116 protein-coding genes and 12 pseudogenes (2 of these 128 only partly in view) are annotated in these 112619 nt (G+C 63.8%); 67 read left to right on the plus strand and 61 right to left on the minus strand.

Going from position 1 to position 112619, the window contains the following annotated elements:
- From QUE79_RS03835 to QUE79_RS03845, 3 genes are all read left to right on the plus strand, one after another.
- On the plus strand, nt 1-1081 hold the 3' portion of the coding sequence (locus QUE79_RS03835; protein WP_286345512.1) for an MFS transporter. 422 nt of this gene lie to the left of the window's left edge; only the last 1081 of its 1503 coding nucleotides appear in the window; the start codon falls outside the window, past its left edge; the stop codon is at nt 1079-1081.
- 63 nt (nt 1082-1144) lie between these two features.
- The gene (locus QUE79_RS03840; RefSeq protein WP_286345513.1) at nt 1145-1738 is read left to right on the plus strand and encodes a TetR/AcrR family transcriptional regulator; all 594 of its coding nucleotides are present in this window, start codon (nt 1145-1147) and stop codon (nt 1736-1738) included.
- Nucleotides 1739-1838: 100 nt separating this feature from the next.
- Entirely contained in the window at nt 1839-2738 is a 900-nt protein-coding gene (locus QUE79_RS03845; protein ID WP_286345514.1) for an SDR family NAD(P)-dependent oxidoreductase, read from the plus strand.
- A gap of 70 nt (nt 2739-2808) precedes the next feature.
- Here the strand turns inward: QUE79_RS03845 and QUE79_RS03850 are convergent, their stop codons facing one another.
- The 3 genes from QUE79_RS03850 to QUE79_RS03860 are packed head-to-tail and all read right to left on the minus strand — an operon-like array spanning nt 2809 to nt 4583.
- Nucleotides 2809-3741: an alpha/beta hydrolase gene (locus QUE79_RS03850; protein WP_286345515.1), complete on the minus strand. Its 933-nt coding sequence runs from the start codon at nt 3739-3741 to the stop codon at nt 2809-2811.
- Nucleotides 3742-3783: 42 nt separating this feature from the next.
- On the minus strand, nt 3784-4320 hold the full coding sequence (locus tag QUE79_RS03855) for an SDR family oxidoreductase (RefSeq protein ID WP_286345516.1): 537 nt from the start codon (nt 4318-4320) through the stop codon (nt 3784-3786).
- Nucleotides 4308-4583, minus strand: a complete 276-nt coding sequence (locus QUE79_RS03860; RefSeq protein ID WP_286345517.1) for an SDR family NAD(P)-dependent oxidoreductase — start codon at nt 4581-4583, stop codon at nt 4308-4310. Before QUE79_RS03860 ends, QUE79_RS03855 begins: the two co-directional genes overlap by 13 nt.
- Before the next feature lie 175 nt (nt 4584-4758).
- On the opposite strand from QUE79_RS03860, the gene QUE79_RS03865 reads away from it, so the two are divergent.
- On the plus strand, nt 4759-5559 hold the full coding sequence (locus QUE79_RS03865; protein ID WP_286345518.1) for an SGNH/GDSL hydrolase family protein: 801 nt from the start codon (nt 4759-4761) through the stop codon (nt 5557-5559).
- Between the two features lie 4 nt (nt 5560-5563).
- Here QUE79_RS03865 and QUE79_RS03870 read toward each other — a convergent pair.
- Nucleotides 5564-6147 (minus strand): annotated as a pseudogene (locus QUE79_RS03870) (LysR substrate-binding domain-containing protein).
- A complete protein-coding gene (locus tag QUE79_RS03875) occupies nt 6132-6473 on the minus strand; it encodes a LysR family transcriptional regulator (protein WP_286345519.1) in 342 nt (113 codons plus the stop codon). The pseudogene QUE79_RS03870 and the gene QUE79_RS03875 overlap by 16 nt, the downstream one beginning before the upstream one ends.
- Before the next feature lie 62 nt (nt 6474-6535).
- Here QUE79_RS03875 and mdcA point away from each other — a divergent pair.
- From mdcA to QUE79_RS03905, 6 genes and pseudogenes are all read left to right on the plus strand, one after another.
- A pseudogene (gene mdcA, locus QUE79_RS03880) lies at nt 6536-8178 on the plus strand (malonate decarboxylase subunit alpha).
- 4 nt (nt 8179-8182) lie between these two features.
- A pseudogene (locus tag QUE79_RS25190) lies at nt 8183-8863 on the plus strand (triphosphoribosyl-dephospho-CoA synthase); the annotation flags it as partial.
- A gap of 143 nt (nt 8864-9006) precedes the next feature.
- A complete protein-coding gene (locus tag QUE79_RS03890; RefSeq protein WP_286345521.1) occupies nt 9007-9324 on the plus strand; it encodes a malonate decarboxylase subunit delta in 318 nt (105 codons plus the stop codon).
- On the plus strand, nt 9321-11042 hold the full coding sequence (locus tag QUE79_RS03895; RefSeq protein WP_286345522.1) for a biotin-independent malonate decarboxylase subunit beta: 1722 nt from the start codon (nt 9321-9323) through the stop codon (nt 11040-11042). Before QUE79_RS03890 ends, QUE79_RS03895 begins: the two co-directional genes overlap by 4 nt.
- On the plus strand, nt 11039-11668 hold the full coding sequence (locus QUE79_RS03900) for a malonate decarboxylase holo-ACP synthase (protein ID WP_286346831.1): 630 nt from the start codon (nt 11039-11041) through the stop codon (nt 11666-11668). Before QUE79_RS03895 ends, QUE79_RS03900 begins: the two co-directional genes overlap by 4 nt.
- Nucleotides 11665-12591 (plus strand): ACP S-malonyltransferase, encoded by a 927-nt coding sequence (locus QUE79_RS03905; RefSeq protein ID WP_286345523.1) that lies wholly within the window; start codon nt 11665-11667, stop codon nt 12589-12591. The genes QUE79_RS03900 and QUE79_RS03905 overlap by 4 nt, the downstream gene beginning before the upstream one ends.
- 7 nt (nt 12592-12598) lie before the next feature.
- Here the strand turns inward: QUE79_RS03905 and QUE79_RS03910 are convergent, their stop codons facing one another.
- Nucleotides 12599-13189, minus strand: coding sequence for a TetR/AcrR family transcriptional regulator (locus tag QUE79_RS03910; protein ID WP_286345524.1), 591 nt, complete (start codon nt 13187-13189; stop codon nt 12599-12601).
- A gap of 83 nt (nt 13190-13272) precedes the next feature.
- Between QUE79_RS03910 and QUE79_RS03915 the strand changes: the two genes are divergently transcribed.
- Nucleotides 13273-14112, plus strand: coding sequence for an SDR family oxidoreductase (locus tag QUE79_RS03915; RefSeq protein WP_286345525.1), 840 nt, complete (start codon nt 13273-13275; stop codon nt 14110-14112).
- A 354-nt stretch (nt 14113-14466) separates the two neighbouring features.
- Here the strand turns inward: QUE79_RS03915 and QUE79_RS03920 are convergent, their stop codons facing one another.
- The 3 genes from QUE79_RS03920 to QUE79_RS03930 all read right to left on the minus strand — a co-directional run bounded on the left by QUE79_RS03920 (nt 14467) and on the right by QUE79_RS03930 (nt 16764).
- Nucleotides 14467-15270 (minus strand): DUF1883 domain-containing protein, encoded by an 804-nt coding sequence (locus tag QUE79_RS03920; RefSeq protein ID WP_286345526.1) that lies wholly within the window; start codon nt 15268-15270, stop codon nt 14467-14469.
- A gap of 466 nt (nt 15271-15736) precedes the next feature.
- Nucleotides 15737-16489, minus strand: a complete 753-nt coding sequence (locus QUE79_RS03925; RefSeq protein ID WP_286345527.1) for an FAD:protein FMN transferase — start codon at nt 16487-16489, stop codon at nt 15737-15739.
- Complete coding sequence (locus tag QUE79_RS03930) at nt 16486-16764, minus strand: FMN-binding protein (RefSeq protein ID WP_286345528.1); 279 nt, start codon at nt 16762-16764, stop codon at nt 16486-16488. The genes QUE79_RS03925 and QUE79_RS03930 overlap by 4 nt, the downstream gene beginning before the upstream one ends.
- Here QUE79_RS03930 and QUE79_RS03935 point away from each other — a divergent pair.
- Complete coding sequence (locus tag QUE79_RS03935) at nt 16754-17020, plus strand: hypothetical protein (protein WP_286345529.1); 267 nt, start codon at nt 16754-16756, stop codon at nt 17018-17020. The genes QUE79_RS03930 and QUE79_RS03935 overlap by 11 nt on opposite strands.
- A 156-nt stretch (nt 17021-17176) precedes the next feature.
- Here the strand turns inward: QUE79_RS03935 and QUE79_RS25195 are convergent.
- The 4 genes and pseudogenes from QUE79_RS25195 to QUE79_RS03955 form a co-directional block, all read right to left on the minus strand.
- Nucleotides 17177-17983 (minus strand): annotated as a pseudogene (locus QUE79_RS25195) (sensor histidine kinase); the annotation flags it as partial.
- Nucleotides 17923-18531 carry a hypothetical protein gene (locus QUE79_RS03945; RefSeq protein WP_286345531.1) on the minus strand — a complete coding sequence of 203 codons (609 nt, stop codon included), beginning with the start codon at nt 18529-18531 and terminating at the stop codon, nt 17923-17925. The gene QUE79_RS03945 and the pseudogene QUE79_RS25195, both read right to left, overlap by 61 nt.
- Nucleotides 18528-19217 (minus strand): response regulator transcription factor, encoded by a 690-nt coding sequence (locus tag QUE79_RS03950; RefSeq protein WP_286345532.1) that lies wholly within the window; start codon nt 19215-19217, stop codon nt 18528-18530. Before QUE79_RS03950 ends, QUE79_RS03945 begins: the two co-directional genes overlap by 4 nt.
- Before the next feature lie 28 nt (nt 19218-19245).
- Entirely contained in the window at nt 19246-19977 is a 732-nt protein-coding gene (locus QUE79_RS03955) for a VIT1/CCC1 transporter family protein (protein WP_286345533.1), read from the minus strand.
- Nucleotides 19978-20164: 187 nt separating this feature from the next.
- Here QUE79_RS03955 and QUE79_RS03960 point away from each other — a divergent pair, with 187 nt between their 5' ends.
- From QUE79_RS03960 to QUE79_RS03980, 5 genes are all read left to right on the plus strand, one after another.
- Nucleotides 20165-20458, plus strand: coding sequence for a hypothetical protein (locus QUE79_RS03960; protein ID WP_286345534.1), 294 nt, complete (start codon nt 20165-20167; stop codon nt 20456-20458).
- A gap of 390 nt (nt 20459-20848) precedes the next feature.
- The gene (locus tag QUE79_RS03965) at nt 20849-21046 is read left to right on the plus strand and encodes a hypothetical protein (RefSeq protein ID WP_286345535.1); all 198 of its coding nucleotides are present in this window, start codon (nt 20849-20851) and stop codon (nt 21044-21046) included.
- A 599-nt stretch (nt 21047-21645) separates the two neighbouring features.
- Nucleotides 21646-21849 (plus strand): hypothetical protein, encoded by a 204-nt coding sequence (locus QUE79_RS03970; RefSeq protein ID WP_286345536.1) that lies wholly within the window; start codon nt 21646-21648, stop codon nt 21847-21849.
- Nucleotides 21850-22736: 887 nt separating this feature from the next.
- Nucleotides 22737-23435 carry a hypothetical protein gene (locus QUE79_RS03975; RefSeq protein ID WP_286345537.1) on the plus strand — a complete coding sequence of 233 codons (699 nt, stop codon included), beginning with the start codon at nt 22737-22739 and terminating at the stop codon, nt 23433-23435.
- Nucleotides 23374-23964 carry a restriction endonuclease gene (locus QUE79_RS03980; RefSeq protein WP_286345538.1) on the plus strand — a complete coding sequence of 197 codons (591 nt, stop codon included), beginning with the start codon at nt 23374-23376 and terminating at the stop codon, nt 23962-23964. Before QUE79_RS03975 ends, QUE79_RS03980 begins: the two co-directional genes overlap by 62 nt.
- Before the next feature lie 199 nt (nt 23965-24163).
- Here the strand turns inward: QUE79_RS03980 and QUE79_RS03985 are convergent, their stop codons facing one another.
- The 6 genes from QUE79_RS03985 to QUE79_RS04010 form a co-directional block, all read right to left on the minus strand.
- Entirely contained in the window at nt 24164-25633 is a 1470-nt protein-coding gene (locus QUE79_RS03985; protein WP_286345539.1) for a DUF8370 family protein, read from the minus strand.
- Nucleotides 25634-25877: 244 nt separating this feature from the next.
- Nucleotides 25878-28451 (minus strand): AAA family ATPase, encoded by a 2574-nt coding sequence (locus tag QUE79_RS03990; RefSeq protein WP_286345540.1) that lies wholly within the window; start codon nt 28449-28451, stop codon nt 25878-25880.
- Between the two features lie 405 nt (nt 28452-28856).
- The gene (locus QUE79_RS03995) at nt 28857-29339 is read right to left on the minus strand and encodes a hypothetical protein (protein ID WP_286345541.1); all 483 of its coding nucleotides are present in this window, start codon (nt 29337-29339) and stop codon (nt 28857-28859) included.
- Between the two features lie 766 nt (nt 29340-30105).
- The gene (locus QUE79_RS04000; protein ID WP_286345542.1) at nt 30106-30633 is read right to left on the minus strand and encodes a hypothetical protein; all 528 of its coding nucleotides are present in this window, start codon (nt 30631-30633) and stop codon (nt 30106-30108) included.
- Nucleotides 30634-30799: 166 nt separating this feature from the next.
- Nucleotides 30800-32053, minus strand: coding sequence for an SNIPE associated domain-containing protein (locus QUE79_RS04005; protein WP_286345543.1), 1254 nt, complete (start codon nt 32051-32053; stop codon nt 30800-30802).
- A gap of 125 nt (nt 32054-32178) precedes the next feature.
- Nucleotides 32179-33144, minus strand: a complete 966-nt coding sequence (locus QUE79_RS04010; protein ID WP_286345544.1) for a hypothetical protein — start codon at nt 33142-33144, stop codon at nt 32179-32181.
- A 1494-nt stretch (nt 33145-34638) separates the two neighbouring features.
- On the opposite strand from QUE79_RS04010, the gene QUE79_RS04015 reads away from it, so the two are divergent.
- The 9 genes and pseudogenes from QUE79_RS04015 (at nt 34639) to QUE79_RS04055 (ending at nt 40944) form a co-directional block, all read left to right on the plus strand.
- A complete protein-coding gene (locus QUE79_RS04015; RefSeq protein WP_286345545.1) occupies nt 34639-35217 on the plus strand; it encodes a helix-turn-helix transcriptional regulator in 579 nt (192 codons plus the stop codon).
- Nucleotides 35218-35332: 115 nt separating this feature from the next.
- Entirely contained in the window at nt 35333-36157 is an 825-nt protein-coding gene (locus QUE79_RS04020; protein WP_286345546.1) for a MerR family transcriptional regulator, read from the plus strand.
- Nucleotides 36158-36268: 111 nt separating this feature from the next.
- On the plus strand, nt 36269-36865 hold the full coding sequence (locus tag QUE79_RS04025; protein WP_286345547.1) for a GyrI-like domain-containing protein: 597 nt from the start codon (nt 36269-36271) through the stop codon (nt 36863-36865).
- Between the two features lie 125 nt (nt 36866-36990).
- Nucleotides 36991-37883: pseudogene (locus QUE79_RS04030) on the plus strand (aldo/keto reductase).
- A 125-nt stretch (nt 37884-38008) separates the two neighbouring features.
- Nucleotides 38009-38443, plus strand: coding sequence for a DinB family protein (locus QUE79_RS04035; RefSeq protein ID WP_286346832.1), 435 nt, complete (start codon nt 38009-38011; stop codon nt 38441-38443).
- Nucleotides 38444-38527: 84 nt separating this feature from the next.
- Nucleotides 38528-39373, plus strand: a complete 846-nt coding sequence (locus QUE79_RS04040) for an SDR family NAD(P)-dependent oxidoreductase (RefSeq protein ID WP_286345548.1) — start codon at nt 38528-38530, stop codon at nt 39371-39373.
- A 169-nt stretch (nt 39374-39542) separates the two neighbouring features.
- Complete coding sequence (locus tag QUE79_RS04045) at nt 39543-40034, plus strand: nuclear transport factor 2 family protein (protein WP_286345549.1); 492 nt, start codon at nt 39543-39545, stop codon at nt 40032-40034.
- A gap of 9 nt (nt 40035-40043) precedes the next feature.
- Nucleotides 40044-40427 (plus strand): nuclear transport factor 2 family protein, encoded by a 384-nt coding sequence (locus tag QUE79_RS04050; RefSeq protein ID WP_286345550.1) that lies wholly within the window; start codon nt 40044-40046, stop codon nt 40425-40427.
- A 52-nt stretch (nt 40428-40479) separates the two neighbouring features.
- Nucleotides 40480-40944, plus strand: a complete 465-nt coding sequence (locus tag QUE79_RS04055; RefSeq protein ID WP_286345551.1) for a nuclear transport factor 2 family protein — start codon at nt 40480-40482, stop codon at nt 40942-40944.
- Nucleotides 40945-41092: 148 nt separating this feature from the next.
- Here QUE79_RS04055 and QUE79_RS04065 read toward each other — a convergent pair.
- Nucleotides 41093-42198, minus strand: a pseudogene (locus QUE79_RS04065) (DNA alkylation repair protein).
- A gap of 173 nt (nt 42199-42371) precedes the next feature.
- Here QUE79_RS04065 and QUE79_RS04070 point away from each other — a divergent pair.
- Nucleotides 42372-43193 carry a helix-turn-helix transcriptional regulator gene (locus QUE79_RS04070; protein WP_286345554.1) on the plus strand — a complete coding sequence of 274 codons (822 nt, stop codon included), beginning with the start codon at nt 42372-42374 and terminating at the stop codon, nt 43191-43193.
- A 32-nt stretch (nt 43194-43225) separates the two neighbouring features.
- On the opposite strand, the gene QUE79_RS04075 is transcribed toward QUE79_RS04070, so the two are convergent.
- The 4 genes and pseudogenes from QUE79_RS04075 to QUE79_RS04090 all read right to left on the minus strand — a co-directional run bounded on the left by QUE79_RS04075 (nt 43226) and on the right by QUE79_RS04090 (nt 46829).
- Nucleotides 43226-43924 (minus strand): SDR family NAD(P)-dependent oxidoreductase, encoded by a 699-nt coding sequence (locus QUE79_RS04075; protein WP_286345555.1) that lies wholly within the window; start codon nt 43922-43924, stop codon nt 43226-43228.
- Nucleotides 43925-43944: 20 nt separating this feature from the next.
- A complete protein-coding gene (locus tag QUE79_RS04080) occupies nt 43945-44508 on the minus strand; it encodes a hypothetical protein (RefSeq protein WP_286345556.1) in 564 nt (187 codons plus the stop codon).
- Nucleotides 44509-44825: 317 nt separating this feature from the next.
- Nucleotides 44826-45302 (minus strand): annotated as a pseudogene (locus QUE79_RS25200) (FAD-binding oxidoreductase); the annotation flags it as partial.
- 36 nt (nt 45303-45338) lie between these two features.
- Nucleotides 45339-46829, minus strand: a complete 1491-nt coding sequence (locus QUE79_RS04090) for an MFS transporter (protein ID WP_286345558.1) — start codon at nt 46827-46829, stop codon at nt 45339-45341.
- A 90-nt stretch (nt 46830-46919) separates the two neighbouring features.
- On the opposite strand from QUE79_RS04090, the gene QUE79_RS04095 reads away from it, so the two are divergent.
- Complete coding sequence (locus tag QUE79_RS04095) at nt 46920-47972, plus strand: LysR family transcriptional regulator (protein WP_286345559.1); 1053 nt, start codon at nt 46920-46922, stop codon at nt 47970-47972.
- Nucleotides 47941-48222, plus strand: a complete 282-nt coding sequence (locus QUE79_RS04100; RefSeq protein ID WP_286345560.1) for a hypothetical protein — start codon at nt 47941-47943, stop codon at nt 48220-48222. Before QUE79_RS04095 ends, QUE79_RS04100 begins: the two co-directional genes overlap by 32 nt.
- 10 nt (nt 48223-48232) lie before the next feature.
- On the opposite strand, the gene smpB is transcribed toward QUE79_RS04100, so the two are convergent.
- A complete protein-coding gene (smpB, locus tag QUE79_RS04105; RefSeq protein WP_286345561.1) occupies nt 48233-48706 on the minus strand; it encodes an SsrA-binding protein SmpB in 474 nt (157 codons plus the stop codon).
- A gap of 265 nt (nt 48707-48971) precedes the next feature.
- Between smpB and QUE79_RS04110 the strand changes: the two genes are divergently transcribed.
- The 7 genes from QUE79_RS04110 to QUE79_RS04140 are packed head-to-tail and all read left to right on the plus strand — an operon-like array spanning nt 48972 to nt 52887.
- Nucleotides 48972-49979 (plus strand): aldo/keto reductase, encoded by a 1008-nt coding sequence (locus QUE79_RS04110; protein ID WP_286346833.1) that lies wholly within the window; start codon nt 48972-48974, stop codon nt 49977-49979.
- Between the two features lie 20 nt (nt 49980-49999).
- Nucleotides 50000-50398 carry a nuclear transport factor 2 family protein gene (locus QUE79_RS04115; RefSeq protein ID WP_286345562.1) on the plus strand — a complete coding sequence of 133 codons (399 nt, stop codon included), beginning with the start codon at nt 50000-50002 and terminating at the stop codon, nt 50396-50398.
- Between the two features lie 4 nt (nt 50399-50402).
- Nucleotides 50403-50711 carry a hypothetical protein gene (locus QUE79_RS04120; protein ID WP_286345563.1) on the plus strand — a complete coding sequence of 103 codons (309 nt, stop codon included), beginning with the start codon at nt 50403-50405 and terminating at the stop codon, nt 50709-50711.
- Between the two features lie 48 nt (nt 50712-50759).
- On the plus strand, nt 50760-51059 hold the full coding sequence (locus tag QUE79_RS04125; protein ID WP_286346834.1) for a low temperature requirement protein A: 300 nt from the start codon (nt 50760-50762) through the stop codon (nt 51057-51059).
- A complete protein-coding gene (locus QUE79_RS04130; protein WP_286345564.1) occupies nt 51056-51739 on the plus strand; it encodes a low temperature requirement protein A in 684 nt (227 codons plus the stop codon). The genes QUE79_RS04125 and QUE79_RS04130 overlap by 4 nt, the downstream gene beginning before the upstream one ends.
- On the plus strand, nt 51736-52479 hold the full coding sequence (locus QUE79_RS04135) for an SDR family oxidoreductase (protein WP_286345565.1): 744 nt from the start codon (nt 51736-51738) through the stop codon (nt 52477-52479). Before QUE79_RS04130 ends, QUE79_RS04135 begins: the two co-directional genes overlap by 4 nt.
- Before the next feature lie 57 nt (nt 52480-52536).
- Nucleotides 52537-52887 carry a nucleoside triphosphate pyrophosphohydrolase family protein gene (locus tag QUE79_RS04140; protein ID WP_286345566.1) on the plus strand — a complete coding sequence of 117 codons (351 nt, stop codon included), beginning with the start codon at nt 52537-52539 and terminating at the stop codon, nt 52885-52887.
- An 89-nt stretch (nt 52888-52976) separates the two neighbouring features.
- Here the strand turns inward: QUE79_RS04140 and QUE79_RS04145 are convergent, their stop codons facing one another.
- On the minus strand, nt 52977-54038 hold the full coding sequence (locus tag QUE79_RS04145; RefSeq protein ID WP_286345567.1) for an aldo/keto reductase: 1062 nt from the start codon (nt 54036-54038) through the stop codon (nt 52977-52979).
- Between the two features lie 101 nt (nt 54039-54139).
- On the opposite strand from QUE79_RS04145, the gene QUE79_RS04150 reads away from it, so the two are divergent.
- Both QUE79_RS04150 and QUE79_RS04155 read left to right on the plus strand, forming a co-directional pair.
- The gene (locus tag QUE79_RS04150) at nt 54140-54751 is read left to right on the plus strand and encodes a TetR/AcrR family transcriptional regulator (protein WP_286345568.1); all 612 of its coding nucleotides are present in this window, start codon (nt 54140-54142) and stop codon (nt 54749-54751) included.
- Nucleotides 54752-54826: 75 nt separating this feature from the next.
- Complete coding sequence (locus QUE79_RS04155; protein ID WP_286345569.1) at nt 54827-55840, plus strand: saccharopine dehydrogenase family protein; 1014 nt, start codon at nt 54827-54829, stop codon at nt 55838-55840.
- A 1977-nt stretch (nt 55841-57817) separates the two neighbouring features.
- Here the strand turns inward: QUE79_RS04155 and QUE79_RS04160 are convergent.
- The 19 genes and pseudogenes from QUE79_RS04160 to QUE79_RS04250 form a co-directional block, all read right to left on the minus strand.
- Complete coding sequence (locus QUE79_RS04160; protein WP_286345570.1) at nt 57818-58687, minus strand: hypothetical protein; 870 nt, start codon at nt 58685-58687, stop codon at nt 57818-57820.
- Between the two features lie 152 nt (nt 58688-58839).
- Entirely contained in the window at nt 58840-59286 is a 447-nt protein-coding gene (locus tag QUE79_RS04165; RefSeq protein WP_286345571.1) for an ASCH domain-containing protein, read from the minus strand.
- Complete coding sequence (locus QUE79_RS04170) at nt 59283-61328, minus strand: GNAT family N-acetyltransferase (protein ID WP_286345572.1); 2046 nt, start codon at nt 61326-61328, stop codon at nt 59283-59285. The genes QUE79_RS04165 and QUE79_RS04170 overlap by 4 nt, the downstream gene beginning before the upstream one ends.
- An 89-nt stretch (nt 61329-61417) precedes the next feature.
- Nucleotides 61418-63388 carry a TniQ family protein gene (locus QUE79_RS04175; RefSeq protein WP_286345573.1) on the minus strand — a complete coding sequence of 657 codons (1971 nt, stop codon included), beginning with the start codon at nt 63386-63388 and terminating at the stop codon, nt 61418-61420.
- 3 nt (nt 63389-63391) lie between these two features.
- Nucleotides 63392-64267 carry an ATP-binding protein gene (locus tag QUE79_RS04180; protein ID WP_286345574.1) on the minus strand — a complete coding sequence of 292 codons (876 nt, stop codon included), beginning with the start codon at nt 64265-64267 and terminating at the stop codon, nt 63392-63394.
- Between the two features lie 209 nt (nt 64268-64476).
- A complete protein-coding gene (locus tag QUE79_RS04185; protein WP_286345575.1) occupies nt 64477-66636 on the minus strand; it encodes a TnsB C-terminal domain-containing protein in 2160 nt (719 codons plus the stop codon).
- A complete protein-coding gene (locus QUE79_RS04190) occupies nt 66633-66989 on the minus strand; it encodes a hypothetical protein (RefSeq protein ID WP_286345576.1) in 357 nt (118 codons plus the stop codon). The genes QUE79_RS04185 and QUE79_RS04190 overlap by 4 nt, the downstream gene beginning before the upstream one ends.
- 760 nt (nt 66990-67749) lie before the next feature.
- Nucleotides 67750-68025 carry a helix-turn-helix domain-containing protein gene (locus QUE79_RS04195; protein WP_286345577.1) on the minus strand — a complete coding sequence of 92 codons (276 nt, stop codon included), beginning with the start codon at nt 68023-68025 and terminating at the stop codon, nt 67750-67752.
- Between the two features lie 299 nt (nt 68026-68324).
- A complete protein-coding gene (locus QUE79_RS04200) occupies nt 68325-69068 on the minus strand; it encodes a metallophosphoesterase (RefSeq protein ID WP_350271740.1) in 744 nt (247 codons plus the stop codon).
- Between the two features lie 780 nt (nt 69069-69848).
- Entirely contained in the window at nt 69849-70247 is a 399-nt protein-coding gene (locus tag QUE79_RS04205) for a hypothetical protein (RefSeq protein ID WP_286345578.1), read from the minus strand.
- Between the two features lie 697 nt (nt 70248-70944).
- Entirely contained in the window at nt 70945-71190 is a 246-nt protein-coding gene (locus tag QUE79_RS04210) for a hypothetical protein (protein WP_286345579.1), read from the minus strand.
- 301 nt (nt 71191-71491) lie between these two features.
- Nucleotides 71492-71665, minus strand: a complete 174-nt coding sequence (locus QUE79_RS04215; protein ID WP_286345580.1) for a hypothetical protein — start codon at nt 71663-71665, stop codon at nt 71492-71494.
- A 58-nt stretch (nt 71666-71723) separates the two neighbouring features.
- Nucleotides 71724-72056 carry a hypothetical protein gene (locus QUE79_RS04220; protein WP_286345581.1) on the minus strand — a complete coding sequence of 111 codons (333 nt, stop codon included), beginning with the start codon at nt 72054-72056 and terminating at the stop codon, nt 71724-71726.
- Between the two features lie 169 nt (nt 72057-72225).
- Nucleotides 72226-73203: pseudogene (locus QUE79_RS04225) on the minus strand (RHS repeat-associated core domain-containing protein); the annotation flags it as partial.
- An 86-nt stretch (nt 73204-73289) separates the two neighbouring features.
- Nucleotides 73290-73529, minus strand: a complete 240-nt coding sequence (locus QUE79_RS04230) for a hypothetical protein (protein WP_286345583.1) — start codon at nt 73527-73529, stop codon at nt 73290-73292.
- A 22-nt stretch (nt 73530-73551) separates the two neighbouring features.
- Complete coding sequence (locus tag QUE79_RS04235) at nt 73552-74151, minus strand: RHS repeat-associated core domain-containing protein (protein WP_286345584.1); 600 nt, start codon at nt 74149-74151, stop codon at nt 73552-73554.
- Nucleotides 74151-75986 (minus strand): RHS repeat domain-containing protein, encoded by a 1836-nt coding sequence (locus tag QUE79_RS04240; RefSeq protein WP_286345585.1) that lies wholly within the window; start codon nt 75984-75986, stop codon nt 74151-74153. The genes QUE79_RS04235 and QUE79_RS04240 overlap by 1 nt, the downstream gene beginning before the upstream one ends.
- 26 nt (nt 75987-76012) lie before the next feature.
- Nucleotides 76013-76807, minus strand: coding sequence for a hypothetical protein (locus QUE79_RS26095; protein WP_286345586.1), 795 nt, complete (start codon nt 76805-76807; stop codon nt 76013-76015).
- Between the two features lie 594 nt (nt 76808-77401).
- On the minus strand, nt 77402-77746 hold the full coding sequence (locus QUE79_RS04250; protein ID WP_286345587.1) for a hypothetical protein: 345 nt from the start codon (nt 77744-77746) through the stop codon (nt 77402-77404).
- A gap of 668 nt (nt 77747-78414) precedes the next feature.
- On the opposite strand from QUE79_RS04250, the gene QUE79_RS04255 reads away from it, so the two are divergent.
- From QUE79_RS04255 to QUE79_RS04290, 8 genes are all read left to right on the plus strand, one after another.
- Nucleotides 78415-78966: a sigma-70 family RNA polymerase sigma factor gene (locus QUE79_RS04255; RefSeq protein ID WP_286345588.1), complete on the plus strand. Its 552-nt coding sequence runs from the start codon at nt 78415-78417 to the stop codon at nt 78964-78966.
- Entirely contained in the window at nt 78963-79517 is a 555-nt protein-coding gene (locus tag QUE79_RS04260; RefSeq protein WP_286345589.1) for a hypothetical protein, read from the plus strand. The genes QUE79_RS04255 and QUE79_RS04260 overlap by 4 nt, the downstream gene beginning before the upstream one ends.
- Nucleotides 79517-80524 (plus strand): ImmA/IrrE family metallo-endopeptidase, encoded by a 1008-nt coding sequence (locus QUE79_RS04265; protein ID WP_286345590.1) that lies wholly within the window; start codon nt 79517-79519, stop codon nt 80522-80524. Before QUE79_RS04260 ends, QUE79_RS04265 begins: the two co-directional genes overlap by 1 nt.
- Before the next feature lie 93 nt (nt 80525-80617).
- The gene (locus QUE79_RS04270; protein WP_286345591.1) at nt 80618-80773 is read left to right on the plus strand and encodes a hypothetical protein; all 156 of its coding nucleotides are present in this window, start codon (nt 80618-80620) and stop codon (nt 80771-80773) included.
- Between the two features lie 94 nt (nt 80774-80867).
- Complete coding sequence (locus QUE79_RS04275; protein ID WP_286345592.1) at nt 80868-81191, plus strand: hypothetical protein; 324 nt, start codon at nt 80868-80870, stop codon at nt 81189-81191.
- 417 nt (nt 81192-81608) lie between these two features.
- Complete coding sequence (locus QUE79_RS04280; protein WP_286345593.1) at nt 81609-82160, plus strand: uracil-DNA glycosylase; 552 nt, start codon at nt 81609-81611, stop codon at nt 82158-82160.
- A gap of 83 nt (nt 82161-82243) precedes the next feature.
- Nucleotides 82244-83149 (plus strand): LysR family transcriptional regulator, encoded by a 906-nt coding sequence (locus QUE79_RS04285; protein WP_286345594.1) that lies wholly within the window; start codon nt 82244-82246, stop codon nt 83147-83149.
- 74 nt (nt 83150-83223) lie between these two features.
- Nucleotides 83224-84381, plus strand: a complete 1158-nt coding sequence (locus QUE79_RS04290) for a TDT family transporter (RefSeq protein WP_286345595.1) — start codon at nt 83224-83226, stop codon at nt 84379-84381.
- A 230-nt stretch (nt 84382-84611) separates the two neighbouring features.
- Here the strand turns inward: QUE79_RS04290 and QUE79_RS04295 are convergent, their stop codons facing one another.
- The 6 genes from QUE79_RS04295 to QUE79_RS04315 form a co-directional block, all read right to left on the minus strand.
- Nucleotides 84612-85238: a hypothetical protein gene (locus tag QUE79_RS04295; RefSeq protein WP_286345596.1), complete on the minus strand. Its 627-nt coding sequence runs from the start codon at nt 85236-85238 to the stop codon at nt 84612-84614.
- A gap of 45 nt (nt 85239-85283) precedes the next feature.
- Nucleotides 85284-85610, minus strand: a complete 327-nt coding sequence (locus QUE79_RS04300) for a hypothetical protein (RefSeq protein ID WP_286345597.1) — start codon at nt 85608-85610, stop codon at nt 85284-85286.
- A gap of 448 nt (nt 85611-86058) precedes the next feature.
- A complete protein-coding gene (locus tag QUE79_RS25205; protein ID WP_350271629.1) occupies nt 86059-87039 on the minus strand; it encodes a nuclease-related domain-containing protein in 981 nt (326 codons plus the stop codon).
- The gene (locus QUE79_RS25210; RefSeq protein WP_350271630.1) at nt 86999-87334 is read right to left on the minus strand and encodes a DUF3024 domain-containing protein; all 336 of its coding nucleotides are present in this window, start codon (nt 87332-87334) and stop codon (nt 86999-87001) included. Before QUE79_RS25210 ends, QUE79_RS25205 begins: the two co-directional genes overlap by 41 nt.
- The gene (locus tag QUE79_RS04310) at nt 87321-87959 is read right to left on the minus strand and encodes a recombinase family protein (protein WP_286346837.1); all 639 of its coding nucleotides are present in this window, start codon (nt 87957-87959) and stop codon (nt 87321-87323) included. The genes QUE79_RS25210 and QUE79_RS04310 overlap by 14 nt, the downstream gene beginning before the upstream one ends.
- 99 nt (nt 87960-88058) lie before the next feature.
- Nucleotides 88059-89279 (minus strand): toll/interleukin-1 receptor domain-containing protein, encoded by a 1221-nt coding sequence (locus QUE79_RS04315; RefSeq protein ID WP_286345598.1) that lies wholly within the window; start codon nt 89277-89279, stop codon nt 88059-88061.
- 345 nt (nt 89280-89624) lie between these two features.
- On the opposite strand from QUE79_RS04315, the gene QUE79_RS04320 reads away from it, so the two are divergent.
- Both QUE79_RS04320 and QUE79_RS04325 read left to right on the plus strand, forming a co-directional pair.
- Entirely contained in the window at nt 89625-90011 is a 387-nt protein-coding gene (locus QUE79_RS04320) for a VOC family protein (RefSeq protein WP_286345599.1), read from the plus strand.
- A gap of 993 nt (nt 90012-91004) precedes the next feature.
- On the plus strand, nt 91005-91289 hold the full coding sequence (locus QUE79_RS04325; RefSeq protein WP_286345600.1) for a hypothetical protein: 285 nt from the start codon (nt 91005-91007) through the stop codon (nt 91287-91289).
- Nucleotides 91290-91490: 201 nt separating this feature from the next.
- Here the strand turns inward: QUE79_RS04325 and QUE79_RS04330 are convergent, their stop codons facing one another.
- On the minus strand, nt 91491-91778 hold the full coding sequence (locus QUE79_RS04330; protein WP_350271631.1) for a YkvA family protein: 288 nt from the start codon (nt 91776-91778) through the stop codon (nt 91491-91493).
- 162 nt (nt 91779-91940) lie between these two features.
- Between QUE79_RS04330 and QUE79_RS04335 the strand changes: the two genes are divergently transcribed.
- Nucleotides 91941-92309 (plus strand): ArsR/SmtB family transcription factor, encoded by a 369-nt coding sequence (locus QUE79_RS04335; protein WP_286345601.1) that lies wholly within the window; start codon nt 91941-91943, stop codon nt 92307-92309.
- A complete protein-coding gene (locus QUE79_RS04340) occupies nt 92306-93421 on the plus strand; it encodes a cation diffusion facilitator family transporter (RefSeq protein WP_286345602.1) in 1116 nt (371 codons plus the stop codon). Before QUE79_RS04335 ends, QUE79_RS04340 begins: the two co-directional genes overlap by 4 nt.
- A gap of 624 nt (nt 93422-94045) precedes the next feature.
- Here the strand turns inward: QUE79_RS04340 and sigK are convergent.
- The 3 genes from sigK to QUE79_RS04355 are packed head-to-tail and all read right to left on the minus strand — an operon-like array spanning nt 94046 to nt 95226.
- Nucleotides 94046-94663: an ECF RNA polymerase sigma factor SigK gene (sigK, locus tag QUE79_RS04345; protein WP_286345603.1), complete on the minus strand. Its 618-nt coding sequence runs from the start codon at nt 94661-94663 to the stop codon at nt 94046-94048.
- A 39-nt stretch (nt 94664-94702) separates the two neighbouring features.
- On the minus strand, nt 94703-94966 hold the full coding sequence (locus QUE79_RS04350) for a hypothetical protein (protein ID WP_286345604.1): 264 nt from the start codon (nt 94964-94966) through the stop codon (nt 94703-94705).
- Between the two features lie 20 nt (nt 94967-94986).
- Nucleotides 94987-95226: a hypothetical protein gene (locus QUE79_RS04355; RefSeq protein ID WP_286345605.1), complete on the minus strand. Its 240-nt coding sequence runs from the start codon at nt 95224-95226 to the stop codon at nt 94987-94989.
- A gap of 251 nt (nt 95227-95477) precedes the next feature.
- Between QUE79_RS04355 and QUE79_RS04360 the strand changes: the two genes are divergently transcribed.
- The 9 genes and pseudogenes from QUE79_RS04360 to QUE79_RS04400 all read left to right on the plus strand — a co-directional run bounded on the left by QUE79_RS04360 (nt 95478) and on the right by QUE79_RS04400 (nt 100770).
- The gene (locus QUE79_RS04360) at nt 95478-96062 is read left to right on the plus strand and encodes a TetR/AcrR family transcriptional regulator (protein WP_286345606.1); all 585 of its coding nucleotides are present in this window, start codon (nt 95478-95480) and stop codon (nt 96060-96062) included.
- A 90-nt stretch (nt 96063-96152) separates the two neighbouring features.
- Nucleotides 96153-97130 carry a helix-turn-helix transcriptional regulator gene (locus tag QUE79_RS04365; RefSeq protein ID WP_286345607.1) on the plus strand — a complete coding sequence of 326 codons (978 nt, stop codon included), beginning with the start codon at nt 96153-96155 and terminating at the stop codon, nt 97128-97130.
- A gap of 571 nt (nt 97131-97701) precedes the next feature.
- Nucleotides 97702-97983 carry a hypothetical protein gene (locus QUE79_RS04370; protein ID WP_286345608.1) on the plus strand — a complete coding sequence of 94 codons (282 nt, stop codon included), beginning with the start codon at nt 97702-97704 and terminating at the stop codon, nt 97981-97983.
- An 835-nt stretch (nt 97984-98818) separates the two neighbouring features.
- Nucleotides 98819-98968, plus strand: coding sequence for a hypothetical protein (locus QUE79_RS04375; protein ID WP_286345609.1), 150 nt, complete (start codon nt 98819-98821; stop codon nt 98966-98968).
- Between the two features lie 234 nt (nt 98969-99202).
- On the plus strand, nt 99203-99577 hold the full coding sequence (locus QUE79_RS04380; RefSeq protein WP_286345610.1) for a hypothetical protein: 375 nt from the start codon (nt 99203-99205) through the stop codon (nt 99575-99577).
- A 70-nt stretch (nt 99578-99647) separates the two neighbouring features.
- Nucleotides 99648-99830: a hypothetical protein gene (locus QUE79_RS04385; RefSeq protein ID WP_286345611.1), complete on the plus strand. Its 183-nt coding sequence runs from the start codon at nt 99648-99650 to the stop codon at nt 99828-99830.
- Between the two features lie 30 nt (nt 99831-99860).
- On the plus strand, nt 99861-99989 hold the full coding sequence (locus tag QUE79_RS04390) for a hypothetical protein (RefSeq protein WP_286345612.1): 129 nt from the start codon (nt 99861-99863) through the stop codon (nt 99987-99989).
- A gap of 70 nt (nt 99990-100059) precedes the next feature.
- Nucleotides 100060-100388, plus strand: a pseudogene (locus QUE79_RS04395) (DUF7882 family protein).
- 118 nt (nt 100389-100506) lie between these two features.
- Entirely contained in the window at nt 100507-100770 is a 264-nt protein-coding gene (locus QUE79_RS04400; RefSeq protein WP_286345614.1) for a hypothetical protein, read from the plus strand.
- Between the two features lie 314 nt (nt 100771-101084).
- Here QUE79_RS04400 and dnaB read toward each other — a convergent pair whose 3' ends face one another.
- The 6 genes and pseudogenes from dnaB to QUE79_RS04430 all read right to left on the minus strand — a co-directional run bounded on the left by dnaB (nt 101085) and on the right by QUE79_RS04430 (nt 106472).
- Nucleotides 101085-102485: a replicative DNA helicase gene (gene dnaB, locus QUE79_RS04405; RefSeq protein ID WP_286345615.1), complete on the minus strand. Its 1401-nt coding sequence runs from the start codon at nt 102483-102485 to the stop codon at nt 101085-101087.
- A 557-nt stretch (nt 102486-103042) separates the two neighbouring features.
- Nucleotides 103043-103495 (minus strand): 50S ribosomal protein L9, encoded by a 453-nt coding sequence (gene rplI / locus QUE79_RS04410; RefSeq protein WP_286345616.1) that lies wholly within the window; start codon nt 103493-103495, stop codon nt 103043-103045.
- 18 nt (nt 103496-103513) lie between these two features.
- Nucleotides 103514-103773: pseudogene (gene rpsR, locus QUE79_RS04415) on the minus strand (30S ribosomal protein S18).
- Nucleotides 103774-103814: 41 nt separating this feature from the next.
- Complete coding sequence (locus tag QUE79_RS04420) at nt 103815-104390, minus strand: single-stranded DNA-binding protein (RefSeq protein ID WP_286345617.1); 576 nt, start codon at nt 104388-104390, stop codon at nt 103815-103817.
- Nucleotides 104391-104561: 171 nt separating this feature from the next.
- A pseudogene (gene rpsF, locus QUE79_RS04425) lies at nt 104562-104924 on the minus strand (30S ribosomal protein S6); the annotation flags it as partial.
- Between the two features lie 123 nt (nt 104925-105047).
- Nucleotides 105048-106472, minus strand: a complete 1425-nt coding sequence (locus tag QUE79_RS04430) for a CCA tRNA nucleotidyltransferase (protein ID WP_286345619.1) — start codon at nt 106470-106472, stop codon at nt 105048-105050.
- Between the two features lie 246 nt (nt 106473-106718).
- On the opposite strand from QUE79_RS04430, the gene QUE79_RS04435 reads away from it, so the two are divergent.
- The 8 genes and pseudogenes from QUE79_RS04435 to QUE79_RS04470 form a co-directional block, all read left to right on the plus strand.
- On the plus strand, nt 106719-107300 hold the full coding sequence (locus QUE79_RS04435; RefSeq protein WP_286345620.1) for a DUF6049 family protein: 582 nt from the start codon (nt 106719-106721) through the stop codon (nt 107298-107300).
- The gene (locus QUE79_RS04440) at nt 107285-107491 is read left to right on the plus strand and encodes a hypothetical protein (protein WP_286345621.1); all 207 of its coding nucleotides are present in this window, start codon (nt 107285-107287) and stop codon (nt 107489-107491) included. Before QUE79_RS04435 ends, QUE79_RS04440 begins: the two co-directional genes overlap by 16 nt.
- A gap of 56 nt (nt 107492-107547) precedes the next feature.
- Complete coding sequence (locus QUE79_RS04445) at nt 107548-108990, plus strand: DUF6049 family protein (RefSeq protein WP_286346838.1); 1443 nt, start codon at nt 107548-107550, stop codon at nt 108988-108990.
- Nucleotides 108987-109754: a murein biosynthesis integral membrane protein MurJ gene (gene murJ, locus QUE79_RS04450; protein ID WP_286345622.1), complete on the plus strand. Its 768-nt coding sequence runs from the start codon at nt 108987-108989 to the stop codon at nt 109752-109754. The genes QUE79_RS04445 and murJ (QUE79_RS04450) overlap by 4 nt, the downstream gene beginning before the upstream one ends.
- A complete protein-coding gene (murJ, locus tag QUE79_RS04455) occupies nt 109727-110686 on the plus strand; it encodes a murein biosynthesis integral membrane protein MurJ (RefSeq protein WP_286346839.1) in 960 nt (319 codons plus the stop codon). Before murJ (QUE79_RS04450) ends, murJ (QUE79_RS04455) begins: the two co-directional genes overlap by 28 nt.
- 322 nt (nt 110687-111008) lie before the next feature.
- Nucleotides 111009-111992 (plus strand): thioredoxin-disulfide reductase, encoded by a 984-nt coding sequence (gene trxB / locus QUE79_RS04460; RefSeq protein ID WP_286345623.1) that lies wholly within the window; start codon nt 111009-111011, stop codon nt 111990-111992.
- 57 nt (nt 111993-112049) lie between these two features.
- A complete protein-coding gene (trxA, locus tag QUE79_RS04465) occupies nt 112050-112376 on the plus strand; it encodes a thioredoxin (protein WP_286345624.1) in 327 nt (108 codons plus the stop codon).
- A gap of 128 nt (nt 112377-112504) precedes the next feature.
- Nucleotides 112505-112619 (plus strand): annotated as a pseudogene (locus QUE79_RS04470) (aminotransferase-like domain-containing protein); it runs 1189 nt beyond the window's last position.

A 112619-nucleotide genomic window follows, 5' to 3' on the forward strand; every position in this document is an offset into this window, starting at 1 on the left:
CCCCAAGGAGCGCGTCAGCGTCACCATCGGAATCCTCTCCGGAATCTTCGGAATCGGCGCCGGCGTCGGCATCGTCGCTGCTGGCCCCATCGTGCAACACCTCAACTACCACTGGCTCTTCTGGTTCCCCCTCGTACTCGTGGTCATCGCCCTCGCCGGCATCATCTTCGGTATGAAGGAGTCGCCGATCCGCACGCCGGGCAAGCTCGACCTCGTAGGCACCGGCATCCTGACCATCTCTCTCGTCTCGCTGCTACTCGCGATCAGCGAGGGCGAGACCTGGGGCTGGGGCGACTTCAAGACGATCGGCCTGCTCGCCCTTGGCGCCGTCGCCATGGTCGTGTTCGTCTTCGTCGAACTGCGAGTCAAGAGCCCGCTCATCGACGTCCGCCTGTTCAAGATCCGCGGCGTCTGGACGGCCCACGTCGTCGCCCTCGTCTTCGGTTTCGCCATGTACGGCACCTTCGTGCTCGTGCCGACCCTGCTCCAGCTACCGGCCTTCACCGGCTACGGCTTCGGCAAGACTGCCACCGTCTCGGGGCTGTTCCTGCTGCCGACCGTGCTGATGATGGTCGTCGTCTCCCCGGTCTCGGGAAGCATCGTCCGGAAGAACGGCCCGAAGCCCGCCCTGGTCATCGGCGCGATCCTCCTCACGGCTGCGTTCGTCCTGCCGGCGCTGTCTCACGCTCACACCTGGCAGATCCTGGTCTCGGGCATCCTGACCGGTGCCGGTATCGGCTTCGGTCTCGCCGCCGCGTCGAACGCCATCATCGAGAGTGTCCCGATGACGCAGACGGGTGAGGCGATCAGCGCGAACACGATCGCTCGGACCATCGGCTCGAGCGTCGGAACGGCTGTCATCGCCGCCCTGATCTCGTCGCACACGAAGCTCTTCACCCTGCCCACCGGGAAGACCGCGCTGCCTTCCGATGACACCTTCATGATCGGCTTCTGGGCCTGCGCCGGCGTCGCAGCCCTTGCGATCGTGATCGCCCTCGCCGCCCCGTCGCTCAAGAACCGCATGGCTGCCGCGAAGAAGCTCGGCGTCGAAGACACCGACTCCATCGTCGTCGTCAAGTAAGCAGGACCATTCGCACGAAGGTGCGATTTGCGCAAGACCTTCTCGACCGTGAGGATTTGACCCATGGCAGGAGACCGTCCGGGGCGAAAGCGGAGTGAGGTGTCTCGGGCGGCGATCCTCGAGGCCACCCGCGACGAGCTCACTGCTGAAGGGTACGACCGGCTCTCCATCGACCGGATTGCGACAGCAGCCGGCGTCGGCAAGCAGACGATCTACCGCTGGTATCCGTCGAAGAGCGAACTCGTGGCGGACTGCATCCTGGCCGGCTACATCGTGCGTCCCGTCATCATGACGCCCGATACCGGTGATGTTCGTCGCGACATCGCCACCTGGATCCGGTCGTTCGCGAAGGAGAGCAGGACGCCGTCGGCGGCATCGCTGACGCGGGCGATCACGGCCGCGGCCGCCGAGGACAACGCTGTTGCGGCGCATTATCAGGACCAGGTCACAATCACACAGGAGACCCTCGTCACGCGGCTCCGCGCAGGTGTCGATGCCGGCCAGCTCCAAAAGGACACCGGGGTGTCCACTGTTGCGGAGACGGTCGTCGGAGCTCTGCTCTACCGGATACTGACCCGGCAAGAACTCGACGATGTCTTCGTCGACGAGCTCGTGGAATTGATCTTCAGCGGGATCGTCAACCGCGAAGAGCGGTGAACTGACGGCTGTTTTCGAGACTATTTGTCTCGTTTTATGCCAGACTCGTTCTGTCGAACGGGATCGACGGTCGTCGATCTCCTGATCAAAGGACAGGTACATGACAAGTCGTCTCGCGGGTCGCACCGCACTCGTCACAGGCAGCGGAAACGGAATCGGCCGGGAGGTCGCCCTGCGGCTGGCGTCGGAAGGGGCGAAGGTCGTCGTCAACGACCTCGGCACCAGCGCATTCGGCGAAGGCGTGAGCTCGGAAGCGGCCGACACGACCGTGGCCGACATCATCGCGGCCGGTGGCACGGCCGTCGCCAACTACGACTCCGTCGCCGACGCCGCGGGTTGTGAGAAAGCGGTCGATACGGCCGTGCAGAACTTTGGAGCCTGCGACATCGTCGTCGCCAACGCGGGTGCGCTGGTCAAGGGCGCCCTGGCCGGCGTCCAGGCCGACGACGCCTCGTGGGAGCTGATGCTGAATCTGTACCTCGGCCAGAAGTTCTGGCTGAGCCGGGCTGCCCTTCCTGCCATGCTCGAGCGCGGCTGGGGTCGCATGCTGTTCGCCACCTCCGAGATCGCCCGCGGCACGCAGGCCAGCCCGCTCGGGGCCGTCGTCATGAACGGCAGCATCGGCCTCTCGCACGATCTGGCGAACACCCACCGCGGCTCGGGCGTCACGTTCAACTCGTACGCCCCCTCTGCCGGCACCCGCACCTTCGACCTCTACAAGGACGACATGGAGGAGGCCCTCCGCGCGCAGGGTGTTCCGGAAGACGAGATGGGCGGGTTCTACCTCCCGCCTGCCGAGCTGATTGCGCCCATGCTCGCCTGGCTCTGCTCCGACGCCGCCGCCGACGTCACGGGCGAGGTTTTCGGTGTCACCGGCTCGCAGGTGATCCGATGGAAGGAACCCGTCGATGGCGCGTCCATCACGAAGGACGACGACCTGCGTGCGCTCTGGACACTCGACGAGCTCGACACCGCCGTCCCGTCGGGCCTCTTCCAGTAGGGGAGAGGCGCGACAGAGAAGGAGGTCAGCGATCACGTCGCTGACCTCCTTCTCGTTGTCGACCGGCGCCTCAGCGACGGCTGTGCTGCTCCAGGAAGAGCTGCAGCTCCGCGTCGAGCTCCTGGTCCTCGGGGGCGCCCGCGAAGCCACCGTGCGGCATCGCCTCGCCGACATGCAGGACGGCTTCGACTCCTGCATTCCGGAGCTTCCGGTGCAGACGGACGGTGTTCGACAGGAAGAGGTCGCGTGTTCCCGTCTTGAGGAACGTGGGAGGGAAGGTGCTCACGTCGCCGAAGAGCGGCGACAGGTAGGGCTCGTCGAGTGCGTGTCCTGCCGCGTAGAGCACGTTGACCTCGCGGAGCGAACCGAGGATGTTGTCGAACTGGGCGTTGGTGTAGAACGAGTCTCCCGATTCCGTCAGGTCGATCTCCGGAGTGTTGAGCACGAGCGCTGCCGGCATGGGCAGCCCTTCGTCATGCGCGCGGAGCATGAGTGCTGCGGCAATGTTGCCGCCGGCAGACCCGCCACCGACGAAGACGTCGGCGGGATCGTGGTCTTCGAGGGCGTGGCGGTAGACCGTCATGGCGTCGTCGAGGCCGGCCGGGTAGGGGTTCAGCGGAGGCATTCGGTAGTCGACGCCCCAGGTGGTCAGGCCACCCGACAGGGCGGCCATGCCGGTCATGGTCCGGGCGACTTGGCCGCCGCCCGTGATCAGGCCACCGCCGTGGAAGTCGAGGTAGATCCGGCGATCGTTTTCGGCGACGGCCGGGCCGCGGACGACGAAGACGGGCACGCCGTCGACGGTGACGTCGTCGGTCGTCACGGGGAGTTCGACGCTCAGGAACTGCTGAACGACGGCTTTGTCGGTCTGCTCGATCATCGAGAGCCACGCGGCGGTGTCGTCGGTGGGCGGATACGTCGGCGTCTGCTTGGGGATCTGGAGCCACTGCTGCGCCTGGGCGCTGACGGATGTCGGAACGTAGCCGGCTGATTCGTCGGTCATCTTTTTCTCCTTGCTTTCTTTTGGATGTGGATCGGGCGGTGTTCAAGCGTTGAAGAGGTGGCCGGCGGAGGAGAGTAGCGCTCCGTAGCCGCCGTCGACGACGAGGTCTGCCCCGTTGATATAGGACGCCTCGGAACTGTTCAGGAACAGGAGGGGCGGGACCTGCTCCTCGGCCGTCGAAGCCCGACCGATCGGCTGCTCCGTCGCCGCCGACAGCTCCTTCGGGTAGGTCTTCTCGATGACGCCGAGCATCGGGGTGCGGACCGATCCTGGCGTCGTTGCGTTGATGCGGATACCGCGCTGGATCAGAACTGCGGACTGCTGCATCGTCCAGAGGTCGAGCGCCTCCTTACCGAAGGCGTAAGCGTGTCCGGCGACCTCCTCGTTCTGCTCGTACCAGGCGGCGCCGTCCTCGAACGACTCGACGTACAAGAACTCCGTGAGCAGGGGCACGCGCTTGCGCCATGCCGCACCGCCGTCCGACGAGGTGCTCACGACGGCGCCGCCCTCGGTCATGTTCGTCGCCACGAGCTCCGTGAGCAGTCGAGTGCCGAGGAAGTTGACTTTCAGCACGTCCATGGGCGGGAACATGGGTGCCAGGCCGGCGCAGTTGAAGAGCGCATCGATGTGCTCGTCCCGGTTTCCGTAGGCGGCGCGAATCGCCTCCGGATCACCCAGATCGACGGAGTCGAAGCCGGCGAGGGCGAGGCCCCCGGCTCGCGACGGCTCACGCCGTGGACCTCGGCCCCGAGGTCGATCAGGGCGCGAGCCGTCGCTTCGCCGATCCCCGAGGAGACACCCGTGACGACGACCCGCTTGCCCTTGTATTCCGTGAAGTTCATTTGCCATCCTCTTCGATCCCAAAAGACGAGACGGTTCGTCTCGTTTCATGACGTTACCCCTGGGCCTCGCGCAGGCACGGTCATTCCTCGATAATTCTCAGCGGCGCTCATCCGAATCATGCATGGACGGATGGTCGGCTCAGCGGACGACGTTCGGCGGTGGCACGATGGCGTCGTGTCCACCTCAGAGAACGCCCCAGTCGCCGTGATCGCCGCCCTCGGAAGCTCCTTCGCGGCAGGTCCGGGCATCGAGCCGGTCGCCGATGCCGCCGCCATGCGCTCCGCCAAGAACTACGCGCACCAGCTCGCCGATCGACTCTCGGCCGAGCTCGTCGACCTCACCGTCTCGGGCGCGACGACGGCGAACGTCATCGACACCCCGCAGCAGAGCCCGACCGGTTCCTCCTACCCGCCGCAGGTCGACGGACTTCCGGCGAACGCCGACGCGATCACCGTGACGGCCGGCGGCAACGATCTCCAGTTCGCCGGTGCGATGCTCTACGTCGCGTGGCGTCGACTCGACCCGGACTCCCCCATGGTCCCGATGCTCGGCGCGATGTTCGAAGGCGGCATCCCGGCGCCTACCGACGAGGCCGTCGAAGCGGCGACCGCCGGACTCGTCCGGGTCGTCGAGAAGGCCCGCGAGAAGGCGCCGGACGCCCGGATCCTGCTCGTCGACTACCTGACCGTCCTCGATGCGGACTCGCTCGACCACACGCCGTTCGACCAGGACGAGCTCGAGCAGTTCCTGGTCATCCAGACGGCGATCGGCACGGTCTTCCGCGATGCTGCGGCGCGGACCGGTGCCCATCTCATCCTCGCCTCGGCTCTCAGCGAGGGTCACGCGCTCGGATCGGCCGAACCCTGGGTCCAGTCGTTCCACCAGAACATGGCGGCGACGGCAGGGTCGTTCCACCCCAACGAGGCGGGCATGACGGCCATCGCGGCCGAACTGGAGCGCACGCTCACCGCCTGATCGATCAGCCGGTCACGTCCGCCCAGCCCGGATACCTCTTGGTCAGGTCTCGCGTGAAGTCGATGAGCGTCCGAGCTGCCGACGACGCGTGTTCACCGTCCCAGGTCAGCCCGAAACTCCGGTGCGCGTCTGGATCGGTCAGCGGCACGCTGACCGTCCGCGGGCTCAGGGCACCGTCGGCGGGCAGAATCGCGACTCCTAGCCCGGCGGCGACATAGCCGCGGACCGTGGTCAGATCGTCGGCTTCCAGAACGACCCGGGGTGAGAAGCCCGCCGCGGCGCAGAGGGCATCGGCGCGCTGACGAGCGTCGAAGCGTCGATCGAGCACGAGAAACGGCTCGCTGCGGGTGTCGGAGACGTCGGCGGCGCCCGCCTCGGCCAGGGCGTGCCCCCGAGGCACCACCAGGACGAACGCTTGCCGCCCGACCGGCAGCCACCCGAAGCGCTCGGGGGCTTCGGCGCCGTGATCGCGACGTCGACGCGGCCCTCGTCCAGGGCGTCGAGAAGCTCGACGCCCGATCCTTCTCGATGCGTGATCAGCACGCCCGGGCTCTTGTCGAGGAACGAGGCGATCAACTCGCCGGCCACGGTCGGGCCGAGCGAACGCAGGAACCCGACGGCGAGGAATTCGCCGTCCGGGTGCCGCGAATGCGTTGGAGAGCCCGGTCCATGCGCTCGACGGACTCCGCAGCGGCAGCCGCCAGGATCCGGCCCTCCTCCGTCAGCTCGATGCTCCGGCCGCGTCGAGCGACGATCGCGAACCCGAGGTCGTCCTCCCACGCACGCAGGGCCCGGCTCAGGGTCGGCTGACTGGTGCCGGTTCGTTCGGCAGCGCGGGTGATGTTCGGATCGAGAGCGAGCGCCGCCAACTGCGCCAGCGTCGGTGCGAGCGAGGCCGCCGAAGATTCATGCATCTATGAATGAAACACGCGTCGCTCGCTGGACGCAAGACGGGCCGAGGCGGAGAGTGGGTGTCATGGCAGACGCCGAGACTCGCTGGACCACCCACCGTCACGAGAAGAAGCGACGCCTCGACGCACTCGGCCTGTCGGAAGCCACCAAGATCGTCGATGCCGACCGCATCGACACCGTCCTCTCCACGCTGATCCAGCCCCGCGACCGCGTCTCCCTGGAGGGCGACAACCAGAAGCAGGCCGACTTCCTGGCGCAGTCCCTGGCCGAGGCCGACCCGGCGCTGCTCCACGACCTGCACCTGCTCATCTCGTCCGTGAGCCTGCCCGCGCACCTCGACGTCTTCGAGCGCGGTATCGCCTCTCGCCTCGACCTCGCCTTCGCCGGCCCCCAGAGCCTCCGCCTCGCGCAGCTCGTCGAAGATCGGGTCGTCACGATCGGCGCCATCCACACCTACGTCGAGCTGTACGCGCGGATGTTCGTCGACCTGCCGCCGAACGTCGCACTCCTCTGCGCCGAGGCAGCGGACGAGCACGGCAATCTCTACACCGGTCCGAACACGGAGGACACGCCGACCATCGCCGAGGCGACGGCGTTCCACGACGGCATCGTCATCGTTCAGGTCAACCGGATCGTCGACACCCTGCCGCGCGTCGACATCCCCGGCGACTGGGTCGACGCCGTCGTCGTCAGCCCGCGACCGTACAAGCTCGAGCCCCTGTTCACGCGCGACCCTGCGAAGATCGGCCGCGTCGAGATCCTGAAGGCCATGCTCGCGATCCGGGGCGTCTACGAGCGCCACGAGGTCGTGTCGCTCAACCACGGCATCGGCTTCGACACCGCGGCCATCGAGCTGATCCTGCCCACCTACGGCGAGGAGCTCGGGTTGCGAGGGCGGATCGCGAAGCACTGGGTGCTGAACCCGCACCCGACCCTGATCCCGGCGATCGAGAGCGGCTGGGTCGAGTCGGTGCACTGCTTCGGCGGCGAGCCGGGCATGGAGCGCTACGTCGCGGCGAGACCCGACGTTTTCTTCACCGGCCGCGACGGCAGTCTCCGGTCGAACCGCGTCCTCGCCCAGCTCGCCGGGCAGTACGCCATCGACATGTTCATCGGCTCCTCGCTCCAGATCGACGGCGAGGAAACTCCTCCACCGTCACGGCCGGACGCCTGGCCGGATTCGGTGGAGCGCCCAACATGGGCCACGACCCGCACGGCCGCCGGCACGGCAGCGCCGCGTGGCTCGACCTCGCCTCGGGCGAAGGAGCGAGCCGCCGCGGCAAGAAGCTCGTCGTCCAACTCGTCGAGACGTTCAAGGCCGGAGGCACGCCCACCTTCGTCGATCGACTCGACGCCATCGACGTCGGTGCCCAGGCCGGCATGGCTCTGCCGCCGGTCATGATCTACGGCGACGACGTCAGCCACATCGTCACCGAGGAGGGTGTCGCCTACCTCTACAAGGCGAACAGCCTCGACGAGCGCCGAGCGGCAATTGCGGCGGTGGCGGGCGCGACACCGACCGGGCTCCGGCACGACCCCGAGGTGACAGAGCGGCTGCGCCGCGACGGTGTGGTCGCGTTCCCGGAAGACCTCGGCGTCGACGTGCGCCGCGCCGACCGCACGCTGCTGGCCGCCAAGAGCATCGGCGATCTCGAGGCCTGGTCGGGCGGCCTTTACGACTCGCCAGCGCGCTTCCGGAACTTCTGACGCCATGACATCGACTCCGGACACCATCGCCGCGTTAGCCGTCACTGCGCTTCGCGAGGAGGCGCTGCTCACCCCCAAGCCAGGCCTCGTCGACCGCAACGGGCAGGGCAGCCACCGTGACATGACCCTGGCCATGCTCCTTGCCTCGGCCGACTCCCTTTTCGACACCTTCGCCGACCTTGCGCGGGCGGGCGGGGAAGAGCCGATGGGCCAGAGTCTCCGTGACCGGGTGGGTCGCCTCGGGCGCGCTGGCGAGGCTCTGATGCTGCGAGCCACCGGCGGAGTCAACACCCATCGCGGGGCACTCTTCACCGTGGGGCTGCTGGCGACCGCCGCCGGCGCAGCACACACGGAAGCCGACATCTTCAGGATCGCGGGGGCCCTCGCGGCCATCCCCGACTCCGCCGCGACACCGTCGTCGTCCTCCCACGGGCAGGCCGCCGTCCGGACCTACGGCGTCTCCGGAGCCGTCGGCGAGGCGGCCACCGGATTCCCCCATATCCGTCTGAACGCCCTCCCCGCGCTCCGATCGAGCCTGGCCTGGGGCGAGACCGTGGAACGCGCGCAACTCCGAGCGCTCTTGGCACTCGTGGCGACCCTCGACGACACCTGCGTCCTTCACCGCGGCGGCGCGGCTGGTCTCCGCTGGATGCAGGCGTCAGCCCACAGCGTCCAGCGGGCCGGACGCTTCGACACCGCGCTCAGCCGATTGGTCGCCCGCGCGCAGCGTCGACGTCTTTCCCCGGCGGAAGCGCCGATCTGCTGTCGGGCGCGATCTTCGTTGAAGGCCTCTCCTCCCCACGACCGTCCCTTCCGAGGAGCACGCCCATGCAGACGTTTGAATTCGATTTCCCGGGCGACCGGCCTGCGACCCAGCGCGCCCACGTCGGCGTCGTCGCCTCGGCCGACCTCGAAGTCCTGGTCGAGCCATCCGACGGCGACTCGGCCTCGGTCCGGATCCGCACCAGCGTCGACGGATTCGACGACGTCTGGCGCAACGTCCTGGAGCGCTTCTTCACGAGGTACGGCCTCACCGGCTCCATCGAGATCAACGACTTCGGGGCCACACCGGGCGTGGTCTCCATCCGCCTCCTGCAGGCGCTCGACCAGTCCACCCACGACCAGACGCCGGAGAGCCGAGCATGACAACGGAAACCGACGTCGAACCCCTTGTGCCCGAGAGCGCCTACGTCCGTCGAGACAGCTTCATCGAGCGCGACGCCCGGTCGCGGGCGTTCGCGCTGGTCGACGAGGGATCGGGCCGTGAGCTCGTGGATCCGTTCGACCGCCTCGAGTCACCCTGGCTCCAGCAGCAGGGCGTCGTCCCCGAAGCGGACGACGGCGTCGTCATCGTCAAGGGCACCGTGGCAGGCAAAGCCACCGTCGTCATCGGCATCGAGCAGGGCTTCCAGGGCGGTGGCATCGGAGAGGTGTCGGGAGCGAAGATCGCCGCCGCACTCGGGCTCGCCACGCGCGACAGCCGGGCAGGCACCCCCACGTCGGCCGTTCTCCTCCTGGAAACGGGAGGCGTCCGCCTCCAGGAGGCCAATCTCGGGCTGGCTGCGGTTGCCGAAGCCTGCTCCGGTGTGCTCGAACTCCGCGCCCTTCAACCCGTCGTCGCCGTCATCGCCGGCGGTCTCGGCAGCTTCGGCGGGATGAGCATCGTCGCCGGCCTCTGCTCGACCGTCGTCATGACCCGCGAAGCGCGGTTGGGTCTGAACGGCCCCGAGGTCATCGAGTCCGAAGGTGGGATCGCCGAGTTCGACTCCGGCGACCACGCCCTCGTCTGGTCGATCGACGGCGGTGTCCAGCGCCACGCGCTCGGCCAGGCCGACGTGCTCGTCACGGACGACACCGCGGAGATCCTCGACGCGGTTCGCCAGGCGGTATCGGGCAAAGCCGCGTCAGTGCTCGCCTCGCGCGACCTCGCACGTCTACGGGCTCACTTGGCGGTCATCGATCCCGGGTCCCCGCCCTCGCCAGCGAACCTTCCTGATCTGTTTGCGACGGCCACGGGACCGCGAGGGTCCAATCGGCCGCAAGCTGTCGCCGAGTCGAGTGGACGCGGCTCCGCCTGGATGACGTCGCTTGCCGACACCGTACCGACGGCGGTCGAGTCGACCGTCATCGAGGCGACGATCGGGATCGACGGTGTCTCGGCGATCCTGCTGGCCGTTGTCCCTGACGCTGGCAGCCCCTATCGCCGCGCACGGCACGGGGAGGTCGGACTGCTCGAGGGCCTCGTTCTCGCCGAACGCGTCGCAGCCGTCGTGGCCGAGGATGCCGACCTCGAGGTCAACCGAAAACGCCCCATCGTCGCCGTCGTCGACTTCCCCAGTCAGGCATACGGCCGTCTCGAGGAGATGGTCGGAATCCACCTGCACCTCGCGGCGGCTGCCGACGCGTACGCGACGGCTCGCACCCAGGGGCACCCGGTCGTTGCGCTCGTGGTCGGCACCGCCCTCTCAGGCGGATTCCTCGCCCACGGCCTCCAGGCAAATCAGATCCTGGCGCTCGACGATCCCGCCGTCGAAATCCACGCCATGCACAAGCCCGCCGCCGCCCGCATCACGCGTCGAACGGTCGCCGAACTGGACGAACTGGCCACCAGGATCCCGCCCCTGTCCTACGACGTCCGTGACTGGGCGACCCTCGGGCTCTGCAACGGGTTGCTGCCGGTCGTCGACGCCGACCACCCGACTGGCGACGAGGTGGCCCTCGTCAATAAGCAGATCGGAGCCGCCGTGCGACGGGCGCGCGCGGGCGACCGCGGTCTCAGCGGACGCTGGTCCGTCGAAACCTCGGGCAGGAACCGAGCCGCGACCAGACAGGTCTGGGAGGCGATGACTCAGCAGTGGCGGTGATCACGCGGAACGGCGCTCGGGTCCACGATCTGGTGCGCTTCTCAGTCCCTGCGGCCGACGATCGACTGCCGCCGTGGGTCCTGCGCGACCGGGAGAGCGCATGGGGCGTCGTCCGTAGGCAGAGCGCCCGCGCCGATGGCGGGGCGGCTCTTGGTCTTCGCGGCCGAGAACGCTCGGAACGCGTAGCGGTCGAGGTGACGACCAGCGACATCCTCGAGGTCGTCGCCCCCGAGGAACTCATTACTCGACCTCTCAGCGGCACCGTGAACCCAGGGCTCGCGAGGGCCCTGTCCGTGCTGTCGTCCGTCGACCCGCAGAAGCTCGGCGGGCTGGTTTGGGGGCCGACCGGCTCTGCCGGGTTCGAACTGGCTACAGGCATCCCTGCCGTGCGCGAGACCAGCGATCTGGACATGATCCTGCGCGCCGACCGGCCCGTCACACGGGAGGTCGCGGGCCGGATCCTGCACTTTCTTCTGACGTTGCCCTGCCGAGTCGACTGTCTGCTCGAAATCGGCCGTGGGGCGGTCGCTCTCGCCGAGTGGGCCGCAGGCGACGGGGGCGTGCTGCTGCGCACGCCGAGCGGCCCGGTCCTGACGAAGAACCCGTGGCAGGATTGCGCTTCGTGATCGCGTTCCTTTATCCGGGCCAGGGGTCGCAGCGCGCAGGCATGATCGCCGCCCTCCCTCGGGTCCCGGTCGTGACTGACACCCTCGACGAGGTGGCGCTCGTCCTGGGCCATGATGTCCGCGAGTTCGACACGGCCGAGGCCCTGACCGACACCGTCGCCGCGCAACTGGCCCTCTTCACTGTCGGGGTGGCATCCACGCGCCTCCTGGCCGACAACGGTGTTCGGCCCGACGCGGTCGTTGGCCATTCCATCGGCGCCTTTCCTGCCGCCGTCGCGGCGGGCGTCCTCAGCCTCGAGGCCGGAGTCGCTGCCGTCCGTGTCCGCGCCGAGGCCATGCGCGACCTCTATCCCGCAGGATTCGGCCTCCTCGCCGTGATCGGCGCTCGGCTGCCCGACGTCCGCCGCCTCGTCACCGCCGCCGAACGACGAGCGGACCTGTTCGTGGCGATGGAGAACTCGGAAGACCAGATCGTCCTCGCGGGAAGCGATGCCGCTTTCGAGCGTGTCGCCGCACTCGCGGCAGGCTTCGGCGTCCGCGAAGTCCGACGGTTGGATGTCGCGGTGCCCTCGCACTGCCGTCTCATGAGTCCGGTTGCCGATGCGGTGCGCAAGCAGCTTGGCTCCAGGCCAGCCCGGCGCCCCGCGATCCGGTACGTGTCTGCGCTCTCGGCACGGTCAGCGGCTACGACCGACGCCGTCGTCGACGATCTTGCCCAGGGTGTTGCGCAGATGGTCCGCTGGCGCGACGCGACCGACCTCCTGGCGGAACTCGGCACCACCGCGGTCGTCCAAGTGTCTCCGGGGCGCGCGACGGCCGCTCTTTTCGCCGCGGATCACCCCGAGATCCCTGTTCTGGCGATGGATGACGCCCCGTGGGCCGACTCGATCGTTCGCGCGTCGGCTGTCGCCTCTCGAGCCTAGGAGACTGTCACTTAGCGCCGCGCAGGCCGTCGAACAGGGTGTCGATGAGACCGTCGGCCAGATCAGGACCCACGTCGAGGCGGCTCAGGATTCGGTACACGATGGTGCCGAAGAGCATCTCGATCACAGCCGTCGAGGTGAGCGCCGAGTCGATCTCGCCGTCTGCCTCCGCTTCACGAAGGCGAGCGGCCATGGACGCTTCCTGCGGCCCGGTCAGGCGTTCGTACAGCACGGCCGCGAGATCCGGATCGTCGGCTGCTGCCGACACGAGACCGCGGAGCAGGCTGGCGTTCGCTGGGTCGCCGAGCTCGTGCAGGGCGCCGCGGAACCACACGAGCAGGTCGTCGCGAAGGTCGCCGGTGTCGGGTGGCAGTTCTCGTGACGGCAGGATCAGCCCTTCGAGCACGCACTCGGCCAGGATCGCACTCTTCGACTTCCACCACCGATAGATCGTCTGCTTGCCGACGTGGGCTCGAGCGGCGATGCCCTCGATGCTCATCTGCTCGTAACCGACCTCTGCCACGAGGTCGCGAGTGGCTGCCAGGATCGCCGTGCGCGCCCGCTCGCTGCGTGGTCTTGTCGGACTCGGCTCACTCATAGAGCCAACGGTACTTGAGGCGTATGCTCTTCTGCAGCGAGACGGACCGTCTCGTCTCAAGTGTCAGCACAATTGGAGCCACCATGTCCAAGCAAGTCGTCGTCGTCATCGGAGCGGGCGGGATGGGCGAGCAGATCGCCCGCCGCCAGGGAGCCGGCAAGCACCTGTTCCTCGCAGACTTCAACGAGGAGATGTTGGCGAGCAAAGTCGCCGCCCTGAAGATCGACGGCTTCGAAGTCACGTCGCAGAAGGTCGACGTCTCATCGCGTGAGTCGGTGAAGGCCCTCGCCGAAGCGGCCGCCGCTGCCGGCCCGGTCGTCGAGGTCATCGACACGGCCGGTCTTTCGCCGACACAGGCACCCATCGGCGCCATCCTGAACGTCGACCTTCTCGGCGTCGCCATCGTCCTCGAAGAATTCGCTTCGGTCATCGCCGACGGCGGCGCCGGAGTCGTCATCGCCAGCATGGCCGGGCAGACGTACGGCGCCCTCACACCGGAGCAGGAGTTCGCTCTCGCGACCACCGACACCGACGCTCTTCTCGACCTCCCCTTCGTCGCCGAAGGGATCGCCGACCCCGGAGCCGCCTACGGTCTGTCGAAACGCGCCAACCAGCTGCGCGTCAAGGCGGCCAGCGTCGCCTGGGGGCAGCGCGGCGGCCGTGTCAACTCGGTCAGCCCCGGCATCATCTCTACCCCGATGGGCCAGCAGGAGCTCGAAGGGCCCTCCGGCGTCTACATGAAGGCCATGATCGAGGGATCCGGAACCAAGCGCATCGGCACCCCCGCCGACATTGCCAACGCCGTCTCGTTCCTCCTCGGCTCCGAGGCGTCGTTCATCACCGGAATCGACATCCTCGTCGACGGCGGTGTGATCGCGTCGGTCACGACGAACCCGCCGGCTTTCCTCACGCAGGGCGCGTAGCTCAGACAGCCATCAAAGACCGCTCGCCCACGTGGGCGAGCGGTCTTTGCGCGACTCGCTGCGGGCCGTTGGACTCACGACACGAAAGCCTGCAACTCGAAATGAAGTTCTGGAAACCACGCATCCGTCATGAGCTACCGTTTGCCACGTAGATTGTCGCGTTCCGCGGAAAGCGACAATCTACGTGGCAATTCGACAAAATAGATGTCGGACGACAAATCTGTCCGCCTCTATTCAGCTTGTCCAAGTCACCCCTGATTTGACGGGCTTCTCGCGCCCGCTTGTCCACCCGGTTTCGCACGCAGAATGTCCATTTCCACAAAACGCTGATGAGAAGGCAATTACTTCGGGCGGCTAATCGCTTGTCCGCGACGAGATGACCAGCTCGGCGATGTCGTCAGCGATTTCATCGATGGACGAGTCGGAGGTGCTGCGGGCGAGCTTGTCAGCGAGGGATGGGCTGTGCTCTTCGACGTCGGCCCGTGTGACGTCGTGCCAGATGGGCAGAAGGTTCTGACGACCGCCAACTGTCTGCGTGACAATTCCGTCGAGTTCGTATTGGGGCCAGCCTTTCGTGAAGTAGTGCTCGCTGAAGATGACGGCCGCAAAGCGGCTGCCTCGAAGGCCCCGATCAATCCGGCGTCTGAGGCTGTCGCCAATTCTGAGTTCAGCCTTGTCGAGCCAGACGCTGACGCCCCGGTCTTGCAGCGCTTGAGCCAATGGGATCGCGACAGTTGTCTTGTCCTCGCTCGCATGGGACAGAAACACGTCCCACGTGCGCCCGTCCAATTCGTCGTCCGTTGTAGGAGCTTGCGGAGTCCTGGTGTCGACGGAGTCGGCCAGGCTCCGTTCGTCCGGCGCTCGGTAGGCGGGCAGATTTCCTCTAGGCGGTGGCAGAACTTCAACGCTGCTCCGGATTGTTCCTGCCGCCCCGCCAAGGTCCACAGCCACGTACCAGTGGCCCGAACTTGGGACAGGGACGCGCGCGGGTGACCTTTTCATGAGACCACCCGTGTAGCGGTATCGGCCACCGCGGGGAGATGAATAGATTCGGTAGTTGAACGCGTCCAGGAGGAGAACATTTGCCTGCTTGCCCAGCGTTACGACGACGGTGGCGCCCTTGCTGACGTGACCAAGGTCGTATTTGATGTGCTCCACCCCGGGCTCCTCTTGTTGTCGCCAGCCTACGGACGACCCATGGCTTTCGGGAATGAAGAGCGGGCTTCCTTGTCGGGATTCGTCTAGACCGCTGATCAGATCTGTTGCAAGCGAGGATTCGGGACTCTAGAGCGACGCCAGTCAAGCGATCGGACTGGGTTGCTTTGAGGTGTACCTCAAAGCGACACGTTCAGCGCCTTACGTACGCAAGCTGGCCTGTTCCCTCCCCACAGATCACGCCGCTACAACCGGTCTCGATCCGCGCCGCGAAGACGCAACTGCAAAGATCCACCGGGCACGGAATCGGAGGCTCGTCATCGCCCGCCATGCGACTTCGGCCCGGTTCCGACGCCGGTATCGACGGCTTTCGACACCCTCGCCGACGCCGGCGGAGGGCTCTTCAGGACGCGGGATCCCGATGTGTTCTAGGAGCAAATCATCTTGCCCGTATCCGAGGGCGGTCAGTTCAGCCGACCACAGAGGTAGGCCGCGAGACCCACTCGGCCGCCCTCGGGGTGGCGCGGATCTCGCCGTCGCGGTCCACGACCAGGACGTCGACGTTCCAGGTCTCCGTCACCCGGTCGAGGTCGCCGGGGAGCCCGGCGATGATCGTCGTGGCCAGGACGTCCGCCGTTTCGATGTCGTCGGCGAGGACCGTCGCCTGGACGAAGTGGGATCGACCGTTCCGGCTCCAGATGTGGTCACCGCGCTCCGCGATGCCCGAAGTGGCCAGGGCACGCCGCGACCCGTCCAAGGTGGCGATGCCGAGAAGACCGGCGGCGTCGTCGGGATCCACGATGCCGACGCGCCACGTCGGCGTGGACGGGGTGATCCGGCTCAGGCAGTCCCCGCCGACAGTGAGAAGCCACGCCGCGCCCAGCCCGTCGAGGACCGCACCCGCGTCGCGGATGGCGAGCGCCTTGACGAGGCCCGACAGGTCGATCACGTCGTCGGGGCGATGGGGCGTGGACAGGCCCCACGTCGCGTTCCTCCACTCGAGAGCCTGCGCGTAGGTCTCGCGGACGTCTGGCATCGTATCGGCAAGTTGAAGTTCGCCTCCCGCGACCCGCGACAGGGGTGACGCGTCGTCATACAGGCTGTAGACCCCGTCGTACCGCTGGAAGACCGCCCTCACCGCCTCGAGATCGACGAGGCCCAGTTCGTCGTCGACGCGGACGCTGACGATGGTCCCCATCGTGTCGAAGGTGTGGACGCTCATAGGCCGGATTTGTCGAGGGCAGCCTGGAGCGAGGTGGTGTACCCCTGGCTGGTGTAGGTGGCGCCGCTCACGGACTGGATGTTCGCCGACTGGGCGCTGAGGGCTTCGGTGCGCGGGATCGGGGCGGCGTAGTTGCTGATCTCGACCGACCGGCCGCCCTGGTCAGTGAGCTGCAGCGCTTTCACGTCGGTGATTTTTCCGGCGGAGACGACGATCTCGACCTGCACGGGCCCGAACTGGGTCTGCGCGGTAGTCCCGTCGAACGTGCCCGACACGGTCGCCGTCTTCGACGAGGACGAACCCGAGCTCGCGGAGGGCGTCGATGCGGACGGGGTCGAACTCGGTGTCGACGACGAGGACGAACCCGAGCCGGAGGACGTGGGCGTGGAGCTTCCGGACGTCCCGCTTCCTGTGGGGGCGCTCGTCGACGACGTAGCGGTGACTTGGCTGGCACCGATCTGCCACCCGATGAGCAGGACCGATGCGGAGGCGAAGACGCCTCCGGCGATGGCGCGTGGCCTCATGAGCTGAACCTTTCCTGGTGGATCTGGTGCTCGGGGACGCCGGCGAGGCGGGCATCTCGGACGACGAGGTCGGACCAGGCCTGGGGCCCGCACCCGTGGCGACCGCTCCGGGAGTGTCCCGGTTGTCGATGTCGGCGGTCCCACCCGCCTGCATCGCAAGGCCCCGGACCAGCGCGAGGCCGAGACCGTTCCCGCCGCGGACGCGCCGTCGGGAATCGTCGGCCCGGGAGAACCGGTCGAAGGCGTGGGCCAGGAATTCCTGGGGGAGGCCGGGGCCCTCGTCGGTGACAGTGAGGAGGAGGGCCCTGTCAGAGTCGTCCTCCTGCTCGAGGGTCACGTGCACGGTGCCGCCGTCGGGACTGAACGTGACGGCGTTGACCAGGAGGTTGTCGCAGATCCGTCCGAACGACGAGACGCTCGTCGCGTAACTGACGCGATCGTCGGAGTCGTCGTGGTCGTCGTCGACGTCGTCGACAGAGAACTCGATGACGATCCCCGAGGCGCCGGGTGCGATGCGGGCGCGGTCGACGCTGTCGAGGAGTTCTCGGCGGAGGTCGGCCGCGGTACTCGAGGGTGCCGGCGTCGAGCCGACCGTGGACTGGTCGAGACGGGAGAGCTCGAGCAGGGTCGTCGCGAGATCGGACAGACGTTTCAGCGACGTCTCCGCGGCGACGATCTCCCGTTCGAGGGCGGGGGCGTCGCCGAAAGACCGATGGGCGAGTTCGAGGCGGGCCGTCAGGGCCGCGATCGGGGTCCGGAGTTCGTGGCTGGCATCCGAGACGATCTGCCGCTCGTGGTCAGCACTCGCGCGCAAACGACTGATGAAGGCGTTCAGGGTGACGGCGAGGTCGGAGAGCTCATCTCCGGCTCGGGAGACGGGGAGTGACTCGCGCGAGTCGTCGCGGCTGATCAGCAGTGCCGACTGAGCCAGTCGGCGAACAGGCCGAAGGAGAGGCTCGATAGGATCCAGGCGGCCGCCCCGAAGGCGAGGAACGCCACGACGAGTCCGACGACGAGCGACCGGTCGAGCGCGCTGATGGTCAGGTCGCCCGACGTCGTGCTGCGCGCCGCCCAGAGGGTGAACTGCCCCTCGTGCGTGCTGATGTGCTGCTCGACGACGATGTACGTGATCCCCCCGCTGGTGACGCGACGGGTGGGCGCCTCCGAGTCGCGATCCGGCACGATCGCCTGGACGAAGTCCCTGTCGTGGAGGTCACGGTCGGCGAGGTGGGCCTGCAACTCGTCCGGGAGCGTGTTCAGGAGGAATCCGTCCGACTCCGACCGAATGGCGACCAGGATTCCGCTCGCCGGTTTGTCGGGGGTCTCGTCGGGATTGTTCTGAAGGTCGGAGAGGAACGGGTCGAGGTCGGATTCTGCGAGGGTCTGCTCGCTGGCGGCGGTCGTCGCACGGATCTGGAACGCCATGAGCGCGGCCACACCCGCGAGGACGATCCCGGCCACCAGCAGACTGCCCAGGGTGATCCGCAGCTGGATCGGAAGGGCGCGGAGCCGTCTCATGCGGGGGCCGGAACGTCGGCTCGGTAGCCAACGCCGCGGACGGTCGCGATCGACACGACGGACCCGGCGGCCGAGAGCTTCTTCCGGACGTAGCTGATGTACTGGTCGACGATCGTGGGGTCGAAGTGCTCCGGGGATCCCCAGACCTCGGCCAGGATGTCGGTTCGACTCCGGATCTCCGGCGCGGATGCGACCAGGAACCGGAGGAGGGAGAACTCCTTGACGCTGAACGCCACGACGCGTCCCGCCACGCGAGCCCGCACGGTGGTCGTGTCCAGCTGGAGGTCGCCCGCCTCGAGCACCGGGGCGCTGGCCGACGGCGCCGCCTGGCGACGCAGCTGTGCTCGCAGACGAGCGTTCAGTTCGGCGAGCGAAAAGGGTTTGGTGAGGTAGTCGTCGGCGCCGGAGTCGAGGCCGAAGATCCGGTCGTCGACGGCGTCGCGCGCGGTCACGAGGATGATCGGAAAGTCGTTGCCGGACTGACGGAGTCGGCGGCAGATCTCGAACCCGGTCATCTCCGGCAGCATGACGTCGATGGCGGCGGCGTCGAAATCCGTACCACCGGCTGCGATCAGCGCGGCGATCCCGTCGGAGACGGAGGTCACCGTGTGCCCCTCGTCGGTCAGACTTGCACTGACGAGCTGGAGCATCTCGGAGTCGTCGTCTACGACGAGGATCTTCGCCACTGCCGATCGTCTCCTTGCCGGGGAATCGTCAGGCGACGCCACCGGTGTGCAGAAGCATACCGATGACGAATGTGGCGGCGAGAGCAGCAGCACCGCCGACGACGACGCGGAGAGTCGCGCGTGCCTTCGACCCTCCGCCGATCCTCGCTCCGACTGCGCCCGTCAGGGCGAGAGCCAGCAGGACCGCGACGAACGTCACGGGAATCCGGATCGAGGCGGGCGGCAGCAGCATCGCGAGCAGCGGCAGGATGGCGCCGATCGTGAACGCGGCGGCGGAGGCTGCCGCGGCATGCCACGGGCTGACGACTTCGTCTTCGTCGATCCCGAGTTCCGCGGCGAGGTGGGCTTTGAGGGCATCTCGCTTCGTCAGCTCCTCCGCGACGGCCGCGGCCGTCTCCTCGCTCAACCCCTGATCGCGGTAGAGCTGCGTCAGTTCGGCGAGTTCCGCGTCCGGGTCGTCGCGGAGTTCCCTGCGCTCCTTCTCGATCAGGGCGTTCTGGCTGTCGCGCTGGCTGCTGACCGAAACGTACTCGCCCAGAGCCATCGAGATGGCACCGCCGACTAGCCCTGCGGCGCCCGCGGTCGCGATCGCGCCGGTGGAGGTGGAGGCGCCCGCGACGCCGACGACGATCGCCGCGACGGACACGATTCCGTCGTTCGCTCCGAGGACCCCGGCGCGCAGCCAGTTGAGTCGGCCGGCGAGGTTTCCGGCGTGCTCTTCTCCCTCGTGGGTGGCAGCGGTGCTTGCAGATGTGGTCATGGTGAAAGCCTCTGCCCGGCTCACGGAAAGCACCAGCATGCTTAGCCTTCCCTGCCCCGACGAATCCGGCGGTCGGGGTCCGAACGTGTGAGCTTTCGAACAATTCGCAGCCCCTTTTCACGTGCTCACCCGGCAGCGGACGCATAGCGTCCACGCCTGACACCCTCCACTCGACAGGAAGAAGCACATGACATCCAGTGACACGACGACCAAGGGCACTCCCGTCCCCGCCCGCCCTGAGATCGCGCCCGGCTCGCGCCGGAACTATGCCATCTTCACCGGCATCACCGTTCTGTTCATCTTCGTGCAGTCCATCACGGCGGGGAACTTCATCGAGGGCGGCCTGCCGGACAGCGCCAAAGAGACCTGGACCAACATCCACGGAGGGCTCGCCTATCCGATCATGCTGTTCGCCCTGATCGCTGCCATCGTCGCGCTGCGCGGCTCCGCGCGGCGGGCCGGATCCGGATCTTCGCCGTAATCCTGTTCGTAGCGACGGTCGCACAGTGGCTCTCCGGGCACGCCATCTCGGGCCTCGGCCTGGACTGGATCACGCCGTTCCACGTCGCGCTGGCCTTCGTCATCTACGGCTTGGCCATCTGGCTCTCCGTCCAGTCAGCACAGCTCCGACGGAACGCCCGCTAGAAGTCGCCAGCCAGTCGAAAGACGCGCAGGGCTTCGCGAACCAAATAGCGCGGGTAGCGGAAATCTGTCGAATGCGCACACGCTGTTCTGCCCCGCCGCGTTGCGCATCCGTGTCGATAAAAACCACCTCGGGGTCGTCTAAGCGTCGAGCACGCGACGGCTGCGTCACACCAGCTACGCGCCCTCGGCCGACTTCGTGTGGCGGATGGCGATGAGGCTGTTACGCATGGGCATCGTGATCGTCGAGATATGCCCGCCGAGTCGCTCGGAGATATCTCTCCGGGTGAAGTTCCCGAACTACGCCAGCTCGATTACCTGCCACCGAAGCGCATGGGTCCTCGGATTCGCCACGCGGACCTCGACGTTCGCGAACTCGATATCGATAGTCTCCGAGACGACGTCGATCGCGGTCGACTGGCTGTGATGCGCCTTTTACGGCACGGTAAACGCAGGGGCGAAGCGAGACAAGCAGGTTGCCACCCGCGCTAGAGGCCTTTATCGAGTGTGTCTTGGCGAAGCCGGCTCTCCTTGCACCACCCGTCAGCGACAAAGGTGCCCAGAGACTTCAGAATCTCCTCTTCTTCAGAGAGAGCGGAACAGGTGGTCGACCATTCACACCGGAAAACGGGACGACGCCGTACGAAAAGGACATCCGTCCGGGAATACGACACCAAACTTTGGAAAGCGACATTTCTTTTTGGAACCCACACCAGTTGGGCTTTTCGCGGACGCCCATGTGCTGGGGTATTCCTTCGGCGACATGAAGGGGAGGCTCAGAAGGAAGCGGACCAGTCAGAAAAGACGAAGACATAAAATTTTTCTGCTATCTCTGATCCACCTACCGCCTAATCAACTCACCGAAAATGCCTGCTTTGACTTTTTGTGTGGCGGGAAGAGCTTTGAATTGGCGGCCGACAATGTCGACGACAGCAGCAGATGGTCCGGAATCGGGCACGCAATCGGGGTCTCCGCCACCATCTCGTCTGCGATTTCCGCCAACTAGATCGTCCGATTTCGCGGCCCGTGGGTTCGATCTGGACCGCGTTCGGCCTATTCATTCTGGTCAACGCGTTGATCTGGTTCGGCGTCCTGCGCCTCGTCCTGTCGATCGCGACGCTCGGCATCGACGTCGTCATCTGGCGGATGGCGTTGAACGCGCTCCAGAAGGCCCGCGAGGGGCCAGGCGAGGAAGTCCGCGAGGACGATGCCGAGGACGTCGAGGTCTGACGCGCGAGGACCTTGCCGACAAAGAAACCCGAGAGGAGTGAACCTCTCGGGCTTCTCTTGTTCGTGCTGCCGGTCAGGAGCGTTTCTTCAGACCACAGGTACTGCACTGCAGCCAGTTCGTGCTGACGGGCTGGAGCGTGTACGTGCCGCAGTCCGGGCACAGGTGACCTTTCGCCATGTCGAGTTCCCTTCGTCATCGCGGCACCGAAGGGGCCGTCACGGCCAACTCTAGACGTTCTGATTCATTGGCTTGGAAAACCCCTTCTGAGCAGGACTTCTGTAACTATTGGTACCCGAAGGGTTTCGATGCCCCATGAATATGGGGTTCCAAGCGACCCTCGAGAGGATAATCGGTCGCTTTCCCCGCCGGGGGCTAAGTGCCGGTGCGCATGCTGTGACAGATGCCGCCGATGACCAGGCCGCACAGGGCGACGAGTGCCGGCCAGAAGGCGAGGTTGACTCCGAGCTCCAAGCAACCGCGCTGTTACCCGGTGACGTGACAGGCAATCCAATCGGAATCTCCTCGCGGAACTCGGACTTGCCGATCTTGTCGAGGATCACGAACGCGATGTCGTTGAACTCAACAGCAAAATCGCCGCCAGCCCACCGCTCGGGACGTACATGTCCAGGCCGGGGCCACCAACGGTTGCACAATGGCCGGATCTGATGAACATTCTGGGAGGCGGACCTCGTGACAGTATTGTCAAATGGATGCTCATGTTCGCGTCTGGGTCACGGGACTCAGCTCTCGCAGCGAAGCCGTTGCAGACGGTCTTCTCCGTCTGGGCCATGAAGTAGAGGCTCCGACGCTGGCCACCAGTACACGTGACGAGTCATCTGCGGCGCGCTGGGCAGACGTCGTAGTAGTCGTCACTAGCGGTGCGGCCTTGACCCCAGACCAGTCGCTGCTTTTCGGCCTCGCCTTGGGCAGCAAAACTCCGGTGCTGTTCGTCGGTCCAATGCCGGTAACATCGCCCGCCCTTGCCGCGAACAGCTACACAATCGTCGATCCCGTCCCAATCGAAGCTGTCGGATTTCAAGTGAGCACCCTCGGCGGCGCGAGGGCGGAACGTCGATCGGTCGCTAAGGCAAGGAAGTCCCTCAGGCCTGCCGAGCCTGACTCACCGCGGATCAGTCGCCGAGATATGAATACCTCAGACCTGAACTTTTCATCTCTGTTGGAACAGGAAGTTTTTCAAGCTCTGAGCCTTGATCCCGATGTCATTTCCATCAGGCGCGAGACCCAGAGACCCGTTTTGTCCTCACCTGGTCGATCGTATGTTCCTGATTTCCTAATCTGGATCGACGGAGCAGAGCCCTTTAACCCCATACCTGTCGAAGTTGGTAATCACGACGTCGTACCTTCGTTGGATCGCCTTGTTGAGGCGATGCTCGCGAGCCAAGCCAAAGTGGGAATCCTCATCACTTCTGAGGCGCCATCGAAACCATATGTGCATGAGCCGAAATCCGGACTGGCCGTAATCCAGGTTGGGATTATCAATTCCGCTGGCCAGAATGCATGGCTTGGCCGCACAGTTCGAGAAGCAAGGAATCACCTTGTGCACGGCGGCGAACTTCGTGGCTAGGATCTCGCAGGTCAAAGTTCAAGGCTTTCTATCGCAAGGAGCCATCGCCACGAGCACTACGGGAACGGGTCGAGCGTGCGAGGATCTCGGTGAATACATATTCGCCAAATTCCCGGGGGTGACGTGTGTTGCAAGAAACGCCATCGATATTTTCGGCTCGGCCGAGACTGATCTCGTCTTTACAAATGATGCGACAAAAAGCGGTCTTTACTTCCTGGAACCCGTTCTCATCATCGAATGCAAGAACTACGCAACCTCGAACGTCTCCTCAGCAGATATCAGCTACTTCGCCACTCGCCTCAGAGACAAGGGCGCTCGGTCGGGAATTATCTTGACGACCACATCGATCTCTGGAACCACAGCTAGAGCGGGAATTCACGCTGTCGAGACTGCTCTGGTGAACGGGGTCACCATTCTCGTCATCAACGCGGATCATTTGTCAACGTTGAGCGATACCCAAAGTCTCCTGACCGTGCTCAACGAACAACTTGTCGAGCTTAGGGTATCTGGCACCTTGCGACTGCCGTAGTTTCTCTCTCGAAGCGCATCGAACTGATGCCAACAACAACATCTGTCGATTCGTGCACGAGACCGATCGACCATAACCTCACGCTGGACATGAGCATCATTCGGAGGCTCGTTAGTCGCCCAGTCTGTATCTGCGAGAACCCCATCAGTCTCGGGCCGCGACATCACGCAGGTGCGCGACAGCCCGCGCGGCGTTCCCGTCAGGCCTTTGACCCGGAAGGTTTGTCATCATCGCGGGCATTGACGAAGACGAGGTCCGGCCCCTCTTCAATGCCGAGGCTCTTGCAGGCGCGATCGAGCGTCGCTCGCTCTTCGGCGGAGTAGTAAATGACCATCGTGACGGCGTTCTTGGTCTTGTTCGCCTTCTTGTAGACCGGAACCTGCTTTTCGAGGTTCCTGCGCAGCGCACTGTTGGAAGCGAGCTTGATTTCCAGCAGGGTGGTGTCCGCTGAACCGCGGCTAACCTTGAAGTCCACGGGACCGCGGCCGTTGTTCACCTCTGCGTTTACGTCAAACACACTCGCCTGCAAGGTGAGCGCCACGAGTCGCTGGACATCCTTCTCGGATGCGTGATTCTTTGCATGGTTCAGGCTCTTGTAACCATCCTGATCCTCTACCCAGTTCTTGAAGACCAGGGCGCGGTACCGGACCTCTTCGAGACTATTGGCCTTTGGCCGCGACAGCATCGCGGGCATCGACCAAAACGAGTCAAGGATGGACTTGAAGATGGTGGCGAAGACCTCGGTGATCTTCTCGATCTCCGCGTCACTGACCGCGACGGCACCATCACCATCGTCCTCCCGCATCCTTATGTACGTGTCTAGAAGGGTCGGGAAGTACGCGAGCGTTCGCTCGCGCGCGCGTCGCAATTCTTTCGACGTGGGTGAGTCGTCGCCGGCAAGTTGTTGCTGAAAGTACGCGTCGACGCGCGCGCGTTGGACGTCGTCATCGACGGCTGCGACGATCTGCGGGTACTGCGCGACCATGTCCGCATGGTTGATCCACACCTGGTCGTGGACGAGTATGTCAACGGGAGTGAGCAGGACGTAGTCACCGTTAAAGACCGGCAGGTATCGCACCTCGTCAACCCAAGTGCGGGTGTCGTAACTGAACCGGACTCGTCGGACGCCGACGTTGGCGCAGCGGGACGGGTCGACGTGATCTCGAGCGAATCGCTCGGTGTAATCGACCAGGTAGTCCTTGATCAGATTCGTGGTGAAGTCGCTGATGTTATCGAGGCCGACACCGGGGCGAATGAGCGACACCTTCTCGAGGTGACTGCCCCTCGTTCCTGTCTCCTCACCGAAATTACTGAGTGCACGGCCGAGTGCCTCCCGCATGGCGATTGCAAACTCACGTCCAAGTCCTCGGCCGTCATTTCCAAGCTCGCAATACCCGAACCAGTTCTGCTTTACCTCCTGGAACCGGAACAGGTCCTTGATGATCGCGTCGGGCAGATCGTCTCCAGCGATGCTGCGGAGGAATCGTAGATACCGAATGATGTTTGCGTGAAGAGCCTGGTACTCGGGCTTGCTGCTGTTGAAGAGCAGAAACGGGTCGACGAAGAGTTGGACGTCGGCGAGCAGATTGATGTCGAAGGCGCCATAGGCGTCGAGCGTCTGTCGCGAGACTCCGAACTGATCGCTGAAGAAAATGCGAGGGGTGCTCACAGGGCAAGTCTGCCCGACTGCCGCCCGCCGTATCGCTGCGCCACGCGCGTGGTGGCGCGAGAACGCTCCGCCCGTGACCTCAGCCGAGACGGACACGTTACGCTTGGTCCCTCCCACCACCGGCTGACCAGCGAAGCTGCCGAATTGATCCGCAACACGGTGGTGCGGCCAGCGGTGCGTTCCTTCGGATCGCTCTTCAGCAAACCAGCGCATGCGCGCCGCACTCGCTACCGCCCGAGCGTTGTCAGCCGTCAGCTTTGAACCAAGCCCCTCGTGCCTCCTGCAGTTCCTTCCAGTGGGCCTCGAGCCCGGTCAGCGAGGGGCTGATGTTCATGCTCGCGAGCGGCTGCGAGTGCCCGTCGATGTAGCGACATGCCTCTTCGAAGACTCGGTTCACGACCTCGATAGCCGCCGGTAAGGCGGCCGTTTTGATGTTCGGGAGGCTCGTCATCCGGACGTTCGGCTGGTAGCGCTGAGTCACTCCCTGGAGGAGTTCGGTCTCGGTGAAGACTTCGCACCAGGAGCGGATCCAGTCGTATCCCGTGCGGATGAGTGCGGCACGCGCGTTGCCCTCTTCCGAATTCGCGGTCTGGATCGTTTCGTTGATTTGCGCCTTGATGTTGTTGAGTGTGTCCCAGCGCGGGCCGGTAGCCCGCGTGACGTGCCCCTTGCCATCTTCGTCCGTGATCTGGAAGTACGAGCACCGTTTGCTGGACACCATGAGGTTCAGGAGCGTAGTCGCGAAGAAGATGTCGTGAGTGAAAACTATGACCTGTGTCGATTCGGCTAAGGAAGCGATGCGCTGCGCTACCTCGTTGATGCGACGATGGTCGAGGCTGGACACCGGGTCATCGAATATCACCGGTGCGCTAATTCCTGCGAGGCGCGCTTCGGCGAGGAAGTCCGCCATGGCGAGGACTTTCTGCTCACCTTCGGACAGCACCGCAGATGGCCTGTGCTTGCCGGTCAGGACTTTCCGGCGGTGCGCTTTGCCCTTACGGCCGATGTATTCGACCCGCATCTCGGGCGCCCGGAGAGCCGCGCGCTCCGCCGCAAATAGAGCGTCGAAGCTTTCGTTGATCATCTGGTCGCTCGCGGCCTTCGACAGAGCCGTGAGGTTTCGCTGAAGGGTGGGCATGGGCTTTGCCAAGAGGGCAAGCCGATCTGCTTGCTTCGCATCTCGCACGTGCAGCTCGATCTCGCTCCACGACTTGCTTAACTCTGCCGCGGCCTCAAGTTCCACAAGGCTTTTCTGTTTCGCCGCGAGCGTCTCATCACGAGTTGCCGCCTGCTGACGCAAGTCGACGAGGCGATCACTGGCCGCAGTGACTGCGTCCGACAGCGTGAGCGCGTCGGGCTGAGCAGTTTGGATGGTCTGGGCATCGATTCCGAGGGGAGCCCTTGCCTCAGAATCGATGTTGCTGGCTTCTCCGCCCACGTTGTTTTCGTTCGCCTTGCACGCGTCCATGAGCGTCGCGTGCGTCGACACTGTGCGCTCCAATGCAGCCTGGTAGGTCAGTTGTGGATCCTCGTCCGCATGGTCCCGCAAGAAGGCTTCGATGTCTGCGACTTCGGCGGCGAAGAGCGGGGCGCCGAGAGCCGTGAGTCGGCCCTTCGAGACCGTGATTCCGTCAGCGATCGTGTCTTCGAGATACTCCGAATACTTTCCGACGAGGACTGCTGCTGGGCCGACTAGAGGTTGCCTGCAGTACAAGCAGCGTTCTGCATCGTGTACGTCCAGGTCTGAGAGGTGCGCTTTGTACCGTTCACCCGCTTGCACGAAGCTGTTCCAAGTTTCGTCAGGTTCGGCCGGCAGGTCAGCTGCCTCAAAGAGGGCAGCGCGGAACAGTCGATAGTCGTTCTGCAGGTCAGCAAGTTTGTCGCGCTCAACCGAGAATGCATTGCCGTCGAAGCCCGCAACGGTCGTCGCCAGAGCGGCGGCCTGCTTGAGAGCCCGCTCGGTGCGGGCAAGGGCGGTGATCTCCGAGCTGATCGTGTCGGCTTCGAGGGCGGCGACGGTTCGGCGCAGTTCGCCGATTCGAGTCTCGACGTCCGCGCCGAAGTCCGCCTTCGACTTGAGGTCCTCAAGGTCAGTGGAGGCGCCGAGAGTCTCGATGAGTGGGTAGACAGTCGCTGTTCGGCCAAACCGTGACAGCAGGCCAGTTGAGCGAGATCGGAGTTCCGAGATCGAGGCATCGACTTGGGATTGGACCGACTTGATGCCGGCAGCTACGTGGTTGAACAGTGCGAGAGCGGCGGGGACGTAGACGTACTCGAGATCGTCATCAACGTGGAAGCTGACAGACGGGCTGTCGAAGATGGACATGCGGGTAAACGGTGCCACGCCTTGCTGGCCGCTCCACATGTAGGTCTTCGGCTCGGCTCCGAGCGAGTACCTGATCGTGGCAGATTGCGGCTGCGGCGACGCGACGGATATGTCGCTGAGGATCTCGTCGGCGGTCCGACTTGCGGCCAGAGCCTTGAAGATCCGCGAGTACCCAGTCTTGCCTGTGCCATTTTCGCCAAAGAGGATCGTGAGGCCCTCATGCGGTTCGATGACGCCGCCGGTCTCGAGAGCGTTGACGCCCTCGACGCGCGACAGGGAGGTCAGCGTCAGAGGTTCGAGGGCTTCATCCTCTCGCTCGATGAGTACGAGCGGCTCCTCGGTGGGGAATGTACGAACGTCGAGGGCCTTCTCCTGACGGAACAACGAGTATGCGTGCTCCTGTGCATCGACGTCGAGCGGCCGACCCGATGCGAGTACCTGTCGAACGATGAATCGCGTCCATTCGTCGGATCCGTTGGCCCAGTTGCTCAACAGCTCTCGAGGATCCGTTCGCGTGCTCGGCGATTCCGCTACCCCCATGATTTGCCCCGTCTCAAGAAACCGACGTATGGTCACGCCTGCGGCTGACTTTAGCGGTCGCACGCGACGTTATTAAGGATTCGTGGTCGACAGGTGTCGACGGCCACGGCGGGGCCGAAATCCACCCAGATCAGGGCTCCTCGCCATGATCTCGTACGGGCCTTCCGCCATCTAGATTTTCCGAGGGTCACAGGCGGATCGATCTTCGACAAACGGCTCACACGACGGACAAGGCCGAGAGATATGGGGCCCCGCTCGAGAGCGATGCATTACTCGCTCGCTGCGGCCGGTTGCCCGAAGAAAAATAGGTACTCGCTTCGTCTGGGTCGTTGATCTAGGAACAGATGACTTAGCGCGCTAATCCCCGGCATGATCCAAGTCGTATGTTCGACACCATCCTTCTGTGTTGGCGAGATACCGCGCTATCTCTTGGCGCACGTCCTCCCGGAGCTCGCCGAAGACTTCATCCATGGCGGACACTTCGTCGAGGACCTCGACCATAGAAAACCAGTCGCCGGCTTCCTGGTCCCAGATCGCCCCAGAATTCTCGACTGCGGTGAAGACTTCGTGGAATCGGTCGAGCATCCCGTCCATCGCGTCATCCCAACTCCGCAAATACCCGCCGAACCAACGAACCGTCATGTCACCGGGAGACGCGACAGGTAGTCCAATCGGGATCTCCTCGACGAACTCGGACTTGCCGCTGTCGTCGAGGATCAGGAGCGCGATGTCATTGAACTCGAACTCAAGGTTGCCGCCAACGCGCCACTCTCTCTCGTGGCGCCAGTCGTTAGGGGCCGCGCTACCGAGGCTCCTGACACTTTCGATGAACGGAGACAACGACCAAACGTCTGCGCTCGCGTCGGAAGGGCTCTCGTAGTGGCCACGAAGCTGCAGATCGCGCGCGCCAGAGCTCGAGTCGCCCTCGCCCGACAGACCGGCACAATCCTCCCCCTCACGTCATAGCCACTGCCGCCCTGGACTTCAGCGAAGACACAAAGACGTAAACGGGCACGTGAATCCCTCGGGATCGACCGTTCGAGCGAGCAGGTCCGTAGATCCGACCGCGTTTCCTCGACAGCCAGGACCGACTGTCCGGTTCTATTCAGGTCGGTGTCCTGAAAGCAGACAAGTCGGGAAGCGAACTATTTTGGAGGCTTGAAGGTGCCAAATGCGAACTCCAGGCTGCGGCCTCCTTGAGGGCATCCGAGTGTCGGCGGACCGCCGTACGGTTCCACCATGGGAGTCCAGTCCAGCTTCGAGAACGCCACCAGGGCTTTGACCCGCCGCCCCGAAACTCATCCTTACGCCGTTCCGCCAATCTCTGGTGGCTGGGGACTAGGGCTGGTCCTAAGAGGTGACGAACCAGCGCTATGGTACATCGTCCGCCGGGACCAGCCGGACCGCCAGTATCACTGCTACGCACACTGTCGCGATGCGAGTGACAAACGACCGTGGCTTCAATTCAGCGACTCGCTGAACTCCGCCGTGGCTTTCATGTTTCAGAACGAGCGACGCATCCGGACGCTTATTGCCGCTAATGACCCTGAGCACGAAGCCTGGCCCCCACCACCGGAGGACCGACGAGCCAGTGTTGGCTTCGCTTTCACGAATCAAGGGGCCACCGCTGAGTTGTTCGCAGCCAGACGTCGAATGAAGGAATCTTGTGACGTCGGGCGTGCCGACCATTCTTGGTATCCCGCCATGAACGGATAGTGGTGACCACGAGATCCATGTAGTCGGCAGAGTAGACGGACCACATGGGGTGGTATTCGACCGGCTCGCGGGCGGCCCAGTCGCGGTGATCTATCCACGACGCTCCGCCGACGCCGTGCCCGAAACAATCGCGAAGGGACCGCTTGAGGTGACTCCAGGTGATGGGGGTCCGGAAGACCGCGTCGTCGGCCGCTTCGTAGCTGCGGCTAATGAGGTCCGGCCAAGCCACAGAGGAGCGCCGTTCGGCTACGTGCCGAAATTCATCCAGGACTGGCTCCAGTGCCGACAGCAGGATTTTGCTGGTGGCTCGCCGCTCTTTCCGTACTAGCGCGATCCTTGACTTCAGTCCGCCTTGGAAAATGTTGAGGAGGAAGCTCGTGACGGAGCCCGCCATCGCTCCGGTGATCGCGTCCGTCATGCCTGCTCTCCAATCATGGCCGCGCTGGGTCGGCTGATGAACCGCAGACTAGCGCTTGGGCGCAGACCGTTCCTCGCTTCGCTCGAGTCGTTCCCGAACTGTGGTCGAACGTAAGGTTGCGGCCTCGCGTTCGAACCTAATTTCATCCGAGCTTCGAGGAGTTCGCCTAACTTTTTGCCGACATGCCTGCGGGCCACAAGCCAACGGATTGGAAGTACTCGGTCGCTGCGGCCTCCTCAGAGAATTCCAGAAGGTTGCCTACTTTGCTGGCCAGGACTTCACGCACTTCGGCAGGCGTCGCGAAGAAGAATTCCTTGCGAGAATTCGCCTGGTTCAGAGCGCGCGCTGCGAAATGACGATGGAGTTCTGTCTCAAGGGTGACGGCGTCTTCAGAGAAGTAGATCGTGTGCACGTCGAAGCGGAACGGCACAGACGCACCTCCCAGCTCGTTGACCCGGTCCGTGGGTTCAAGTCGGCGGGTGAGTCCGATCTTGACGACACCCTCGCCAAAAGCTCCGCGGTTTGAGATGACGTAGACATAGCCGGCCCGGATGTTGGCAGCTCGATAGTCGTTGTCGGCAATCGCCTGATCGATGTCGGCGAGGCGCTGGGCGAGGTCGGAGTTCGTGGTTCCGGCCGCTTCCAGCGTCTCGAGAGTCTGCAGGAGGAGGGAACGTTCCTTATCGAGTTGGGCGCGTTGTTCGGCTAGTTCTTTCTCGACGCGACGTTCCTCACGGAGGCGCGCGCGTTCCTCGCGCTCGCGCTCTTTCTCTTCCTGCTTCATCATGAGCCAGTCCGCGGTCAGCTCGATCTCTTTGAGACGGAGAGCGTGGTAGCTGTCGCTGATGCGCATCTGCATCATCGTGCCAAGACGGGCGATGGCGTCCCTTGACGCTTGGAGCCGTCGCTTGGCTGTTTGAACGTTTCCCACCTTGAGGGTCCGAATGCTGTTTTCGGATTCCGCGTTGTAGGCGCGGAGCATGAGCTTGGACAAGTCATCGCTCATCTTTCGCCCGCGAGCGAGCGAATTGTCGAAAGTGAACATGTTCGACTTCTCGATCGCATGACCGTCGCGAATCATAGCGGCCGCGCGCGCCTCGACATCCTGCAACCTTGGTAGGTAGGCGGCAGCATTCTCGAGAGGGTGGTGGTACCGGTAGATGCCCACTTCTTGCAGGACGATCTGGTCATTGAGTTGAATGAGCTCCTGGCCAGAATGACCACCCTCGCGCAGTTCGCGACGTAATTCAGCGTTCTCCGCCTCCAACTCCGCGAGCCGCGTCTCAGACGACGCGGGGAGAGTTGAAGCTCGACGCGGCTTTCTGTTCAGATCGAGCGACTCGGACGCTGGCTGGACTGGAGCGTCGGCCGACTCGAGGCTCGCCATAAAAGTCGCGCCGTCATTCGCGTCGTCGATCAACCAAAGCTGCCAGCCCTCAGGAGGTTTCGCCCAGTCCTTGGGAGGACTCCATCCCGCTGGCGGCTTCCATCCGTTAGGGACGGGTGGCCAGCCTGGGGGTGGGTTGAAACGTCGTTCACCCGACGTCACGATCGGCGGACCCCGGAAGCGTCCACGACGGTGAGCGCGGCAGGGGTCTTCGAGACGGCAGCTCCGAGGTGCTGCAAGGTCGCCGCTGGAACCACGCCAGCGAGATCGAATTCCGTGAATTTCTGGCGCGGTGCCGTCACCGCAATCAGCGGTAGGAACATCTGTCGGCCAGTTGCGGGGTCCTTCGTGCGGGGTCCGACCTGCAAGGAGATCGCTTGGATGATGCCTCGACGGTCGGCCTCGAAAATTTCGTGCATCGACCGAAGTGCGACCTGGTGAAGAGCGCCGGCGTAACGATTGTTCGCATCCGTCTTGGACAATGCCGTCTCCGCTACCTCGTCGGTGGCCTTGACATACCGGTAAGCCTTCACTGTCTTCAGATCCTCAGGCGCGGGAACGATGACGGTCAGCTTGAGTTCGGCTGTCTCCGGCTCGAACGCCGCCTCGTGGACGACCTCGAAACTCGCCGGATAAACCGAGTTAGCCAGGACGATCCCGATGTACTCCTGCACGGCGTCGACCACACCGTACCCGAGTCCGGCGATCAGGGCGTCGATGGCTGAGTTGTGTTCGGCTACCTCCTGCTCGCGAAGGCGGCACTCTGCCTCATATTGCGCCTCAGCCGCCGCGAGCATGTCCAACCGGGTCCGCTCTAGAGCACCATGCTGACTCGTCAGTTGCGCCTGGCGTGCGGGAACGGAGTCTCGGAACGCCTCCCACTGCTGCAGCGCCTGCTGGTACTCCGTCCACGCCTGAAGCCGGATCTCCTCATGCCTCTTCTTCTTGCCGAAAAGACCCTTTGGAACTTCCGGCTCGACGAAAACGGGCGGATCCGAGATCTGGATGGGCTCAGGGAGAGGCCGCGGGGTTTGCAGTTCCGGTCGAGGGAAGGGCGGATGCTCAACCGACTTCTTGAGCGAGTCGAGGTCCACGTAGTCGTCGACGTCGAGGGTGGCTTTCAACAGGCTGTCGATCTCGTCGTACTCGTAAGCGAGATCGTCATTGAGTTCCTGGACCTCGGCAAGTCTCGACTCGACATAGGCTGCGTGCGCTTCCCGGTCAGCCCTTTTTGCTCCGCCTCGGACATTCGCACAGCTGCCGCGGCAGCTCGAAGCTGGGCGGCCTGCGCGCGTTGCGCCTGGGCCGCGGCCGTCGCACGCGCCCGAGCCGCTTGATTCGCCCGAGTCTGTGCGAGCCGATTTTGGTGCTGAATTTCTGCAAGGAACCCCCGCCGGTGAGCCATTCCTACCTCCATGTAGAACTCAAGTGACTGCTGCTCACTGTACTAACGCGTCCGGAACAGAACTGACGAGGCGTCTCCTGACCCCCGCCATCAAACGGGTCGCAGTGTCAGACGCGGTCGAAACCTTGCAGTTTCGCCCCGTCACAAGTGCTTACTTTGGGTCCTTATCAACAACGAGGAGTTCGTTGCTCGTGCCGATCTGTTCGAGCCCTGGATATGCCCTCCAACCCCGGTTGAACGGCAACATCACGGAGTGTGCGGTGGTCGGAGACCTCCTGCGACTCGGTCGCCGTACGTAAGATTTGCAAGATCGACCCGCCGGCGCCTTCGTTGCTCAAGTCCTAGATTTTCGCTTAAACGTGTCACGGCCAACGCACCCGAGCTTCTGATTCAAGTCGCCCTAGATGCCCCTCAGCGCAACACAAGCCAGGCGTCTGCCCGCAAAGGAGCGCACGTTTGTCGCCTGCTCAAAGGGAAAAGGATCGCCCGGGCTAGACGCTCGTTCGTCGAGCTGCCACGCAGCCGGAACCGAAACTGGGTGTTTTAGGACGTCGAGGGTCCGGCTTGCGAACGCCGTTCTCTACGGGGCGATGGAAAACATGCAGGGAATAAGGCCCACAAACATTCCTGCTTTGCGCGAGCCTCAAGTCTCGCTCTCCCTAACTTGAGGGATTGCCTCATCGGGAGCCGGACGTAGTCTCGTCGAATGGTTCGCTCACCCTTTTTCTCCGCACGACCCACGGGCACGTGCAGCGCGCCGTGCCATCGATGACCTCGTGGCTCAGGAGCCGCCCGCTCGCGAACTCCTCGACGAGGTCGAGGCGCGACTTCGGCGTGTCGTCCCTTTCGATGCGGGGGTTGGTGGACGACGGACCCCGAAACGCTTCTCCCCACCGAGTTGTGGAACTTCGACATCGACGTCATTGCGCGAGAACTCAAGCCGGATTCCGGAGTCCCACTCGAGGGCCTGAACTCCGGAACACGTGAAGACCACCACGACGTATCGGAAGCGGTCGCGGAACACGACATGCGGAACGGCAACGCCAAGTCGGGGTCGGATCTTCGGTTCGTTTCCCGGAGCGGCGAGAGTGTCTGGGGTGCCGCGTGTTGGACCCGCACGGATGCGTCCTTCTCGGCGGAAGAGGTGGCTTACGTCACCGATATTGCCCGAGAGGTGGGTTCGGCGCTTCGGCGGGATCTGCTTCGAGTGGCCATGCACCCCACTGCGGGCGCAGCGTTCCCGGACGTCGCCACGGGGCCCGGAACTCTCGTCTTGGGGAAGGGCGACCTGGTCGAGGGCTTCACTCCCGAGGGCAAGGCGTGGCTGGAGAAGCTCGGCGTCTCGCGTCTCAGCGAGCCCCTCCCTGCCGCGCTGCGCTGGATTTCCCTGCAAGCGCGGGCCCGCGCTGATTCGGCGGGATCGAGAACCGAGCTTCGCGCGGCGAGATCGCGCCTTGCAACAGTGGACGGGGAACTGGTCACGGTGCAGGCCGAGGTCCTCCAGGGCTCCGGGGATGCCAAAGTGGTGATGGCCCTTGAGCCCGCGAGTTCACGTTCCCTGTTCCCGTTGCTTTTGGCTCTCTACGATCTGTCCGCTCGGGAGAAGACCGTGGCGGGGCTTGTCGTGGCGGGCTGGCCGCTGGATGACGTGGCACACCACCTGTCGCTGTCCCTTTACACGGTGCGAGATCACGTGAAGGCCATCTACGCCAAGGTCGGAGTCCGCTCGCGACCCGAGCTGACGGCACGCCTAGGCGGCGTCTCGGCCAGCAACCCCGCGGCCGTCGCCTGACGCCTGCTCGGTTCCGAGGCACCGCACCTGCGACCCTTGACTCTCCCGCTGGTGGAGGGTTCACCATCAAGTGCCCGATTCGGTTCTCGACGTCGGAGATCGAAGGAAACCGGAAATGACTGGTCTCGTCCCCATCGGGGAGTTCTCCCTGATGACGCAACTCAGCGTCAAAACGCTGCGGCACTACCACGATGTCGGGCTCCTGGAGCCGACGTCAGTGGATGCCTCCTCCGGATACCGCTTCTACGACACGGACCTCGTTCCCACGGCGCAGCTGATCCGACGGCTCCGGGGCCTGGACATGCCGGTTCCGGATGTCCGGTCCGTCCTGGCCGCGCCGAACGACCTTGAGCGGGATGCACTGATCGGGGATCATCTGGCTCGGATGGAAGGTGCCCTCCAGCAGACCCGTGCCGCCGTCTCCGACTTGCGGGTGATGCTCGGCCCGTCTACCGGCGCGATCGAGGTCGAGTACCGGGCCGTCCCGGAGACGGCGTCGATTGCAATCACCGGCCAAGTGGCTGTGAGTGATGTCCTGCCGTGGTGGCAGGAAGCGGCCCGCGAGTTGCGGGCGCTGGCGCGACAAACCGGTGTCCAGGTCACGGGCTTCCTCGGCGGCCTGTACGACCCGGCTCTCTACACCGACGAGGTCGGGCAGGTGACCGTCTTCCTGCCCGTTGCTGAACCCCTGGACGCAGGAAGGGTGAAGGCGCTCGTCCTACCGGCCTCCGACCTCGCCGTCACGGTTCATCGTGGTTCTTACGCCGGAATCGACCGCACCTACGGGGCGCTCGGGTCCTACGTCGCCGACCGACATGAAGGACGGCCCGGTCCGATCCGGGAGAACTACCTCCTGACGCCGGACGACACCACCGACGACAGCGAACTGCGCACCGAGATCAGCTGGCCCGTCAACGCCTCGGCCGAGCAGGCGAACTAACTCCCAAGCGTCTTTCTCGAGGAAGAGCTTGACCCTCCTGTTACCGGAGGCTCGAGCCTTGTCTTACGCCGCAGAAGCGGCCGACAAGCTCCTCACGAGAAAGACGCCACCATGACGGACATTCGAACCACCGAACAGCATCAGGCCCCCGCCGACCCCGAACTCGTGGTCGTCCCCGAGGCCGTGTTCCTCTCCATCTCCGGAACCGGAGCACCCGCGACTCCCGTGTGGCACCGCAAGAAGCTGCTCGCCAGCGACATCGCCCGTGAACTCGCGAAGCTCGGCCTGGCACCGGAGGGAACGCCAGCGCAGCACATGTACTACTGGTACGCCGACGACGCCCCCGAAACGAACATCGCGGACTTCTACAGCGTCAACCCGCTGACCGACCTCAGATACCGGGCCCTCGCCCAGATCGACCCGAAGACCACCCTCGACGACATCGCCGCCGCCCGCGAGCGGGCAGCCAGCCCCTCCGATGAGGGCGACGAAATCGAGATCTTCACGATCCCCGAGCAGACCGTCGTCCAGGTGATGCACACCGGCCCGTTCTCCACCGAGCTGGCAACCCTCGCCCGCATGGGTGCCGAGGCCGACGCACACGGCGTCAAACGAAGCGGACCCCACCAGGAGATCCACCTGGACCCGTTCACGATCACCTCGGCACAGGACACCCTCCGCACGATCATCCGCGACCCCGTCGCCTGACACACCCGCTCCCCAGCAGGACTCGCATCACCCCAAGACACGAAGGCCACGCAATGAAGACTCGACACCTCGGCAGCCAAGGGCTGACCACGTCCAGCATCGGCTTCGGCTCGATGGGAATCACCATGGCCTACGGCGCCAGCGACGGTGAAGGCGGCACCGCCGCCATCCAGCGCGCCTACGACCGCGGCGTCACCCTGTTCGACACGGCGGAAATGTACGGCTGGGGCGAGAACGAGAAAGTCCTCGGCAAGGCCGTCGCCAGCTTCCGTGACGACATCCTGATCGCCACGAAGTTCGGACTGACGCCGCCGTACTACGAGTCGAACAGCCGCCCGGAGCACATCCGCGAGGTCGTCGAGAACAGCCTGCGCCACCTGCAGACCGACCACATCGACGTGCTCTACCAGCACCGCTTCGACCCCAACGTCCCCATCGAGGACGTCGCCGGCACCGTCAAGGAACTCATCGACGCCGGAAAGGTCAAATACTTCGGGCTCAGCGAAGCAGGCGAGAAGACCATCCGAGCCGCCCACGCCGTCCAGCCCGTCTCCGTGCTTCAGACGGAGTTCTCCTCTTCGAACGCGACGTCCAGCAGCTGTTCCCAACCCTGCAAGAACTGGGCATCGGATTCGTGGCCTACTCGCCGCTCGGCCGCGGATTCCTGACCGGCACCGCGAAGCCCGCCAGCGAATACGGCGAAAACGACATGCGACGAGACGACGCCCGCTGGCAGCCCGGTAACTACGAGAAGAACCTCGAAGCAACCCACCAGCTCACCGAACTGGCCGAGTCCAAGAACGCCACCGTGTCTCAGCTGGCCCTCGCATGGATCCTCGCCCAGGGAGACGACATCGTCCCGATCCCCGGAACCCGCAGCGCCACCCGCGTCGACGAGAACGTCGCCGCTGTCGACCTCGACCTCACCGCAGCGGACCTCGCCCGAATCCAGGAGATCCTCCCCACCGGAGGCTTCGGCGCCCGCTACGCCGACCTCGCCCTCCCCACCTGGCACTGAACCGTCCGGCCGCTGCCGCCGACGGGAAAGAAGGACCCCATGAACTCCCTCCATCTCCTCGTCGACGGCTTCGGCCGGATCCCCCACTCATCGAACGCGCCACCCGCAACCTCGCCGCATCCAGGCTGGCGACGCCACCTGCACCAGGGGCGAACAGCATCGCCTGGCTCGCCTGGCACACCGCCCGCGGACAAGACTCCTGGATGGCCGACCTCAGCGGCGAGAAAGAAGTCTGGACGAGCGAGGGCTGGGTCGACCGGTTTGGCCTCCCATTTGCGGCCGACGAGAACGGCTTCGGAATGCCCGCACAGGACGCAACTCGCGTCGTCGCCTCCGCGGACCTCCTTAGCGGCTACCTTCGCGCAGTGACGGCCAGCACCCTGTCCTACCTCGGCGGCCTCACCCCGGATGACCTCGACGAGGTCGTCGACAAGAACCGAACGCCTGCGGTCACGCGCGGCGGGCAGCTGCTCAGCATCCTCGACGACAACCTCCAACACGCCGGCCAGGCCGGCTACGCCCGCGGCATTCTCGACCGCTCGCACCAACCCATCAACTAGCTCCGCAGAGGCCCCTATCGTCGCCTGAACCGGGACGGCTCAGGTGCCTGACCGGGCAGAACCACAACAGAAAGCCGAAGTTTCATGAGCACCAACAAGGTCATCGTCATCACCGGCTCCAGCGACGGCATCGGCGCCGCTGCCGCACGGCAACTCCATGAGCGAGGTCATCGGGTCGTCATCGTCGGACGATCGCCGGAAAAGACCGCCGCCGTCGCCAGAAACCTCGGAGTCGATTCCCTCGTCGCTGACTTCACCCGGCTCGAGGACGTGCGCACCCTTGCCAGTCACCTCCAGGATGCCTATCCGCGAATCGATGTCCTGGCCAACAACGCCGGCGGAGTCTTCGGCGACCCGACAAAAACCATTGACGGGTTCGAGAAAACATTTCAAATCAACCACCTCGCACCGTTCCTTCTAACCAACCTCCTCATCGAGACGCTGATCGAATCGAAGGCATCCGTCATCCAGACCTCCAGCGTCGGCGCCAAACTTGCCAAGGCCTTGAACATCGACGATCTGAACCACGACCACAACTTCGATGCCACGCGTGCCTATACGGCCGCGAAGCTGGAAAACATCCTGTTCACCAAGGAACTTCACCGCCGCTCCCATGCGCGAGGAATCTCTACCGCGGCGTTCCACCCCGGCAACATTGCGACGAGTTTCGCCACGCAGTCCGAGGCGGGGTTGATGAGATTCGTCGCGACCAACCGTGTTGCCCGCGCCGTGATGCTCTCAACTCCCGACAAGGGTGCCGACCAGCTGGTCTGGTTGGCCGACAAGAACCCCGGAACCGATTGGCAATCAGGCGCCTACTACGAGAAGCGCAAGCCCAAGCGCACCAACCCGCAAGCGCTCGACGTCCGCCTTGCCACGGAACTCTGGGATCGATCCGAAGATATGACCGCCTCACTGTCGCAACCCTGACGCCCGACTGGTGCCTCGTCGACGGCGGGTCGGGCGCCGTGATGAGGGCACCAGAGTCAGATACACCGCGATTGCGGGATAGCTCCAGCTGGGTCATCCAGCGACAGTGGACCATACGAGACGCCCGCACCGAGTGGCTCGAAAGCCACCTCCGACGAAGGACACGAGCATGACCAACTCCACGCAAGAGAACACCACCTCCACCGACTCCTCGGCGAAGCTCCTCGACAAACTCGCCGTCGTCGACGCCCTCTACCGCTACGCCGCAGGCCTCGACCTCCGCGACGAGGCCCTGCTCGCATCCGCCTTCGCAAGCGACGCCGTAGCTGACTTCGGCCCGGCAACGCGGAAGGCCGGCCAGGACTACCCGCCCATCGAAGGCGGCGCCACGATCGCCTCCGCCGTCGCCGCCTCGCTAAGCCCGCTCGACACCACCCACTCCCTGAGCAACCCCCGCGTCACTCTCAATGGCGACACCGCGACTCTCGAAGGAATCATGGCGTGCATGCACCTGCCCCGCACCGACCACTCCCGCCACGTCCTCATGACCAACCGCTACGACGTCGAACTCGTCCGCCAGGGCGACGTGTGGGTCATCCAGCACCTCACCGTCGACAACGCCTGGACCGAGGGCGACCCCACCGTCCTCTCCGGCATCTGAACGACAACCATGAGCCAGGACCTGAAAAACAATGTCGTCACTTACCTCCACGCGCTGGAAGACGTCGACTGGGATGGCGCACGCGCTCTTTGCGCCGACACAGCTACCGTGTGGCACAACGACGGCAAAGGCGACGAGACCCTCGAGTCGTACTTCGCCGGGTTGAAGACCCAGATCTCGCTCTACGAGTCAATCCACTACGACATCACACGCCAGCTCACCCAGCCAGGAGGCGTTCTCCAACAACACGTGGTCCGCGTCGCCACGAAGACCGGGGAACGCGGCGGGGTCTATGCCGCCGTCTACTTCGGCTTCAACGATGAGGGCCTCATTACCCGCATCGAGGCCTACGCCAACTACATCGCAGACAGCCCCGACAACAAGAGCAGCTGAGCCACCCGCAGCCCAGCCGAACATGACTTTCGACTCACCCGAATGGACCCCGATGAATGACACGAAGCCTTCCCGCGAGTCTGACCGCAGCGAGATTCTCGACCTGCTCGCGACCTATGCCTTCGGCCTAGATCGTCGCGACTTCTCCGCCGTCGCGTCTGTCTTCACCGACGACGCCGTCGTCGAAAACACCTTCGACGCGTACATGCCCGAAGCCGACTCGTTCAGCAGCCTGACCGTGGGCGGAAGCGCCGTAGCCGATGGCGCACGTGAACTCTTCAACAGCCTGGACGCAACGCAACACCTGCTGGGCGCCCAGACAGTGGACCTCACAGAGGCAGGCGCGCACGCCTCCACGCAGATAGTCGCTCACCACCACCGCGGCACGAATTTTTACAACACCGGCGGAACCTACGAAGACGACTTGATTCGGACCGCAGATGGCTGGCGCATCTCGGGACGCGTATTGCGCATCACATGGACGAACGGGAGCGCCGACATCTTTGCAGCTGCGTGATCAGTTTCACGAGCCTGCCCGCTCTCACGCCAAATGTTCCCCTCCAAACTGGCCAGCCAACGGCGGCCGCGAACGACTGACGTCCCGCGTGCGGTCCTAGTGAAAGGGATCGATGACAGTGCGATGTGACTCGCTATTCGGGAGGTCGTTAGTCAATCACAAGGCTGAATCCACGGTTGCCGGCGCTGACGCCGTTGATCAAAATTTCGATGGCATGAGGGCCGGCGTAGTAGCGGCGGGTCGTGATGAGGCGGAAAGAGTGGGACTTGTCGATGCTCATGCTTTCCCCGGCTGAAGTGACCGCACCGCGAGCTTGAACGTCTTCCCGGTCGTGAGGCCGTTGGCCTTGCGGTGGTGAACGATGTAGTCGATCGACAGCCGAGACTCTTCGAGGCCCGTGTTGGTGACGGTCGCGGTGAACGCGACGGAGTCGCCGATGGCGACGGTCTCTCGATCCAGCCGGAAGTCGTTGACCTCGACCGTGGCCTGGTGAAATCCGAGTAGGTCGAGTGCGCCGGCGTCGCCGCGCTTGATCAGGGTGCGAAGAGCCCGCCCCACGAGGCGAGTCGTGTTTGCATCGGGGTTGTCGAGCCAGGCCCGAGCCGTCGTCACCACGAGGTCGGCGTGATCGCGGCTGATGTCGTTGAGGTGGTTCGCGACGGAACGGCGGACGTACTCGCTGTCGTCTCGATAGAGCGCGTCGAGGATCGGGATGGTCGAGGCGGGGTCGCGCAGGATCCCGGGCACTCGCGTCGCCCACGGAAGGTACGGTCGAGTGCCTTCCGAGGCCAGACGCCGGATGTCGACGTCGTCGGAGACCACCCATCGGGTGCCGATGATGTCCAGAGCATGGTCGAGGTCGTGCCGGAGGAGGGTGCGGATGGCGAACTCGGACGAGAGCCGGGCGGTGAGCGATGCCAGGAGCGCCAAAGCGTCGTCGAACGCTTCGCCCGTTCCGTCCTCGACGGCCCGCGCCGCAATTGCACTGGTCACGGGCCAGATGAGCCATCCCGAGAAGTGAGCGTCACCGGCGGCCGCGCGGCGGATCACCGCTGCGAAGTCGGGGTAGGGCATATCGAGGTCGGCGAGCAGAGCGTCTCGCATCAGGTCACTGCGCTCGCGCAGGGCAAGGCCAGGAAGCGAGTCGGCCACGGCTCGAAGGATGGGCAGATCGCGATCCGGAGCTGCGACCTGGATGGCCCGGATCAAGGCGAGCACGGTATGCGTGCCAATGAGTTCGTCTGCGAAGGGCATGGCTCTACCGTGACAGGCAGACGGCCGGAGCGCGTGGGCGTGTGGACCTGGGTGCGGCGCACCCAGGACGGCGCGGCCTGCCCGTCGAGCCCCTCGACTATGAAGATGACCAGGTCACCCGAATTCTCGCCCCTGCTCCCCGCCCGACACGAAAGGGTCTTAGCGTTGGGCGCATGACGACTCCCGCTTTCAACCAACTCGGCGACTTCCTCCGGGCCCGTCGTAGTCGCATCGAGCCGACGGACGTCGGTCTGCCCGGAGGTGGCGCGCGGCGCGTTGCAGGTCTTCGCCGCGAAGAGGTCGCCGTTCTCGCCGGAGTGAGTTCTGACTACTTCGCTCGACTCGAGCAGGGTCGCGAGACGAATCCGTCACCTCAGGTCATCTCGGCAATCGGGAGAGCGCTGCAGCTCGATACGGACGCACGTGGACACCTCTTTCGGATCGCCGGCCTGAACCCGAGCATGGCGCCCGAGAGTGGTCGGACCCTCGTTCATCCGGCGTTGCTCGAACTGCTGGATGCGTTTCCTGCGTCGGCGGCCTACGTCCTGAGCCCCTCGTTCGACGTGCTGGCGACGAACCCGATCGCCGTTGCGCTCCTCTGGCCTTTTGCCGGCACACAGAACATGGTTCGCGTGTTGTTCACGGACCCGGAATCTCGAGCCATCTTCACCGAGTGGTCGATGGTCGCCAGTTCGACCGTCAGCGCGCTTCGGCTGAATTCGGGCCTCTACCCGGACGACCGTTCGATCTCGTCGCTGGTCGCCGAAATGCTCGAGGTGTCGGACGAGTTCCGGGGCTTCTGGGAATCTCAGGTCGTTTCGGGTCTCACCCGGGCATACAAGGTCTTCCAGCATCCCGGTGTCGGGCGCATCGAACTGACCTATCAGACCTTCGACGTGCACGATGCGCCCGGCCAGCAGCTCCTGGTCGGAACGGCAGTCCCGGGCAGCCAGAGCGCGGAGTCGCTCGCGTTCCTCGCCGCCATGGCCGACTGAGCTGTCCGCACCTCGGGAGACGACGGCCGTTCCTACCAGGGAACGACGGCATCCTTAGTGACGAACGTGCCGGTCGGGCCGTTCGCGCCGAGGGTGGCGAGGGTGACGATCGCTTCGGACCCTTCGGCGACCGTCTGCGTTCCGAGGTGGTCCATGATGTCCGTGTCGGTCCCTCCGGGGTCCGCAGCGTTGATCTTGATCGTCGGGTACGCCTGCGCATACATCACGGTCAGCATGTTCAGTGCTGCCTTCGACACTTGGTAGAACGGCAGCGGATAGGCGTTCTCTGGCGCAGCCGGATCGATCGCGCGGGTGAACGAGCCCATGCTGCTGGAGACGTTGACGATCGCGGGAGCCGGTGAGCGCACCAGCATCGGGAGGAACGCGTGCGTCGTTCGCACGGCCCCGAGGACGTTGGTCTGCAGAACCTGGTCTGCGACGGCTCCGGAGACGGCGCCCATGGGCGGATTGCGCGGTCCGAGGATGCCGGCGTTGTTGATGAGGACGTCGATGCCGCCCTCGTGCGCTTGGATGTCGTCGAAGGCGGCATCGACGGAGGCGTCGTTCGAGATGTCGATCTGGACGAAGCGAGCGCGGAGTTCGTGCGCCGCCTTCTCGCCGCGGTCGGCGTCACGTGCTCCGAGGATGACCCGGTGGCCTCGTTCGATCAGCTGCCGAGCGGTCTCGTAGCCGATGCCCTTGTTGGCGCCCGTGATGAATGTGGTTGTCATGGTGTTCTTCTTTCTCTGGATCAGAGGGCGAGGACGTGGCTGGGGTCGTAGATGTCGACCAGTCGAAGGAGACGGGCGCGGGACGCCTCGTCAAACGCTCTCGAAGCTCGTTCCGGGTCGGAAGTGGCAACGAAGTTGCCGAGGATTCGGCCTTCGGACAGGTCGGCAACTGATGCGAGAACGCGGGCTCCCGCGGATGTCACCGTCTCTGTCTCACCGGCTGGCGCGAAGCCGACAGTGAGGACGCTGTAAGGCGCGTCCCGGTAGCTGAAGGCGCTCTCGTAGCTCGGTCTGCGCGCCAGGGCGCCTCCGAGATGCCGGATCTCCACCACGGCCAGTTCCGCTCCGGACGTCGCGTCGAAGGCGGCCAACAGCGCCTCGATCGCCTTGCTCGGCAGCGCTGAAAGCAGCGCCTCGTCTTGGACGAGGGGTTCGGGGTTCGTGGGTTCGTCGCTGATCCGGCCGATCTGGCGGTATTGGCGCGTCTCCAGATCGTCGAGCAGGAGCGTGCCGGCGGCGCGGATGGTCGCGAGGTGCGTCTCGGTGTCCTCTGCGGACAGGACCGACCCGACTCGGACCGACACGACGTAGCGGCCGGCGAGCTTCGGGGTCCCTCAAGAGGCATCCTGGTCAGGGCGATGGATGTCGTGACGTCGTTCGAAAGTGCCGAGGACCAGCGCGCCCATTCGTGCACCACGCTTGACGCGTCGTGGCCGTCGAACCAGAGGGCGCCGCCGTAGAAGTACGTGAGTGGTTCGAGTCGAAGGGTGACGCGGGTGATGACTCCGAGACGGGCTTTCCCGCCTCGGAAGGCCCAGAAGAGGTCCGGGTTGTGAATGGGAGACACGTGGCGGATCTCACCATCGGCGGTGACGACGTCCATGGAGTCGATGTAGTCGGAGGAGAGTCCGAATGTCGATACGAGTGGCCCTAAGCCGCCGCCGCTGAGGTAGCCGGCGACACCGACGGTGCCGGCCGATCCGACGATGGCGGCGAGCCCGTGGTCGGCGGCGGCATCGATGAGACGTTGCGCCGTGACTCCGGCACCGACCGTCGCGGTGCCCTTTTCGGTGTTGATGAGGCAGTCGTCCAAGCCGCCGGTGTGGATGAGCACGGTGTTCTCGGGGCGTGCGACGGCACCGTGCCCGGTTGCCTGCACGGCGACCCTGTATCCGTGTCGGGCGGCGAAGTGGAAGGTGGCGGCCACGTCGGTTGCGTCTTCGACAAAGACGACGAGCGCGGGGTGGAACGGTACCGACGTGTTCCACGGCGCTGCATCGAGATAGCCGGCTTCGCTGGGTGGGAAAACGCTGCCGCTGACTTGGGCTCTGAGTTCGTCGATCTGAGTGTTCAGAAGTCCTGCGTCGGAAGTTGTCATGCTTCAACGCTAGAAAGGTGCATGGTGAAGCGGAAGTCAAAGATAGGCAACCGATGATGTCCCCGAATGCAATCGGCGTCGATCGGCGATGAAGGCCGGCAGCATCACGCTGACGAGAACGACGGCCGCCACGATGAGCAGGGCACTGGATCCGGTGAGGGCGACCTGGACGCGAGTGACGACATCGCCCACTGACGTCGAGGTCTGGGATGCGACGGCGGATGCGCCGAGGGCGACGAGAATGGCCAGTCCGAGTGAGCTGCCGAGCTGGTGGGCGGTGTTCATGACGCCGGATGCGGCTCCGCCGTCCTCAGCCTTCACACCGTGGATGCCGAAGCTCGTCAGGGGTGCGAAGGCGAGGCCCTGGCCGAGGCCGACGAAGATCATCGGCAGTCCCACATCGAGGATGTAGGTGCTGTCGGCGCTGACGCGGCTGAGCCAGACCATGCCGACAAGGGTCGCGAGGATGCCGGCGGCGAGGAGCAGCAGCGGAGGGATCCTTCGGCTCAGACGGGGGACGAGGAGGGCGACGGCGAAGTTGACGACGGTCATGGGGAGGTAGCCGAGGCCGGCCTGAAGGGGCGTCCAGTGCAGGACGTTCTGCAGGAACTGGGTGACGAAGAAGAACAGTCCGATCGTGGCGCCGATGTAGAGGAACCGGATCGCGAACGAGCCGGAGCGGACTCGACTCGCGAATAGCCGCAGCGGCATGATCGGTTGCCTCACTCGAGCCTCGTTGACGACCAGGAGGATGAGAAGGGCGACTCCGAGAGCGATCGCCGCGATGACGACGGGCGAAGCCCAGCCGAGATCGGTCGACGAGACGATTCCGTACATCAGCGATCCCACGCCGAGGGTGGAGAAGAGGGCGCCGGGAACGTCGAACTTGCCGGGTGTGCGGGGCTGTTCGACGAGGTAGCGCATCCCCATGATGATCATGACGATCCCGATCGGCACGTTGACGAAGAAGCCGGCCCTCCACGACACGAGGTCGGTGAGGAGGCCGCCGACGACCATGCCGAGGCTCCCGCCGATGCCGGCGGTGGCCGCATACCAAGCCACGGCCTGGTTGCGCTCTCGGCCGGCCGGAAACGTTGCTGTCAGCAGCGAGAGCGAGATGGGGCCGACGATGGCGGCGCCGATGCCCTGGAGGGCTCGCGCGCCGATCATCCACTCGCCGGCGGGTGAGAGGCCCACGGCCATTGATGCCGCGGTGAAGATCACGAGGCCGACGATGAAGAGGCGGCGCCGGCCGATGATGTCGCCCGCGCGAGCGGCGAGGAGGAGCAGGCCGCCGAAGGTGAGCGTATAGGCGTTCTGGATCCAGGACAGCCCGGTGCTGGAGAAGTGCAGGGTGGCTTGGATGGAGGGGAGCCCGGTGAAGATGATCGAGTTGTCGAGCAGGATCATGAAATAGCTGACCAGGATGATGACCAGGATCCCGGTGCGGTGGACCGGGCTTGTCGTGGATCCTGTTCCGAGAGCCTGGGTCGGCCGGCTTGAGAGTGCTTCGCCTGGTGTCGTCATGCCTCGACGTTAAGAAGGTCGATCAATAAGCGGAAGTCAAAGATTCGCAACTGATGATGTCCCCGTGCGCAATCCGCCTTAGGGTGGAGGATGCCTTCCGTCGACCTCAATCTTCTGACCGCGCTTGACGCCCTTCTCCAACAGGGCACGGTCACCGGTGCGGCCCGGCAGCTGAATCTGACACCTCCGGCCGTGAGCCGAAGCCTCAAGAGGCTGCGGGACGTGACGGGCGATCCGTTGCTGATCAGGCGGGGCCGACGGCTTGTTCCGACGCCGATGGCTGTATCCCTTCGCGATCGCGCCCATCGCGTGCTCGACGATGTGCACGAGATCCTCGCTCCGAAAACGGAAGTCTCGGACTCGGAAATCGAGCGGGACCTGACGGCGTCGTTCACAATTCAGGCGGTCTCCGACACGGCCGAGATCTTCGGGCCCGCGCTGGTGAATGTGGTCCGCAACCGCACCACGCGGGTGCAGGTGACGCTCCTGGACGATGGTCCCCTCCAGGGCGAGGCGCTACCCGGTGGGCGGATCGATGTGTATCTCGGGCTGCCCTTGGCCTCCGCCGACGACGACATCCTTCGCGAGCGTCTTCTCGCGGACCGAATGGTTCTCGTCGGGCCACGCAACGGTTTCCTCTCACAGCTGCCGCCCGAGATTCCCCTCACACCGGAGCAGGTGACGTCGGTGCCGCACATCACGCCCTCGCGCCACTGCGACTTCCAAGCCGCCCTCGGCCGTCACCTGGACGGGCTCGGCCTCATCCGGGACGTCGCGGTCGCAACGCCGAGCTTCACCTCGGCGTTCACGATCCTGCGCGATTCGGATTTCCTCTGCATGGCACCCGAGTGGCTGACGCGGCCACTGCTCGGTGACGGCCTGATCACTCGACCGTTGGATGCCCCGATCAGCCCCGTGTTCATCGAAATGGCCTGGCATCGAAGGACCCACACCGATGCCGCGCATCGTTGGCTACGCGACCGCGTCCGCGAGTCCGCGCTCTCGATCCATCCCGACGCTCTCGCGGGGAGTTCGGGCATGACGCGCGAAGCAACCCTCGGTGAAGCGCGCGTGTCTTCTCCGCAGCGAGTTCTGTCTTTAACGTCGAAGGGTGACGCAGAAGACCGTTCCGAAGCCCGGTGACAGGATCCTTCTGCGCGCCGTCACCGACCGTGGGATGGAACGAGTCTGGGCACGTGTCGACCTGGTCGAATCGGATACCATCACGGGCCTCGGGGGCAGCCACTCCGGGAAGTATCCACACCGGCTCGGTTATGCCTACGAGGAGTTCCGGCGAAGCGGAGAGATCATCACCCGGCTGAACGTCATCTGGGTCGACGACGCCTGGCGAGACCCGGAGCACCTCATCGAATCCGAGCAGAGCGTCGAATGAGCGTGCCCGGTCAGCGGCCGGTGCGATGCGCCGACAGGGCGCGATCGGCGTCCCGCTTGTCCTCTCGCTCCCACACCGCCTGGTGCTTCTCATACTCGCGTCGACCCTTCGCGATGGCGATTTCGACCTTGGCGTGGCCGTCGCTGAAGTAGATCGACAGGGGCACGAGCGTGTAGCCGGTGTCCGCCGTCTTCTTCTGGATCTTCCGGATCTGTTCCTTATGGAGCAACAGCTTGCGTCGCCGGCGCGGGGCGTGGTTCGTCCAGGTCCCCTCGTCGTAGTCCTGAATATGAACGGCCTCCAGCCACATCTCTCCGCCGTCGACGAACGCGTAACCGTCGACCAGGGAGGCGCGGCCGGCGCGAAGAGACTTCACCTCGGTGCCGGTGAGGACGAGTCCCGCCTCGTAGACGTCTTCGATGGTGTAGTCGTACCGCGCTCTCCGGTTGCTCGCGACGATCGTCTTTCCGCGCTCTTTCGGCATCCTGCCCTCTGTCCGCGTTCTTCGGCGCTCGAGTTGAGCCCACGGTCGGAGCAGCGTCGCGTGCTCGCGAGGAATTCCCGGTCCAACGAACTGCAGGGCTCTGAGCCGGGGTGCAGTGCACCCCCTTGTCGCGACCTTCTTCGAATCGCCATGAGCCCGAAGACTCGTTGATGCGAGGTAGTAACCCGCACGAACAGCTGGGGAGACAGAACATGACCATCACCGACTACCGCACACTCGGCACCTCGGGCCTCCGGGTCAGCCCCTGGCCCTCGGAGCCATGAACTTCGACGACGGCACCTGGGGCTCAGCTCCAGAGACGTCCTTCCAGATCCTCGACCGGTACCTGGACGCCGGCGGGAACTTCATCGATACCGCGAACCAGTACAACGGCGGGAAGTCCGAAGAGAGCCTCGGGCTTTACTTCGAGAAGCAGCCCACCCGCCGCGATCGCCTCGTGCTCGCAACCAAATTCGGCGGCACCCTCCACCCGACCGATCCCAATGGTGGCGGCGCCGGACGCAAGGCGATCTACGCGCAGCTCGACGAATCACTCCGCCGGCTCAAGACCGACTACATCGATCTCTACTGGATGCACCAGTGGGACCGCCACACCCCTATCGAAGAGACACTGTCGACTCTCGACGACCTCATCCGCGCCGGCAAGATCCGCGCCATCGGCGTCTCGAACGCGCCCGCCTGGTGGGTAGGGCAGGCGATGGGTCTCTCGACGGCGCACGTCTGGGAACGTATCGCAGCTCTTCAGGTCGAGTATTCGCTCCTCACTCGCACTCCCGAGGGGGAACAGTTCGGCGCAGCCCGTGCCCTCGGCCTCGGGATCACGCCGTGGAGCCCGCTGGCATCCGGGGTGCTCTCCGGGAAATACTCCCGAGCCGTGCGCACGGTGGAAGGATCCAGCCGATCCGGATATGCGGCCCCCAACCTGACGGAGTCGACCTTCGTGCTTCTCGATGCGCTCGCCCTGATCGCTGATGGACACCGGACGACGGTCGCGGCCGTCTCGCTCGCCTGGGTACGTCAGCAGAGCGAGGTCACGTCGACCCTCATCGGTGCTCGCACCGTCGCGCAGCTCGAAGCCAACCTCGCCTCCGCCGACGTGACGCTGACCCCCGAGGAGATCGCCACGCTCGCTTTCCTCAGCGAACCGGACCTCGAGTACCCGATGAACGTCATCCGCAGCTTCGCGACGCCTTTCCAACAGGGCGACACCAGCATCAACGGACACGGCTCCGCCGCGTTCGCTCGCGCATGAAGACCAATAAAGGACACCCCATGACAGACAACACGCCGACCGCATCCGACGCCATCGCGCCCCCGACGACCGAATCCATCACGACGTGGGTCGAGGGGTATCTCCTCGCCTGGCGAAGCAACTCCGAGGCGGACATCGCCGCCCTCTTCACCGAGGAGGCCGAGTACCACGAAGAACCCTTCGACACGGAATGGGTCGGCCGTGACGAGATCGTCGAGGGATGGCGAAGCCGGTGGGACTGGCAGCAGGGCGGTTGGGACTTCGACTGGTCGATCACCAGCATCGACGGCTTCACGGCCGTCATCACCGGAATCGGCCACTACGTCAAGCTCGGCGACTTCGACAACGTCTGGACGCTCCACTTCGACGAGTCGGGGCTCTGCACCCGCTTCGACATGCTCAACACCGAACGCAGCTGACGCCATGACCGAGACGCTCGAAGTCACCACTCTCCGACCGGTCGCCGGCCTCAGCACAGCGGACTTCGTCGCAGCGAACGCTGACATCGACGAGTACCTGAAGCGGCAGCCCGGGTTCGAATGGCGCCGCATCCTGGAAGCCGCCGACGGCACGATCATCGACATCGTCGCCTACGACAGCATGGAGCACGCCCGCGCGGGAGCTGCGGGCATCAGCGACGAAAGGGCGGCGTCGCCCGTCCACGCGACCATCGACCACTCGACTGTCGATTGGAAGCTCACAACCGTGGCCCATCGCATCGAAGCCAGCTGACGTGCCCGAGATCCCCACCACCGCCGTGGTGTCGGACCGGGCCACACCCTGGAGCTCTTCTTCGACCTCGTCTACGTCTTTGCGTTCACCCAGGTGACGCACCTGATGGCGGATGGGGAGAGCATCCGAAGCGTCCTCGGCGGGCTGGCAGTCCTCGGCGTTCTGTGGTGGTCGTGGGCATCCCATGCGTGGCTGGCAAACCAGCAGATCGCGGACCGTGGTGCCGTTCGTGTCGGGATCCTGGTTGCCATCGCCATCGTGCTGGTGCTGTCCATCGCCATCCCCGAGACCTACCCCGATGCGGAGGAAGCCGATCCGGTGCCCTGCTCTTCGCCATCGGCTTCGTGATTCTCTCGCTGGTGTACTCGACCGTGAACATCGTGGTCGCGCGACGCGACTCTCCCCTTCGCAGACAGGTCATTCGCACCATGGGCACGACTCTCGGCCCGGTCGCCGCGGCGCTGATCGTGGGCGCCGTCGTCGGCGGGATCGCCCAGATCGTCCTCTGGCTTGCAGCGGTCGCCCTCGAGGGCATCACCGTCTTCGCGACCTCGCAGGGTGGCGCATGGCAACTGCCGTCAGCCGCTCACTACGCCGAACGACACGGACTCGTCGTCATCCTCGCCCTCGGAGAATCGATCATCTCGATCGGCCTAGCAGCGTCAGGATCCCGCCTCACCCCGAGCATCGTCCTGGTCTCGATGGCCGCCGTCTCCACCTCCCTCGGAATGTGGTGGATCTACTTCGGCCGTGTCTCCACCTCGGCCGAGCGTCACATCGACACCATGACCGGAAACCGCAGGACGGCCACCGCGACCATCGGCACCTACCTGCACTTCGGAATCGTCGCCGGGATCCTGCTCGTCTCCCTCGGACTCGGAGGCCTCATCGAACGCCTTGGGAGCGGCGAACCACCCGGATCCTTCAGCTGGATCTCCACTGCAGGCGGAGCAGCGCTCTTCCTCGCCGCCACCACGGTCTACGCACGAATCACCCGCACCACCGACGGAAAGAAGCAAAACTCATGACCACAGCAACCACCTCGCACGACGGCGCCGTCCTCATCACCGGAGCAAGCAGCGGTATCGGGGAAGCCACGGCCAGGCACCTCGCATCCCTCGGGTATCCGGTGTTCCTCGGAGCCCGACGCGCCGACCGCCTCACCGCCATCGTCGACGAGATCCGCGAGGCCGGCGGGCGCGCCGACTCGCGTCAACTCGACGTCACGGACATCGACAGCGTCCGCGCATTCGTCGGCGCGGCCCGCGAGGTGAACGGCACCATCGAGGTGCTCGTCAACAACGCCGGGGTCATGCCCTTGTCCACTGTGAGTGCGCTGCGGATCGACGAGTGGAATCAGATGATCGACGTGAACCTGCGCGGCACCCTGCACGGAATCGCAGCCGTGCTTCCCCTCATGGAAGCGCAAGGACGCGGACACATCATCAACGTCGCATCGGTCTCCGGCCTTCGCGTCGACCCGACCGCGGCCGTCTACAGCGCGACGAAGTTCGCCGTGCGAGCTCTGTCGGAGGGGCTACGTCAGGAGAGCACCGTCGTCCGCGTCACGATCATCAGCCCCGGATTCACCGTCAGCGAGTTGACGGAACAGGGCGGCGACGCCGACACCCAGGCCGCGGTCCGCGAAGCCACCGCTCAACTGGGCCTGCCGGCATCAGCCGTCGCAGAAGCGATCGCCTATGCCGTGTCGCAGCCGTCGTCCGTAGACGTCAACGAGATCATCGTCCGTCCCACCCTCCAGAGGTAGCCTCCCCGCGAGACAACATCGACCCACCACCAGGCAGCACCGACCGAAGGACTCACCATGAGCACCCCCATCCAAGACGGCGTTGAGGCGGCAGCCAAGCGAGCCGGCCAGATCCGCGACCTGTACGAGATCCTCGAGAACCGCATCAACGGCAGGGTCTGGTCGACCCATGAGTTGATGCTCGGCTTCACAAACGATGTCGGAACAGTCGGCAGGCTGATCCTGGCAAAAGAGGGCACCTGGGACATCGACGGCGACGCCACCGCACAACTCGAACACAAGTTGGCGGAATCGATGTGGTGGGTGATGGTCATCGCAAAGCGCCTCGACATCGACATCGCCGATGCCTTTGCGTCCACCATGGAACAGATCGAGGCCGGCCTCACCCACGCCGTCGAAGTCGATTAGACCGGGCGACGTTGATGCCTCACGATTGCCGCGTTACCGCCCCGGGCTGCTGCGGCGTTCTGTCCGGCGGAACCGCGAGGAAGTGCGGGTCAGGCGACCGGTATGGTCGGGAGGGTGAAGCGGTCGGGTTCGCCGTCGAGCATGGCGCCGCGGGTCATCTCGTTGATCTCGGCAGAGATCTCTCCACCGGGCGCGCTGACGTCGTCTAGACGCTGGTACTGGGCGTCGGTCAGGGCGACGTCGAGGGCGCCGAGGTAGTCCTCGAGCTGCGCCATCGTGCGCGGACCGATGATCGGTACGACCGCGGTCACAGAGCGGTTGCCTCGCTCGCGCAGCCACGCCATGGAGACCTGGGCAGCGCTGGCACCGGTCTCGGCGGCGACCTGGAGAACGGTATCGATGACGGCGGTCGTCTGGGCCGAGGTGTCGGCGACCCAGCGGCTGGGGTCGGTCTTTCGGCCCTCGGCACCGTGGCGGTATTTGCCGGTGAGGAGCCCGCCCGCGAGCGGTGACCACAGGTTCACTCCGAGACCGAGGGCCTCGGCCATCGGAAGCAACTCGTTCTCCCCGCCGCGCTCCGCGAGGCTGTACTCCGTCTGAATGGCGACGACCGGGGCCCAGCTGCGAAGGTCGGCTTCCTTGGCGGCCAGCGCGATGCGCCAGGCGGGGAAGTTCGACAGGGCTCCGTGATGAATCTTGCCGGCGCGGACCAGGTCGTCGAGACCGCGGAGGATCTCGTCGGTCGGGGTGAACGCGTCGGGGAAGTGGACCCAGAAGATGTCGAGGTAGTCGGTTCCGAGCCGGCGAAGGCTCGCGTCGACGGAGGCGATCATCGCCTTCCGGGAAACACCGTTGTTGGTGCGGCTGGCTTTCTCGGGATTACCGAGCCCGTACTTCGACGAGATGACAAAGTCGTCGCGGGTCGAGGTGAGCATGTCGCCGAGCATGGATTCTGACTGGCCGCCCTGATACATCGCCGCGGTGTCGAGGAACGTGCCGCCGGCTTCCGCGAATCGGTTGAAGATGGCGCGGGAATCGGTCATGTCCGCCCCGCTGGCCCATGCGGTTCCGAAGTTGCCGGTGCCGAGAGCCAACTCGGACACGCGGAGGCCGGTGCGGCGGCCGAAGCTGGTGTAACGCATGGAAGTCATGGAAGCTCACTTTCTGTAGCAATCACTACCGAAAGCTAGAGCTGCTTGGTTCTATTCCGCCTTCGCGGATTAAGCTCGGAGTCCACGAGAGGAACACGGCCATGACGGTCATCACCCGAGGGCGTCCGCGAGGATTCGACGTCGACATCGCACTCGACCGCGCCATCGACGTTTTCTGGCGCGAGGGCTACGACGGGGCGAGCATCGCCGAACTCACCGCGGCGATGTCCATCACGGCGACAAGCCTGTACGCGGCGTTCGGAAGCAAAAGGGAGCTGTTCGAGCGCGCTTTCACCCGCTACCTCACCATCGACATGGCCTACGCCGTCCGAGCCCTCGAACAGGACCGCCTTTCCGATGTGTTCCGCGACTACCTCTTCGACGCCGTCGAGGCCATGACCCGTGAGGGCAGGCCCTACGGTTGCATGTCCGTGCAGATCGGCGGCTCCAAGACCGGGCTCAGCCCAGCCGGTAACGAGATCCGAGAGTTCGTCTCGCGAGCGCGCGACACCGGATACAAGCGCCTCACCACCCGGATCGAGCAGGGCCGCGATGACGAAGGGTTCGACCTCGCCGGCATGACCCCGGCCGGTATCGCCGAGTACCTCGTCAGCATCAGCAACGGGATCGCCGTCCGTGCGGCCGACGGCGCCGAACGCGACGAGCTGCGCGGCGTCGTCGAGATCGCCCTCCGTGCTCTGATCACCCGCTGAGCCATCCGAGTTCGTTCCATCCGGAATAAATCCCCAGCATGATCCCTTTCGGTAGTAATCACTACAGAAAGAGCGATGATGACAAACTTCCTGATTTACGGAGCAACCGGGTACACCGGGCAACTGATCACCCGCGAGGCGGTGCGACGCGGCTTGAACCCGATCGTCGCCGGCCGGGACGCAGCCAAAGTGCAGATCCTCGCCGATGAGCTGGGCCTCGAAGGACGCGCCTTCGACCTGTCGAATGAGGAGAGAACCCGCGAGGGAGTGCTGGGCGTCGGCGTCGTCTTGAACGTCGCGGGACCCTTCGCGGTCACGTCGGGGCCGCTCCTGGATGCCGCTCTCTACGTCGGGACGCACTACCTCGACACGACCGCGGAACTCGGAACGTTCCTCCACACGGAGGCTGCCGACGCTCAGGCGAAGAAGGCCGGCGTCATGGTCATGAGCGGCACAGGTTGGGACGTCGTCCCCAGCGACACCCTCGCCGCGCGCACCGCCGCCCGCGTCACCGACCCCGTCTCCCTCGTGCTGGCGTTGAAGATCTTCGTCGGCACTCCTGGCGAACGGATCCCGCTGCTGTTCTCCAAGGGCTCCATGACGAGCGCCCTCGGATTCGCTCCCTTCGCCGGCTCCGTGCGCTCCGGCGGCACCATCACAACCCGTGACGACTCGCCCACCCGATCGATCGACTTCGGCGCAGGACTCGAAGAGGTCGGCCTGGCGCCGATGGGCGACCTCGTCACCGGCAGGCACTCGACCGGGATTCCCGAGATCGAGGTCTACGTCGCCGGTGGCGTCCCCATCCCCACGACAGCACCTGGCAGCGAAGTGCCCGACGGCCCCGACGCCGCGGACCGCGCGATCGGGCGCGCCCGCGTCTACGCGAAGGTCACCGGCCGCGACGGCTCCACCGCCGAGGGGCTGGTCGATACTCCGACCGGTTACGGGTTCACCCAGCTCGCCGCCGTCGAGATCGCTTCCCGGATCATCGCGGGCGATTTCACTCCGGGATTCCAGACCCCGGCGTCGGCGTTCGGTCCTTCACTGCTCGAGGGAATTGGGGACAGCCACTTCATCGATCTGTAAGGTCTGCCCGGCCCGAGAGTCTGCCTCAAGCCACCCCTCTTCCCGAAGGTTAGGTTAGCGTCGCGGCGTTGTGGCAATTCGAGAAAATAGATGTCGGATGACACCACTCGAGGTACTGATTCGCGTGTTCGGAGTCAACGCGAGTGATGGCGCTTATCGGGTGCGAGCGGGTCGAGCCAAGTTCTCGCTGCATCGCCCGTCACCGACAGAGGTACCAATAGCTCTCGGAACGTCCTACCTCTATATGGACATAGGCAGAACCCGGTGTCGAGGATCCATAACAGCTGCCAAGACCACGCTGCACGATGCGGCGATCAGATCAGCAATGCGACACCAAAATCTGGAAAGCGAGATTTGATTTTGGAAGCCACAACATCCCGGCCTCCCTGCGAAGAGGTTCACGAAGCGCGAGAACATTCCGTGATTCATGTCGTTGTCAGTGGGCGCCCGAAAGCGGTACACCATCCCAGGGCAGGAAGGACACCTCTAGCCACCAGTGCTCAAATCAAAGATGACGTCCTCGAGGGCCAGCTGGTCTCGACATCCATCAAGCTGTCGGAGGGACACACCGCTAGACACCAATCGCCGGTGGACGGCAGCTCGTACTTCGTCAAAGGACATTGCCCGGATCTTGCGAGCACCGACAGTGAAAACCGAAACCGCCGCGTTGTGGTTGACAACTTCGATGCTCGCCTCGGCACAGACGTGGCGGTTTTCTTCAGACACTCCAGTCATCAGATCGCTGTGAAGTGCCTCAGGGGAGGTCAATGCTGACGAGACCCAGCGGACGTAGGCACAGGGCGCGCAGAACTCCGGAGCAGGCACAGAAGGTACCCATACTTCTAACGGGGTACCGATCCCTAGACGAATACCGTCACGTCGGTCGAATAAGACATCCGAGTAACGGAGAGTCGCCAGGGCGTCGAAAGAAAGAGCGCCCATAGTGCCGAGCAGTATCAATGCCCGATCTCGCCGTGCATCTAACGCATGTGAATCGCGCTCAATCTCTTTGAGTACTTGGCTCAGCGACCAGACGGCGTAGTGATCTCGTGGAACTTTTGCTTCTTCCCAGAAGATGCGCTGGCGCGAGAGGAACTCTTTGACCTCTGGCGACGCGGTAGGTCGGGGGTGGCCCTGACCACTATGCCGCGCGTCGATCCCTACAACCCATGCCGTCATTCTGGAGAAAGAGTGAGCAAGGCTCCCCGCATCATTAACTTCTCGACATCTGAATAAAACATACGCTGCCACAGTTGCTCCCGTGGCAGGTAACGACTCCAGACCACGGTCGTCGCACCAAGATACGAATTGCTGCCAGGAATCAACGGTCCGCTCCCTCAACGTAGGTTTCGCGCGAACCAGGGTCCGCGGAGCGCCAGTGAACGGGACGCCAGCGTCACTGGACCCGAATGTCGCTAGTCCCACAAACGACCGCCTTGTGAAGAGTTCATTTGCCGGCCCCAATCAGATCGTCCGAGCCGAAAGGACGGACTGGTTACTAGGCGGACAGACCATCTACGGGGTCGATGTGAAGCGTGAACAAGATGTGTCCGGGACTTTGGTGAAGCGTCGCGGGCAGCTGCGGGATGGTGTCCGAGCTTCGGGCCGGCGAAGTGTCCGGCGCTATAACCGGACTGAATTGCGTCGACTCTTGACTCATTTTCTAGCCTCCCGCCTCGGCGTCCGGAAGGAGTAGACGGGAACAGCAACGATGGGCTGAGCCCAGCGACGATAATCTGATCTTCCAGAATACAGTTCCCAATGGGGTGCCGAGCAGAATGCCCTGTCGATCGCAGCGATGCCAGGCGTCAGGCCGCGGCGCAAAGACGAGTCAAAGCTGGCCGAGTGCCTTATCCTGATCTCAGGAGCGACCAGCCGTTAGCGTGCTCATGGGTTCACGATCCAGTCGTTCACAGAGTTGGGAGACCCAGGTTCGAATCCTGGCGGTGCCGCCACAGGGTGCTGTAGCTCAGCGGTCTAGAGCATCCCACTTTTCTTCTTCCGCTCGATGCCGGCTTGAATCTCTGCTGCGCTGAGGTTCAACGCTCCGAAGCCCCCACGCAGATAGCCGATCACGCTTCGACGAGCACTCGGGTCCTTAACGGACTTGCCGCTTTCGGCGAAGTACTCGTTGACTGCCATGTCGGCCCATGCGTCGCGGGGAACTGCTAGCTGCAAACCCAGATTCACGTCGTATGCCAACCGCTTCTGAACAGCAAGAGCGCCGATCAGGCCAGACACACCGAATGCGGCCGGCTCGCCGACACGAGGGATTCGGAACTCCTCAGAAGTCAGTTCCGACCACGTGGCCTGCGCGGTCGAAGAGAGCGTTGCGTAGTGGTCGACCAGGTCCTGGCGGACTAAGCCTGCCGCGTGGGTGAAAGCATTCCTTACCTTTCTTGTGAGGTGAAACAGCGCCAAGGAGTCGGGATCGGCGACGTGTCCCGTGCGCTCAGAGAAGACCTCGTGCATCTTGTCGGAATTTGTAGCTGCGTCTCCGTTCGTCGCTTTTCCGAGGGAGACAAGTAGTCGAAGGCAAGACCGGACGAAGTCTTCGTGCAGGCCGAAGGTAAAGTTCATGGCCATCGTGCAAGCCGTGCCCTCGGATTCGACGATCAACCGTGCCGTACGATCCAGGCGCTGGTTCATTCGTTGTACGTGAGCAAGATTGGGAAACTCGTCGGCGAGCAAACTTCGCTGATCGGGAATAGCTGCCAGCGTCTGCACGGCGAGTCTTGAACCAACGAGCAACGCCCACACCGTGTCGCTTGCTTCGACGCGTCTACGTTCCAGATCGCGGAACTCTTTGAATTTGACCTGAGGAAGAGTGCGATACCGAGTGGTCACTTCGTGGATACTACCGGCGAGTTTGGTTGATTGAGGTCTTCACCGAAGCAAGGGTCGAGGCGGCGCGTAAGGGTTTCAACGCGCCGACGTCTGAGGTAGCAGCTGGCTCCCTGCGGCTTGCGCCTTCGCGCTTCAGGTTGTGAACACGAGCTTCAGGCGAGTGCCCTCGCATCTGAACTCGAACGGCCCCATCGGGCGATGGATTGCAGGTGGTCGTCGGTAAGGTAACGAAAACTCTGGGGCGGCTCCACCCCGACTTGGCTTCGAAGCTCCGCGAGCGTGAGCGGCCGGTGCCAACGAATGGGATCTTCGACGCGCAGGATAGCTGCCTGCGCTACATCCTTGAGGTAGCTGGCCAGAGGTCCGCGTCCGATCCGAATTCGATCTCGATAGAGGGCCCACACATCGACAGCGCGCGGCCGATCGATGCTCTGCAGCACGGCCGTGCCGAGGACCGCTCGCTCCGGGGTGCTCGAATAGAGATAAAGCGTAGTCGGCAAGACCTGAGTCGGGAAACGCCGCCGCACCTCGGCTGTTTTCGTTCCCGAGAGGATCGCGTTCGCGAATTCCGGTCGCACGGATAGCAGGATTGCGGTCATCTACGGCTCCCGGTTCGTGCCTGGACTAAAGAGATGTCATCGAACATCGAGGGTGGCACCGAGCGGAACGATTGGATCGGACCCTTTACGTTGTGCGCCTGCCGTAGCTCAAGGAGCTTGTCGTTCTTGATTGGGGACATGAGAATTTCGGTGTCCTCAAATCGGATGACGCTGACTTTGCCATCTCGTCGCCCGGCCGCGTTCCGGACGTCTCGAAGGTGCAGCACGCCGATTCTCCCGTACTTCTCGAACGCCAGTTCCGGGTCGAGCCTCTCAAATCCCAGACTCCGGGAAGTCGCCATGATTGCTCGGTACGTACCTGTTGGGTCGGCCGTGACATACCAAAGAATTCGAGATCCCTCTTCAGGGAGTGACTTGTCGGAGCCGCTGTAGTACACGTGTTCTCGCGACAGGCCCAGGGCTCTGGAGCGATCCTTCCAGAGAGTCGGGCGTTCGATTCCGAAGAGATTGTCGATGAACCGGGGTTGGATCGGCGTGATGTATGCGGGCAGACCTGCCCCGATTAGCACCAAAGGCCAAAATTTTCTTTCGGCTTCTCGCACGGACGACACCGAGGCTGGCAACGGTTCGTCAGGAAGAATGGCATCAATGGGGAGCGCTTGATCGATGAGAGTCGCTCGGTAGGCCTCTTCAGCGAGCACGTATCCGTCGCTGCGGAGCGCATTCCTGCTCACGTTCGCGAGTCCACCGTCTGTGATCCGGATTTGACCTAGTCCGCTCTCGCGAGCGTTTTCACGGACGTGTCGCGCGAGCTGTAAGGCCAGCGTTGCAGCTCGCTCGCCTCGAATCACCCTGAAGAGATCTACGCGCAGGTCTAGGTCGTCGCGACTCTGCACGAGTAGAGCCCATGGGTCGTTGAACGGATCAACGAGCACTCGGCAACCGGCGGAATCCGAGGCCATGGTTGCGCGAAGCGTCGCCTGAAACGCCCTTCCGCGCTCACGTGTTTCTTGGGAAACAAAGGCGTCGATCAGTCGTCGCTCAGGCAACGACGAAGCGGGGACCCACTGGAGGTCGATGGATTCAATAAATCGGGACTGGAACTGCGGAAACCCGATCCGCTGCTCAAGACGCCGAATCAACTCGTGCGGACGAAGGACCTCAAGAGACGAATCGCGCGGAAGAAACTGATGCGCCAGTGACAAGCAGCGCTCGTCGTTCGTGACGAAGAACTGCACCCCGTTGTCAATCGCGTCGGCGACGTGATGTAAGTCATTGAGGAGGGATGGGTCCGACTGAATGTCAACCGGCCGCAGTCCTGCGCGAAGGGTCTCATAGGTCCGAGAGTCATCCGCTGTTCGGGATCGCACCCGAACATGGTGTTCGGCGGCTCGGCGCTGCCTGCCGCGCTCTTCGGGGTCTGGTATGCCGTCGAGCTCGACGTTGACTCGAGGTGAAAGGACGACTGTGATCTCTGCCTGCACGCTATCCGCTAGAAGGGCCTGTGATGATCGTCGTGTTGGCCGCGTCACATCTGCCGACGCGTACCAGTCGGAAACGACGTTTGTGTCGACCATGACGAGGGGAAGGCCGGCCCCCAACGCGGCCTCCTCAAAGAGATCGAGCGCCCCGAGTTGGCGCCACCAAGCAGTGAGGATCGAACCGTGCTGCGCGCGCCCTGGGCGCTCGCCTCGCGGCATCAAGCCAGCGCCGGTCCAGAACGGCCCTAGGTTCCAATCACGTCGGCACCACGCCAGAATTCCGATCGCGCTCGGGTGTCTTTGGACGGCCTCGTTGATGAGCCGCTTACCGATTCCAGAGCCTCGCTCCGCCGAACAGACGTGAACAAGCTTGATCAACCCAGAACGTTGGACGTCGTAGAGGCAGTACCCGAGCAAGACTTCATCACGCCAAATCGTGACGAGCGTTCCCGTGCGGAGCCGGTCGGAGAAGGCGGAGTCCGGGAGCCACCCAACAGTGTTCTTGTGATGCTTCGCCAGCAACAGGACCTGGCGCCAGTCCTCTCGGGATGGCATGTGATCAATGCTGAGATGCCGCACCTCGTCCCGGTCGTCACTCATTGCATTTATCTTCTCTTGAATGAGAGATCAGGGGCTCTTGGCGCGCCGCTTGACATCTAGCTGGGGACTAGGGCTAGAAACAGCCTGAATCAGGCGGCGGCCCAGTCGGACGAGTTCCAGATCGCTACGTTTACTCCGGACGATGTCAGAGGAGGCCATTCGTCTACCGCGCCTACGACGTGCCGCTGTGTGACACCAAGCTCCTTCGCGAGCACACCCTGGCGATGCTCGCCGTTGAGAATCAACTCATGCATGCGGTCGATGTTGATGTCGCCTAGCTCGCGTCCGGGAATGCCTCTTTCAAGCAGGAGCAATGGTGGCTCCCAGCGAAGCGGCTCGTCGATACCTCGGATGCGGAGCAAGGCTCGCGCGTAATCGTCAAGTGCGCTTTGCAATTCTCGAGTCAGAGCGAACTTGAAGTCAGTATATTCGGACTCCAGAGAGTTTGACGCCGGCAGGTCATGTCCCCGTCCGCGCCGTGCGCCCTGGATGCGCTGGGCCAGGTACAAGCGCGCCAGCGAATGCCGTCTCGCCTGCCCCGGGTTTGCTCCCGCCGTCTCGCAGATGCGTTCCCAGTGGTCGCCTTGAAGTAGAAGGGGACTAGGTATCGCACGTCGGCGGGCGTAGTCGATCGGAATCCCATTTGCTTTCAGCCATAGGGCAAGTTCAATGATTCCCGCGATGAGCTGGGTGCCTTTTTCCTTGTTTCCGAGCATCTTTATTCTTAGGTACTTGGCGATGGACAAGGCCGGCCTGTATCCCTCGCTCGGCTCATGATCTTCGTGGACATCCGCCAGGCTAGTGGCGATCACCAACCCCTTTTGAAGCGCTGAGATGTCGACGGCGCCCCCGCAGTCGAGTCGGGAAGTCCACTGCGGCCAGAAACCCCTAGGTAGAACCCCATGGAGTGGAATGTATCGTCCGGACTTGGGGTACCGCGCCCGCGTGCCTGCGGTGATCGACGACCCCCACGTGATCCGCTGCGCAAGTGAGAGATCCTGGTCGTGTGCGCGCAAAATTCTTTGCCTAAGATTGGGCGACTCGAGGGATCCGGGATATTTTTGCAGAAAGTCTCGGGCAGATCCGGGGCCAATTTGATCGGCCCGAGGCGACGCCGTAACCACGCGTTCGAAACTTGTCATTCGGATCCACTCCTGACTGGTCTCTTCTCGAGCCGTCAGGATCTTGCGAGCTGCGGTCGCGAGGGCTCCCATCGCCAGCGCATCTCTCGGTGCCGACGAACCCGGATGGGCCTCTGTCTCTATGAGGCCGACGAGACTGGATGCGTCGACGTCGGCAAGTTCGGCAATTCGATCCAAATTGTTGACCGCACGAAGCGCCGCAATGACCGATGCCGTATCCGCGAGGTCTGCGAGCGGTCGGATTCCGAACTCAATGATGCCGTCGACCTCTTCCTGGCATTCGACGATCCTCGATTGGCGTGCGAGCCGGTCAGATCCGGGGTGCTCCGAAAGCATGTGGCCGCAATTGGAACAGAGCCGAGAGTCGATTGCGCGTCCACTCGCCAAGGCTCGCTCTTCACGTAGCGGGTGCCCGCATTGGCCGCAGGTGTCCTGCAGCAGGCAGCCGTGGGTCAAACACACAAACGTCCAATTCAAGCGCCACCTTTGAAGCATGACGCCCGGATTGGTGAGCAAGCACGACGGGCAGTAGCGGGTTCCTGACAACTTGGCGAGGGGCGATTGCCTATTTATCGCGGTCGAGGCGAAGCCGTCCGAGGGGTTCAGAATGACGGCCCGGCCATTGAGATTCTCCATAGTCGATGCCCGCAGGCGCTCGATCGAAATGCCCGTAGAAAATCCCACATTGTGCAGAACGTCGCTTCGCATGAAGTTGCCCAGCGATCGGATCTCTGTGGGCTCGAGATGACGGAGCCCGAACCAGTACAGGAGTCGCGCCCGGGTCGTCCCAAGGTCGTCGGCCCATCGGGTCACCGCCGACTGAAAAAACTCGCCTGGATATAAGACGAGCGAGTAACTGATCTTCCGGGGCGGTTCCAGAATCCGGCGGGCCAGGACGGCCTCGGAGGTCTTCCTCAATTTCTAGCCTCTGATCCTCGTGGCGCGGGCTGACTCATGGGCTCGCTCAACAGCGAGGGTGTCAAGGAGTGCCCTGTCTATGCATTCCGCGCCGGTGGCCATGGCACGAGAAAGCGCCGTACTCAGAAGCCTAACGACGGAGTTCATGTGCCCCTGGGATACGGCGTGCATGTAGGAGGCAAGATCAACGCTCAACCACCCAGGATGGGTCATCTTTGCCAGAATAAGACGCCCCTCGAGACTCATAAGCCACTGCTGCCATTCCTTGACCTCGTCGTCGGTGTCGTACCCAAGAGGCTTGAGCGTCAGAGCGACACTCCTGAGGTCGAGGGTGTCGTCGGCCGCGCCGCGCCCATCAGTACGGGGTCCAGTCACGACGTCGTCGATATTGGTGATGCCGATTAAGACGCGGCACGAGTCGCTTAGGTCGCGGAATAGGTTCAAGACGTCTCGACCCAGTGCCTTGGTAAGAGGGAGCCGCTGGAGCTCGTCAAAAACGATAAGACGAGTCCCATGATTGCGGATGGCGGTTCCCAGCGAGTCATCTCGATCTGCACCGGAGCTGCCGGGTTCGCCGAAGGCCGTCAGGATGCCGTCGATGACCTTATAAATGGTTTTCTGCGTGGGGCGAAACTTGACGCGTACGACCGGAATGTAGTCGGCCGTTGAGCGCGTGAGGGTAGAGCGAGGATCGGGCTTGCAACCAGGACGAGATCGAAACCCTGCGAAGTAGGCCGACGTGAAAAACCCCTCAACGTCCATGAGTTTGGATTTTCCGACCCCAGGGTCACCTTCAATAACGGTGATCGGGCGGGGCGCGCCAAATCCTGGGTCCGAGTCGGCATCGTCTAGTCTCTCGGCCTCGAGCTGATGGCGCACCCGAGCGTGCGCCGTCAACCTAACGGGAGGGACCTCCCGGAACCAAGCTCGTCTTTGACGGCCGTAGACGTCACGATCGACGTCACCGAGCGAGGCCAACTCGCTCCCTGACCGGCGCTCCGGTTCGGGGGCGAGACGCCCCCACAGGACGTCAGCGAAATGCTGATCTTCCGGTCGGAGCTGGTCGCGCCAGGCCGGCTCTACCGTGCTCAGATGTCGCCCCATTCTTCGATGGGTTCCAATTCGGCGAACGGCAGCGGCGAGGGAACCGTCAAGCGGATCGGGGCATCGACGGTGAGAACCTCGGCAGGCTCTCCGAGGTCATGTTCCATAGGAAAACCCTTGCCAAAGCGAGCGCGCATCGCCCGGAAGGCCGGTTGCAGGATGTGATCGAGCTGCTCCTCAGCCGTGCTCAAAAGGGCAACCGGCGCCAGAGCGGGCTTAGCAGACTTGGAAATGCGACGCGTGAGATCAATCAAAAGATTGTCCAAATCGCGCTTCTTGAAAACAGGCATGCTGAACTCGTCGGTGGCCTTTTTGGTGAAGTAGAGGCCGAATTGTGGCGTCCAGTCAGCTCGGCCAATCCACGGGATCTCGTGACAATCGCCGCTCGCATCGAAAATGTATACCTGCCGCATGTCGGCCGGGTTGTAATGGATCCTCAACTGGTTTTTGCTGTTGAGGCATCGGTAGTCTCGCGCCAGCTGCGCGACGATCGGCGACCGGAAGGTGAGTCGTTTGACGATTGCCCGACCGGCGTCGGTTTTCAGTTCGACGAACGGGAGCATGCGTACGGGGTCCAGTGCGTAGGCGGGGACGCGAAGGGGCCCGTGCTGGCGCATGCCGTGCTCCCACTTCTTCATGGGGCTTACGTCGACCGTTTTGTCGAAGCGTTCGTCGTCAGTGATGCGAAGCCCTTCGTGCGGCGTGCGGTTGTATGCCCAGATGAATTCTCGAAGAGCCTGTTCGTAATCGACGCGTTCCACCAGGGCTTCGAGGTGCGAGTTCTTTCCTCGTTCGTAGACGGAGCCGCCCAGGAATCCTGGGAATAGGGCCTCTAGCATTTCTTTGATCGTGCCGAAGGCGCGCTCGATCTGCGCCTTATCGCCGGGGGTGTAGCTGCGTGCCTGCTCGAAGGAGATGTGGAAGTAGGCGCACACGCCTGCCATCGTCGCCGAGACGTACGGGCTGCCGTTGTCGCTGAGGATGGTTTCGGGAAGGAACCCGTGGAGGTCCTCATCGGTGATGCGTTCAAGAAAGTCGATCTCGTGTGGAAGGTAGGTGTAGGGCGAGGGCGGGTCGTTGTTCCACTGTTCGATGAAGTCCCGGCGTTTCGGCATGATGACGTCGGCGAGGCATAAGGCGATTCCGAGCGATGCGGTGGTGTGCGTGAGCGCCATTCCGACAATGGCGCACGTGTAGTGATCGAGAGCGATGGTCAGTTCAAGCCGGACCGCCCTTTTCGCATCGTCTGGATTGCGAACCCAGACGTTCACTTTCGTGGTGTCGAAGAGGACGAGTTGCCCGGGGTGGGTCGTGATGCGAACCTGTTCCGACATTGCAGCGCGGGCCTCTGCGGAAGCTCGGGTGGCCGCCGACCCGCCGCTGTGATCTTGAAGGCCAAACCAGTCCGCGATGTAGTCCGCGATGGTGTCGACGCCAGGCACCCTGAAGGGCACATCATCATCGAGTTCCGCCACGAAGCGGATTGCGAGGGCTCGCTTAGTCCTCAAAGACGTGCCAGCCTGATCGAGAAGCCACTCGTCGAGAGCTGTTCGGATTGCCTCAGTGCCCGGTCGGTCGCGGAGGCCGAGTCTGGCTGCGTGGACGAGCCCGATGGGTCCGAACTCGGTGAAGTTTCGGATCAGCCGGTCAATTCGAGTTCGTTCAGAATCCGGTTTGACGAGAAACCCGTTGCGGGAGCCTTTGGAGCGGGGGCTGCGGCTGTTCAGCTCGGCGAGAAATCGCTTCCGCGCTGCCAACGGCAGCTTGGGATGGAGCTCAGGCATAGGTGCCGTTCCCGGAGGATCGTTCGGGTGGACGCCGTACAGGGCGAGGTAGACCGTGTCGAGGTTGGCCCGATACGCGTCCAGGGCATCTTTATCGCGCGCGAGCAGATGTTCGGGGTCTTGACCGACCCACGTCGGGGCGGCGGCACCTGCGTGTTGCATGGCGGAAACGATTTGATCGATGGGAAACTCCCCGATCGGCGCGCGGCCCCGATTGTCGTGAACTAGGAGCGCCGTGAAAATGCCGATCTGCGCGACGATAGCCGTCTCGTCATTCCACGTGATGCGGGCGCCGACATAAATTTGGCGGACTGCCTGGGCTGCGCTAGAGGCCCGGTCGAGGGGCTGTGAGGAGATCATGCGGCCCACACCCGAGATTGCGGCGTGAAGAGGATGTTCCAATCGATTTGCAGGATGTGGTCCCAGATCATCTGCCGGATCATGGTCAACCAGAACAAGTCAGCGCCCCCAAACTGATCACTGATTTGTGAGGCGATCTCGCCGGCCTCCAGACCGTCCCTTCCCGCCATCTCGTAGGCAATGTCCTCCAGCTCGACGAGCTCGACTCCGTCGAGCTGGCTCGTAGCACCACGAAAAAGGTCAAGGTTTGCTTCCATGGTTTTGGTGATTCCCGTCCAGACGACGTGCACCATGCCTGCCTGCGCGAGAGCGGCAGCGACGATCTGGTGCAGTCGGACGTTCGTGTCAACCACTGCCTGATCTGGCCGCTTGACATCGATGACGATCGGGGGTGCCCATGCCGGAGAACGAGAAAGTCGGGTGTGTGGTGCCTGATGGGCGAACCCGCCGGGAACATGATCGTCATCGGCTGACTAACGATGTGCGCCACGAACGGCGTGTGGTCGGCAAGAAGGACAAAGGACCGTTCGAGTCGCGATTCGCACATGATCAGGTCGCCAACGACCCGTGAGAATTGCGCGATGGGTTTGTGATGCTGCGCGTGGCGCCGAGAAAATGATCGACGGGGATGGGCGAAGACAAGGTCGGCGAGCTCGATCGTGTTCGCTCTTCTCGCGAACGACGTCGCTCCGTCCGTGCTGAAGACGAAGTCCGGCTCGCTCCCCGTCGGTTGAGAGGGCAGAGGAACGGCCTGCCGCGGTCCTCTGATGGGCCGATTGATTCGCGCCCGCTTCCCCGGTTCACGGAGGACTTGCCACCTAGCCATCTCAAGGAGCGTCTCGAGTATCGGGTCGCGCGGTGTCGGCCGTAGAGACCAGATGGATGGTGGCCAGCTCAGAGACGCTTGTAGGGGATTCGGCCTTGACGCAGGAATCCGGACGGGCCCTAGCAGAGTCATCGGCCGATATTCTGCGTGACCGGGCCGCGTGGCCGACGAACCACGCGTGGGTCTGAATCAAGCATGGCTGGAACGGGTGCGGTGCTCATGTGGGCTCCGATCGGGAACGCTTCTGAACCAATTTGGCGTCAGCATACGACCAGAAATGGGGTGTCTCAGGATTGCAACGGCGGCGTGTCATCGGCGGGTCTGTCTCCGCTGACTTCCTTCCGTGCCGCCTTGAGCCAATGCGCGACGGTGCCCGGGTTGACTCCCAGCCGTCGAGCGAGCGGCCGGACGCCGAGACCACGATCGACGACATCGAGGATCAGCGCTCGATGGAGCCGAGCTTGATTGTGCCGCTCTCGCTCGGCCTCCAAAATCTTGTCAATGTCACCTGACCATGGGTCGCGCTGCCTCATGTGGCTCTGGGCTCTCGCGTTCTCGCTCATGCACGTCTCCTTCTGCGGCGAAGTTGTTGCTGCCGCAGCGTTCCGATGGCATGCTGAGCAGCGGGCACGGTTTGCCCGTCCCGCTGTTCCTCTCGATCGTTTGCAATTTATTTCCCGGCGGTGCCGCGCGGGGCTGTCGCAATGCGATGACTGCCATCATCGATGCCGACGCCATGGATTTTAGTCACGAACGAGATCCCCGCCTACGGGGCCCGAACGCCGAGGCGGCAAAACCCAGAACCGAGCTCGAACCGGACAGGGGCGCCGCATGGAAGCAGCTCGGTCCAGAGCCCACGGGCCTACTCAAGCAACCAGTCGAACTTCAGCGAGTCGAGATCGAGCACACCGACGTTCCGGTCCTGCCGGTCCATCCCCATCGACCACACCTGCCGACCGCCGGGCAGGTTCATCATGTCCGGAGTGTGAAAGTGACCATGGAATAGCCTCGCCGGCTGGTGATGATCGGTGACTTGGGTAACGCGCTGTCGTGAAAGAGCAGAACGAGCTTGGACCTCGTCGGAAACGGAGTCCCGGTTTCGCTCCATTTCCCGCGCGACGAGAGGGCTCGGCTCCAAGAGCGTCTCATGGGTGAGTAAGACGTCAACTGGGTCGCCAGTTGCCGCCGCGTTGGCTTGAGCCTGGGTGGCCATCTCGTCCGGAAACCAGTCAACGCCCTCTGTTCGCTGATCGGCGTCAAAGGAAGCGGCCCCTCCAAAGGACATGTAGGTGTGGGCTCCTAATCGGAACCGGTAGCCGATTGGCATGGCCCAGGCGCGTTCGGTGATCTGGATCGGTTGTCCCGGTTGCTTCCCGAACGCTGCCCTCAGGAGGCTCCATTGTTCATGGTTTCCTGGGGTCACCAGGATCCGTTCGATGCCGGCACGCTTGCACCAATAATCCACGGCACCGAGATACCCCTTCCCTTGGCGCTGGCCCGTTTTCCAGTATCCGAAGTCGCCGACGTGGAGAATCGTCTTGACGTCGGGTGCGAGTCGGTGTATTCGGGGATGACCTTTTGGATCCAGCGAGTGGATCCATGCCAGTCGCCGGCCACAACCGCTCGCGTCTCTAGCGCGAGAGTGATGTCTGGGACGCCACTCACTCGGCTCTCCCGCCGAGTTGCGCCCTCAACGGATTCCAACCGAGGTCTGTCTGCTCCTCCATGCCTGCCCGCCTTATTCTTCTGTCGCCGAGAATAGTGAAGCCCACCGAGAAGCGCGCCGGTATATGTGTCGCTAAAGGTGGACGTGATCAGTGGCGCGCAATTCACGCGTGGTCAACCACCAGTCCCTCCGACGCAACCGGGGCCGCCCCGAGACCGACCCGTCGCATAACGCTCTCGACTCCATTTGGATTCAAGTCCGGCCCAGGCCACACTTTCACCCGAAAAGATCGTCGATGCGAAGGGGGCGCACGTGCTGGAAGCGGACGGGCGGGCGCCCCGAGCATCGATCCCGGATCTATAAATCGAGACAATCTATAAAACCTATAAATGAGGTCCGCCCACGGAACGCAAGTTTGGCGCCCGACCGCGGGCGGCTTTGCTCGGCTGCAGGCCTCTCGCGCTTGGTGACGGCCCTGGGAGTGGCGTAAATCTCGGCTCCATGAGTGTTGCTTCGGCGACGTGAAGAGCCACCCTGTCATGGTCAGTGAGAACCGATCAATATTCACACGCGAAGGACACCACACGATGGCCTAGGTGTTGGAGTTCCTCTGGACGTTGTGATCAGTGTGACGTGAGTTGAACACGGCCCGTTGGCGGCGGCGAAGCTTCCGAGCGGTGACGGCTGTAACGAGCTCGTCGAGCGTTGAGCTTGCAGCTTCTAAGGGGTCGGGACGATCATGCCCGCGGCTCGCCGACGCCGAGTTGATCGGCGTCGGCGACGCCACGAAACAAGAACAACGACGATGCCGACGACGCCCATCCCCAGAAGCGTCAAGCCCGAAGTACTGTTGACGATTTTTTGGCTAGGGTCCTTCGAGTCGCCGTTTCCCAGAATATTGATTCCGAGGACGCCAAAGAGAATGGCGTAGGCGGCAACGATGAGCAACGTGACGATTGACAGTCCACTGCGGAGGGCGCGGTCAGAGAAGTCGACAGCACCGAGCCGGATAACGCGTTGTAGAGCTCTTATCTGCTCGTCGTGGAGGGCTCGGGCTTTACTTGAGTCCAACCCCACGTCCGCTCCGCCGAGATCAATCTCTTCGAGCAGCTCGATCATTCGTGCTGCACGTTCCGCTTGCTCGGCCTGCCTCGTGCCGCTGCTGTCTCGAACGTAGGCGGCAATTGCCCATGCGAGAGTTAACAGACCGACAACCGCGGAAAACCAAGGCGCCAAATTCATAATTCTCGTTCCATGTGAGGGTCGTCGAGAGACAGCCACGAAACCAAGGCCCGCGGACCACTAGTCGGGTTGACGGCCACGAACGCATGTCTCACCATCACGTCCTTTATCTTTTTTCGATATGAGCCCTTGCTTGCCGCCGTCCTCAAACCAGGGCGGACGCCTTCTTCTATCGACCAGCAAGTTCAAAGCGTTAGCGATTAACACACGACCAAAAGTCGCGTAGCCACCCCCACATATCAACCGCACCTTCATCAAGAACGGGACGATTAGGGGACCCCGAAACCGATACAAACCCACACCGCCCCGCGAACCAGACGCAAAATCGCAACTGAACGTTCCACCAAACGAGAAGGCCGGCCCAAATGGGCCGGTCTTTTCTTTGCCGCTGAGGTTTCCCGAAACTGAACAACTAGTTTCACGAAACTCTCCAGTGCATCGCGGCGATGATGTTTCCTCCTACGGCGACGACAGCCAGAGCGCCGAAGAATCCGATTGCCTAATTCTGTGGCGCGTCCGAGATGAGAGAAGGGCCGCCCTATCGGGCGGCCCTTCTCCTTGCGAATCATGTGGACTACTCAGGATCGGATGCCGATGAATCGTCGTTTATAAGTTGCAACCGCCTGGCGTTCAGAGGCATGCGCACAAAGTAAAGAACACCGGCAACGATTACTGCAAAGACTAGAGAGGCAACAAAACCCATTGTTCCCCATCTGGCCGAACAGAGCGCGACGATCACAGCCAGCGGAATAAGTGGCCACCACCGGATTCGCCAAAGCTGCTTGTCAAGACGGTCTATCGCCTGTTCTCGATCGCTCATAATTCCATTCTCTAGCAAGAGACGCTTCCGACAATGAGCCCGGTAAGTCCCCCAACAAGGAAGCCAGCAGCAGCGCCAGGGAGAACACCTTTCTGCGTACCGGCGACAGCGCCGGTCACGGCACCACCGATTCCCGTCGTTTCACGGATTGAACCACGCAATCAGAGTAGGCGGATAGCCCTGTCGGGTCGAAGCCGTTGACTGGGTCACTGCTAGCGAAAACGTACCGGTTGGCGTTGCTGGGGTCGAGGGGTGCGTCGAGGGTGTCTCGTTGTGTCCAGGTTCCGGTTGCGGCTTCGTACTAACGGATGCCGAATTTGACGAGCCCGGAGGCGCGGTCGGTGATGCCGGCCTTGAACGCGTACGGGTTCTGCGAGGCGCCGTTTCCAGAGCCTCCGGCGGTGAGGGCTTGCTGCCCGTAGGGGTCGTAGCTGTAGGAGAACGCGTTGGCGGCGAAGTCCACGAGCAGGCCCACGGGGTTGCCGAGGCCGTCCCAGACGTACAGCCCCTATTGCTTTTTGCGGCGCAGGAAGTTACAGCCGCTTACGACGGCGGACGACGATGAAGCCGATTACAGCACCGACTACGGCCGCGATCAGGATGATGAGTGCTGCGGTCATGAGTGTCCCCGTGGTCGTCGTATTTCCGGCGGCGTCGGTGAATCCGGTGAGGTTGCCGGGGAGTCCTTTTGGTAGTTCACCGTGCGGGTGTTGTACTGGTCCGCGGTCTGCGTGATCGTCGTCGCCAGGCTGCTGCCGTTGAAGCTCAGCGCCACCGTACGGGCTCCGGTGGGCCTCGCGGTCGAGACGACCGTCGCCGGGACGCCGGCGACGGTCGTCTCGACCGAAGGCCTTGTAGAACATCATTTTGGAAGCACGGCCCCCAAGATGATGAGCGCTGCACCAACGACGATCGCGACCACGAGTGCGGATTTCAGGGGTGCAGATCGCGGAGCCTGGGATCGACTCTGGCGGATGAGTATGACTATGGCCGATCCCAGCATCACAAGGCCTACAGCAAGAAGAAAATATGTCACTAGCATCCCTCGATAAAGGAGTCCAGACCGCCTAGACCAGAAACGGCCCCGGCCACAGCGGCAACTGTCAACGCGCCGGCCGTATTTGCGGTCGGAGCCACGAATACGTCGGCAGGTGCGGTCACAGCAGCGTACAGGGCCGCTCCACCCGCGATCGCGCCCGACACCGCAGTGATCCCGTTATTGATCGTGCAGCGGAGAGCAGACGCTAGACCGGTGGGATCCTGCCCGTTGATCGGGTCTCCGCCGGCGAACTGGTAACGGTTGGCGTTAGACGGGTCGAGGGGTGCATCCAGAGTGTCTCTTTGCGTCCAGGTTCCGGTTGCGGCTTCGTACCAACGGATGCCGAATTTCACGAGCCCGGATGCGCGGTCGGTGATGCCGGCCTTGAACGCGTACGGGTTCTGCGAGGCGCCGTTTCCAGAGCCTCCGGCGGTGAGGGCTTGCTGCCCGTAGGGGTCGTAGCTGTACGAGAACGCGTTGGCGGCGAAGTCCACGAGCAGGCCCACGGGGTTGCCGAGGCCGTCCCAGACGTACAGCCCGTCGATGTCGGACGAGGTGGTCAGCATCAACGCCTGCCCGGTGACGGGATCGCTGTAGACGTGCGCTCCACTGCCGCCGTAGGTGTTGGTGACGAGCTGCGGGTTTCCCTGCTGGTCGTTTTTGCCGTACGTGTAGTTGTTCGTGCGAACGGTCGGGGTGACGGCCGAGAGGAGCTGTTTCTGGTCGGCCCCGGCGTACGTGTAGTTCGTCGAGATGCCGCTGGTGGTGTCCTTCGAGGTGGTCATCTGCTGGAACGCGTTGTACGTATACGTCGCCCCCGGCGCCGCGGTGAGGTTCCCGGTGGCGTCGTAGGAGTACCCGGCCGTCGTGATCTGGTTCGCGGCGTTGTAGGTCAGCGTCTGCGACGACGGGTTCGACCCGGTGACGACCGCGGTGAGGCGGTTCCCGCGCACGTCATACGTGTACGTGACCGATGAGCCGCCTGAAAGTTCCCTTTGCTAGACTTGTTATTGATGCTCACGCGGGGTGCCAGGTCTCGTCCGCGGCTACTAGCCAGAACTTACGTGGATTCATCCAGCGACGAGTAAGCCAACATTCGAAGGTGATGAGCAAGCTTAAAGAGGACAGCCGCGAACCCCAGGCCGATGGCAGTGGCAATGAAGAACCACCATTGCCCGGTAATAACTCCTGCCACAAGCGCGACAAGGGCTAAGCCTCCCATGACCTGCCCAGAGATATATGCCGCCTCTCGAGGCAGTAAACCCCAGAACTTTAAGTCCTCCAGATCTGAAATGCTCATGGACACGCCCTCAAATAGTCGGTCATACGAATTTGGTTCCAATTTGAATCAAGGATATGTAGAGGCCGCCAAGCCCCACAGCTTGCCCCGCGCCCGTTCCCAACGTGCTTCCGACAAAGGTACCAAGAACACTCAAACCGCATCCAACAGCCAGCGTGCCCGCCAGCCCAACGCCTCCTGTGACGGCGCCAAGGCCCAATCCGATACCCAATGAAGTGCCAGCACCGACGGCGCAGCTGCTTGCATACTCACCAAAGGATGCCAAACCGCTAGGATCGCTGCCGTTGATGGGGTCTCCGCCGGCGAACTGGTAACGGTTGGCGTTAGACGGGTCGAGGGGTGCATCCAGAGTGTCTCTTTGCGTCCAGGTTCCGGTTGCGGCTTCGTACCAACGGATGCCGAATTTCACGAGCCCGGATGCGCGGTCGGTGATGCCGGCCTTGAACGCGTACGGGTTCTGCGAGGCGCCGTTTCCAGAGCCTCCGGCGGTGAGGGCTTGCTGCCCGTAGGGGTCGTAGCTGTACGAGAACGCGTTGGCGGCGAAGTCCACGAGCAGGCCCACGGGGTTGCCGAGGCCGTCCCAGACGTACAGCCCGTCGATGTCGGACGAGGTGGTCAGCATCAACGCCTGCCCGGTGACGGGATCGCTGTAGACGTGCGCTCCACTGCCGCCGTAGGTGTTGGTGACGAGCTGCGGGTTTCCTGCTGGTCGTTTTTGCCGTACGTGTAGTTGTTCGTGCGAACGGTCGGGGTGACGGCCGAGAGGAGCTGTTTCTGGTCGGCCCCGGCGTACGTGTAGTTCGTCGAGATGCCGCTGGTGGTGTCCTTCGAGGTGGTCATCTGCTGGAACGCGTTGTACGTATACGTCGCCCCCGGCGCCGCGGTGAGGTTCCCGGTGGCGTCGTAGGAGTACCCGGCCGTCGTGATCTGGTTCGCGGCGTTGTAGGTCAGCGTCTGCGACGACGGGTTCGACCCGGTGACGACCGCGGTGAGGCGGTTCCCGCGCACGTCATACGTGTACGTGTAGGTGCTGTTGGTCCCGGCGCCGCCGGACTGGGCGACCTTGGTCACGCGCCCCTGGGTGTCGTAGGTGTAGTTGGTGACCTGGCCGCTGTTCGGCTGGCCGGTAGTGGTGTCCTTGGTCCATTGCAGCTTGGCGTGGTCCTTGGTGGTGTCCGTCCCGCAGGTGGGGGCGGGGGTGTCGGAGTTGTAGCAGTACACGGTGTCGAACACGAGGGTGCTCGAGGCGCTGGGGCCGGTGTAGGACTTCAGTTCCTTGACCCGGCCTGAGGTGTCGTAGCTGGTGTTCTCGTGGGCGGCCCAGGTGGAGTTGCTCGGGTTGGAGGACTGCAGCCAGGTGTCGGTGCGGCGGCCCTGGTCATCGGTCTTGTACCGGGTGACCTGGGTTCCGGAGCCCTTCGGGTAGGTCGTGCTGGTGAGCACGCCGGACGGGTCGTAGGCGTTGGTGTAGGTGCCGAACGAGTCGGCCGAGGTGATCTGGTTGGAGGCCTTGTCGTAGGTGTATGTCTCGGATCCGCCCGCCGTGTTGGAGGTGGTGAGCTGGCGGCCGAGCTGGTCGAACGTGTTGTTGATCGTCCCGGTCGGGCTCACCGACTTGGTGAGGTTGCCGGCGTCGTCGTAGGTGTTCGTGACCGTGGCGGACCCGTCGGCGAGGGCGGTCGTCAGCAGGCGGTCGTCCTTGTCGTAGGTGTACCGGGTGGTGTTGCCGCGGCCGTCGGTCTCGGAGGCTTTCCGGCCGTAGGGGTCGTAGGTGTACGTCTTCACCCCGAGCGCCGTCCCGGACACGGTGACCGGGGTCACCGTGGAGAGTTGCTTGTCGGAGTTGTAGGCGTACACGGTCTTGTTGGTGCCGTTGCCGGGGGCGAGAGCCGTCGCGACGGTCCCATCCGCGTTGTAGGTCAGCGTCGCCGTGGCGCCGGACGCGTCGGCGTTGGTGAGCTGGTTACCGGCACCGTTGAACGTCTGAACGCTCGTGTTCCCATCGGCGTCCGTCGTGGAAGCCGGCAGGTACGCGGTGCTGGTGGTGGACCCGTAGGTGGTCGAGTTCGACGCACCACCGGGGGCCTGGGCCTTGGTCAGCGAGTTGCCGCTGTTCGCCCCGTACGTGCCGGTCGACGTGCCGGTACCGGGAGCGCCGGTCGCACCCACCGTGGCGGTAGCGGTGTCCGCGTTGGCCGTGTAGGTCTTGGACTGCTCACGACCGGCCGCGTCGACCGCTTTCAGGACGAGGTCCTGGGTGGGGTTGATCGTGTACGTGGTGTGGTCACCGGTCGCAACCGGCGTGCCGGTGCTGGTGTTCGGGCCGGCGACGAGAGTCTGCGACGTCGACGGGTACGTCAACCGCGTGGTCGACGTCCCCGGCGAACCCGCGGTGGTGTTCAGCTGGTCGATCTGCGAGACCGTGTGGGTGGAGCCGTTGTAGCTGATGTTCGTCACCGCCCCAGTGGTCGAGGTGATCGACGTCAAGTCATGGCCGGTATAGGCGAAGGTCGTCGTGTTTCCGGCAGCGTCCGTGAACCCGGTGAGGTTTCCGGAGGAGTCCTTTGGTACTTCACCGTGCGGGTGTTGTACTGGTCCGCAGTCTGCGTGATCGTCGTCGCCAAGGTGCTGCCGTTGAAGCTCAGCGCCGCCGTACGGGCTCCCGTAGGACCCGCGGTCGAGACGACCGTCGCCGGGACGCCGGCGGTGTAGCTGTTCAGGGTGGTGCTGTTGCCGTTGCGGTCAGCGACCGACGTCGCGACGCCGTCCGCGTTGAACGTGACGACCTGACGGGAGGTCCGGTCGGTGAGGGTGTACCCGGTGGTGCCGGTCTTGACGAGATCCTGCTTGAACCCCGCCGGCGACGTGAACGCGGTCGATGAGCCCGAGACCGGGGTCAACTTCCAGGTGACGCCGTCGCCACCGGTGTAGATCACGTTCGTGCCGACGACAGACAAGCTGCCCGCGGATGCGAGCCCGAGCGACCAGTTGTAGGCGGCGGCGGTGCTGTTCGAACCGGTCTGCCAGCCGAGGGAGTTGTACGTCTCCCCGATCGGGATCGTGTTGTTCACCCCCGGCAGGGCGAGGCCCTGCGTGGCGACCAGGAGGTTCCCGGTGGCGACGTCCACCGACGCGGCAACCTGGTCGCTGATCCGGAACGACAAAGCGGTCGCGCCGGGGCGTGAGCCGGTAAGGCCGGTCGTGGTCGGCCCGGTGGGGAGGGCCGCTTGTGCGACCTGAGCGAAACCGCCGACAAGGGCGATACAGGTTGCGCCCACGAGCGCGGTCCGAAGGGCGAAAGCCCTCCCGCGATGCGTTGGACGGGTGGCGAAAGCAGACACAGAAACCCCTTTGTTTGTGATCCGAAAAACACAAACCGTCGAGGAAGCCCTAGCCGATCCCAGACGGCCGTGCACGACCGCCACCCCCGGAGAAATCGTGATCAGAATCCCAGAATGCCGCCCTGCACGGAACGGTACGCCCCCACCATTGAGGCCAGATACCCCCCATTCGGGGATGCGTCCTGGCCATCAACCAGGTCGCTGGTCCGTGGCGTTCCAAGACCGCAACACGGTAGCTTCCCAGTTCTGGCCGGCAGTGGCCGCTGATCTCGACGATCACTGGAGGCTCGAACACTGAAACGTACCTAGCCCACCTAACCTCCCGGCCGATGCTTGGGTGCAGTTCACCGTCCGATAGCCGATCCTCGACCGGCCACTCCCCCGTCTTCACGAAACGTGTCGATGTCTGAGAATTCGAGCACCGGATCTTGCGTGGACTTGGGGCTTGTGCGCGATTTGACGGACATCTTGGTCTACTAAGCGCGCGCAATGGCCCCACTCGGTGAGTGGGGCCATTGCTTCGAGACTTCGCTACTTCATTTGGGCGGATTTGGCTTTGTCGTTCATCGCGCCGAGGTTGGCGACGTTGGTGTTGAACCCATAGGACGCTCCGGAAGGGGTCGTGCCTTGCCAGACCTTGGTGGTGCAGTTCGAGAAGCTCTTGAACGAGCTCACGCGGCCGGACCACCCGTAGCTGCCGAGGTTGTTGAGCGTGTAGACGGTGCTGCCGTTGCACGCAGCGCTGTTGGTGATCTGGAAGAACGATCCTCCGTAGCTGGCGTCGTCGTAGAGCTGGCTCTGAACGAACGTCGTCGCGGTACCGTCGACCGACGCGGGGCGTGCAGCGGTGGAGCTGCTGGGCGTGATGACCTGCACGCCCTGGTCTTTGAGGACGGCGGCGTTGAGATCCTGGCCGGTAGGAACGCATGTGAGGTCGCCCGTTCCGAGGCCTCCGACGGGGACTTCGACACCATCGCCTACCGGTCAACGTCCTCGGGTCGCTACGTCGATCTCCCCGACGGCTGGGAGGAGGACTACCGGTGACCGAACAATCTCGGAAGCGGCGCCCAGCGGGATCGCCGTCAGGCGCGGGAGGCCAGTTCACCGAGGGCCCCAAGGGGGAATCGACTAGCGGTCTCACCTCCGGGTCGGTGACGAGCGACAGAGACCGGGTGGTGGCGCGACGCATCAGGAGTGGACGGCGCTGGGACGTGCAGTATTGGCGACCCTCAGATGATCTGCACCTGTCATCCATTCGGCATGAAGACCTGGTGAAGTCGTTCCTGCTCGACGCGGACCCGACGTCACGGCGAAGTCCCACCCACGGCACCGGCCTCGACCTTTGGACCATAATCGCCACCAGGTCGAGTCGTACATCGCAGCGATGCGCGCGCCGAGTGGCGCCAGTTTGCGGATAAAGCAGCGAACGCACCTCGTTCCGAGCAGTTCAACCCACGGCAATCTCCCCATGTCCCTCGGTTCCTTATAACTTGGTCTCGATCGTCGACTACACCACGACAGGGCATACGGGGGGAAGAATCTGAATGGCAAAGGGCGACGTAAATTCTTCTCTTTCTGGCTTCGCTGCCGACGCTTGGCTGCAACATCGCGAGACTCTCCTCCGTGTCGCGTTTGCCACGCTTTACAGCGCAGGCCTTCAAGACGAGGTCGAGGATGTCGTCCTGGAGGTCGCTACTGCGTTACTGGAACACCCGCCTGCCGACGTCGTCAGCTGGGAGGCCTTCCTGGTCACCATGACGAAACGCCGGGCCATAGATCACATCCGTTCAAAACACGTCCGCAATCGGGAAGGTTCGGACTATGACCTGGAAAGCCAGGACGCGGAGAGCCATGAAATTGACGATCTGCTGGACGGGATCGACACCCGAAGCTATGTGAAGAAGGCCGAAGAAGTCCTGGAGAGTCTTTCCCCACAAGAGCAGGCTATTGCCCGTGGATGCCTCTGGGAACAACGCCCGCAACAGGAGGTAGCGGACGAGCTCCGGATAACTCAGGCGCGCGTCAGCCAAGTGCTAAGAAGTGCGCGAACGAAACTTCGAACAGCGATAGAAGATCAGGAGGGAGGCAAGGCATGACGAATGCGGAGAACCACGACGCAACCTTGGATGCGCTGCTTGCAGCTGCGGCCTACGTCCCACCGGCACTGGAAAATGATGCTGCGGCTCGACTTCTTGGCCTTGTTCCTGATTCCACTTCAGTTCTCAATCCTGCTGCCCTAAAGCGAGCCCGGATGAAGTTGAATTTGACTACATCCGCCCTGGCTAACCACCTAACCGTCCGGGGCTGGCGTGTCACTACTGCCGAAGTTTTTCAATGGGAAACCCGCAAAGGAACGCACTTAGCACCTGCACTGATCGCCACGATCGCGGATGAGTTGGAGCTAGCAGAAACTGATCTCGTCACTAGCACCGTGAATGACAGCTTCAGAGCATTGCGAGACGACAGCCGCTTCAAAGAGCTCGTCGAAAGGTGGGCACGCTTGAAACATATTTCCAGGCTCGCTGCCGCGGCGAGCCTTGAAAGTAGATCCTTGCAAGCGGTCCATCGAGGCGGTCCGCCCGAAGTGGAACTGCAACTGGCCGTCATCACGGCGTTTGTTGAAGAAGTCGAGAATCGAGAATCCTAGTGACTTTGGAACGCTGGACTACCCGGGCGATTGACCAACTGAGTGGCCCAACTCGGGAGGCTTTTGTTCTGGACCCCATTGAAACCATCAGGTCGATGGGGATATCTGTCCGGGCTGTCGATTCACTTGCGGAGTCGCGTCAGGATGGCGGGATGTGCGACGGCGTTTCGTATCTCAGCGATGGTGTTGTTCTCTACGCGCCAACTGACGGCAGCCGGCGCGAGAATTTCACCGTTGCTCATGAACTCGGGCATTGGCTGGTCGAACATGATGACGCAATCTTGGATTGGGTCGCCAACCGTGACGAATCGAGCGTGGCCCTGGAGACGCTCTGCGACCGCATCGCACAACGGCTGCTACTCCCGGACGACTTGATCGATTCCATCGTTTCGAACCCTGTTCGAGCTCAAAACATCCTTGATCTTTACGCAGGATCGGCGGCGAGTCGTCCCGCAGCAGCAATTGCTGTCGCGTCCCGCTTGAAAGGACTCGGCGCGATCGTCATCATCGACCGGCCGAGCCGTTCCATCACGAGCTCGAGCGTCGTCCCAGATCCCGAGCTCGGATGGCCAAAGATCTACCCGTGGCGCGGGCAACAAGTCGACGCCGCGCACACCTTGGTCCACATGAACTCTGGCGACTCCCTCACTCGACGTTCTTTCTGGCGCTCCAGCTGGGACAAACGGGAGGATTTCTACATCGACGCTGTCGCCGACGACCGTCGTATCTATGCAGTCCTAGCCGATGCTGACCTCTGGAAAGTTGAACCGATGCCGGTCCTCACAGACCGAGCATGGGACACCCGTCTCGAAGGAAGTGTCTTCTGCTGCGGAATGCAGCGAGCGGTTCGGGGCTATCCATGCTCTAAGTGCCAGCAGTATTTCTGCCCCAAGTGCGGCAACTGTAGATGCACTCGTGAGCGCGCGGACGAAGAGCTCTGCATCACGTGCAACACCCTGACGCGCTCCCATCTACTCGTGAATGGTCAATGCGAGATGTGCGCCTAATCCGGCGCTTATAACTTCGCGGGCCACTCCGACTACTCGGTGAGGGGCCGCAGAAGCGGGACACCTGCCCTCGGGAACGAGGTGAGACAGCACATGGCCAAAAATACCGGTCACAACCACCGCGCCGGCGCCGTAAAGGCCCGAAGCGAATTCAAGTCTGGCAAGACGTGGTTCAAGCGCAACACCACGACGGGCCAGATCATGAACGGCAGCCCGACACAGCACAAGGGCGTCCGCAACGAAAAATAGGCGCCCCGCCAGGGCCGGTGGGGCGACCCCTCGCGCCGCCCCACCGGCCTACCCCTCCGCACATTCCAAGCCCCTACCTAGGACGGATTTCTAAGTGAGCACCTTCTTGTTCAATCTGCACGGTCACCACGTGGCGTTCCGCCGAACTCAGGAGGACAAGTTCCTGTTCGACAAGCACGGCCACTGGCTCGGCTGGTTCCCCTGGGGCGACAACGACGCTGTCGACAAAACAGGAAAGTACTTAGGAACCGTCGTCGGGAACCGCCTCCTCCGCCGCACCTTCCAGCCCTATCGCGGATATCCCGGATACCCGGGCTACCCCGGATACGCGGGCTACCCCGGATACCCCGGCTTTGCCGGATACGCCGGGTACCAAGCAGGATTCACCGACGTCGACGCAGCTCAATTCCAGGACTGACTAGAGCCCAAGCTCACGATCAAGCTCGCCATCACCTAAGCCCCTTCAAACTGTCAGGAGACAGCAAATGCCTTCCATCCCCACCCTCACGTGCCCCTACTGCCACCACACCTTCGTCGGCGTCCGCGCTGTTCAGCATGGCCTAATCCGTTGCGGCAACTGCGGTAAGACGATCCGCATCTAGTAGTTCGCGGATTACCAATCACAAAGGAGTCTCATAAAACTATAGGTTTTTGAGGCGTCTCAGCTCGCCTTGCGTCGTCTCATGAACCTGATCGTTCGGAGCGCTGTTTCTGGTGACTCGATGGCAACCTCTTTCGGCGCTGGCCGCCTCACAGTGCCCGTTCGCCAAAGTTGGACTGTGAGTAGGTTCATGGGAATGATGATTGAGCCGTCCGCAGGACGGATGCGACCTGCATGACGGTCCATTGCTTTGCGGGTCTGAATGAACTCCTGGGTCACTGGCGCCACCCTGGAGGTCGACCAGAACGGTTCGTCCCCGGATTCGATCCGCACTCGGGTGGCGATCGGTCGACGGTTTTGGTGCTGATGGAATCACCGGGACCGGCAACCATCGCCCAGGGGTCGCCCGCGATCAGCAGCGAAGACAACCCCGGCCCTACTGCGAAGGCATTCCGCGCGGCCCGCATCGAATCGGGCCTTGCGCGCGACCAGTACCTGCGCTGGAACGTGGTCCCATGGGCTCTTCATCGTTCCCCGACGGTCGGCGACCTGGAGGAGGCGCGGCCCGCTCTCGGTCAGCTTCTCGCCGCCCTCACGGAGGTTCGGGCGATTGTCACGTTCGGCACTCCCGCGCTGACGGGAGTGATGCGTCACTTCACCCTCTCTGACGACGTCCGCGTCGTGCCGGTCTTGGCGGCACCGCACCCGTCACCGGCGAATGCCACCCGGTTTGCAGAGGAGCACCTTCGCGCCGTCACCGCGCTTCGGCACGCCGCCGCCGTGTGACGGCCTCGCGCCTCGCTACGCTCGACCCATCCTCGTGACATAAGTTCCGCTTGTGACCGGCAGGGCAGAGGAAGGAGAAGGTGGTGCGCGACGAGATTCCTGATTTGGTGACACTGCAAATCCTTCAGGCGATCGCTGAGACCGGGACGTTTCGGCGCGCAGCGGTGACCGTTGGGATGTCGCAGCAGGCCGTGTCTTCCCGGGTCCGCGCAGCAGAGGCGTCCCTTGGCTTCGCCCTCGTCGACCGAACGAGGAAAGGGTCCACCCTGACGACGCGAGGTCAGCTGATCACCGAATGGTCCGGTGACTACCTCGCGGCCGCGCACGCGCTTGCTCTCTCCGTGCGGACTCTTCGTCCCGAAGCCGCCCACGTCCTGACCGTCGCTGCGAGCCAGACAATCTCCGAACAGTTCGTGCCCGGTTGGATGAGCACGTTCCGGCAACGCTCCGGCGGCGACGATCAGCTCCGGCTAACCTCGGGTAACAGTGCTTTTGTGATTGATCAGGTGCGAAGCGGGGCGGCGGCGGTCGGCCTCATCGAAACACCGGAGATTCCGGCGGATCTGGCCTCGGCCACGATCCGCGACGACGAGCTTGTCGTCGTCGTCGCCCCCTCGCACCCCTGGGCCCGCAGTAAGGGAAGTGTGACTGTGGAGGAACTCGCCGGTGAACCGCTGATCACGCGAGAGACCGGCTCCGGCACACGGCGAACCCTCGAAATCGCCCTTGCCGAGACCCAGCCCGGCCTCGTCCTCCACGAGCCGGCCGCGGTTCTGGCCACCACCAGCGCCATCCGGGCGGCTGTCGCCAGCGGGGTGGGGCCAGCAGTTCTCAGCACCTCCACCGTGCAGGACGATATCGCCCGCGGACTCCTCCTGCGCGTTCCCGTGGAAGGTTTGACCCTGTCGCGACCGTTTACCGCGCTCTGGCGCACCGGGACACCGCTGCCTCCCGCCGCGGAGAGGTTCTTCACTCTTCTCCGTGAATAGGTGACAAGGAACACTTGTCAGCTGACAGGCAGGTGGGCATAGCGAGCGTCACTGTCCGAGAGCACGCTTGTCTCATGACCACCACCGCCAGCCGACCGGCCGCGCCTGCGCCTCAGAAGCAGGCGCGCCGCATTTTCCGGGACCTCGAACATCCCCGTGAGATCGTGTCGAACCTCACTCCGAACTGGTTTGCCTCGATCATGGGCACCGGCATTGTCGCCAACGTCGCCGCGAGCCTGCCGCTGCAGTTCCCGGGCCTGCGAGTCTTCGGCACGGTTATCTGGGCTATCGCCAGCATCGGCCTCGTCGCCCTAACCTTCGCGACCGTCATGCACTGGGCCCTCTACCGGGAGACCGCAAAAAAGCACCACCTGAATCCCGTCATCTCGCACTTCTACGGGGCGCCCGCGATGGCGTTCCTTACTGTCGGCGCCGGCACCATCCTCCTCGGCAAAGACGTCATCGGTCTTCCCGCCGCAATCGGCATCGACTGGGTCCTCTGGTCCCTCGGTACAGCCATGGGGCTCGTCACCGCGATCGCGGTCCCGTTCCTGACCTTCACCCGCCACGACTCAAAGCCCGACAGTGCATTCGGCGGCTGGCTGATGCCCATCGTCCCGCCCATGGTCTCCGCCTCCACCGGCGCACTGCTACTGCCCTACACCCCGGCCGGGCAAGCCCGCGAGACGCTCTTCTGGTCCTGCTACGCCCTCTTCGGGCTCGCACTCGTCGCCTCCTTGATTGTCATCACCCTCATCTGGTCGCGGTTGACCCAGCACAAGGTTGGCGGGGCCGCCATGGTCCCCACCCTCTGGATCGTTCTCGGGCCGCTCGGTCAGTCGATCACCGCCGTCAACCTGTTGGGCGGCAACGCCCACCTCGTCGTCGCCCCGGCACTTGCCACCATGCTCCTGACATTCGGACTGATCTACGGCATCCCCGTTCTCGGCTTCGCCCTCATTTGGACAGCCCTCGCCCTGATGATCACGATCCGTACCGCCCTCGAGAAACTACCGTTTTCCCTCACTTGGTGGTCGTTCACCTTTCCCGTCGGCACCTGTGTGACCGGCCTCTCGGGACTCGCCCTCCACACCGGCCTTGTGGCTCTTCAAGTCCTCGCGTGCATCTACTACGCAGGACTCCTCGCGGCCTGGATCACCGTCGCAATCCGCACCTTCCACGGCAGCGTCATCCGCGGCACACTCCTCGCACCACCACGCGCCACCGCCTAACAGATGAAACACCCGCTGGCCGGCGAGCGGCAACTGCGAACTCGCAGTCTCGGAAAACTAAAGGTTCGGAGACGTCTCAATCTGCCGGGTCAGCGGCCTCGGAAGCACTGAATGCACGAGCCACGTGGCGTCTTGGAAAGTCGTTCCCGCCGCCGGGCTAGCTAAGTAGTCCTTTCAGGGTTTTCAAGACAAAGCCGCCATTCCCTAATAGCGACCGATTCTCTGAGACTTCATGCGTGAAACGTCGAACGATTCAGCTCAAGTGCTTTCTGCCACCTTCGGGCTTCGACCCTTGTCATGATCACCAGGAAGACCACCATTCCCGCAATGATGAGTGGCCAAGGCCACCCGAGGTACAACGATTCCGAGAACAGGAACAGAACGAACCCGACGAGAGAGGGCAGCACGGCTCGGTTATTGAGTCGGGAGTTCGCGATGAGATCCGGCACGATCTCGCGGGACCGTTTGGTTGGCGGGATGCGTCCACGAAGCTGCCGGGCCAGAGAGCGACGCTCTTCGGGAAGCAGCGGCGAGAGAGGCCACTCTGCTCGTGGTGTCGGGATCTGCGACAGGAGGCGGCCACCCCGTCTTGCTCGGGCATAGCCCACACCGCTCACAACAAGCGCAGCGGCGAGGAGCACGAACTGGCAAACGGCAGCAATGCTTAAAGGCTCACCTAAGCGGGCTACGACAGCTAGTCCACCCAGGAGAACAATCAGGATGACAAGAGCCAGCTGGTTTGAAATGCCCCGTACGCGGGGCCCATGATCCTTCAGCTCCTGGACGCGCCGAGAAGCCTCGGCCCACCGGCGATCCTCGTCGTCGGCCGTCGGCAGAGCATCGGAAATCGGACTCATGCTGCCGGTGATCCTACGTCTGCTCGCAGGACGCTCCCCGGACTCTCATTCGGTTTCGACTGAGTAGCGGTCGATGAAACGGCCCCCTCGGCGATAGAGCACGACCAGTTGGATGGCGACGACGACGAACATCAAGGACACCGCGAGCTCGAGGAGCTTGATGAGGAGATCGTTGGAGCCGACGGCGGTGGCGATGGCAAAGAGGACCAGCGCGGCATAGATGGGTGCGATGCCGAGGGTGGCTCGCCGGTTCTGGCGTGCGATCGCCACAACGATTCCGAGATGTGTCTGGTCGGGCTGCTCTTTGCCGCTGATCTGCCGGCGGACGCTTTTCTTCTCCTTCCGGTTGAGGGGCTCGCAACGGCCCGCCACCTCGTGATGTAGTGGCCGGTGCGTTTAGCCCAGATGAAACCTAGGATGCCGACGAGGAAGCCGAGGCCAAGAAAGACGAACTGGGCGATGAGCTGTTGGGTCTGCACGTCGGAGGACCCGGCGGTGTCGTGGCCGGATCCGTGCGGAATGAAGATGAGCGCGATGACGACGCCGACGATCCAGCTTCCGACGATGAGGGCAACCACCTGCAAAAACACCCGGGCTCGGCGCTTGTGAAGGCCGTCATCGGTCACGCCGTCCGCGAGTTTCGCGGCTGCAGCCCAGCGGGTGGCAGCATCGTTCTGGGTGGTGGTCATGGGGGAACTCCGTCGTTCGGGTCAACAGGATTACTCGGAGCCTAACGACAGCCTGTCCTTGTGCCGAGGTTCAGTTTGGACCGGGAGCTCTACGGATGGCCCAGCCCGGCCCGTGTTGTCCGGCAGACCAGTCAACGGTGCAGGCCGGTGCCTGCGACGGTGAGCACGACGGCGGTAACTGGCAGACCCAGTGCGGCTAAGGCGGCTCCTAGGACCCAAGCAGTTCGCCTGCGAGCGGCGACCCGAACACGCTCTCGCAATCCCACGAACCATTCGGTGTCTTCCACCGATGGCGTGGGCACCGGTTGGCGGGGCGCCCACGTGCGGGGCTGAAGGACTGCGTGACGGACGAGTTCCCCTGAGATGGAGCCCCGCGGGGGTGACACCGTTCGGATCAGGAACCGCACGAGCTGGTCGAGCGTGACCACTGCGACGTCCTTGGGTTCGCCCTTGTGTGTCAAGGTCGCGCCGACAGTAACGATGACGGCGAGGACATCAACCGTTCCGCCCGCCGCTGCAGAGAGCAGCTTCGCCGCCCGGGCGGCCTCGTGGCTGGAATTGCGCAAATATGGTTGCCGCTGCCCGTTCACCAGGAATGCCTTGGGCGAGACCCACACTTTCCCGCCTGGGCTGTGTTTCGTGTTTACCGTCACCACGCGACCGGATGGGCTCACGAGAACGTGATCGATGTCACTGCCTCGATCTCCCACTGGCACCGAGTGCAGCACCAACCACCCTTCGGGAAGCCGAAGGAGCCGTTCCGCGACCGCCTGCTCCCCGAGTAGCCCGACGTACCAACTGCGTGCGGACGAAGGAATCGGGTGGCGTCCGAAGAGTCGCGCCGCGAAAGAGGGCGGCGCCTCGGGCCCGATGGCGTCTCGAAGGGCCGCCATCAGAGACTCTCCGGGAACACGGCTCGAAAGCGTCAGATCCGACATAAGCACCCCTCTCAGTCGGGTGCGCAACCGTGCGCGGCCCCACTTCCACCGTAGGAGCAGAGCCATCCGCACCGATGCCACCAGTCCGGGGCAATGTCTGAATTGCGATCGAGCCCCCATGAGAACGCGGAGGTCAGCCCCAGAAGATCGGATCGCCGCTCTCGGCGACGACATCCAGCAAAACTTGCAATTGTCTCGTCGGTGGCACCTGGTCACAGCGGTGGAAGCGCAAGTGCCGGTCCCGCCAGTACAGGCTCCACTCCCCCGTCGTGGCCGTGTACCGAAGCCGGGCCACTGGGTCCCTCGTCCACTCGCTAGTCGGGTCATCCCATGGCGGTCGCGTCTCCACGATGGTGACGGCCGTCGACGTCACGTCGGCCTCGACGCGGAGCTGGTCAGCGTGCAGGGGCGATGTCTCCTGTTTGCACCACTTCTTGATGCGTCGCAGGTCGAGTTCAGGAACTGGCACGAGACGCCTCCCTGGCGCGACGGTAAAAGGTGGACCGGGTCAGCCCAAGGTCCCGAAGGACCTGCGCCGTCGACTCACCCTCTTCGATCAGATGCAGCGCGTTACGGATCTGCCGGTCGGACACCTTCTGCGGCCGGCCGCCGAGATCCCCACCGGCCGTGCGCCGCTTAGCAACCGAATCGGTGATCCGCTCCCGCTTGATGTCGAGTTCCATCTGCGCCAGGGCCGACATCACCGTGAACACCATCGACCCCATCGGCGTCGACGTGTCCACGTCCCCTCCCCCAAGGTTCAACACTCGAAGCCCTGCCGATCGTGCCCGAAGGCCTTCGGCGAAGTCGAGCATGTTCTGCGTCGACCTGCCAAGGCGATCAAGCGTCGTCACGACCAGAGTGTCTCCGTCATGGATCGCGTCCAGGGCCCGATCAAACGCGGGCGTCGACGCTCGAGCACCCGAAACCCCTTGATCCACATACAAGTCATCCCGACGCACGCCGGCCGCGAGAAGATCAAGCTCTTGCCGATCAATTGCCTGCTGCTTCGTCGATACCCGGGCGTACCCAATCAACTTCCCCGAACCGGGCCTCCTGGTGTCCCAAAACCAATGATGAACACCTGCATTCAACTTTTGGCACATAGATATGGGAATTGGGGCGCGCCGGAATCCCAGGTCTCGCGACCTCGAGATCCGACACTCGGTGGGACATCCCATATCCCTAGGGTTTTAGGAGCCCGCCGGCTCCAATTCTTTCCAAGTCTCTATGAGGCGAATGCTGTCAGTAACTCGGGTGACGCCCCGTCGTGCTGGTCGGAGGGATTTGCGTAGGGCGACGGAAAAGTATTCGACAGGCTTCAACGAATCAAGAAGGGAATCGAGGTTTCCGACGACTTCACCCATTCCAGAAAGTCCCTCGATCATTGAGTTGTAGGTCTCGATGAAACCCAGCTCGACGGGCGCTTCTTGAGCAATCCGTCGAAACTCGCGCATGTCGATGTCGAGATCCTTTGTTGCCAGAAACAACTGTTCGCCAATCGAACTAATTTTTTCGGCTGGGGCGCTGAACGCTTGAGCAGAGCGGAAAGTCCAAGATTGAACATCCTTCACGCCGGGATTGTCCTTAAGCGGACCAGCAGCCTCTGCTGCGTTCCCAAGATCCTCAATTGCCGGACCCATTTCCTCAGCTATCTGAGTAAGGGCCGTCGTCTTTTGCTCAAACGTTGCAAACAAGTCAGCAAGACCCGGCGCCTCCAGATCATCATCATCATCGCCATTTGCGCCAGGAATCAGTTCTTCTTCGTTCTGCGGCGGTGTTTGGCTCAGCGTAGCCAAATGCGATTCTGCGACTTGATACGACCTAACAAATCGAGCGGCTAGGCGAGACATAGTCTTTTTCCATTCAGACGACCCGGGATCCGTCAAGACCGCTTCCTCGATCACCTCCCACTGCCGAGCCCTCGCCTCGCGCACGATGTCATCCGTCGACTGGTCGTTGAAGATTGCAGGTGCGTCCAGAACAAGGATTGGCAATAGGAGTTCTCGGACCCCCAGATCAGTTGCCTTACTTTGAAAGCGGTTGAACTCTAGGCGGCAGTTGTCACTATCCAGGTAACTTGCGCTCAGCAGAGGAATGAAAACGGATGCCGCCAATATCTCGGCGTCTAGTCGCTCTCCCCAATATTCGCCCCATTCAAGACTGTCCCGATCGAGAAACGCGCGGACCTTCTTACCCGACTTCGAGTACACAAAGTGCCCCAATAACTCCTTAAATGGGCTCATCATTTGGTAGGCGTCCTCATCGGCGTGGGCGTAACTAAGAAACACCGTGATTTCGTCGGCATCCTGATTTAGAGAGCCTGTGGCAGCTTGCAGTTCGGGGGTGATCGGGTTCGCATCGATGACTCCTGCCAGATCTGTAACCCGAGGTGCTGCCGTGTTGTCGGTCATTAGCTCTTCTTCCACTTCTTCGTGTGCGCCTTATTCAAATCATGACACTACCTCGACTCTCGGTAGCCATTGCGATCGGTTTAGTGTCCCAATACTGTCGTGTGCCGAAACCCATGCCTTACGGCACTGATTTGACGGTTGCAGTTGACCCCCGGTCACCGCGCATGGTCACCGTACGGGGTAACGTGCATCCGCTTGCTCGCAGTGATCTTTCTCGAGGCGATGAGGGTTGGGGAGCGGTGGTCGTCCGTCTTGCGTGCCGCCCAAGAGCCGCCGACTTTTCGTCTCTTGCGAACGTGATTCCTCCAAGAGTATCTTGACGTCAAGATACTTCTGGAGGACGAAATGCGTCTGCACCATGTTCAGGTCTCGATGCCGGCAGCTCAAGAGGAGCTTGCACGACTCTTTTACCGTGATGCGGTGGGTCTCACGGAGGTCGACAAGCCCGCGTCCCTTATTGGCCGCGGCGGCTGCTGGTTCCGAGCCTTCTCCGGGAAGAACGTCATTGCAGAAATTCATTTGGGCGTCGACGACCCCTTCGTGCCGGCGAAGAAAGCACACCCGGCGTTGGTTGTTGACTCAATTCACGAGCTCGAGGCGATGGGCCAGCGAATTGAGTCCGGCGGCTTTGAAGTTTCGTGGGCAGAGCGGGACACGCTTGAGGGGTATGCACGCTTCCATGCCCGCGACGGCTTCGGCAACAGGTTTGAGGTGCTCACTGTCGAAGCCTGACGGGACGCGAGGGGTTCGGCTTCCGTGCCGGTCTTTACTAGGTCCGGCTTCGTCCTTTTCGGATGTAGCCAACGATTCCGTTGACGAGCATGAAAAGACCCAGGGCCCCAAAGGCCAGTGTCAAAAATGGGAGTGGCAGGAAAGAGTGCTGCGGAAGGAAAATCAGCACAGCTACGCCTATGGCCAAGAAGAATGCCCCCAGGAACAACGAAGTCCCCGGCGGAACCGAGGCTCGATTCCTTCGATTACGTTCAGAAGGATCCACGGACGCTGCCTTTCTCGATCACTTTCGCCGTCGCCCCAAAACAACCCAGCTCACGACGGCTAACCCGAGACCGACGATCACGGCCAGAACGGTTGGAACGACGCCGGCTGACACCGATAACGTCAAGGCGCCTGCTACCGGCCAAGTCGGGAGGGTCATGGTCCGATTCTGCCCAGTCCCGCCCTTACAGGAAAGACATCGAACGAAGGGGTTCGGCTATCGGCATAGGCGAACGACGGCCTTCACGTCAGCGACAGCAACATCGAGAACGGCAATCTGGTCACTTCCTTCGCTCCATTTGAGTCTTGCCGACGATCGCCCAGAGGTACGCGGTGAAAACTAAAAGCAAGATGCTGACAATCCATATGGGAAACCCTCCGACGCTGGTCTGTTGGCCAAATGGAGTCAGGAGGCCCAACAGGGCGAGGGCAAAGGTGAAGCACCCCAGCCCAAACAGAGGCCAGGGGCTCTGACCGTCTCGGGCAGTCGGTATCAGTGGCTTCTTCGCCATCTCATTGCCTGTCTTCCATCGATTCGTAAACCGCGCCTCGTGACTCGGAGTGGCCAATCAATCCACAGTTGCAGGCCCACGGCCTCGTTCTATCGCAGTTTCCAACGTATTAGTCGAAATCCCTTCGTCCGCTTGCGGCGGATGCCCGATAGAGGTTCCCTGTCGAACGCTCGCCGAGCGCCCGGTCAAAGTACCGGTTGGGTCTATCGTCTGGCCTATGGAGGATCCCGAGAACGGCTTAGAGCAGCTGGGATTAGGAAGCGAGGAACTGCCGCCTGCGCCTGGTCACGACCAGCCCTGGTGGGTCGCCACTTCCTCGCTCCCGGTGAGCATCGCTCTCACTGCTCTTTGGGTCATCGCCGCTGTGACGGCTTTCCTCAATTTGCCTACATCGATCTCATCGCAGGATGCCTGGCGCCTCGTCGTTCCCGTGCTGGCTACGCTACTGGTGATCCTCTCCGCACCCAGCATCATCTACAACGCGATCAAGCACGAACGATGAGGGCTCCCCGGTAAAGGCCAGGCCGGCCGCACGGTAGACGTTGGTCACCGTGCAGCAGCACCCACCAATGAGCGATCACAGAACGCCGCCACTTAGGGATCAACTCCACATTTCCTGAGTACTCGTGGCCCGCGACCGGCGTCGAGGTTGTGTCCGGGAGCGACCGGCTATCGGGCAGAGATTGTGTTCTTGGGCTCCGCGCTAGATGTCGGTGGTCAGCCCGGCGAGTCGAAGTACGGCAACGAGTCCGTGCGGAGTTCCTGGCCAGTGTTCCTCGATCTTCGCTCGGCCGGCTTTCCTGGCGGCGAATCGAAGGGCGAGGGCAACGATGATCGCGTCATCGGCGTAGCCGAGGACAGGAATGAAATCAGGAATCAGGTCAATCGGTGAAACCAGGTACACCAGGAGGATTGAGAGCCAGACGCGTACTCCGATAGAGACCGTCCGGTCGGCGGCGAGTCGCCTGACAAGGCGGATGACATCGGGCACGAGCCGGAGCAGGTCACGGAGTGTTGCAGCGTCGGGGTGGTGGCGTTGTTCTCGCCAGAGCAGGAGAAGCAGAAGCCCATACAGAATGACGACACCCCCAGCACGCTGAGAAGCACCTGCCACCACGGGGTCATCACGCCACAGTAATGCAATAATCTGCGTATGAATGCAGCTAGTGAGCAATGTGGGTGGAACCCGGACAGTCAGTACGTGGAGCTGGCGGTCGAGATCTTCGGGATGCTCGCGGATGCCACCCGGGTCCGGATCATCCTTGCCCTCCGTGGCGAGGAGCTGTCGGTAAACCACCTGGCCGACATCCTGGACAAGACCCCCGCGTCGGTGTCGCAGCATTTGGCGAAGCTTCGCCTGGCCCGGATCGTGTCGACCCGGCAGGACGGCACCCGCGTGTTCTACAGCCTCGCGAACGAGCACGCGAGCCAGCTGGTGAGTGACGCGATCTTCCAAGCCGAGCACAGCCTCGGTGGGTCTCCTCGGCACCACCACCCCATCGACAAACAGGCTACGGCGTGAGCACCCACCACGACCACCCGCACAACACCGACGCACACACGCACGATCACGATCACGAAGACGATCAAGGCACCCACGAGCACTCCCACGATGAAGAGCACGGCCACTCCCACGATCACGACGGTCACGGGCACTCTCACCCGACCGGGATCAAGGGATTCTTCTACGGTCTCTTCGTCCCGCACACCCACGACGCCGCGGACTCGATCGACGACGCGCTCGAGGCCAGCTCGCAGGGCGTCCGCGCGCTGAAGATCAGCCTGTTCATCCTCCTCGGCACCACGATCCTGCAATTCCTGATCTTCCTGATCAGCGGGTCCGTCGCACTCTTGGCGGACACGATCCACAACTTCTCTGACGCTTTGACCGCGGTGCCGTTGTGGATCGCGTTCATCCTCGGCCGCCGCATCGCGACCCGCCGCTACACCTACGGGTTCGGTCGCGCCGAGGACCTCGCGGGCCTGTTCATCGTTGCCGTCGTGGCCCTGTCCGCGGTCGTTGCGGCAGTGGAGTCCATCAACCGGCTCTTCCACCCGCAAAACCTGCACAACCTCTGGTTCGTCGCCCTCGCGGGGCTCATCGGTTTCGCCGGCAACGAACTCGTCGCGATCTACCGCATCCGCGTCGGCCAGCGAATCGGCTCCGCCGCCCTTGTCGCGGACGGCGTCCACGCCCGCCTGGACGGGTTCACGTCCCTTGCCGTGGTCCTCGGAGCCATCGGGGTGATGCTCGGGTTCCCGCTCGCGGACCCGATCATCGGCATCATCATCTCCGCCGCGATCATCGTCCTTCTCTGGGGCACGATCAAAAGCATCGGCCGGCGCCTCATGGACGGCATCGAGCCCGACCTCGTCGACCGCGCACGCCACGCCCTCGAACACACCCCCGGCGTCCTCTCCGTGCCCAAGATCCAGCTGCGCTGGGTCGGGCACCGACTCCAAGGAGCCGCTACCCTCGTCCTCGCCGACACCACCCTGGCCACTGCGGAGCGGATCGCCCACGAAGCCGGACACCACGTCACCCACGACGTCCCGAACCTCGATGACATGATGCTCCGCACTGTCACCACCACGGAGCACCACGACCACACAGGCCACGAACACCGCCCGTGACCAGACCGTTAGCCTCTGGTCAGGGCTGCATACCCCGTGGGGGTAGCAGGTGATGTAGCCCCAAGATCCGGCTGCGCCGACAATCTGGCCTTGGGCGCGATCTCATCCTGACCGAGACGGAAGACCCATCATGAACCGCACCTCCGAGCCGGCTTCCAGTACGACAACATCCGCGACGGCAAACTCGCCGAAACCTGGCTGATGCTCAACGCGCCAGGCACAACCTGGGACGACGTCGAATCGCAAGGACACTGGACGAGCACCCCACCCCGCGCCTCTGGCCACAACTAATCACGAAGCGCTGGCCTCCCTGTGACAGGCCCGATCTTCAAATTCACGGCACCCCGTCACGCCCGAAGTGGGTCCCCCTTAGATTGCCCCGATGACAGGTTTTTCCATGGTGCATCTCGTGCACATCAACGGCCACCAGATCCTCGTCCCGCCCGTCGTACAAGGCGCTTTCGCAGATCGCGTCTTAACGGCCGCGGCGGCTGGCGGTGATTTCGTCGACTCTCAAGACGCTGGCACGGACCCGACGCGGTTTCTCATGACCCCGGCGACGAGCGTGCAAATACGGCACCAACCAGTGGTGAAAAAGACGTGGACAGGGAGTTTCAATTGGATTCAGGCGACGTCTGGAAGCATGTGTCGGCGCAGGGCGATGAGTCCGTCGCGGAGACGGGTCTTGACGGTGGAGATACTTACTCCGAGCTGGTCGGCGATCTCCGCCATCGTCATCGAGCCGAAGTAGGCGAGCTGGATTGCTTCGCGCTGAAGGGCCGTGATCCGGGTCATCGCCTCTAAGACCTCCGCGGTCTGAAATTGGATGTGTATCGACTCGGCGACCTGATCGTAGGGGGTTGGCAGTTCCCGGATGCCGACGGCCAGGTCGCGGTCACGGGATGCCTGCGACGAGCGGACGCGATCGATGGCGCGCCTGCGGGCGGTGGTGAGCATCCAGGACAGGGCCTTGCCTCTTGACGCGTCGAAGCGGGCGGCGTTTTGCCAGAGCTCGAGAAAGACCTCTTGGGTCACTTCCTCTGATTGCGCGGGATCGCGGAGGCACTGAGACACAATGCCAAGCACGCGGGAAGCGGTTCGGTCGTAGAGCGTCGCGAACGCACGTTGGTCGCCTTGGGCGATGAGAAGAAGGAGTTCGTCGTTGCTGGCAAGTGCGGTTTCGGCCGCTGCCGGGAGTGGTGGCATGAGTCCCTGGGTGCGAGTGCTGTTCTGGTGCGACACGGTCGCAGCGACAGGAGGAGGCAGTGAATAGCGAGCCGATTAGACGGCGAGGTCGATGGTGGCGCTGGGGCCGATGCGGAGGAAGTCCGCGTAGCTGACGTCCGCGGGGGCCGAAAGCTGCGTGACCGGCGCGAGGCGCGCTTCTGGAAGCTTTCGTTGTTTTGGGTAGCCGTGGATGCGCGCGGCGGGCACATGGGCGTTGCGGAGGTAGAGGCTCGCGTCGGCTTGGGTTGCCCGAATCGCGTCCGTGACGTGGTCGAGGAGCTGCTCGTGGGCGAGGCCGCGAAGGCTGGTAGTCGTCATTTCGGGTTCTGCCGTCGTGATCAGCGGCCGAGGCCGAGCATCAGGGCGATGGCTGTGGCGGAGCTACCGACCAGAGCCGCGGCTGCGCTGATCCCGGTGACGCCGGCGGCATGCCGGGCGACGAACGTCGGCGCGATGCTGGCACGGCCCCTGGGTGCGTACGTGAAGCCGCTGGTCGGAACGAGGCGGACGCGAGCCGCAGCGGCGACGTGGCGCCTGGCGGTCGCGATGCGGGTGTTGGGGGCGATGATGTCGGACATGGCTGCTCCTTCTTGAGGCGCTTGCCTCACCGGCCGGATGAATACCGTCCGACAGAACTGAATCTAGAAGTCCGCGTTCCTCCGCCGGTGCGATCGGATGCGCTACGGGAGGTTCCCGCGTTTATCGGCCAGGGGAATCCGCGCTTTGTGCCCAGCTTCTCCATCTCGTCGTCGGTTCGGTTGCGAGCGTCTAGGGTTCGGAGTGGCCAACCACCGGAAGAGAGCTCATGCCCCACCCCTCCACTACCGTCGTGGAGGACGCCTCTGACCGGGTCGCCCTCATCCGAAGCGCCGACCACCTCTTCACCATCGGACACATCCGGTCGACGACGATCGACGCCATCGATGCGCACGCGCACCGCACCCGTGCCGCGTTCGATGCCGTCTTCCGGGACAAGGACGACCTCATCGTCGCCGTCCTCGACTACCGGCATGCGGCCTGGAACCGGCACCTCGCAGATGCCATGGCGCCGTCTGCGGATCCGCGGGACAAGATCCTCTCCATCTTCAGCTACCTGGAAACCTGGTTCGCCGAACCCACGTTCCACGGCTGCGCGTTCGTGAACGTATACGCCGAACTCGGCCCGGAGATCCCCTGGGCGGCCGACTACGCCGCCAAGCACAAAAACGTGTTCATCGACCTCGTCACGCGTCTCGCCCTCGAGGCCGGCCTTCCCGAAAGCGCCGGAACCAGCATCGCGCTCCTCGCCGAGGGCGCCCAGGTGACCGCAGCCCTGACGCGGACCATCGCGCCGGCGCGCGAAGCCCGCTCCGCCGCCGCCATGCTCATCGCCCTCTACCAAGAAGAATCAGGCCCGGGCGGATTCGACCTGTGACCGCAGCCACAGCACAAGCCCCGAAACGACGCCTAGCCGTTTAACGCGGACAACCAGGGGTGCTGGCGCGCGGTGTGTCATGATCCTCCTGTGTCGACCGTCCCGGACCCCCGCGTCCACATCGACCTGGACGGCACCGATATCGGCCAGGCCATCGACCTGTTCCAAGACGGCTACAACGGCAACACGTTCGCCGCCGAACGTTCCGACCGACCCTTCTTCTACCGGCACACGGCCATCGGCGACGCGGCCATGACACTCAGGACTACCCGCTTCGACGGGCACGTCACGGGTGAGATCGCGCCGGCCGAGGAGTACGTCGTGTCTTGGCTCACCGAAGGGCGCGGCCACTTCGACGTCGGCCGCCTCGATGCGCAACTCGACCTCGGGCAACCCATGGTGTTCACCACCGATCGACCCTTCGTCTTCGATTTCATCGATGTGAAGCAGAATCTCGTCCACTTCGACCGCGCCACCCTCGACGGCATCGTCGCGGCCCAGCGCGGCACCGCCGTTCAGGCGGTGCATCTCGATCACACCGTGCCCCCATCCGATGCGTCGATTCGTGCGTGGCGGAACACCATCGCCCTGGTCTCACGGACAGTCCGCGACGAGGCATCCAGCCCCCTCCTGCACGCCGAACTGACCCGGCTCGCCGCGGTCGCGCTTCTCGGCATGTTCCCTCCCGCCCGCACCACGGTCACGGCAGTCCTTGAATCGGCGAAGAACGCGCACCTGCGCACCGCCATCGAGTACATCCACGCCAACGCACATCTACCGATCACGACGACGAGTATCGCCGCCGCCGCCGGGATCAGCATCCGCGCCCTCCAAGAAGGCTTCCAACGCCACCTCGACATGACACCAAACACATTCCTGCGCGGTGTCCGCCTGGACCGAGCCCATCAGGACCTCACAACAACGGGACCCGGGCAGGTAGCGACGATCGCCCGACGCTGGGGCTTTGGAAACCTCGGCCGATTCGCCAAAGCCTACGGCGAACGCTTCGGAGAATCCCCCTCCACGACATTGGAGGCAACGCCCCGCCAATCAACTCTGCCCGGATGAACGACGCATCACGTCCTCGACACAAACAACGTCAGCAGATTGCGGTCGATAGTGACACGGTCGTCTTGACCACGTGCCCACACCAAAACGAACATCGTCAACCCACACGACATCGTCGTCCAGCTCAACCGTGTCGGCCCCGCAGCCCACTCAACTCCACGATGACAACCGACTGCAACCCCGTCGAGCGCGAGCAAGCACACTCCACCGTGTGCGACACGCACCAGACCGCGTCGGCTGCCACAGCCGCCTCGCCGGCCGCAGCAGCCGACGCTGTCTCAGGGCTATCGGCTGAGGCCGGACGCGCTGCTGGTTTTCATGTGTGGTCCTGTTGTTGTGGCGTGCTTTCGGCGGTTTGCTGCTGCGGGACTGTGCGAGCGCGGCCCCCTTCGTCGGGTAGCTCGTCGACGCTTGCTGGCGGGCGACGCCTCCCGCGACGACCCTCTCCCGCGCCGGAACCGTCCTCGTCCAGCTTTCGAGCATTGCTTTACTTGACTCGGACGCGGCTCTGCACAGCCTCTTACGGCAAACTGCCTTGTCTCGCGCTCCGGTGACCCCGTAGGTTTCCGACGTGGAGATGCGCAACTGTACAAAATGGACGACCGGCGGGCTTACTTTCGAGGTGTGTGACTTCGGTTCGTTCCTGGTCCTCCATCTTCCAACGACAACCACGCACGTCTCCCGTCAGATCCGCTTCACGGACAATGATTGGTGGGACGTGACCGACGCCCAGGGAACACTCACGCTCACCCTTGCATCAGCCAAGGACGATCCCATCTGCCTGCCCGCGCCGCCGCTTGTTGCAGGCGCGCTACAACGATGGTTTCGACGGGTGGCGCCACACGCGCTGTAGGTCCTCCCGACTGCCGCGAAGCCAGCAGACGCAAAGCAGAAGGGCCGCCCAAGTGGGCGGCCCTTCTGCTTTGCCTATCGCTTTTTCAAGAACCGTTTAGCAGAAGCAGTTGAAGCAGAACTCTTCCAACTATTCGACAGATTTTTCCGTGTCGGGGTGCCTCCGACTCCACACGAGCCCGTATGTGCCGAGGGCGGCAAACACGAGTGGCGGAAGGAAGTTCAGCAGCGTTACCCATATCGTTGGGTTTTTCTCCACGGAGAACAGACTTACCAAGGCTGCGACGAGCCAAACACCCGCGGCCACATACGCCACGAGCCACGAGGTTGCTGGGCCTCGCCGTCGTTTCATCTCATCGTTGGACATAAGTCGCTACCTGGGTTTGCGGTCGCGAGCGAGCCAGATTCGGAGCGCTCCCAACACCACCACGACCACAACGATCCCGAGGAAGAAAATGGGATCTGAAAGGACATGTGTGAGCGACAGAACAAAACCGATCGAAATCAGAAAGACGGCGATGACGATGAGGGTTACATCTGTGACTCGGCCCTTTCTGGCATCTGGCTTTGACACGTCCTTAGTATCCTCCCGCTGTGGCGACAAACTCTTCTGGGTGCGTTGCGTAGAAGTCGTCCGGCAGGAAGCTACTTGCGTAGCAGTCGGTTGCGACCAAGGCAGGCCCGATAACGGTCGGCAGAGTTGCCAGGGCCCCTGCGTAGCAGACGGTATCAAGAGCCTTTTCGCCGGCCGGGTCGAGTCCGTTGATGGGGTCGTCTCCGGCGAAGACGTACCGGTTGCCGTTGGTCGGGTCGAGGGGTGCGTCGAGGGTGTCTTGTTGGGGTTCTCCTACGAGGAGGCACCCGCTACGGGTGTCGCGTTCCCGAAGCCGACGATCCCCGACGAGCGCTTCTATGGCACTACCCCGATCCTGAACAAGGTCGAGAAGGCCGCCGGCGCCGTCAAAGACAAACTGAGCAAGAAGTAGGGACCTCATGAGCACTACGACACCAACGCCCCCATCCGAAGAACCCGACCACACCCATGCACCGGCTAAGCCGGACGAGGTCGATCCCGAAACGGGAACCGACCCAGACGACATCCCCATCGACAACCCGTCCGGCTAGACCCTCCTGATCCGGCAGGACCCGCCACCCCTACCTCTGCCGAAAGAGGGCGGGTCCTGCCTTCCACTTCGAATCTCACGCACGAAAGGAGCACGATGACCGACAAACCTCAGCCCTCGATCAACACGCTCGGTATCACCTCAGGAAAAACGGTGCGCCTCATCGGCGCGACACCGGAAATTCACGATGCCCTCGCGCCTTTCACTGAAGGTGCCACCGTCACGACCCTTGCGTCCGAGAGCGCCGACGTCGGCATCATCGTCGTCCAAGACGACGCCGATCTCCGCGAACGCCTCTTCACAGAGCTAGAGGGTCTGATGGGCGCCACCCACGTGTGGATCCTCACTCAGTCAGACACCGGTCCGGACCTCGCCACCATAAAAGCCGCGGCCGACCTCGTCTCCTGGCGCTCCGGTGCACCCGAAAGCCTAGGACTCGACCTGACAGCTGTTCGCCTCTCACGGAGCTGACGATCAGTCCGTCACTGCTCGCCAATCCGGCCCAGGAGACATCGCAACACTGCCCCCGAGAAGCAGAAACATGACCGACAAGAACATGCCCACCAGCATTGCCACCCGGACGCGGACTCATGACGAAGACCGCCCGGTACGCCGTGCCACGGAGACAAAGTCGGCCTTGAGGACCACCGAATTCTTCGTCTACGTCCTCGTCGTCATCACCATCGTCGTGACCGCAGTCGTTGTTGGAAACGGCGAAGGCTAAGGACTCGACCCCTTCGGTACCCTCCCCGCTGTGCAGTTCATCGTCGCCGTTACCATCGCGTACCTCATGTCTCGAGGCCTCGCCAAGGTCGGCGGCCGCGAACGCTACGACGCTCAACCCGAATGCCCGCCGGCCAAAGCAGGCAGGCATTCCGCGTGACCCGCCATGCGGCTTCCACTCCCAATCCCAGGGTGTGCCCTACTCCCGCTTCGAAATCAAGGTAGCTTCCATGGGTCTTCTGTTCTACGGCAGCACCGCCTACGCGATCGAGATCGAAGATCGCTCCCTGGCGCATCTCAAAGTCGCGATACTGACTCTCCTACGCGCGCAGAAAAGTATCGCCTTCTCCTACGCAAGAAGTGTCCAAGAGGGAAGCGGTCGCGACACGCTCTGGATCACCCCGACCCGGACATCCGATTCCACTTCGACGGCAACCGGCCCCCACGCCTGAACCAACTGTGGATCAAGGCCATCCTCGACACTGCGGGCGCACCGACCGGCCTCCAACTCGTCAAAGAAGACGACGTTGTGAATCTTGCGCCTTTTCAGACTGTCTGACCTGATACTGAACGCACACCGGCAAGAACGCACCCTGCACAGCATGTCCACGTGGTCAAGGCCCGCCCTCAGGCGCTCTGCCCGCCTACCGTTCTCAACGACCACGGGAGCGACAAAGATGCGACGCCACACCATCAAGATCGACCAGGATACGTTCGTCCTCACTGACGACGTCCGAGCACAAGAAGTCGAAGCCGCAGCCCTCCTGGCCGTTCAGCAAGGCGGGGGCATGGTCAATGTGTTCCACGATGACAATCGCAACGTGTCCGTCCTGGTCTCGCCCGGAGTACCTATCTTCTTCCGCAGCGACACCGTCGACGAAGATGACGCGGGCCCCGACTGGGTCGACCTGGACATCTCGTTCCGAGAACCCGACTTCTGACAAACGTCTCAGGAAGTCAAGACAGCCCACCCGTGGCCGTCGAGACGGATGCCCGCACCATCGAGGGATGCACTTCCCGCCTCGACCTGCGCGGCATCCGCCGCCGGGAGGACGACTTCCCCGTCGTCGAGATTGAGAGCCGTAGTGATCGCGTCGGAGTCCGCCGCGGGCCGCAGCATGATGGCCGTGCTTAGTGGGGTCAAAAGCGGGTAGTGGCACTCATCGGCTGCGGGATGACCGTCGGCTCGGACAAAACGTCTGCCTGGCGGACATTTCAAGACTTCTGGTCACAGTCGACCGACAACAAAAGCCAATCAACTAGGCATATCCACAAACCGCGAGAACATCCCGTGGAACGCGACGGTGATCGTGTCGGTGGGGCCGTTGCGGTGCTTGGCGACGATGAAGTCGGCCTCGCCCTGGCGGGGGTTGTCTTTTTCGTAGGCGGACTCGCGGTGGAGCAGGATCACCATGTCGGCGTCCTGCTCGAGGGAGCCGGACTCGCGGAGGTCGGAGATGGCGGGCTTCTTGTCGGCGCGCTGCTCGGGGCCACGGTTGAGCTGGGAGAGGGCGATGACGGGCACCTGGAGCTCTTTCGCCATGAGCTTGAGGGCGCGGGAGAACTCGGAGACCTCCTGCTGGCGGCTTTCGACCTTCTTGCCGGAGGTCATCAGCTGGAGGTAGTCGATGACGACGAGTTTGAGGCCGACCTGCTGCTTGAGCCGGCGGCACTTGGCGCGGATCTCGACGAGGGTCATGTTGGGGGAGTCGTCGATGTAGAAAGGAGCGTCGTTGATGCGGCCGCGGGTCTGAGCGATCGTGGTCCAGTCGCGGGAGTCGACGGTGCCCTTGCGCATGTTCTGCAGGGGAACGCTCGACTCGGCCGAGAGCAGGCGCATGGCGATCTCGCTACGGCCCATCTCCAGGGAGAAGAAGACGGACGGCTGGTTGTACTTGATCGACGCGGCGCGGCACAGGTCGAGGGCGAGCGTCGACTTTCCGAGGGCGGGGCGAGCGGCGACGATGATCAGCTGGCCCGGGTGCAAGCCGTTGGTGAGAGCGTCGAGTTGAGCGAAGCCGGTGGGCACACCCGTCATCTGACCGTCGCGGCCCTTGGCGGCCTCGATCTCGTCGATCGCGACCGTCACCGCGTCGGTGAGCGGAACATAGTCTTCGGTCTGCACGCCGCCGGCGACGTTGTAGACCTCGGCCTGCGCGTTGTTGACGAGGTCGATGACCTCGCCCTCGCTGGCGTAGCCCATCTGCACGATGCGCGTGCCCGCCTCCACGAGGCGGCGCAGGACGGCCTTCTCGGCGACGATGGACGCGTAGTAGCCGGCGTTGGCCGCGGTCGGCACGAGGCCGGTGAGCGTGTGGAGGTACTCGGCGCCGCCGGCGCGGCTGAGCTCGCCCGACTTGGTGAGCTCGTCGGTGACGGCGATGACGTCCGTCGGCTCGCCGTGGGAATACAGGCCGAGCAACGCGTTGAAGATGACCTCGTGCTTGGGAAGGTAGAAGTCGGCCGCTCGCACGGTCTCGATGACGTCGGCGGTGGCGTCTTTCGAGAGCAGCATGCCGCCGATGGTGCTCTGCTCGGCGAGAAGGTCGTGCGGGGGAGTGCGACGGTCGTAGCCGCTGCCGCCGTCGTAGCCCGAGGACTGCCCGCGTTCGCCGGATGCGTCGCTTGCGGCTAGTCCGAGATGGGCTATCGACACGAGGGCCTCCTGCTGGCTTGGGGCATGACTGGTTGTGAGTGCTGATTGCGTTCTACCGCCACCCTCCGACAACAGCGTCGGGAGGAGCGGCCGAACACGCCGCAGGGCGCACGAAAGCACCGCCTCCGGGCCCCCTGGCTACTGCCCGGACGATGAATTCGCGCTTGGCTGATGCGCGCTGTCACACACTAGGGACTTGACCCCCACGTCGCCAAACGAGCCTGTGGATAGAAGTGTGGAAAATGTGGGAGAAACGCCGGGGTTTCCTGGGGAGAACTGTGGATAGACCTGTGGAATCAAAAGAAACTACGGGTGCTAAACCGACCTTGACCAGGCCTTTTCGATTCCACACCCACTGTGTGCAAAGTTGCTTGAATCGAGGGTTGAAGGTTGGTTCATCGGGGGACGCCCTGTGTACAAAACACTTGACAGCCTGTCCCCCGCAGGGCTAGAACAAGCGCCGACGAGCGTCGGTTCGAGGGCATCGGGCGGGATCCTGCGCCCTTAAACGCCGATAGCGGTACAACCCGCAGGGCTGCACCGCTATCGGTGAGGTGCTACTTCGCAGCGACCACCTGGAGGGCGATCGTAGCGATGACGTCTTCGCGCAGACGAACGGTGGCTTCGTGCTCACCGGTCAGCTTGATGGCGTTGGGGATCTCGACCTTGCGCTTGTCGATCGTGCCGACGCCCTGCGCCGAAACGGCGTTGGCGACATCGGCCGGCTTGACGGAGCCGAAGAGGCGCCCGCCGGTACCGGTCTTCACGGCCAGCGTGATCTTGACGGCTTCAAGGCGAGCCTTGAGGTCTTTGACCTCTTCGATCGTCTTGAGCTCGCGCGTGGCGCGGGCCGACTTGATCTGCTCGACCTGCTTCTCGCCGCCACGGGTCCACGCAACGCCGAAGCCCTGCGGGATCAGGTAGTTGCGGGCGTAGCCGTTCTTGACGTCGATGACATCGCCGGCCGAACCGAGGCCGGAGACCTCGTGGATGAGGATTACCTTGGACATTCGCTACTCCCTAGCGGATCAGCGGCCGGAGCCGGCGTAGGGGAGGAGCGCCATCTCGCGGGCGTTCTTCACGGCACGGGCGATGAGGCGCTGCTCCTGGACGGAGACGCCGGTGATGCGGCGGGCACGGATCTTTCCGCGCTCGGAGATGAACTTGCGAAGGGTCGCGACGTCTTTGTAGTCGATGACGCCGACGCGGATCGCCTTCGCGGGAGCGGCGTTCTTGCCACCCTTACCGCGGAGGGCTTGCGGCGGTCGCCGCTGCTCTTTCCAGCCATTTTTTTCTGCTTTCAGTAAAAGAAGTTGAGTGGTGACGAACTCAGAAGGGAGTTTCGTCGTTGTAGGTGCCGCCGCCGCCCGGAGTGTTCCAGACGTCGCCCGACGAGCCAGACCCGGAGGACCCGGCGCCGCCCGTCGAAGCGGGCTGACCCCAGGGCTCGTCGGCCTGGCCGCCGCCGCTGTTACCGCCGCCGACAGGCTGACGGGGTGCGCCGCCACCGAAGGAACCGGCGCCGCCACCGTCGCGAGACGAGGAGGCACGGGTCACCTGAGCGGTGGCGTAGCGGAGCGAGGGGCCGATCTCGTCGATCTCGAGCTCCATCGAGGTGCGCTTCTCGCCCTCTTTGGTCTCGTACGAGCGCTGCTTGAGGCGACCCTGCGCCATGACGCGGGAGCCCTTCGTCAGCGAAGCGGCGACGTGCTCGGCGAACTCGCGCCACACACTGGCACGCAGGAAGAGCGCCTCGCCGTCTTTCCACTCATTCGACGCGCGGTCGAACGTGCGGGGAGTCGACGCGATCGTGAAGTTCGCGACTGCGAGACCGTTCTGCGTGTAGCGCAGTTCGGGATCGCTCGTCAGGTTGCCCACGACGGTGATGACGGTTTCGCCGGCCATGCGCTACTCGGCGTCCTTCGCGGCGGGAGCAGCCGGGGCAGCGGCCTTCGGCGCGGCAGCGGGCGCAGCAGCCTTCGGCGCGGCGGCCGGAGCAGCGGCGGCCGGAGCAGCAGCAGCCGGAGCAGCCGGGGTTGAAGCGACAGCAGCGGCCGGGGCAGCGGATGCGGCAGGAGCCTTGGCCGGAGCGGCAGCCTTGCGGGCGGCCTTCTCGTCGGCGAGCTTCTTGGCCTTGGCGACCATCTCGATGCCCTCTTCGGCGCGGAGCACCTTGGTGCGGAGGACGGCCTCGGAGAGACCCAGCTGACGGTCGAGCTCGACGGTCGCGTCGGGGTTCGCGGTCAGGTTGACGACGGCGTAGATGCCCTCGGTCTTCTTCGCGATCTCGTAGGCGAGGCGGCGACGGCCCCAGATGTCGACGTTGTCGACGGTGCCGCCATCGTTGCGGATGACGTTGAGGAACTTGTCCAAGCTCGGAGCGACAGTGCGCTCGTCGATCTCGGGGTCAAGGATCACCATCAATTCGTACTGATGCATGTCTAACCCACCTCCTTCGGACTTAACGGCCCCAGTATTTCTGGGGCAGGAGGGTAGTGGCATCGTTGCCGGAGGACGCGCGAAAGCGCGACCAAGCCAGAGCAACCTTGCAAGACTACAAGGTCAGCGGGCAGACCACCACTCCTGAAGGCGACGAGTGGCCTCGTCTTCTCCGAGCGGCCCCTCCTCCGTGCGCAACTCGAGCAGGAAGCGGTACGCCTCCCCGACCTCGCGCGAGGGTCCGATGCCGAGGATCGCCTGGATCTGGACGCCGTCGAGGTCGGGGCGCAGCGAATCGAGCTCCTCTTTCTCTCGCAGCTCCGCGATCCTGCTCTCGAGGTCGTCGTAGGCGAAGGCCAGCTGGTCGGCCTTGCGACGGTTGCGGGTCGTCACGTCGGCCCGGGTGAGCATGTGCAGGCGCTCGAGCTGATCGCCGGCGTCGCGCACGTACCGTCGCACGGCCGAGTCGGTCCACCCGCCCTCGGTATAGCCGAAGAAGCGGAGGTGCAACTCGACGAGGTGGTCGACGGCGGCGATCGTCTCGTTGTCGAATCGCAGCGCCTTCAGCCTCTTCTTGGCCAGCTTCGCGCCGACGGCGTCGTGGTGATGGAAGGTAACCACTCCACCCGGTTCCAGGCGCCGAGTCGCCGGCTTCCCGATGTCGTGGAGAAGAGCGGCAAGGCGCAGGATCAGGTCGGGTGGGGTTGCCGGGTGACGCTCGCGTTCGTAGCCGATCGCCTGGCTCAGCACGGTGAGGCTGTGCTCGTAGACGTCTTTGTGGTGGTGATGTTCGTCGCGTTCCAGGATCATCGCGGGCAGCTCGGGCAGGACCAGCGCGGCGATCCCGGTCTCGACCAGGAGGCGCACGCCGGGCACCGGGTCGTCGGTCTTGAGCAGCTTCGACAGCTCGTCGTTGATCCGTTCGACGCTCACGATCTCGAGGGTCTCGGCCCGCGAGGTCATGGCCTCACGGACCTCGTCGGACACGGTGAAGCCGAGCTGCGAGGTGAAGCGCGCCGCACGCATCATGCGGAGCGGGTCGTCGCGGAACGAGTCGACTGCGGCGCCGGGCGTGGTGAGGGTCGTGGAAAGAAGGTGTTCGACACCGCCGGACGGATCGACGAGGACTCGCTGGGGGAGCCGGAGCGCCATCGAGTTGACGGTGAAGTCGCGCCGCACCAGGTCGCCCTCGAGGGTGTCGCCGAATTCGACCTCGGGCTTGCGCGTCTCGCCGTCGTAGACGTCGGTGCGGTAGGTCGTGATCTCGACCGTCTCGCCATCGATCCGAGCGGCGATGGTGCCGAACGCGCGGCCGACCTCCCAGTGCGCCTCGGCCAGCGGAACGACGATGCGCAGGATCTCGTCGGGCCGGGCGGACGTCGTGAAGTCGAGGTCGTTCACGGGGCGGCCGAGGAAGGCGTCGCGCACGGGGCCGCCGACGAGGGCGAGCTCGTGCCCCGCCGCCTGGAAGGCGAGGGCGAGAGTCGAGACGCGGTCGGTGGCCGCGAGTCGGTCGAGCCTCTCGAGGGCGCTCGCTACGGAATCCATGACGCCCAAGCTTGCCACAGGGCGGAGGGGCGGGGTTCGACAGTGCACAGGGCGGAGGGGCGGGCTTCGAGACAGCATAGTGCGGAGGGGCGGGGTTCAAGAGTGCACGGCGGGCGACCACTCTGCACAGGGGCTTCGAGACTGCACAGCCTCGGACGCGTTGGCGTCGCGCCCCGTCTTCTCGGGTGGCATTCCCTAGACTCGCTATGCCCGACGGTCGCATCCGCCGACCGACGGCCCCTGCCTATGAGAATCCTTCCCGCGTTCGCCGTCTCCGCCTTGGCCGTCGTCGCCCTCGCCGCCGGTCTGCCCGCGGCCTCGGCGACAGCGGTCCCTGCGGCGACCACCACGGCGACCGCCTCCCCGAGCGCGTCCGCTTCCGACGTCGTGACGGTGTCGGTCGCGCCGAACGACAACGGCGTCATCCGCGAGGACGGCGAATTGACGGCTTCGATCACCGTGCACAACGGAACGGACGAGGCTCTCGACGCCGGACTGGTCCGCGTGTACCTCGACCGCGAGACGTTCTCGAGCCGTTCGCAGCTCGAGTCCTGGTTCGCTCGCCCCGCCGACACCACCACCGATGCTCTCGGTTCGTTCATGACCAGCATCGCCGTCCCGGCCATCCGAGCCGGAGGGACGGCGGACGGTCTCACGGTGACGATCCCGTCGTCGACCCTCTCCCTCAGCGGCAACGACTGGGGGCCAAGGCGTTCGGCGTCCGCTACTCCGCCGCGGGAGTGCCGCTCACCGAAGATCACTCGAGCGTCGTCTACTACCCGAACGACAGCTTCCAGGCGACCAAGTTGGCGATGGCCGTTCCTCTGACCGTCCCGGAATCGACCAGCGGCCTGATCTCGAGCGACGCGCTGGCCTCGTACACCTCGGAGAACGGCCTCCTCACGCAGGAGCTCCAGGCGGTCCGCGGAAAGAATGTCGCTATCGGCATAGATCCGATGATCCTGGCGTCCATCCGAATTCTGGGCAACGTCGCACCCCCTCGGCGATCGTCTGGCTGAAGAGCCTCGAGACGGTCCCGAACGAGACGTTCGCCCTGTCGTATGCCGATTCCGACATCTCCGCCGTGCGGCAGGCGGGTGCCACGAAGCTGCCTCAGCCCATCGACTTCGCCGACGCGATCGCCGCCCAGGAGAAGGCCGAGCCCGACTCGTACGTGGCAGCCACTCAGAGCCCCGGCGACAACGCGAACGACCAGGGCAACGCCGACCCGGGCAACGCCGACCCGGGCAAGAGCGACCAGAACGGCGCCGACCAGAACAAGGGCACGGCGACCGACGCCCCGACAGACACGGCGCCTGCCTCGCCACCGGCGACCCCGACGACCATCCCGCCGACCTCGGCGGTCCCCACGACCGCGTCGCTGCTCGCGTTCCCGTACACCGAGAAGTCGATCGCCTGGCCCCTCGAGGGCACCGTGGCCGCCGCCGATCTCGGCGCCTTCTCCTCGAGCGGCCTCACGACCACGATCCTGGGCAGCGGCAACGTCACGGTGCCGGCCTCCTCGACCGAGGACGCCGCCTCGACCATCGGATCGCAGAAGGTCCTGGTCTCCGACGACACGCTCTCCTCGCTCATCCGCTCGGCCGTCGACGCCGGAACGAACGAGGAGTGGAAGAGCGACATCGCCCTCCTCTCCGCCGAACTCGCCACTCTCACGCACGAGCGACCGAGCGACGCCCGGACTCTCCTCACGACCCTGGGCCGCAATTGGGCCACCACCGGATCGAAGCTCGACGAGACCCTGACCGCACTGTCCAAGATGACCTGGGTGACGGAGGCGCCGCTGTCGTCCGCCATCGGCAGCGACTCCACCGGGGTCACCCTGTCGGCGAAGAAGGCCGTCGACGCCCGCGTCGACGCGTTGAAGCCGCTCGTCCAGGCGGACGCCTCCCTCGGCCAGTTCGCCACCGCGCTGAAGCAACCGACCCTGGTCACCGCGAAAGAGCGCCTCCGCTTCCTTGCGCTCTCGTCGACCGCCTGGTCCGACAACACCTCGGGGCTCACGAGCGAGATCTCGAAGGTGACCTCCTCGGTGAAGAAGACCACCGGGCTGATCTCCGTCGTCGACGGCTCACCGATCAACATCCTCGGAGACCGTTCGTCGCTCCCGGTCATGATCCAGAACGACACCACGTCGACGGCGATCGTGTACCTGCACGTCGTGCCGTCGAACTACTACCTCAGCGTCGAGAACAAAGACGTTCCGGTCACGGTGCAGCCGAACTCGCAGCAGCGTGTCACGGTCCCGGTGCAGTCGGTCGCCAACGGCAAGGTCACGCTGACGCTCAGCCTGTCGAGCAAGCAGGGCATCGCGATCTCCGACCCCACGCAGATCGGCATCACCGTGCGAGCCGGCTGGGAGACCGTGATCACCCTCGTCTTCGCGGTCGCAGTCGTCGTCCTCTTCGGCGGAGGCATCTACCGATCCGTCCGCCGTCGGCGGCGCGCGAAGGGCCAGAAGGCGCAGGATCCCCTCGTCCCAGGAACCACAGAGTGAGCACCGTCGATCCCGTGGGCGCGGAGAACCCGGATCCTGCTCTCTCCACCGACGTCCCGGCCGCCGCCCCTCGCAGTCTGGGCCGCGCCTCGGCACTGCTCGCCGGGGGCACGATCGTGTCGCGCGTGCTCGGCTTCGCCAAGACCGCCGTCCTCGCCGCCGCGATCGGCCAGACCGGCAGTCGCGCGGCCGACGCCTTCAGTGTTTCGAACCAGCTTCCCAACAACATCTACGCCCTGGTCGCCGGCGGCCTGTTGAGCGCCGTGCTGGTGCCGCAGATCGTCAAGGCGGCCAAGGGCGCCGACGGCGGCCAGCGATACATCAACAAGGTCGTCACCCTGGGCACGGTCGTGTTCGTCGTGGTCAGCCTCATAGCAACGCTTGTCGCGCCGTTCCTGGTGCACGTCTACGCCCAGGCAGCCACGAAGGACGGCCCGGGCTTCACCCCCGAGGCGATCGCCCTCGCCACCGCCTTCGCCTACTGGTGTCTGCCGCAGATCTTCTTCTACGCGGTCTACTCGCTGCTGAGCGAGGTCCTCAACGCGCGCCAGATCTTCGGTCCGTTCACGTGGGCTCCCGTCCTCAACAACATCGTGTCGATCATCGGGCTCGTCGTCTTCATGGTCCTGTTCGGGGGCGCGGGCGAGAACAGCCTGGTCGCCGACTGGACCCCGGCCGGATCGTCGTCCTGGCCGGCACGGCGACCCTCGGCGTCGCTGCTCAGGCCGGGTTCCTCCTGCTGTTCTGGCGGCGGGCCGGCCTGACCTTCCGACCCGATTTCCGGTGGCGCGGCGTGGGCCTCGGAGCCACCGGGCGCGCAGCCAGCTGGATGTTCGCGCTGATCCTGGTCACGCAGCTGGCCGGGATCGTCCAGAGCCGCGTCGCCACCCTCGGATCCGGCGCATCCAACGCCGTGCTCTCGAACGCCTGGCTCATCTTCATGCTCCCGCACGGCATCGTGACGGTGTCGATCGCGACGGCGTACTTCACGTCGATGACCGCCGACGCCGATCGGGGCGATCTCCGCGCCGTGCGCAACAACCTGTCCAGCTCGCTGCGGACGATCGGGATGTTCATCGTCTTCGCGGCGGTGGCGCTCTCGGTCGTGGCCTTTCCGTTCGCCCGCTTCTACGAGGCGAAGTACTCGCACATCGGGGCCATGGCGCACGTGATCCTGGCGTACCTGCCCGGGCTGATCCTGTTCAGCATGCTCTTCGTCCTGCAGCGGGTCTTCTTCGCGTTCCACGAGCAGCGCACCGTCTTCTTCATGCAGCTGGTGCAGTCGGGGGTCTTCGTGCTCGGCACCCTCGTCTGCGCCTGGCTCGTCGCACCGGAGCACATCGCCGTCGCGGTGGCGATCGTGACCTCCGTCGCCGGCAGCGCGCAGACGATCGTCGCGCTGGTCCTCGTGCACCGCAGGATCGGCGGGCTCGACGGCAGGTGGGTCACGCGCCGGCACGTGCAGTACCTGGTGTTCTCTCTCGTGGCGGGTTTCGTGGGCTACCTCGTCGTATCCGGCCTGGGTGGTTACAGGGCTGACGGGTTCGGGCTGTCCGGGCGTGTGCCCGCGATCCTGACGGTCATCGTCGCCGGGATCGTCATGGCGGCCGTCTACTTCGTCCTTCTCACGGCGGCCAGGATCCCCGAGCTGTCTGCCATGACCAGGCCGATCCTCCGGCGTCTCCGTCGCGCCTGACCTGCGCCCCGGCGCCCTGCCAGCCCTGCCTGCGCGCTCCAGCCTGCCCTCCCGTCGCCCGCGCCCGCCCGCCTGCGCACCCACCCGTCCCGAAATCGAAGGGGATTCTTCGCCACCCCCTGTTCTGTCCCGTCGTCGCGGTCCGCGGCGCAGAATCCCCTTCGATTTCGGCCGGCGGATCCTGCCCAGAACCCCAGGCGACACGGCACATGGGTACAGCCTGTGAGCAACTCCGGCGAGCGGAATATCCGGAAGTTAGGATGTGTTTCACCGCACAGGTGACGGGCATTCCCGCCCCCGAGTTCTATTGGAAAGGTGCCACATGCGCCAGGTCATCATCATCGGTTCCGGTCCTGCCGGTTACACCGCTGCGATCTACGCCGGTCGTGCCGGTCTCGCACCCCTGGTGGTCGCCAGTTCCGTCGAGGCCGGCGGTGAACTGATGAAGACCACCGAGATCGAGAATTTCCCCGGGTTCCCCGACGGCCTGCAGGGCCCCGACCTCATGTTCAAGATGCAGGAGCAGGCCGAGAAGTTCGGTGCCGAGGTCCTGCTCGACGACGTCGTGGGCCTCGAGCTCGACGGCGACGTCAAGAAGGTCACGCTCGGGTCCGGCGCGGTCGAAGAGGCTCTCACGGTCATCTTCGCCACGGGTTCCGCGTACCGCAAGCTGGGCGTCGAGGGCGAAGAGCGCCTCTCCGGTCGCGGTGTCAGCTGGTGCGCGACATGCGACGGCTTCTTCTTCAAGCAGAAAGAGATCGCGGTCGTCGGTGGCGGCGACTCCGCAATGGAAGAGGCGACGTTCCTGACGCGCTTCGCCACGAAGGTCTACGTCATCCACCGCAAAGACACGCTTCGCGCGTCGAAGATCATGCAAGACCGCGCTTTCGACAACGAGAAGATCGAGTTCCTCTGGAACAAGGAGGTCACCGAGATCACCGGCGACGAGAAGGCGGCCGGCGTCACGCTGACGGACACCGTCGACGGCAGCACCTCGCACCTCGATCTCGAGGGTCTGTTCATCGCGATCGGCAACGACCCGCGCGTGCACCTCGTCCACGGGCAGCTGAACCTGACGACCGACGGCACCGTCGCGGTCGAAGGGCGCTCCTCGAAGACCAACCTGCCGGGTGTGTTCGCCGCGGGCGACGTCATCGACATCACCTACCGACAGGCCATCACGGCCGCCGGCTCCGGCACCGTCGCGGCCCTCGACGCCGAGCACTACCTCGCCGGGCTCGACAAAACCCTCCTCGACCAGGCCCTTGGTGAGCAACCGGTCGAACCGGTTACGGTCTCCGCCTGATCCTCCGCTCCACCCCGCTTCTTCACACCTTCAGAATCTCCGCGAAAGGGGAACAACATGAGCAACGCAACCGCAGTCACCGACGCCAGCTTCGAGGCCGACGTCCTCAACTCCGACGAGACGATCCTGGTCGACTTCTGGGCCGAGTGGTGCGGCCCGTGTCGCGCGGTCTCGCCGATCCTCGACCAGATCGCGTCCGAGCACAGCGACAAGATCAAGATCGTGAAGCTCAACGTCGACGACAACCCGCAGACCGCGATGAAGTACCAGATCACCTCCATCCCGGCGATGAAGGTGTACCGCGCTGGCGAGGTCGTCAAGACCGTCATCGGCGCCAAGCCCAAGCCGGCCCTCGAGGCCGACCTGGCGGACTTCCTGGCGTAAGTGCTCGTGTAGCGACACGTACCAAGCCACCGAAAGCCCGCCCAGCAACCACGCTGGGCGGGCTTTCTCTGTTAAAAACCACTCTCTCCCATAACCTAGAACGACACCTCCCAAAGACAGGGCTTCAGATGACCAACCAGGGCACCAACCTCGATCCGTGGTACGACAGCTATGCAGACCGCACGGCAGGCCTCAGCGCCTCCGAGGTGCGAGCCCTGTTCGCCGTCGCCTCGCGCCCCGAGG

This window comes from Frondihabitans sucicola (assembly GCF_030296615.1).
GTDB classification, from domain to species: domain Bacteria; phylum Actinomycetota; class Actinomycetes; order Actinomycetales; family Microbacteriaceae; genus Frondihabitans; species Frondihabitans sucicola.

Bases quoted from the DNA above. Each gene is read 5' to 3' on its own strand.
- QUE79_RS04210 (WP_286345579.1), bottom strand. From the start codon at position 71,190: ATGAGCGATCGAGAACAGGCGATAGACCGTCTTGACAAGCAGCTTTGG.
- QUE79_RS04150 (WP_286345568.1), top strand. From the start codon at position 54,140: ATGACGGTCATCACCCGAGGGCGTCCGCGAGGATTCGACGTCGACATC.
- QUE79_RS04145 (WP_286345567.1), bottom strand. From the start codon at position 54,038: ATGACTTCCATGCGTTACACCAGCTTCGGCCGCCGCACCGGCCTCCGC.
- QUE79_RS04230 (WP_286345583.1), bottom strand. From the start codon at position 73,529: ATGAGCATTTCAGATCTGGAGGACTTAAAGTTCTGGGGTTTACTGCCT.
- QUE79_RS04220 (WP_286345581.1), bottom strand. From the start codon at position 72,056: ATGATGTTCTACAAGGCCTTCGGTCGAGACGACCGTCGCCGGCGTCCC.
- QUE79_RS04115 (WP_286345562.1), top strand. From the start codon at position 50,000: ATGACAGACAACACGCCGACCGCATCCGACGCCATCGCGCCCCCGACG.
- QUE79_RS04325 (WP_286345600.1), top strand. From the start codon at position 91,005: ATGGAGGATCCCGAGAACGGCTTAGAGCAGCTGGGATTAGGAAGCGAG.
- QUE79_RS03925 (WP_286345527.1), bottom strand. From the start codon at position 16,489: ATGAGCGTCCACACCTTCGACACGATGGGGACCATCGTCAGCGTCCGC.
- QUE79_RS03955 (WP_286345533.1), bottom strand. From the start codon at position 19,977: ATGACCACATCTGCAAGCACCGCTGCCACCCACGAGGGAGAAGAGCAC.
- QUE79_RS04280 (WP_286345593.1), top strand. From the start codon at position 81,609: ATGACGGTCCATTGCTTTGCGGGTCTGAATGAACTCCTGGGTCACTGG.
- QUE79_RS04350 (WP_286345604.1), bottom strand. From the start codon at position 94,966: ATGACGACTACCAGCCTTCGCGGCCTCGCCCACGAGCAGCTCCTCGAC.
- QUE79_RS04020 (WP_286345546.1), top strand. From the start codon at position 35,333: ATGACTGGTCTCGTCCCCATCGGGGAGTTCTCCCTGATGACGCAACTC.
- QUE79_RS04385 (WP_286345611.1), top strand. From the start codon at position 99,648: ATGACCGACAAGAACATGCCCACCAGCATTGCCACCCGGACGCGGACT.
- QUE79_RS03910 (WP_286345524.1), bottom strand. From the start codon at position 13,189: ATGAGTGAGCCGAGTCCGACAAGACCACGCAGCGAGCGGGCGCGCACG.
- QUE79_RS03945 (WP_286345531.1), bottom strand. From the start codon at position 18,531: ATGAGACGGCTCCGCGCCCTTCCGATCCAGCTGCGGATCACCCTGGGC.
- QUE79_RS04255 (WP_286345588.1), top strand. From the start codon at position 78,415: ATGGCAAAGGGCGACGTAAATTCTTCTCTTTCTGGCTTCGCTGCCGAC.
- QUE79_RS03845 (WP_286345514.1), top strand. From the start codon at position 1,839: ATGACAAGTCGTCTCGCGGGTCGCACCGCACTCGTCACAGGCAGCGGA.
- smpB (WP_286345561.1), bottom strand. From the start codon at position 48,706: ATGCCGAAAGAGCGCGGAAAGACGATCGTCGCGAGCAACCGGAGAGCG.
- QUE79_RS04435 (WP_286345620.1), top strand. From the start codon at position 106,719: ATGAGAATCCTTCCCGCGTTCGCCGTCTCCGCCTTGGCCGTCGTCGCC.
- QUE79_RS04165 (WP_286345571.1), bottom strand. From the start codon at position 59,286: ATGACCGCAATCCTGCTATCCGTGCGACCGGAATTCGCGAACGCGATC.
- QUE79_RS03855 (WP_286345516.1), bottom strand. From the start codon at position 4,320: ATGGACGTGCTGAAAGTCAACTTCCTCGGCACTCGACTGCTCACGGAG.
- QUE79_RS04050 (WP_286345550.1), top strand. From the start codon at position 40,044: ATGAGCCAGGACCTGAAAAACAATGTCGTCACTTACCTCCACGCGCTG.
- QUE79_RS04140 (WP_286345566.1), top strand. From the start codon at position 52,537: ATGAGCACCCCCATCCAAGACGGCGTTGAGGCGGCAGCCAAGCGAGCC.
- QUE79_RS04440 (WP_286345621.1), top strand. From the start codon at position 107,285: ATGGCCGTTCCTCTGACCGTCCCGGAATCGACCAGCGGCCTGATCTCG.
- QUE79_RS04135 (WP_286345565.1), top strand. From the start codon at position 51,736: ATGACCACAGCAACCACCTCGCACGACGGCGCCGTCCTCATCACCGGA.
- QUE79_RS04015 (WP_286345545.1), top strand. From the start codon at position 34,639: ATGCACCCCACTGCGGGCGCAGCGTTCCCGGACGTCGCCACGGGGCCC.
- QUE79_RS04420 (WP_286345617.1), bottom strand. From the start codon at position 104,390: ATGGCCGGCGAAACCGTCATCACCGTCGTGGGCAACCTGACGAGCGAT.
- QUE79_RS04400 (WP_286345614.1), top strand. From the start codon at position 100,507: ATGCGACGCCACACCATCAAGATCGACCAGGATACGTTCGTCCTCACT.
- QUE79_RS04195 (WP_286345577.1), bottom strand. From the start codon at position 68,025: ATGAGCGAGAACGCGAGAGCCCAGAGCCACATGAGGCAGCGCGACCCA.
- QUE79_RS04320 (WP_286345599.1), top strand. From the start codon at position 89,625: ATGCGTCTGCACCATGTTCAGGTCTCGATGCCGGCAGCTCAAGAGGAG.
- QUE79_RS04170 (WP_286345572.1), bottom strand. From the start codon at position 61,328: ATGAGTGACGACCGGGACGAGGTGCGGCATCTCAGCATTGATCACATG.
- QUE79_RS04075 (WP_286345555.1), bottom strand. From the start codon at position 43,924: ATGACAACCACATTCATCACGGGCGCCAACAAGGGCATCGGCTACGAG.
- QUE79_RS03895 (WP_286345522.1), top strand. From the start codon at position 9,321: ATGACAACGGAAACCGACGTCGAACCCCTTGTGCCCGAGAGCGCCTAC.
- QUE79_RS04290 (WP_286345595.1), top strand. From the start codon at position 83,224: ATGACCACCACCGCCAGCCGACCGGCCGCGCCTGCGCCTCAGAAGCAG.
- QUE79_RS04120 (WP_286345563.1), top strand. From the start codon at position 50,403: ATGACCGAGACGCTCGAAGTCACCACTCTCCGACCGGTCGCCGGCCTC.
- QUE79_RS04335 (WP_286345601.1), top strand. From the start codon at position 91,941: ATGAATGCAGCTAGTGAGCAATGTGGGTGGAACCCGGACAGTCAGTAC.
- QUE79_RS04000 (WP_286345542.1), bottom strand. From the start codon at position 30,633: ATGACGGACGCGATCACCGGAGCGATGGCGGGCTCCGTCACGAGCTTC.
- rplI (WP_286345616.1), bottom strand. From the start codon at position 103,495: ATGTCCAAGGTAATCCTCATCCACGAGGTCTCCGGCCTCGGTTCGGCC.
- QUE79_RS03960 (WP_286345534.1), top strand. From the start codon at position 20,165: ATGACATCCAGTGACACGACGACCAAGGGCACTCCCGTCCCCGCCCGC.
- QUE79_RS04155 (WP_286345569.1), top strand. From the start codon at position 54,827: ATGATGACAAACTTCCTGATTTACGGAGCAACCGGGTACACCGGGCAA.
- QUE79_RS04295 (WP_286345596.1), bottom strand. From the start codon at position 85,238: ATGAGTCCGATTTCCGATGCTCTGCCGACGGCCGACGACGAGGATCGC.
- QUE79_RS04355 (WP_286345605.1), bottom strand. From the start codon at position 95,226: ATGTCCGACATCATCGCCCCCAACACCCGCATCGCGACCGCCAGGCGC.
- QUE79_RS04045 (WP_286345549.1), top strand. From the start codon at position 39,543: ATGACCAACTCCACGCAAGAGAACACCACCTCCACCGACTCCTCGGCG.
- trxA (WP_286345624.1), top strand. From the start codon at position 112,050: ATGAGCAACGCAACCGCAGTCACCGACGCCAGCTTCGAGGCCGACGTC.
- QUE79_RS03850 (WP_286345515.1), bottom strand. From the start codon at position 3,741: ATGACCGACGAATCAGCCGGCTACGTTCCGACATCCGTCAGCGCCCAG.
- QUE79_RS04315 (WP_286345598.1), bottom strand. From the start codon at position 89,279: ATGACCGACAACACGGCAGCACCTCGGGTTACAGATCTGGCAGGAGTC.
- QUE79_RS25205 (WP_350271629.1), bottom strand. From the start codon at position 87,039: ATGTCGTCGCCGAGAGCGGCGATCCGATCTTCTGGGGCTGACCTCCGC.
- QUE79_RS04235 (WP_286345584.1), bottom strand. From the start codon at position 74,151: ATGCTGACCACCTCGTCCGACATCGACGGGCTGTACGTCTGGGACGGC.
- QUE79_RS03860 (WP_286345517.1), bottom strand. From the start codon at position 4,583: ATGAACTTCACGGAATACAAGGGCAAGCGGGTCGTCGTCACGGGTGTC.
- QUE79_RS04025 (WP_286345547.1), top strand. From the start codon at position 36,269: ATGACGGACATTCGAACCACCGAACAGCATCAGGCCCCCGCCGACCCC.
- QUE79_RS04040 (WP_286345548.1), top strand. From the start codon at position 38,528: ATGAGCACCAACAAGGTCATCGTCATCACCGGCTCCAGCGACGGCATC.
- QUE79_RS04070 (WP_286345554.1), top strand. From the start codon at position 42,372: ATGACGACTCCCGCTTTCAACCAACTCGGCGACTTCCTCCGGGCCCGT.
- trxB (WP_286345623.1), top strand. From the start codon at position 111,009: ATGCGCCAGGTCATCATCATCGGTTCCGGTCCTGCCGGTTACACCGCT.
- QUE79_RS04270 (WP_286345591.1), top strand. From the start codon at position 80,618: ATGGCCAAAAATACCGGTCACAACCACCGCGCCGGCGCCGTAAAGGCC.
- QUE79_RS04055 (WP_286345551.1), top strand. From the start codon at position 40,480: ATGAATGACACGAAGCCTTCCCGCGAGTCTGACCGCAGCGAGATTCTC.
- QUE79_RS04380 (WP_286345610.1), top strand. From the start codon at position 99,203: ATGACCGACAAACCTCAGCCCTCGATCAACACGCTCGGTATCACCTCA.
- QUE79_RS03890 (WP_286345521.1), top strand. From the start codon at position 9,007: ATGCAGACGTTTGAATTCGATTTCCCGGGCGACCGGCCTGCGACCCAG.
- QUE79_RS04185 (WP_286345575.1), bottom strand. From the start codon at position 66,636: ATGATCTCCTCACAGCCCCTCGACCGGGCCTCTAGCGCAGCCCAGGCA.
- QUE79_RS04090 (WP_286345558.1), bottom strand. From the start codon at position 46,829: ATGACGACACCAGGCGAAGCACTCTCAAGCCGGCCGACCCAGGCTCTC.
- QUE79_RS03915 (WP_286345525.1), top strand. From the start codon at position 13,273: ATGTCCAAGCAAGTCGTCGTCGTCATCGGAGCGGGCGGGATGGGCGAG.
- QUE79_RS03840 (WP_286345513.1), top strand. From the start codon at position 1,145: ATGGCAGGAGACCGTCCGGGGCGAAAGCGGAGTGAGGTGTCTCGGGCG.
- QUE79_RS04430 (WP_286345619.1), bottom strand. From the start codon at position 106,472: ATGGATTCCGTAGCGAGCGCCCTCGAGAGGCTCGACCGACTCGCGGCC.
- QUE79_RS04260 (WP_286345589.1), top strand. From the start codon at position 78,963: ATGACGAATGCGGAGAACCACGACGCAACCTTGGATGCGCTGCTTGCA.
- QUE79_RS04205 (WP_286345578.1), bottom strand. From the start codon at position 70,247: ATGATCGAGCTGCTCGAAGAGATTGATCTCGGCGGAGCGGACGTGGGG.
- QUE79_RS03875 (WP_286345519.1), bottom strand. From the start codon at position 6,473: ATGCATGAATCTTCGGCGGCCTCGCTCGCACCGACGCTGGCGCAGTTG.
- QUE79_RS03965 (WP_286345535.1), top strand. From the start codon at position 20,849: ATGGGCATCGTGATCGTCGAGATATGCCCGCCGAGTCGCTCGGAGATA.
- QUE79_RS04095 (WP_286345559.1), top strand. From the start codon at position 46,920: ATGCCTTCCGTCGACCTCAATCTTCTGACCGCGCTTGACGCCCTTCTC.